Genomic DNA, 115343 nt, shown 5'->3' with positions numbered 1-115343 from the left:
TGCAGCAGCTCCAGCCTGATATTTCCCAGGAGATGGCTGAAGGCGCCGTGAGGCGTTTCCTTTTTTGTTAATACTACCCGCCGGAAACGCCGCGATGCGGCGCCGTCGGGCAGGTCATCAAAGTGGCCTGTCTCGTCGTATTCCACTTCAAGGTTGCCAAGCAAAGTGCGGTAAAATTTCAAGGAGGCCTCCATGTCGGACACCCCGATCACCGCGCCCAACACCCCGCCTACCGGGCGTGCATCCTCCTTGAACCAGCTGTTGTCTTCCACCACCTGGAAATTGTTCCCGAATGGATCCACTCCCCAAAAACCCTTCCCGCCCGGCAGCTGCACAAGCTTCGAAACTGCGCTACCGGCCTTTTTTTGCAACCAGCTATGCGAGCGGTCCACATAAGCGGATTTAAACTTGATGGCATAAATTCCCAGGTCGCCAGGTACGGGTTGGAACGGCATCGGCGCCGATTCACGGCTTTTAAATTGCCAGATTTCCAGCCCTCCGCCGCCCGACATGTTCAGCGCCAGTAAAGCCCTCCGGCTATGGACTTTTCCGCCGGTATAGCGAATCATATATTTGGCCTCTGCGCTGTCGTCAAAAAGCGCCACATCAAACCCTAATAGCTGTCTGTACCATTTCCAGGTTGCATCTACGTCCCTGCACCCGATCCCCACCTGCTGCACGCCTGATATCAAAGGAGAATCTGTCATAAATTTTTATTTTGATTTCTTCAGGAAGTTCTGAGCCGTGAAGATACGACCATTGCCACAATCATTCCCAACAATTGTACTTCAGTCACTCCGTTCATCATTTTTTTCATATCTTATCCTGCAAATTATCTACATTTACTTTTTTTCGCGTGTGCCATTCATCAAACAACCATCTACTGATTATATGAACGTGAGATTCTCATTCTCTAAGAAAGCCACATTAACCTCCTTCCTGGCCATCATCGCGCTGGCCGGCTCATTTGCCCAAAACCTGCCCAAAGGCATAACGAAGGTCACATCTGTTGAAGGAATCACCGAATACAAGCTGGAAAACGGCCTTCGGGTCCTGCTTTTCCCCGATCCGTCCAAGCCCACCATTACGGTAAATATCACTTACCTCGTCGGCTCGAGGCATGAGGGGTATGGTGAAGCCGGTATGGCCCACCTGCTGGAGCACATGGTGTTTAAGGGCACACCCAAACACCCGAACATTATGCAGGAGCTCACCGAGCATGGCGCGCGGCCGAACGGCACCACCTGGTATGACCGGACCAACTATTACGAGACCTTTTCAGCCACGGAAAACAACCTAAAATGGGCCCTCGACCTGGAAGCCGACCGTATGATTAACTCCTATATTGCCAAAAAAGACCTGGAAAGTGAATTCAGCGTAGTACGCAACGAGTTTGAAGCCGGCGAAAACAGCCCCTTCCGTGTGCTCATGCAGCGCGTGGCGGACATGGCCTATTCCTGGCACAACTATGGCAAATCGACTATAGGCAATCGTTCCGATATCGAGCGGGTGCCCATAGAAAACCTGCAGGCTTTCTATAAAAAGTATTATCAACCCGACAACGCCGTACTGATGGTTGCCGGGCAAATCGATGAAGCCAAAACCCTCGGGTTGGTCAGCCAGTATTTTGGCGTAATCCCCAAGCCTGAGCGTGTGCTGCCGCAAACCTATACTACCGAACCTATCCAGGACGGCGAGCGGTTTGTAGAAGTGAAGCGCGTTGGAGATGTACAGATGGTGATGGCCGCCTACCACATTGCGCCGGGCGCCCACAGCGACTACGCCCCGACCGAGGTGCTGGCAGAATTGCTTACGGCTGAGCCTTATGGTAAGCTGTACAAAAACCTGGTAGGAACCCAGAAAGCTTCCTCACAGTTCGGCCTCTCGTTCCAGCTGTACGATCCCGGCTATGCTTTGTTCGGAGTCGAATTATTGAAGGAAAAATCGCTTGACGAAGCTAAAAATGCCTTTCTCGCAACCCTCGATTCAGTCGCTAACGCTACACCTTCGGCAGAAGATATTGAGCGGGCCAAAACGACTATTCTCAAAAACTGGGATCTGCAATTCCGGAATGCCGAACGCGTTGGGACAGGTATCAGCGAATTTATCGCTTTCGGGGACTGGCGACTCGCTTTTCTCTACCGGGACCAGATTCGTAAGGTAACTGCGGACGATGTGATGCGGGTAGCCAAAACGTATTTCAAGCCGTCTAACCGCACAGTCGGCGTATTCATACCCGAAGCCAGCCCATCCAGGACCGAGGTACCGGCGCGCCCTGACATCGCGGCGCTCCTGAAAGACTACAAAGGAGAAGCGCAGGTTTCCCAGGGAGAAGCGTTTGACCCGTCCCCGGCCAATATAGAGAAACGGACGACCAAAGTAAGCAACCCGGGAGGGCTTGAGCTGGCTTTATTGCCGAAAAAAACCATGGGCAACGTAGTGTCGGCTCAAATGACCTTCCGGTTCGGAGACGAGCAAAGCCTGCAAAACAAAGGGGCAATCCCGTCGTTTACTGCGGATTTGCTGAACAAAGGTACAACCAGCAGAACCCGGCAGCAGATAAAAGACGAGCTTGACAAACTAAAAGCAGCAGTATCGGTAGGAGGCGGCGCCAACCAGGTAGTCGTTTCGATAGAGACGGTTAAAGAAAGCCTGCCCGGAGTAATCAAAGTGGTTGCCGACATCCTGAAAAACCCCAGTTTTGAAGAATCAGAGCTGGAAAAATTGCGCCAGGAACAAATAGCCGGTATCGAATCACAGCGCGGAGAACCGCAGGCCATTGCGGTGACCGAGTTCCGTCGTAAAACCTCCCCTTATAAAAAAGGCGATCCCAGGTATGTCGGTTCCTTCGACGAAGACCTTGAAGATGTGAAAAAAGTAACTGTGGCAGAAGTAAAGCAGTTTTACAAGGATTTCTATGGCGCCTCTAACGCGACTATCGCAATCGTCGGAGATTTCGACAAAGAGCCGGTTGAAAAATTGCTGACCGACGCCTTCGGCAACTGGAAAAGCCCCAAAACGTTTAAAAGACTGGTATCCAGGTTTGAAGCCCCGAAAGCGTCAAACGAATCTATAGAAACGCCGGACAAAGCAAATGCGATGTTCATGGCCGGCCTTCCAATTGCTATCCAGGACAATGACCCCGATTACCCGGCCATGGTTCTGGGTAATTTTATTCTGGGCGGGGGCGTTCTGAATTCGAGGCTGGCATCGAGGATTCGTGTAAAAGACGGTCTCAGTTATGGCGTAGGCTCCCAGTTTTCTGCCTCGCCCCTGGATAAAAGCGGTAATTTCCTGGCTTACGCAATTTATGCCCCGCAAAACGTAACGAAGCTGGAACAGGCCTTTAAAGAAGAAATCGAGCGGGCCCTCAAAGGCGGCTTTACCGAAGAAGAGGTTTCAAGTGCAAAAACGGGCTACCTCCAATCCCGCCAGGTTTCAAGAGCCCAGGACAACGCCTTGAGCAACACGCTGAGCAACAATCTGTACCTGAAGAGGACCCTGGCCTGGGATGAAGATTTCGAGAAGAAAGTTCAGGCGCTCACACCTGCTCAAATCAAAGCAGCGGTGAATAAATTCATTGACTTGAATAAAATGGTTATTGTCAAAGCCGGAGAGTTTTCCAAAAGCCCGAGCGCCGCGCCTGCAGGAAGTCCCGCAGCTGTTGGTAGCCAGGAGAAAAATTAATTTGCCTCCGGTCGATAAAGTAGCTGCGGTATTGCCGCAGCTACTTTTTTTATGAACCCGTAAGTAAATGCACAATATTGACCGTACGCTCCAGGTTGGAGATTTTATGTTTCTTAACTAAGTTTGGGAAACACTTATCGGCTTCCCTAACTTCCTGCACCATTTGGAAAACTCTACCACTCTCTCAATTAGCGGCTCTCGAAAGCAGGCTGCATTTTCCGGCATGGCCTTTCACAGGGTCCTCACGTTGTGGTTCCTCTTTTTACTCCTTTTTTGTGATTCAGCGGCAGCCCAGAAATTCGGAGACGCCTATTTTACAAGGCTGCCCCAGGATTACCAGCTTTACCCGAGGAACGACAAAAACGAGGCGGCAGTACCGATTGCAGGCTATTTTGATACAGCCGGCTACAATTACGTTTCGGTATGGGTGGAGCGGGAAGGAACGCGGACCAAATACCTGAGAGCACAGGTCCAATACAATGGGCAAAAAGGCACATTTGCTACGGAAGCCTCTGTTAAGGCCGAATTGGCCAATTACAATTTCAAGGTATACGCCAGAAAAGGCAACGATTCTACCCTGTTGGTTACCCGGCAAAAGGTAGTCAGCGGAGACGCCCTGGTGATTATGGGACAATCCAATTCAACCGGCTTTTTTACCGACACCGAAACCAGCGAGTTCTGCCGGACCTTCGGCGTGATCACCGGCACGCTGAACACGGAGCACTATGATGCAGCCGACACGCTATGGTCGCTGTCAAATGTGTCATACAAGACCAACGTCGGCACCATGGGGCTGGAAATTCAAAAGCAGCTTTCAGAAAAAAACGGAATACCCAATGTGCTCATTAACGGGGGAATTCACTGGTCTTCCGCTTACACCCATGCCCTTCGGAATGCCGACAACCCGACCGACCTTGGCACTGCCTACGGAAGGATGCTTTACCGGCTGCGAAAATCAGGTACCGCCGGCGTGTGCAAGGCATTTATCTATCGACAGGGTGAAACCGAGGCTTACCACGAAGGCGGAGACTGGGCGGAATCTTTCGACCGGTTTTACCATAACCTTCAAACGGACATCCCGGCAATACGCAAAACATACGTTTTCCAGATCGACATTATCTATTACCCATCCCCGACAGGGGCTATATTAAGGGACTACCAACGGAGGCTACCCGATATTTACCCCGATATAAGAACGCTAGCTACCGTCGGCACGAAAGAATTCGACGGTCTCCACTATGGCCGCAACGGGAATATTCAGAGTGGCTTCGAAGTATCCAGGCTCATCAGCCGTGACCTGTACAATTCGGCTGACACGCTCAACATAGATTCGCCGAACCTCAGGAAAGTGATCTCCCGAGGCGCCGAAAAAAATGAGCTGGTACTTGTTTTCGATAAAAACCAGGATCTTGTTTACCCGGATCCGTATCGACCTAACGGTAATGTAACGCTTGAAATGAAGAATTTCTTCTACCTCGACGGCTGGCAGGGCGTCGTAACGGAAGGCCGCGCCGAGGGCAACCGCGTCGTTCTGAAGCTGATAGGCCCGCTGAAAGCAAAACAACTCTACTACCTGCCGCCGTACCTTGAAGAAGGGGGGAGCTACTACCCTTTTACCGGGCCTTACCTCACCAACAAAAAGGGGATGCGGGCTTTTAGCTTCTACCAGGTTCCTATTTATGATGCACTTGGCACACCACAACTGACCGTTGCCACCGACGGTTCGGAGGTCACCCTCAACTGGAGTGCCGTTCCCGGTGCAGCTTCCTACGTACTGGAACGCAAAGGAGAATTGGAAGAAAGGTGGGCCGCCCTTACTGCTGCAAAGGCCCCCACTACGTCATTCCGCGATAAGCCAATGCTCGCCGGAACCAGGAAAGTAGCCTACCGGGTGAAAGCCGTCAGTGAGAATTCCGAATCGGCTGATTATGGCACCGCCGAGGCAAATGTTGATATTATTGCCGGTGTTGAAGACGAAAAAAATAAAGCGGTCGAAATTTACCCCAATCCCTCCGGCGGCGACCAGGCGCTCACGGTAAAAGCGCGCTTTTCCGGCCCGGGAAGCATTTCTTTTACCGATCTCAACGGTCGCAGGATCCACGAGATACCGGTGGCGCCACAACAGGATGTATTTACCGTAAAGCCGGGCACATTCACGCCAGGCGTTTACTTGCTGAAAACCGAAAATGGAACTGACCGGTCTGTAAAGAAGGTGGTCATACTCCCGTGAATCGCCGGTGCGCCGGCCGTCGTACTTTCCGGCTATTTTTATTTTTTTTATCCTGCGGGTAATTTTAACCGGCCAAACGCTGTTATTGTAGAAAGCTAACCATATTCCGCAACCAAAACATGATCCGATTAGCAGGCGCAGCGTTCCTTGCCGTTTTATTCACTGTCGGTTTGTCGTCATTCGAAATGCCCGCCGGCTTTCCGCCCGACAAGAAAGCGAAAGTAAATTGGCTCACACCCGAACAAGCCTACGCACTGAATGCCAAAGAGCCCCGCAAGATGCTCGTCGACCTTTATACGGATTGGTGCGGATGGTGCAAGGTAATGGACCGTGAAACCTATGCAAAGGCCGAAATAGCTGAATTTATCAACAAGACCTATTACCCGGTAAAATTCAATGCCGAGCAGCGTCAGAGCATCAAGCTTGGCGACCGGAGCTATCATTTTATGGCGCAAGGCAAAGGCGGCATCCATTCGTGGGCAATGCTGCTCAGCCAAAATAAGCCCAGTTTTCCCACCACTGTCTTTCTCGACGAGAAAATGAAACTGATCCAGCCTATTCCCGGGTACATCAAGCCCGACGAGTTCTACAGGATTGTAACGTATTTCGGTGGTGACCACTATAAAAAAGAAGCATTTGAAGGCTTCGTAAAAGGTACTTTCCGGCAACTTTACTGAGCCTGCTCACCGCTCAGAAGCGCCGCGCAGGCCGGTTATGCCCTGAAAGCAGTTTTTTGCCAAAATACATTGGGTGCAGGACAATTTGGTTCAATAACCTACCATTGACAACACTGTTGGGCGCGCCAACCGGACGGTCATCCCGACTGGAGCGCAGCGGAATGGAGGGATCTCCCGCTCCCTGCACCAAATCCGTTTCAACGGGCTTTTTAGTAGCAACAGGAGATCCTTCGACTCCGCTGCGCTTTTCTCAGGATGACCGTCCGGGCGTTAGCCGCCGGCTGCCCACCTGCCATTATCTCACACGGGTATAGAAACCGGTTACACATGCTTAACAGGCGGGTATTGTGCTGATTTTATAAGTCACAATATCATCTCCGCTCCAGGGTGTTAAGGATGACGGGAAAGCGATCTCCATCCGTATTCCCAAAAATTCCATCTCAAATCTCTTCATTCTTTTGCTGATTTCAGGAAATCCTGTACTTTTTCAACATTTAACTTTTTTAATATTTCTACCTTTTTAAAATATTTGCAAAACGATACTACATCCCCTATTTTTGTAGAAAATATCACACCAGGCCATGAATTTCAGCTTAGAGCGGGTATTAAAATTACCCAAAAACTTTATAACAAAAGAAAGATTTCATCTTCACCGGGACAATTCCCCGATCTACAAAAAGAGCCATCAGCGGATTGCGGTTGCCGTTTACTTTTTCTGCCTTGGCCTCTCTTTCGCCAGCTGGGCAAGTCGGATTCCGGATATAAAAGCATCACTGCGGCTCAGTGAAGCGCTTTTGGGGACCCTGTTGCTCGCCCTGCCCGCCGGGCAAATGCTCACACTTCCCTTCTCAGGGCGAATTGTTGCCCGCTATGGCAGCAAAATCACGCTTGGCATTGCGTTTGTCTTTTATGCGTTCAGCCTGACCAATCTGGGCCTGGCGAAGGAAGCATGGCAGCTCGCACTCGCATTGTTCGCCATGGGTGTTTCCGGAAACCTTTGTAATATTTCGGTCAATACCCAGGCGGTAAGCGTAGAGAAATTGTATGGCAGGTCCATTCTCGCCTCTTTTCATGGGGTATGGTCCACGGCAGGTTTTAGCGGCGCGCTTATCGGCCTTTTGATGATCAGCCTGAAACTGACCCCCTATCAGCATTTCTGGATCATTGCACTTTTCGGTATCAGCGCCACACTGATCGCCAATCGTTTCATGACAGAAAGTGCTACGACAGCTCCGGCTGCACAGGCCGAAGCAAAACCTTCATTCCTGTCAAAACCACCAAAAATAATCCTGCAACTGGGCCTGATCGGTTTTTGCTGTATGGCATCCGAAGGGACCATGTTTGACTGGAGCGGCGTATACTTTCAAAAAATTGTGAAAGCCGAAGGCGAACTCATCCCGCTCGGATACGCGTCATTTATGATTATGATGGCCATCGGCCGCTTTACCGGAGACAAGCTGCAACAACGATTCGGCAGGCAGAGAATGCTACAGCTCAATGGCCTGTTGATTTCTACCGGGCTTGCGATCGCCATTTTCTTCCCGAATATTATTACTGCCACCATCGGTTTCATTATCGTAGGGTTCGGAGTTTCATCGGTTGTTCCCATTGTGTACAGCACTGCGGGAAAACTCGGCAATATGGCCCCCAGCATCGCGTTGGCCGGTGTATCGGGAATCAGCTACCTCGGCTTCCTCCTCGGCCCGCCGTTGATCGGTTTTGTAGCCGAGCTGACTGATCTCAGGTTTTCTTTTGGAATGATCTCCGTTCTCGGACTTCTGATCGCGATATTCGTCCCCAGGATCCAGGCATTTAAATAGGCTGAATATCCTCTTTTCCGAGGTGTAAGGAGCAGCGGATAGAGCTCCTATCCGCCCTTTTATTCTGAAAATTTCAACAGATAGCCGGTTACCTACCCGAAAGTAGTGACCGGCTTTTTGCCGGAATTGTACCTGCCAATTATAAGAAATGCTTATTTTTAAGTTTGTCGTTCACAACCGCCCGCTTGCCTTCCCGGGCCGGGATTCGTGACGTTCCATTTACCATACGCCTTATGTCAGCGCCGCATAACCATAAATTCATCATTTATCAGCTCCTGGTCCGTCATTTCGGAAACACCAATACAAAAAACAAGTTTTTCGGCTCCCTGTCAGAAAATGGCTCCGGCAAATTCAACCAGATTAGTGACAAGGCGCTTCAATCCATCAGGGAATTCGGCGCGACGCATATCTGGTATACGGGCATCCTGGAACACGCTACCATGACCGACTATTCCCTTTTTGGAATAGCACAAGACCACCCGATGATTGTTAAAGGGAAAGCCGGGTCACCTTATGCGGTTAAAGATTACTACGATGTAGACCCCGATCTGGCAGAAAATGTTACCATGCGCATGGAGGAATTCGAGGCGCTGCTGCACAGGACCCGTAGTCAGAAGCTAAAAAGTATCATTGACTTCATTCCCAACCATGTTGCCCGGCAGTACCGGTCGGACAAACGACCGGAGGGTGTCTCTGATTTCGGGGAACAGGATCGGACAGACCTGGCCTTCTCGCCGGACAACAATTTTTACTACATTCCGAACGAGCCGTTCCAGGTCCCGGAAGGACTGTCCACACCGCTGAAAGTAAAACACGAGTACGTAGAATTTCCAGCCAAAGCGACCGGAAATGATGTTTTCCGGGCAGACCCTACGGTATACGACTGGTACGAAACCGTAAAGCTGAACTACGGCGTCGACTACCTGGACAACCGGAAAACTCATTTTGACCCGATTCCCGACACCTGGCTAAAGATGCGTGACATCCTGCTTTTCTGGACCCGTAAAGGTGTGGACGGCTTCCGCTGCGACATGGCTGAAATGGTGCCGGTAGAATTTTGGGGCTGGGTAATTCCGCTGGTCAAAAACGAAAACCCGGAGCTCATTTTTATCGCGGAAATTTACAATCCCAACGAGTACCGCCGCTATCTTTCAGACGGCAAATTCGATTATTTGTATGACAAAGTGGGTCTTTATGACACCATGCGCAGACTTGTAGAAGGCGGTGGAAATGCGGATGACATCACCCGGTTATGGCAGCAGGAAACCGGCGAAATAGCTCCCAATATGCTACGGTTTCTTGAAAACCACGACGAACAAAGGATTGCCTCGCGTTATTTTGCCGGCAACCCGTTCAGCGCGCTTCCCGCCATGGCCATGAGCGCCACCCTCCACACAGGCCCTGTCATGATTTATTCCGGTCAGGAACTGGGCGTTGCAGCCAACGACGCAGAGGGCTACCAGGGCGACGACGGACGCACCAGCATTTTTGATTATTGGGGTATCCCGGAATTGCAGGCCTGGACCCGTGGCGGCAAGTTCAATGAAAACAACCTGAGTGATAAGCAGCGTATACTGAGAAAGTTTTACGCCGACCTCAATCATTTGATTGTAGCCAATGAAGCTTTCCATTCAGGTGCGTTTTACGACCTTCAATATGTTAATTTTCACGGCCAGAGCACCGGTTACGACAGCACACGGATATTCTCTTTTTTAAGATATACCAGCAGGCAGAAAGTGCTGGCGGTCTTTAACTTCGACCATCAAAGCGAATTCATAACCCACGTCAGGATCCCCGAACCGGTATGGGTAGAAACCTTAGGGCTTGATACAGACAGAAATTATGAGCTGGCCGGCATTTTCGGTAACCCCGCCGGGGATATTAACTTCCGGTTTGACGAAAGCCCGGGTGGCATTCCGGTAAGTTTACCTCCCGGCGCCTTCCGCATCTGGCAAATCATGGATTAACTTACTCCCGTACATAATCGTGGAAGCGTTGGCTTTCCCCTAGAAAAGTTTGTTAAGAATCTTCACAATGTCGACGGTCAGCGTGTTGATCAGCTCGAAAAGACCGTCAATGGTGCGTAAATCGGACAGGTTCCGGCTGAGTTCCGGGTTCTCCACCCCCTCCCTGCCGGTCTCACGAACTTCCTTCCGGATCGCTGCCAGCATCTGGATCAATTGCTCATTCTGGGGCAACGCCTGTTTAATTACATCAATACGATCCACCTGCGTACGCTTCACAATGGTCACGGCAGTGTCGAGGTTCCGGTTAATTTCTCTTATTTTGGGTACAAATCCTGCCGCGTCAAACTTACCGCCAACATTTTGTGCGTAAGACGACAGCGAAGCCATATAGGAAGTCAGCATGTGGGAGGTGGCAAGAAACTGGTGAAAATCTTCCAGCTTCACACGTTGCTTCTTGGGTTCCGACATCATTTTCTGAAACGCTTCGGAGACGTTCGCCAGCGCAATTACCGCCTCCTTACGGTGGTGCTTTAACGATTCAAGATCGAATGCCCCCCCGCCAAATACGCTGGAGACTGCGTTAAAATACCCCTGGTTAGACTCCAGGGCTTCCAGAACGGTAACATCCAGGTTGTCGGACTCCCAGGAGGGCAGCACGAACATAGAAAAAACGTAAGCAATAGCGGAGCCGATCAGCGTGTCGATGACCCGATCGACCAGTACTGCCCCGATAATATCCGAATTCGTAAAAAAGAAACCGATAATGACGTAAAGCGTGATCCCGGCCGAAGCAACAAAATAATTGGTTTTCAGAAAAGTATACGCGACCACCATCGCCAGCATCATAATCACGAACAATACGGTGGTGTTCCCAATCCAGTAAATCGATAAAAAACCAGTCAAAACCCCTAAAAAAGTACCGGCAATCCGATAGATATTTCTTTGCTTGGTAATCCCGAAGGCAGGCTTGAGAATCGTCGCGATGGTCAGCAATATCCAATAACCGTGGCCAAATTCCCAGACGAGCGATACCGAATACCCTACCAGAAGCGCCAGCGTAAGCCGGAGCGAATGCCTGAAATAAGTAGACTTCAACGAAAGGTTGTCCAGTAAAACCCTCGGATTAAGGTCTTCGCGTGGCACGATCCCGTCGGGGCCGGCCAGGCTGTGAAGTTCTTCGGTATGGTTGGCCTCGTAACGGGTAGCCAGGTGAAGTTTCTTTACCCTTTCAGTAATGTCCCGCATGCTCAGGAGCACCTGTTTCAGCATGATAAAATCTTCGACATTCTCCTGGGTCATACGGTCAGCCCGGTAGCGGTAAAATGCCAGCTCACATTTGTGGAATCCTTCAGCGAGGTCCCGGCCCGACCTGGAAGCGGCGCCTGCCTGCACGGCCACCCCTATATGTTGCACCTCTTCGGCAAGCCATGTAATGTAGATCCCGAAAACCCTCAGGATCTTACTGTCACCGAACGCCTGGTTCAAATGACGGTAATCCTGCTGAGAATTCAGTATCTGCTCGAAAAGATCGAGGCTGTCGAGATACATCAGTACAAGCGTACGGCTCTTGTTGCCGGAGTCCTTTACAAACTGACGCGTACGAAAAAGTACTTCACGGAGCACTTCGTGGTTTTCCTTCAGGGAAACCTGGAGAGGCACCATTTTATCATAAAGCCGTTCATATTTCGGCTTGGGCATGTAAAACCTGGCTTTCACCGAAAGTAACTCTCCGAGCAGCACAAAATTTTCCCCCATGAGGCGCTGGGCCGGCAAATAAGGCCGCAGCCGGTCCAGGGACAGGAAAATCAGGAAATACCAAAAGCCTCCCGCCATGAAGAGAAGCACATGCTGGTAGGCGCTTTCCCCGGTGATATTCTCGTCAATGGTAAAGATAAAGACCAGCAAACCAATGGAGCCGACGCTATTGGCACGGTTGCCGTAAACCCCGATCATCGAGTAAAAAATACCGAAGACCGCCATTGCGATATAGATCAGCCAGGTATAGGACTGTATCCAGATCGTAACGAAACTGGAAAGAAACGAGAAAAAAATAGTGGCTAAAAGCGTGTTGCGGCGCCGGTTGTGCGGCCCGGGGTTATCGGTAACACCGATCAATAGCGTACCCAGGGCAAAAGGCATCATGGTGTCAAGCACACCGTAATGCTGAAAGATCAGGCAGGGTATTAAAGTTGCCAGCGTGAGCCGGACTCCCGAAGCCAGATTCTGGCTGTAGACAAACTTACTAAACCCGTCAATGTAGTACATACGCCGACCCTGTGTTGGACGCACAATACTACCTCATTTAATTGAAAAAGTCAGTTTTTGCCGCAGAGATTTAATAAATCCCACTGGCCAGAACCGGTTCAACAATTTTAACCAGCAGGTAGGCGGCCAGAAAAAGCAACGCCCCGAATTTCAAAAGAGCGGCAAGCTGAAAGGTTTTCCTTTTTTCAGTTTTGCGGTAGTAGTTCAGATCGGCGTACATGATAAATAGTGGTATGAGGTGGTAGGATTCGTTCTACATGCCATCATTTAATAAAATTCTGTGCCAACAAAACCTTCTACTTTCCCCATCTCAGGTTTTCGATAAGATCCGAAGCAATCACCGCTGCTTCCGACCTGATTGCTGCAGCCCTGTCGCCCGCTTCACCGTGCTTAAAAACCCCCAGCCGGGCCGCTATATCGGGCGCATAGCCCTGAGCCAGCAAAGCCACGATGATGCCTGTGAGCACGTCACCCGTGCCGCCGGTCGCCATGCCCGGGTTACCGGTCGGGTTGAAATAGACCCGCCTGTCGGGCAATACTACGGCCGTATGTGCACCTTTCAGGCAAAAAATAATTTTGTATTTTTCCGCCAGGTCACGGGCTACCCCGATTGCTTCGAGGCTATTGGCCGTTTTTCCTGCGAGCCGCTGAAACTCCCTCGGGTGCGGCGTCAGGATTGTATTTTCGGGCAACATCTTCATCAGTTCCGGATATTGCGCCAGGAGATTGAGCGCATCGGCATCCAGGACCATCGGCGCGGAGAAATTGGATAATAACATCTGAAACGCATAATAGGTCCTTTCGTCGGTCCCTATCCCCGGCCCCACCCCGATTGCTGAATATTGCCTGGCATCGGGGATTGAAGTTAAAACCTCGTCGTCAGGGTCAGTCAATACCATTGTCTCCGGTGCTCCCGTTTGCAAAACCTGATAGCCGCAACGGGGCACATAGGCGGTCAGCAGTCCGACGCCGCTTCGGAGGCAGGCCCTGGCTGACAACATAGCGGCACCCATCCGCCCATAACTACCTGCTACCAGGAGCGCATGCCCGAAGGTACCCTTGTGGGAATATTTACCTCGCTTTTTTATGAGGTGTGGCAGATTTTCCCTAGTGGTCAAAAAGAAGTCACTATACTGACGCTCAATACCTTCCTCCAGAATACCAATATCAATTACCTGCCATTCTCCTACATACGGTGCGCATTCGGGGAGCATAAAGCAAAGCTTGGGGAGCTGGAAGGAAACGGTGCAGTCGGGGCGTACAATCACATCGCCCGCAGGATTAATCCGGTCGGCTGAAAGACCACTCGCGATGTCAACGGACACTACCGGAAGCCGGGTAGCGTTGATCCGGAGAATTACAGCGGCCAGCAGCCCTTCCACCGGCTTGCTTAAACCTGTTCCCAGCAGCGCATCGATGATCACTCCATGCTCCGGCCAGGTCAGGTCTTCTTCCGAAAAAACAAATTTAGGTTTCAAATGCCGGCCGACCTTTACCAGGTTTTCCAAGAAATCGGGGGTACCTCCTTCCCGGTATTCCACCACGTAAACCGATACCGGATGCCCTCGCTCCGCCAGTATCCTTGCGATCGCCAAACCATCGCCACCGTTGTTTCCCTTTCCACAAAAAATATGAAAATGAGGCACCTCTTCAAATTTGGACAAAAGACATTGCACGAAAGCGCGCGAAGCCCTTTCCATCAGCTGCCAGGAAGAAACGGGCTCATTTGAAATGGTATAGGCATCCAACGCCCTGACTTGCTTGCTTGAGAGTATTTTCATTTTTGCAGGTTTGAGTTGCAACAAAGGACGCGGTTTCCGATATCCGATTTCCGACCCCCGTTTTCCGATTTCCGATTTCCGATCCCCGACTACAAATTAGCTGAAATTTTGTACTTATGTAGTCAACAGACGCTTTAAAGAATTTTAACTGACATGAATGCTACAACCCGGAGAAAAAATTCCTGGCTTCTACCGGCTTCGCTAACCCTGAACATGCTCCTGCTTGCGTTATTGGTTACTGCTGCTTTCCTCTTCCGGGAGAGGCTCCTCCAGCAATACCTTTCCTGGCGGGGAAAAGCCCGGATTGTTTTTTTCGGCGATTCCATCATGGCACAGGGAAAATGGAATTCGCTGCTGAACCGCTGCGATATCAGGAACAGCGGCATACCCGGCCTGGGCGTTGTACACCTGAAGGAAGAGGTAAAAAGCAAAGTAATTGCCTATGAGCCTTCTGCGTGCGTTGTAATGGCAGGTATCAATGACCTTACCATCCTCGAGCGGACGGCAGCCCAGGCCTGCGCCGACTACGAATCCATTTTGATGCAGCTGAAGGATGCCTCGGTCAAAACAGTCGTTCAGCTGACGCTTTATGAGCGGCAATCCCCGGCAACCCGGGTAAAAGTAGACAGCCTCAACCGTTGGCTGGTTTCTTTCTGTATAAAACACGAAATTACGTATTCAGACCCCAACCAATGGTTGTCTGACCATGAAGGCCTGCAGCGGGGTTATGCCGGCGACAGGACCCACCTGACCCCGGAGGCTTACCAGACCTGGGCTGAAGCGCTTCAACCGGTAGTAGACCGGCTTGCCAATTAAAAGCCCACCTGCAACTGCAGCCTGACAAGCGTTCCTTTCTGATCGTTGTCGGGAAGCCTGAGATCTTCAAAAGTCCGGTTAGACATCGTGTAAGCGCCAATAAGCTCTACATACCTGGAGATCTGCCAGTCTATCCCGACTTCCGCCTCTTTCACAATATAGTGCCGGGCGTCGCGCTCGTGCTTTTTGGCGCCGTCGAAATGCTGTACCCTGAAATAGGGATACAATGCCTGTTTTCCCAGGGGCACCCGGTAATTGAGCATCACGTACCCGCCCCAGCCCGGCTTCGTGGTGACACTTCCCTTGTCATGCGTAAATTCGGGTCCTATTCCCCAATTGTATTCAGCCTGAATACCAAACGGCTTGGGAAACAGGATGGTGGAAACCGCTACCCGCCGGTCAGGATAAGTAGCCGTCGCGTTGGTTTTCAGCCCCGGTGTCATCTTAGCCTTATCAATTGTGTACCTGCCCATGTAGCCCTGCACTGAGACTTCCATGAACTGTTTTCCGATATCAAACGGGTAGGAAAAGCGGAGCACCATGTGCTTGTTCCGGTTAAGATCTTTGAGCGTGCTCTGGCCCTGGAATACCCCGAACGAAACAATTCCATAGTCACCGGTCCCTTTGAGGCCGTTTTCGGCCCTGGCCTCAAACCGTTCCTGGAACTTTTCCGGTGTCCAGTAGAGAAATACGCCCCAGTCACGCTCGTTGATAAAAGCACTGTTGAGTGCGTCGTTACGGTCAAGCGGCACACGGTTACGGGTCGATTGGATGTTTTCAAAGCCGTAGGGGACCCTTGTCTGGCCCACCCGCACCCGGAACTCCTTCCTGGCGTCAAAGGCGTATTGGAAATATAAATCCCGGAGTTGAACTGCGGAACCGCCCTCAACCAGGCCGGAAATATCAGGTTGAATGGTGAAAGAAAGGCCAGGCAGCAAATCCATATCCACCGAAAATCGCATCCGCCTGAAATAGAGCCCTACGCCGGTCCCCCAGGATTTATCGCATTGTTCACATTCCAGTTTCGGATTGGTTTCAAACAGCTCGTTGTACCGCAGCTGCGTGTAGCCTTTTACCTTGATCCAATCCCATTTTCGTTTATTACCGGAAGAATCCGCTGAAATTGTGTTCTGCGCAAAGAGGGCCGTTGAGAAGCTCAACATCAACCCCAAGCATAGGAAAGCCGCTTTCATCATTCATTCGAATCGCCCCAACAAAGCTTTCCGCCCTACCCTTCGGGCAAGACTGGATTGGTTTTGAGCGTCAAGTAAAGTTCAGTCGTGTTATTGCCGTTTCCGGCGGGACGAAAATAACACAAATCGACCATATTACGCGTTTATGAGGCAAGAAAGATTCCCGGTCCGTTGTAATTGCGCCATAAAAGCGGCAGGCCAGCGACGGGAATTCCACCCCGTAAAACATTGTTCTTCTCCCGGCAGTTTATTTATTTGTAATTTTGCAATACTTTATGCCCGTGCACCGGGCCGGCCATTACTACCCGATTATGCGACTTTTACTGGTTGAAGATGAGGTCAATGTTGCGTCTTTCATCAAAAGAGGACTGAACGAAGAAGGTTATGATGTGGACGTTGCGTTCGACGGCATGATGGGGCTGCGCTTTTACGACAGCAAAAAGTACGATGTGGTCATCCTGGACCTCAATCTGCCCAAAATAAACGGTTTTGATCTTTGCCGGGAAATCAAGGAGAACGACAGCACACAGCCCGTCCTGCTCCTGACTGCCCTGGACAGTATAAATGACAAGGAAAAGGGATTCGGTTCGGGCGCCGACGATTATCTTGTCAAACCCTTCGAATTCAGAGAGCTTGTGCTCCGGCTGAAAGCGCTGGGCCGCAGGGTTACCTCTTTTGACGAATCAGGCCGCAACCTGTCTGTCGCCGACCTGGTGCTTCAGACCGGTGCGCGGGTGGTCACACGGGCAGGAAAGCGCATTAACCTGACGAGCAGGGAATACGCGCTACTCGAATACCTCATGCTTAATGCCGGTAAAATTGTAAGCCGGGTAGACATTGCTGAAAAAGTCTGGGACATCCGTTTTGATACCAACACCAATGTCATCGATGTGTATATCAATTACCTGCGCAAGAAGATAGATGCCGGTCAGCCGCACAAGCTGCTGCACACCGTTATCGGGATGGGTTACATGCTAAAAGAGTAAGATCATGCTCATTCGTCATCGGCTGATCCTATGGTTCGTTTTCTTTGTGACCCTGGTTCTGCTTTCGTTTTCTCTGTTCATCTACTTTACCTACGCCCGGCACAGGAACACTTTTTTCCAGCAACGTCTTGAGCGCCGCGTATTGGGAACACAGCAATTATTTGACCCTGCGGGAGAATTAAAAGGGAGCATCAATACCGTCCTGAATGAACAATCGGACATGGTTTTTTCCGGGAAAGACAGCCTCTATTATTCCCACATGCAGACTTTTGACTTCGTACCGTCCCCGGCGTTCCTCGACAGTGTAAGACATGAAGGCAAGCTCTTTTTCTCCTATCCTGTAAAGGGCCGGGAATATCCGAAAGACGGCGTTGCCATGGCTTACCGGGTTTCTTTTCAACCCGACGACGAAGCCCCCTATGTTGCGATTATCACGGCCTATGACTCCGAGGGCCTGCAAAGGCAGAAATCACTCGGTGAGCTGCTTGTTTTTGCTAATATTGTCTGTATCGGGCTGGTCGGCTTTTTTGCCCATATTTTCTCAATACGTGCACTTCGTCCCTTAAATGCGCTTATTGACCAGATAAAAGGCCGCTTCAATCATACCCTTTCATTCAGGCTACGGAATCTCACCCCAAATGATGAAGTAGGGTCGCTCACGACTTCGTTTAATGAACTGCTGGATCAGCAGGAACGGCTGATTGCCAATCAGCGCGCCTTTATTTCACAGGCATCGCATGAACTGAGAACTCCCATGGCGACGCTCAAAGGACTGCTGGAAACGGCCCTCTACTATGACAAAGACGAAGCGAGCCTCAGGGAGAGCCAGAAAAAAGCGGTGCAGGAATTAGATCGCCTGATCAGTCTTTCGAACGGGTTACTGATGCTTGCCAGCGTGGAAAACCAGGAAAATTACGTGCACCGTCAGAAGGTAGATCTCATGGAGCTATTGATGGACAGTATGGAGCAGGTTCAAGCCAAATGGGCCGACCAAAAGATCAGCCTGAATTTCAGCGACGGTGTAACCATGCAGGACCGTCCGCTGGAGATACCCGGCGAACATTCACTGCTGAAAGCCGCCATCACCAATCTCATAGACAATGCCTGCAAGTATTCCGGGCACCATGACGTTCAGATTTCCCTGGAAATGAACACCGAAACCCGGCTCAGGCTGGTCATCAGCGACCAGGGAATCGGCATCCCGGAGGAAGAACTGCAGCAGGTATTCGAACCACTGTTCCGGGGCTCTAATGCCACCTCCAGACAAGGTTTCGGAATCGGCCTCACCCTCGCCAGAAGAATTATACTCCTCCATCGCGGTGAGATCAAAATTGCGTCGGAAGTAAACCGCGGGACCGAAATTACCATCGATTTCCTTTTCCCCTACGACCTCCCGGCAGTCGGCTCGCGAGATTAAAAACATTCTAATCCAGGTAAAGAAAAATCTAATCCCGGACTAATCCTATCCTAATAAGGCGAAAGTAACTTGCAGGCATTCCATTACAAGGTACTTAACGCGGATTATGTTACGAGGATTAGAAGCAGCACTTTTTTTCACCCTTTCGTTTATCGTCCTCACCCCTCTTCAAAGCTACGCCCAGCAATCAGAGGACATTCTGTCAATCGATCTCCCGGAAGCCCTGGAAAAAGCCCGGAACAACTACCCGACGCTAAAAAAACGTGTTGCCGAGAAACAGGCAGCCGGCGAAGAGCTGCGCGCAATGATGGCCGGCTATCTGCCCAAAGCGGGTATCCAGGCGCAGGCGCTCTTTGGAACATCCAACCAGGTAAGAGGTGTCAATCTCGGGTACGAGGGGTTATTACCCGGCCTTAGTGGCTCTATCAAAACAAATGAGTTCAACTGGCAGCCGGCATGGACCTCTTCCGCTGTCTCAATGGTAGACTGGCAGGCTTTCACTTTCGGGCGCAAGGCAAGCGACCGGTCGATTGGCGTATCGCGGCAGGACGTTGCCAACCAGCTTTACGAGCAGGAACTTTTTGAACACCAGGTCAGAGTGGCCGACGTGTACCTGCTGGCGCTGAATGCACAGAAATACGCGCGCATACAGGAACGTAATCTCAGGCGCAACGAGGATATCCTGTCGGTAACCCGCGCCAATGCCAATTCCGGCCTGAAAGCGGGTATCGACAGCTCGATTGCAATCGCAGAGTCGACCAAAGCACTGCTGCAATGGATGGAAAGCCAGGCCCGGGTGAAAAAATACCAGGAACTGCTCTGCGAACTTATCGGTGAACCAGGCAGGGAACTGGATATCGACACCATGAATTTCTATTCGAAGCTGCCTCCGGATTTCAACTTTGCGAGCAGCGAACCCGAAAAACATCCGCATGTGCTTACCCTGCTGGCCCGCCAAAAGGCTGTTGAAAGTGAAATGAAGCGGGCGCGTCTCGGCGTAATGCCGGAACTTCACCTGATGGGGGCGTTCTGGGGCCGCGGTTCCGGTATTAAGGAAAGGCCGGGACCGGAAGGCGATTTTTACATTTCATCGTCACTTTCAGGACTTGGGCTTCGCGCCTTTAATTATGCCATGGGCGCCACCCTGGTTTGGTTTCCGACGCGGGCATTTCAAACCCGGAGGCAGATCTCGGCGCAGCATTACCGGTTTATTGCCGCACAGGAAGCCTACAACGCCACCCTGCTGAAAACCAAGGCCGACCTCAGAAATTCGGATATCCAGTTTAACCTGGCCTATCAATCCGTTCAGAAAACCCCGACACTCCTCAACGCAGCCAAACAGGCCTACGCGCAGTCCAAAGCACGTTATGAGAGCGGGCTTGAAAACATTCTCCTGCTTACCCAGGTGGCGGATCTCTATATCAAGGCGGAAGCGGAATACTACATTTCAGTCAACAATGTCTGGCGGTCTCTGCTGGTCAAATCTGCAGCAAAAGGCGACTTTACGGTTTTCCTTGACCAAATTTCAAATTAGCCATTAAATATGTTAAAGACAGCCTTAAACAAGCCTATTGCCATTATAGTGGCACTGTTCGCTGTTGCAATTTTTGCATCGCTGGCGCTTACCAGAATCCCGGTCGACATATTCCCCAACCTGAACCTCCCCACCATATACATCTCGCAGCCTTACGGCGGGATGTCGGCAAGCCAGATGGAGGGATTCGTGGCCACCCGTTACCAAAACCAAATGCTGTATGTGTCAGGCATCAAGGACGTAGAGGTTAAAAACATCCAGGGAACCTGTCTGGTAAAATGTACTTTTTACGAAAACGTTAACATGGCCCAGGTCGCCGGGGAGGTGGCCAACCAGGTCAACCGGGTTATGAACTACCTTCCGCCCGGCACGGTACCGCCTACGGTAGTACGCTTTGATGCCTCGTCTCTCCCGGTAGGCCAATTAATTTTCAGCAGTAAAAGCGCGCCGCTGGCAGAATTACAGGACCTGGCCTCTTCTCGGATCAGGCCGCTGTTCTCACAAATCCCCGGCGGGGTGGCTACTTCCCCGTTCGGTTCCAATGAGCGTACCGTAGTCATTCGCGTTGACCCTGACAAAATGAGAAGCTACGAGCTCACCCCCGACGAAATCGTGGCGGCCGTAGTAGCAAACAATAAAATTTCACCTGCCGGTAACGTCCGCATCGGCGACTTTATGGTGATGACGCCCAGCAACACGGTACTGGACAATGTAGAAGATTTTTTCAACATTCCGCTCCGCCAGGGTGTAGGCCCTACCGTTGTTATGCGCGACGTGGCTACTGTTGAAGACGCTACCGACGTTCCGGTAGGATATGCGCTTATCAACGGCAAGCGTTCTGTCTATATTCCGGTTTCAAAATCGGGCGATGCCTCCACCATGTCGGTAGTAAATGCGCTCAAAGCCAAGCTCCCCGAAATGAAAAACCTTTTGCCCGAATATGTGGACCTTACCTATGAGTTTGACCAATCGGTATACGTCATGCAGTCGGTGCACGCTTTGGCTGTGGAAGGAGGCCTGGGCGCCATTCTTACCGGTTTGATGGTATTTTTGTTCCTGAGGGACCTGCGAAGCTCCATCATAGTGATTCTCACCATTCCGGCCTCGCTTCTCTCATCCATATTAATGCTGCAGCTTACGGGCCAGACCATCAATATCATGACATTGTCGGGTCTTGCCCTTGCAATCGGGATCCTCGTAGACCAATCTACTGTGGTGATCGAAAATATTCACCAGCACCTGGAAATGGGGAAACCCAAGGCGCGTGCTATCAAAGATGCGTCGGCTGAAATGAGCTTCCCGTTGCTTCTGATTACGATTGCCATCCTGGCGGTTTTTGCTCCCGCTTTTATGATGAACGGGATTCCCAAGGGCATGTTTCTCCCGCTGTCACTTGCGGTAGGTTTTTCTATCATCGTATCATTTATCCTGTCGCAAACGCTTGTACCCATTCTTTGTAACTGGTGGCTCAAAGACCACGTGCATTCCGCAACACACAACGGCCATACCGAAGCTACGAAAAAAGAAAGCTTGATGGACAAAGTCCAGAAGGGTTACACCCGGACGGTGGGGAGACTGATGAAACACCGGAAAATGGTGGTAGCGGCCTACCTCGTGACCATGTTCTCGCTTGTAGGCGTCCTGTTCTGGGCCATCGGAACCGACCTTATGCCGCGCCAGGACCGTGCCAAGCAATTCCAGGTACGTTTGATCGGGCCGGAAGGGCTCCGGCTAGAGCGGATGGAGGAACGGGTGAAAGACATCCTGGGCCAGCTGGACGAGTTGGTCGGCCATGAGAACATCTCGATTACGTCGGCTTATGTGGGGATGACGCCGTCGAGTTACGGCACCAGCGCGCTGTACGTATTTAACTCCGGACCGCACGAAGCCATTTTACAGGTGAGCCTTTCGCCTGACTATGAGCTGGCCTCACTTGATCTGCTGAAAGACCAGCTCCGCCAGCGCATCCAGAAAGAACAACCTGACATGAAGGTTACCTTCGAACCCATAGAGCTCACTGAAAAGATCATGAGCCAGGGCGCCTCCACACCTATCGAAGTGGTTATTGGCGGGAAAGATATCCGGGAAAACCAGGTTTTCGCCCAGAAAATCATCAAAGAGCTCGACAAAATTCCGTACCTGCGCGACGTCAGGGTAAAACAGCCCATGCGGTACCCCACTGTACAGATCAAGATTGACCGGCAAAGAGCCGCGCAGCTCGGGCTTTCAGTAGATGTAATCGCCAAGTCACTGGTAGCCGCCACATCCTCGAGCCGGTTTACCGCCAAGAATCTCTGGCTGGATCAGAACAAAGGCTTTGCCTACCAGGTGCAGGTAGAAATGTCCCCCCAGCACATGCGCTCCGTTGCCGACATCCAGGGGATTCCCCTTGTGAAAGGGCAGCTTCGGCCCACCCTGGGGGACGTAGCCTCGATTTCTACCAGCAATTTACCGGCGCAATATGACCGCCGCGGCCCCCGGCGGATGCTGACCATTACCGCCAATATCCACCAGGTTGACCTGGGATCGGCGAGCGCCGCGGTTAATCAGGCAGTATTGGCTGCCGGAGAACCGCCGCGGGGAAGTGTCGTAACCGTGGAGGGAATTGCACAGCTTCTGAAAGAAACACTGGAAAGCCTCCAGTTCGGGCTTGGGCTGGCCGTAGTCGTGATTTTCCTGCTGCTGTCTGCTACCTACCAATCCTTCCGGCTGGCCAGCACCATTATGATTACCATTCCTTCGGTACTGACCGGCGCGCTGATCCTGCTTTATTTCACAGGACAGACGCTAAACCTGCAGTCCTATATGGGTATCATCATGTCAGTAGGGGTATCGGTGGCCAACGCGTTGCTGCTTGTCACCAACGCAGAAACGCTGCGCCTGCAATACCGCGACGCCACACTGGCGGCCAGAACAGCCGGCGGACTTCGCCTCCGGCCCATTTTAATGACGACACTCGCGATGTCCATCGGGATGGTGCCCATGGCAAGCGGATTTGGCGATACCGGCGAACAGACAGCTCCGCTCGGGCGTGCCGTAATCGGTGGGTTGCTGGCCTCTACCGGCGCCACTCTTTTTATACTGCCTATTGCGTTCTCGCTCATTATGAAGAAAGTATCCTTCGATTCGGTGTCCCTCGACCCGGACAATCCTGACAGCCGCGAATTCGAAACAGAAAACCTGGAACCGTCAACGGCCGCCATCTCCAACCACATTAATTAATTGCAACCATGAGCTGCCCCATGCATCGAATCATAACAGTAGCAATCGCCGGCCTCCTAGTGGCTTCCTGCGGCCCGAAAAAGCATGCAGAAAACCTGGCGAAAGAACAGGCCGGCAAAAACGACGAATTCCGCTATTCCGCTGTCACCATCAAAGGCGCACAGCCAGTACGGGAAATCAACCTCCCCGGCGAATTGGAAAGTTTTTACGAAACCGACCTTTTCCCGCGCGTAAGCAGTTACATCAGCAAAATACACGTCGATATAGGCGACCGGGTGAACAAAGGCCAGCTACTGGCGGAGCTGGAAGCTCCCGAGCTGATCGCCAACCTGACCGCAGCGTTCTCCAAAGTAAAAGCTGCCGAAGCTATGTACCAGTCGAGTCGCGCCACCTACCAGCGCGCTCTGAAGACCCGGAAAACCCCCGGCGCTATATCCGAAATGGATGTGGAGACTTTCTGGTCGAAGGCTATGTCCGACAGCCTTATGGTGGTGGCCGAGCAGGCGCACTACGAATCGGTGAAGCAATTGGTTGATTATCTAAAAATTACGGCTCCGTTTGCCGGCGTAGTCACCGACCGCCGCCTCTCACCCGGTGCTTTCGTAGGACCAGGCGGACAAAACTCCGTCCCGCTGCTTAAAATCAAGCAACTGGACCGGCTGAGGCTCCGTCTGGCCGTTCCGGAAGCCTACCTGGGCGATATACGTTCGGGTGCGCACGTTCAGTTCTCGGTGCGTACCTTTCAAAACCAGGTATTCAGCGGGAACATCAGCAGGATTTCGCATAGCGTGCGCCCGGATACCCGTTCCGAAATGATAGAAATCGACATTTCGAACCCGGACCGTAAGCTCAAGCCCGGTATGTTTGTTTCGGCCAGGCTACCGGTGCAGTCGGGTGAAGGAAGTATTTTCGTCCCTAAAACATCTGTTCTGAGTAACATGGAGCAGACGTTTGTTATCCGCGTAGTAAACGGCGTTGCCGAGCGGGTCAGCGTTGAACGCGGCGACGTCACGGATTCGCAGGTACAGATTTTCGGCGAACTGAAACCGGGCGATGTGATCCTGAAGGTCGCCAGCGATGAAATTCCTAACAAAAGCGCGATTGCCATTGAAACAGTGAACTGACCGGCGATACGGGGCCACGAATTCGAGAGAAGCACGTTTGGTGCATTGATTTAAATAAACAACACTTAGCTTTTGACCTGGTTGAGGATCAGACATCCGGCAGATTGGGTTAAAGGGGTTCGACGGGCTCACCCGCCTGCCGGCAGGCAGCCTCCGGTAGGTAGCCTTCGACGAGCTCAGGCGCCTGCCGGCAGGCGCCATCCGGACGGCGGGTGCCGGACGGCGGGTGCCGGACGGCGCCTGAGCCTGTCGAAGGCTGATCTTTGGACACCCATTCAATAGAAGCCATGCGTTCCATTATCAGGCATCTGTAAGTTTGTTGTACAGAATGCACGAATAAAAATTAGCTATTCGTGAGTTCTGTATTAAAAATCAATTATTTACGATATACGGATTTGTTGTTTTCTTAAATCAGATCGCCGGAAGTGCGAACCGCTGGAATTCGTGGCTTTCGCCCCTGTCATTCCGGCTACTGCTACGGTCGGCATGAACGGTCGGCCCCGTCATTCCGACCGCAGTGGAGGGATCTCCCTCTCCCAAACCCAATCCTCTATAAACGGGCTTTTTCCTTCTGAATAGGAGATTCCTCGGCTTCACTGCGTTCCGCTCGGAATGACGGTGCTCGGAAGACGGCGCTACCATTGACAACAACAGGTTTGGCGCCGCTCCAACCGGAGGGTCATCCCGACCGCAGTGGAGGGATCTCCCGCTCCCTGCACCAAATCCATTTCAACGGGCTTTTAGTACCAACAGGAGATCCTTCGACTCCGCTGCGCTCCGCTTCAGGATGACCTCCGGCAGATGCGCTACCATTGACAACAACAGGTTTCGCGCCGCTCCAACCGGAGGGTCATCCCGACCGCAGTGGAGGGATCTCCCGCTCCCTGCACCAAATCCATTTCAACGGGCTTTTAGTACCAACAGGAGATCCTTCGACTCCGCTGCGCTCCGATCAGGATGACCGTCCGGCAGATGCGCTACCATTGACAACAACAGGTTTCGCGCCGCTCCAACCGGAGGGTCATCCCGACCGCAGTGGAGGGATCTCCCGCTCCCGGTACCAAATCCATTTCGACGGGCTTTTTAGTACCAACAGGAGATCCTTCGACTCCACTGCGTTCCGCTTCAGGATGACCGTCCGGGTGGTAGCGACTTCCATTGACAACATCTATTTGTCTTCTCCGCTACAAGGTGTTTTCGAAAAAAAACTTCTTTCTCGGAATGACGCCCCCAGGCCGCAAACTATCTCTGATGAACAATCACCTTTCGCGTTTCCTTTTTCCCGTTCCCGGACAATACCACAAGATACACACCTGCCTGCCATCCGGCTAGCGGCACCTTGACTACTGATCCGGCAGGCAAATACCCGGCAAACCTGCGATTACCAAGAAAATCAAAAATCGCGACTTCTCCGCCCGAAACGGCAGACATGGAAAGTGAGCTTTGAGCGGGATTGGGATAAACCCGTAAATCCGATTCCGGCTCTACGCCCAATACACTGCCCGGATGCAGGTTCCGGAACAGCGAAATCCCGCCGGCCAGCGTTCCCACAGCAATATCTGTCTTACCATCCCCGTTAAGATCGCCCACCGAGAGATGCAGCCGGTTGCCGAGCGACGGCGCTGACGGAAGCCCGGATACCGGTTCCCCTACTACCGCAGTATCTTTTTTTGCCCAGCTTCCCCAATTGCCGTCGTAATACACGTTTATTTTCCCGCTCTGATCTACAGTCACGAGATCCGGTCTCCCGTCGAGGTTGAGGTCGCTCACGGCCACGGACTGATAACGCCGTGAAAAACCCGGCCCGATCCCGCCCAAAGCAGATTCCCGAAGTACAAACCGGGCCGACGCGCCGCTTCCCGTATTTTCATAAAGACTTACATTGCCCAGCACTCCGCCTATTACAAGATCAGGGTCACCGTCGCGGTCGTAGTCATAGAAATGCACGCGGTCCGATACGGACAGTTCGTGCGGCAGCGCCACCTCTGTTCCTGCCCCCAATTGTACGGTTCCCCCGGCCGCACCGAGGTTCAGGAAATAACGCAGGTGCAGCTTCCTCTCCTTTATACTGATCAAGGTAAGATCTGGCTTACCGTCCTTATTGACATCGATCCATTGCGGTTGTAGATCCGTATGTCCGGGTTGCGCCGACAACGCCAGGTAATCATCGGTTTGTAATTCGAATACCGGCTGTTCCTTTGTACCCTTGTTTTTGTATAAATAGAGCCTTCCACGGAAATCTTCCTCTTCGTAGCGCCCGCGGTTGCCGATCAGCATATCAACCAGTCCGTCTCCGTCCAGGTCAAAAAAAGACGCCGCCGCGTTCTCCCCTACATCAACCATGTCTGCCTGCAGGAAATCCTTGCGGACCAATTGAAAATCCGGCCGCTCGTCTGTGCCGGCGTTGCGGTAATACCAACCCGAAGCAACAAAATCCATCATCAGGTTGTCATTGCCATACACATTAGGCGAAACGAGCAGATCTTTTTTCCCGTCAAAGTCTACGTCTTCCAGGTATGCTGCAGGAAAAACCGGCATAACGGCCGGCTCGCTCACCGGATAAAGCGACTTGTACCCGGTAAAACGGGCAGCTATGCCGGTTGCTTCATTGAAAAGGATACTGAGATTCTCGCAGTCGACATTCCCAAGCAACATATCTTTTCTACCATCCCCATCCAGGTCGTGCAGCAAAATTGCATTACCGGCATGTTTGACCCGGCCGTTGTCCGGTTTGCCGGATTCGACCCCGCAGGAAACACCGAACACAAAGTCGTCGCAAGTGTGCTTCCGGAAATCTCCCCAGCACAACCCGTTGCGCACAAACTCCAGGTGGTCTGCGTTGCCGTACCGCTCCATGCTCATATTCTGATTGAGCTCGACAAAATCGCCGCCCCCTTCAAAGCAAATAATGTCCAGGTCTCCGTCATTGTCAAAATCCACTATAGCCGGAATATCCGAAGCCGCCACCTGGAGGTTAACCTGGTTCCCGGACAGCCCCCTGGTCGTAAGGTACTCAACCACTCTCTCCCAGCTCCATTCCTTCTCCCCGCCGGACTGCTGACGGTAGACAGTTACCCCCTGGGCGGTATGCGTGAACAATTCTTTTTTGCCGTCCCCATCGTAGTCGGCCAGCGTCATCCAGTTGAACACGGCAGGAAAACGCAGCTCGTATTCAGGACGGTGAACGAAAATCCTGCGGGCCTTGTCTGCCAGAAAGGTGCTGATTTTGCTTGTGGTCCGGTCAAATACCACCAGGTCCTCCTCATCATCGCCGTTCAGATCCATTTTCCCGTATTGTACGGCGTTGAGGCCTCCGGCCCACGGATTATTCAGCAACCGCCCGTCTTTTGAGACAGCAGAAAGCGTATCCCTTGCAAACCAGGAAGTTTGGGCATTGACCCCTTCTGCAGGTATTGATAGAATCAGTATTATTAGGGCTATATGTAACTTCATAGAAGATATTTCGCATATTTTTGAGGATCCGTTACCTCTGTAACGAAAAACTTCCAATGATACGGATATGATGAATATAAATTCCGGACAATCGGCCAACTAATGGACATTTCAAAAATTTATGATCTTTTCCTCGGGGCAGGTCACGGTTCCGGCCGCATTTCGACCGACACCCGCCATCTTCCCCAAGGCTGTTTGTTTTTCGCCCTGAAAGGCGACCATTTTGACGGGAATCAATTTGCAGCGCAGGCCCTTGAAAAAGGCGCAGCCTATGCCGTCGTAGATGATCCTGCCGTGGCTACTTCCGACCGGGTCATCCTGGTCGACAATGTATTGGAAGCCCTCCAGGAACTGGCCCGCGTCCACCGAAAAACTTTCAGTTTCCCGGTGATAGCCCTTACCGGCTCCAACGGGAAAACCACCACCAAGGAACTGATCACCTGCGTACTCTCCGCCCGCTACCGGACCGTTTCCACCAAAGGCAATTTGAACAACCACATCGGCGTGCCACTGACCATTCTTTCGGTAGATACCGACACGACCGATATGCTGGTAGTAGAAATGGGGGCCAATCATGAAAAGGAAATTGCGCTGCTCTGCACAATTGCCCAGCCCACCCACGGACTGATCACCAATATCGGCAAAGCCCACCTCGAAGGTTTCGGAAGCCTCGATGGCGTGAAGCGGGCTAAAGGAGAACTATACGATTACCTCTCAAAGAAGAAAGGCACCATTTTTGTCAATGCGGCGAATGAGACCCTGATGGAACTGGTCAGCAAGCGTCGCGCCTTCGGGGATATTGTCTTTTATAATTCGGAAAGTACTGCGCCTAATCCCATCATGATCGGACAGACACCGTTTGTGACGTATTCTATAGGTGATCTTGTTGTTTCCACGCACCTGGTGGGTGAATATAACTTCAATAATATCTGCGCTGCGCTTCGTATCGGGGCCTATTTCGAGGTTCCGGAAGACCAGGCGCACCGTGCTATTTCGGATTATACGCCGGACAACAACCGGTCCCAGATCGTCCAACGAAATACCAATACCATCCTCCTGGATGCCTACAACGCAAATCCCTCGTCTATGGCAGCCGCCCTGGAGAATTTCTCAAAAATGGATGCGGAAAGAAAAATGGTTATCCTCGGGGACATGCTCGAACTTGGCAACGAAAGCAAATCAGAACACGAATTGCTGGGCGACCTCATTGCGAGAGGAGCTTTTGATGTGGTGCTGCTGTTTGGTAAAGAAATCGCACACGCTTTGAGGAGCCTGCCAAAAGCTTACTATTTCCCTGACAAATTCTCGCTGCACAACTGGATTATGGATAACCCGCAGCAACATACCCATGTATTGGTAAAAGGTTCGCGGGGTATGGGTCTCGAGAGCGTCGTTAACTTCCTTTGACTTAAGCGGATAACCACTCCCTTCATCTTTAAAAAATTATTTTTAATCATCTCCTCCCAACGGAGAAGTATAGACCATATCTATGCGCTAATAAAAACAATAAATCTATACTATTCGCTTTTTACCAGCATTTCCCCTCAAAGTACCAGCCGGCGGATTGCCCCTGAAGATTTATGGAGTTAACTTTGTCATCAGAAAATAATACAATTCTGATCACAAATAAAATTTATCTCTCATGGCAAATTCCATCTTATCTGTAGGAGCCGAGTTTCCTTCGTTTAAAAAGACATCGGTAGTATCCCTGGAAAAAGGGAACGAGTTTTACGAAATCAGCTCGAACGACCATCGTGCTGCCGGCAAATGGATGGTCATGTTTTGGTGGCCGAAAGATTTCACCTTTGTATGCCCTACTGAAATCGCCGAATTCAACAAGCATGTTGAAGATTTCAGCGACAGGGATACGCTTCTGATCGGCGCCTCTACCGACAGTGAATTTGTACACCTGGCATGGAGAAAGGATCATGATGATCTTCGCGGGCTGCAATTCCCGATGCTGGCCGATACCTCCAAGTCGCTTGCCGAAGAACTTGGTATACTGGAGACTAACGAAAAAATCGCCTATCGTGCCACTTATATCGTGGATCCGCAGGGGATTATCCGCTGGGTGAGCGTTAACGACCTTTCGGTAGGCCGTAACGTAGGTGAAGTAATACGTGTATTGGATGCCCTGCAAACCGACGAACTCTGTCCTTGCAACTGGCAAAAAGGCGAGGCTACCCTTGCCGTATAAATACCAACTGATTTAACAAACTAAATAATCGACAGGGGCGGCACCTCACGCGGGTTTCGTCCCTGCTTTTTATCTGTACAACAACATGTATCCATTTGCATCTGCATCCAATCCGAAAGAATCACTTTACAAGGAAGTAAATCTTCCCGAGCAATTCGAAAGCGCGTTGCTGGACAAACTGGTTCAGGCCGATCACCGCTATCTTAAAGACCTGAAGGTAAACGTGAGCAACGTGCTGAAATACCAGAATCTCTCCAGGAAAGAGATTCTCCTGGTCGCCTACGCAACGGCCGTCAATGAAAAGCACTCCGCCCTTGCAAGCGGCCTGGAAGGCCTTGCTGTCGGGGAGGGAGCGACCGAAGCCGAAATTGCGGAGGTCATTGCCTGCGTCTCGCTTATGAATGCAAACAACGTATTTTACAGGTTTCGGCATTTCGTAAAAAAAGAATATTACGAAACGACACCCGCCGGCATAAAAATGAGCATTATGATCAACCCGGTTCTCGGGAAAGAATTCTTCGAATTGTTAAGCCTTGCCATTTCCGCTTTGAACGGATGTGAAATGTGTGTCACTTCTCACGAACAATCGGTGCTTAACCACGGCGGCAGCCAGGCAAGAATTTATGATGCAGTCCGGATCGGGGCCATCATCAGGAGTTTTGCGGTGCTGGTATAACCCGGCATTAATGAATAAGAATTGAATGGATCAGGACCCACACACCCTGATCCATTAGCATATTTTACACGCCCTGCCCCTCCCCCCCCGACCTTACCGGGTTTTGCTACCGCTAAACCACAGGATGCTCTTCCAAATAGTACGCATAACGGGCTGTCGCGTATTCATTTCGTGTGCCCGCCCGGGAAAACCGCCGGTTTTTGAAAACGGCAAAAAAAAACCTCAAACTATCCCCCTAGAGCTTTTTTATAAAAAAATCTAAAAAAAAGACGATCACGACCAAGGGTATAAGGCAGGAAAAACACTCACAAAGGCAGAAGCCCGGAACAGTATTCACCTCACCTTATTGAACAGGCCAGTGGACCCTAACGAATCGAAAATAGCTGGAAATGAAGAAAAATGCATTACCGGTATCGGCATAAGAAGCGGTGCCGGAGGAGTCATCGACTATGAAACGATCATCCGCCGGAGCTTCGAAAGCGATCATTTGAAAGGGTGTGAATTGCTATTCAAACGCTACTACCAGTCGCTGTGCAGCCATGCGGTACGCTTCGTTTATTCGAGGGCCGCAGCTGAAGACATAGTAATGGAAGTCTTTAGCCGTTTTTGGCAGCATAAAATTTACAATTCGGTCGAAACTTCCTACAGGGCCTATCTTTTTACTACAGTCAGGCATGCAGCATTTGCCTATTTAAAAAGTGAATTCGGAAAAGAACAGACGATAGCAACTCCCGTAGATTTGCCCAACGGGCCCGAGAATTCCTGTACGCCCCAGCAGTTGCTGCAATACCATGAACTGCACAGCAAGATCGAGGATATACTGAAGGCCTTACCGCCACAAAGTCAGAAGGTTTTTATTATGAGCCGGTTTGAAGGCAAAAAAAACCAGGTCATCGCCGACGAGCTGAATCTCTCCACTAAAACGATAGAGGGGCATATCACGAAAGTCCTTTCCATTTTAAAACGTTCTCTGCACGAAAACGGCTTTATCACCATGATCGCTGCCGTATTCTCACTGGGTGACAGGTTCCTAGTTTCCTTTTTTCTAATACATTTTTTTACGCAGGTATGAACCAGGAGTTGTTCCGCGTTTCGGTACAGGCTCTGTTTGAAGGGCGTGCCACACCTTTGCAAAAGACCCTGATCGCCGGTGCCATGTCCGATCAGACTTACCGGGAGCTGTATTTCATTCTGCTCGAAGAATGGGAAGCACGGAACCCCCAGCTTATTCTGGATGCCGAAGGCGCTTTTGACCGCTGGCAACGGCGGCAGGTTACTTCAAAAAAGGGCGTGCCGGGAAATGCTGCCGTGAGTAAATCCCTTTATAACAGGCTTTATCTGGTCGTTGCCGCATCGGTTCTTATTCTTTCCGGATTGTCGGGATACCTGTTCCATGACCGTATCCTGAACCGCACCTTCAGTACGAAATACGGCGAATTGAAAACTGTCTACCTTTCAGACGGTAGCAGGATAACCCTGAATGCCAATTCTTCAGTAACGTTTCCCCGTTTCGGTTTTGGAAAGTCCGGACGGAAAATTTTTCTCGACGGGGAAGCAGAGTTTTCTGTGACCCACCTGCCTGGCCACCGGCCCTTTATAGTCCGAACGGCCAACGACCTGGAGGTAAAAGTACTGGGAACCGAATTTGTCGTATACAGCCGACCGAAAGGAAGTAAAGTGGCCCTTAGCAAAGGCAAGGTGCAGCTTATTTCCGGCAAAAGCCGCAATATCGGGCCTATGATCATGAAGCCCGGAGATATTGTCACGGTATCGGACAAGGGAGCACTTGACTGGAAGCATGAGCAGGCAGCAGCCATGCATGCCGACTGGAAACACCATCGGTTTACTTTCAACAATACTTCCCTGTCGGCAATAGCAGGGCAGCTCAATGATGTTTTCGGGGTAAATATTATCATCCCCGATTCCTCGCTGGCAAAACGTACCATCGGAGGCACCTATGAAGCCGATTCCGCGGAGAAAGTGCTTCATATACTAGCTGATGTCCTGGAGATCAGAGTGTTTCCGAACGCCGCATCCGACCGCTTTCCTCCTACTTATACCCTTACCTACTGACCTTTCAACTAATTCCAGATGTTTATGAAGAAAAGTAGACGTACTCTGTCTGTTCTTGTACTGGCAGCGGCGACATTTACCGTCCCGGACCTGCGGGCGCAGCTGCTGTCGGCTCATTTTCAGTCTATACCGCCTTCAGGAACAGAGCCTGTCCAGGCCGGCCAGATGACGCTCCGGGATGCGATACGAAAATTCCGGAATCATTTCGGTGTGGATGTCCTTTTCGAAGAGAAGGTACTGGAAGGAATTACCGTTTCATCAGGTAAGCTCCATTTTGACGGCGACGCCGAACGGGGACTTAGCCAAATCCTGCAGCCTTCCGGGCTACGAATGAAAAAGGTAGATAAAAAGACTTTCGTTATTCTTTCCGGAAAAGCGAAAGGCGCGGGTATCCCCGCATATCCCCCGACGTTCCCGGTAGAAAACGGGGCGCCCAGCATGCCGGCAATTAATGTCGTTGCCCGCGGAGAAGCGGATATAGCTACAGCCGACCGTGTTATTACCGGGAGGGTCGTTTCGGAAACCGGTGAAGAGCTGCCCGGTGTAAGTGTTATGATAAAAGGCACCCAGGCCGGGACAGCCACCGACGACCACGGAAACTTCCGGATACCGGTACCTGACAACAATAGCGTACTGATTTTCAGCTTTATCGGCTATATCCGGGTAGAGATGGCGGTGGGAGCAAAAAGCCACCTCGATGTAGTTCTGAAAGCAGATAACCTGATGCTGGACGAACAGGTCATCGTCGGATACGGAGAAGTCAAAAAATCAGACCTCACGGGCGCGGTAGCGTCTATACAATCCAAAGATATCACCAGGGCCAATCCGGTCATGGCTGCCCGGGCGATCCAGGGACAGGTTGCCGGCGCTACCGTCACCAAGTCGAGCAACCGGCCCGGCGCCGGCTACGGCATTACGATACGCGGTGAAAATACAATCAACTTCTCTACGGAACCACTGATTGTTATCGACGGTCTGATGGGCGGCAACCTGAACAACCTGAACCCGAATGACATTCAGTCGATGGATATTCTCAAAGATGCTTCCTCGACCGCTATATATGGCTCCAGAGGCGCCAATGGCGTCGTAATTATCACCACCAAAAAAGGTGCTTCCGGACAGCCCAGAATCAGCTACGACGGATATGTGGGTGTAAAAGCGCCGGCCCGGCTGCCCAAACTCATGACCAGCGAACAGTTCTACAAGGTTACCCATACCGACCGGGTATTGGAAGGAGTTGCACCCGCTACCTTCACTGCAGCCGAGATGGCCAATATAGAGAGCGGCCGAACAACCGACTGGGTCGACCTCATCACTGATCCCGCTTTGCAAATGAGCCAGAACATCAGCGTTTCAGGCGGAAATGACAATACCACCTACCGTTTTTCCGGCGGGTACCTGAACGAAAACGGGAATGTACTGCACACCGGTTACAAAAGATACAATCTCAATGCCGGCCTGGACAGCAAACTCGGCAGACTTTTTAAGGCCGGATTCACTTCTTACGTGACCTACAGCGACCAGGCTCTCGGATCAATGGAATCGCTGCGCGGCGCCTACCGGGCCCGTCCCACCGGAACGGTGTCCTACCAGGATTTGGCCAACCCCTCCGAAAACCAGGACGTTGATATCAATGGCGTTGCAGTATGGATGGGGATCAATGACAAGCAGGTACCCAACCCCCTGCTGGATATCGCCCCGGTAAATTCCAAGCTGCAAACCACAGTTTCCACCATAATGGGAAATGCCTACGTGGAGTTCCTGCCCGCCCGGGGTCTCAGCATCAGGTCGTCCTTGTCTGCTTCCTACAGTTCGGAAAGAGTGGGCGACTACCGTGGCACCTGGTCAAAATCACAGATCGGGAACAAGCCCCGAGCCCAGTACGACAGCCGGATCATGGCCAGCTATACGTTCGATAATATCATCAATTACAGCCTGAACATCGACAGGCACCGGATCAATTTCACCGGATTGCAGAGTACCTTCTACCAGCGGAATGAAGCCTACCAGATCGCAGTGAGAGATCTGCCCTTTGCTTCGGACTGGTATGCCATTAACAACGGAACCGTGACAGGATACAACAGCTCGCTTGTAGAACGATCGCTGCTGTCGTTTATGGGACGGGTCAACTATTCCTTCGCCGACCGCTACCTGCTGACACTGACCGGACGTTCGGACGGAGCGTCTCAGCTTTCGGAGAACAACAAATGGGCGTTTTTTCCCTCGGTAGCCCTGGCTTGGAGACTAATTGACGAACCTTTTATGACGGACGATTTCCGTGCACTTTCCGACCTCAAGCTGAGGGTCAGCTACGGTCAGGTAGGCAATTCTACCGTGAGTCCGTACAGCACCCAGGCCTCGCTCCTGAATACCGGGTACGACTTTGACGGGTCACCGGCGTACGGCTTCGCACCCGCAAACCTTGGCAACAAAGGCCTTCGGTGGGAAAGGAGCAAGGAAATCAACTTAGGGATCGATTTCGGGTTTATCAGAAACCGGGTATCAGGTACGCTCGAGCTGTATAACAGAAAAACAGTAGACCTGATCCTGAACCAAAAAATCCCCACAGTGTCCGGCTTCTCCCAGGTAATCGCCAACGTGGGTGAAATCGGGAACCGGGGAATTGAATTGACCCTGAATACGGTCAATATCTCCAAAAACAATTTTTCATGGAATACCACACTGACGTTTACAAGAAACCGTAACAAGCTGCTTTCACTGTATGGTGACGGGCAAACCGAAGACAAGGGTAATAACCTGTTTGTCGGGCGCCCCATAAGAGCCAACTTCGATTACAAGTTCGACGGGATCTGGCAACTTCCTGAAAAAGACCAGGCGGCTGTCTACAAGCAACAGCCTGGCTCGGTCCGGGTAGTGGATCAGAACAACGACGGCGTGATCTCTTCAACAGAGGGTATCGACGACCGTGTCGTGCTGGGCACGCAGTTGCCCAACTGGCTGATGGGGTTCACCAACCGGTTCAGGTACCGGAATTTCGACCTGTCGATGTTTATCTACTACCGCAACGGCGTACAGTACCGGAATAACACACTGGCCGGAACGTTCGGAGAAGTGAATAATACCCGTTACAACAAGCTGGCTTCGCTGGACTACTGGCGCAGTGACAATCCGTCCAATACCTACTTCGGGGTTGCAGTGCCTAACCCCTACCGGAATGCCATTACGTACCAGGATGCAAGCTTTCTGCGTATTTCCGACATCACCGCCGGTTATACGCTACCGGCAGCCCTGATCAGCAGATGGAAGATGTCGAACGCCCGTGTCTACGTTCAGACCATCAGTCCGTTTGTTTTCACGAAGTTCACAGGATTTGACCCGGAGTTCAATTCATCCATTTACCAGGATGACATCCCGACCGCAATTTATACCCTTGGGCTTAACATCAGCTTCTGAGCATGAGACAGGAATCAAAACAGGTCCCCCCAATGAGCAAATCAAAGCGTCTTTCCACCTACAGCTGGTCTTTTCGCATGAAATCAAAACATCGTTTGCGGTCTGTGGCGTTCGGGCTGTTCGGGCTTTGCCTTTTTTCGACCGGGTGCGGCGACGACTTCCTGGTTGAAAAGCCGGTCTCTACGCTTACTACCGATGTCTACTACAAGACGGAAACCGGGTTTGAAGACCTGGTCAAATCCTGCTATCCGCTTCTCCGCAATATCTACCAGACCCGTGCGCTCGTACTGAACGGAACGGATATCTTTTCGTCGGGCACCGGGTGGTCTGCTTCCCAGAAAGTAGATCCGGACGCGCTCGATGTATACGATACCCGCCTGAACGGCGCAAACGGGGAACTTCTGGCTTTGTGGCGCCTGCTGTATGCCGAAATCGGCAGAGCCAATACGGTAATATCCCGGGCGCCCGACGTAGCTATGGACGAATCCCGGAAGAATATAAGGACAGCCGAAGCCAGGTTCCTGAGAGCGCTCTGCTATTTCTACCTGGTTCAGCAGTGGGGCGATGTACCGATGCCGCTGGTTGAAACCACGACGGCAAGCAAGGAAGCCAACCGGGCGCCGTCTAAAGACGTCTACAAACAAATAATAGACGATCTCACCCAAAGCGAAACCAGGCTCCCCGTCACAGCATCCGACTACGGGAGAGTGACGAAGGGGGCCGCCCGGTTCCTGTTGTCGCGCGTCTATCTCACCAGGGGATGGAATTTTAACAACGCATTGGGCGGAAGTGATGCCGACTTCCAGAAAGCACTGGAATATGCCGACATGATCATTGAATCGTATCCGCTGGCCGCCCGTTACAAAGATCTTTTCCCGACCAGGTCAGAAAATCCCCTGACTCAATATACGGGCGCACAGAACGACAAAAACCCGGAAATTATCTTTTCAGTCCAGTACAACTCCGACGTGCTTACCAATAAGACCGACCCCGCCTTCCCGGTAGATATCGCGGGAGGAAATAATCTTCACTCCATATTCGGCGGAGGCGGAGAGGGATTTGCCGGATCCGTCGGCAGGACCAGCGACTATAACCGGTACCAGTCTCATCACATAGTTACCCCGGCGGTATACCGCATGTTTGACCCGGATCTGGATACGCGTTACGACCACAACTTCGTGGAAGTGGGCTATGCGCTGTCGAACGTAAGCAATTTCCTGCCCGTCCGTCTCAACCCGAACAACAAGATCAACATCATAAAAGGCGACACAGTCTGCTATTTCAGACCGTGGAACAATCCCGCCACTACCCTCGATGAAAGAGGATTGGACATCGGCGGGAAGATGCGCTATGCGGTGATCAACGTGGACGAATATGGCGGAGCTTATTCAAGGCTATCGGGCTACGGTGCTGGAGACCATCCGATGATGTGGAAATTCTGGCAGCCGGGGATCGCCTATGGCGATTCCTACGGTACGTTCAATGAAGCCATATTCCGATCGGCAGAGGCCTATCTCATAGCCGCCGAAGCCATTCTGAAGGGAGCCGGGAACGGGAAACTGGGCACAGCAGAAGCTTATTACAACAAAGTGGTTGACAGAGCTTTAAAAGAGGTTGGCGGCAACCCGAAATGTGCGGCCCAGCCGGATAATCTTACCTCCCTTGAGGTGACCTCCTACCGCGCTACCGCCGCCAATATTTCCATAGACATGATTCTCGATGAGAGAGCCAGGGAGCTGATGGGTGAATATAGCCGCTGGTTTGATCTGAAACGAACCGGTAAGTTGATAGAACGGGTCAACAAATACAATCCCTGGGCGCAAAAGTCATCTGAAATTGGCGACAGGCACTACCTGCGACCAATCCCCCAAAGCGAGATCGACCTGTCTTTCCCGACAATGAGCCAAAACGAAGGTTATTAGTAAGCCCCCCTCTACTGCAATGTTGTTTCCCCGAAAGCCCGCAAAACCGGGCTTCGGAAACAACGCTGCAGCTCATGGGCTTCTTTCTGACGCAGTGAGGTACCGACAAGGGTACCAGTAAAAATCTCTTTGTCCAATCAAAAATGAATCGTCGGGATTTCCTTTCTAAAGCCGCTACGACAGCTGGTCTGTCGCTACTTTCACCGGGACTTTTTGCCGGTAGAACGACAGCATCCCCATGGATGAACTATGATTTCAAGCCATTCAGAGAGGGCCGGTTTCCCGTACCGGTTGTGCAGGTCACTCCCGATGACGGCTTTTATATCCATACCTTTTATGACGTCTGCCCCTGGAGCCCCTCCGGGAAAATGCTCGCGCTTACCCGCCTCCCCTACCAGGGCCGGAAGCCCGTATGGGGAGATACCGCCGGCGTTTGCGTGGTTGATCTTCCGAACCGGCGGATCAGGGAAATATACAGAACCGCGGCCTGGTCTTTTCAACTGGGTGCTAACGTGCAGTGGGACAGCGTTTCGGACCGGTACCTCTATACCAATGACCTTATTAACGGAGAAGCGGTATGCGTAAGGATCGACCTGGAAAGCGAAGAAACACGGGTATTCGCCGGATCGAAGTACGACCTCGCCCCGGATGGCCGTTCAGCCATAAGCCCAAATCTTCTCAATATGAACATCCACCAGTACGGTTATGCCGTCCCTGACGGTCCGGGAGGGCATCCTGTTCCGTTTGTCCCGGCAGACATGGAAAGTGAAGGTTTATGGCATACGAACCTGGAAACCAATACCAAAAAGATGCTTGTCCCGATGAAGCGTTTTTTTGAAACTGCAGCCGATAAAGACCGGTATACCGGAAGTATTGGCTACCTGTTCCACTCTAAGTTCAACCGGCAGAACACCAGGATCCTCCAGGTATTCAGGGCCCAACGGGAAAACAAAGGAAGAAATGCCTCCCTTTTCACCATGAACACCGATGGATCCGGACTCCTGCAGTGCCTCAGTGCCGGGCACTGGAACCAGCTCGCCAGATCCGGCGGGTCCGGGAACCATCCGAACTGGCACCCGGACGGTGAACATATTATTATGAACTGCGTACCCACCTGGATGGGTTTCGATGAGATGATGTTCTGTCGTTTTCGCTATGACGGTTCAGGGTTCACAATCCTTTCCGAAAAGCATCGCGGGAGCGGACATCCTGTTATGGAACATTCGGGCCGGTACCTGGTGGCAGATGCCTACCCCAAACAATCCTATATCAGTTCGGCGAATGGCGAGGTGGCCATCAGGATGCTGGACACAAAAGACGACACAGAGCTGAGGCTTTGTAATATCCCTAATGACGTGGGAGGCGGCATCCGGCAGTCAAGGGCCGGTGAAGCTGACTCTGGCGGCAGCCATTACAAGCTCGACCCTCACCCTGCCTGGAGCCGCCATGGCCGTCAGCTTTGCTTCAACGGAGCCCCGCTGGGGCAGCGCAAGGTGTTTATAGCAGACTTGAAGAAATTACTATTATAATGAAACTGAGCTATTTAAAATATATCCTCTTTTTGCTGGCAGCCACCCGCGCTTATGGGCAATCCGCAACGCCGCTTACCGTCTTTCTGCAAACGCCCAAACCTGCCGGCAATTCTGTTATAAGGATAAACCCCGTCGTATTAATGTGGCCCTACCGGAAAGGCAGCGGCATAACCTACGACGTGCGCCTTTCTATGGACAGCCTTTTTTCCCGGGAGCCGGTATGGAAAGCCAGGGAATTGCCGGGAGCCATGTATAACCCGCACCGGTTGCTTGAGAAAGGAATCTGGTACTGGCAATACCGGGTAAGCGGGAAACAATGGTCGGAACGCCTCAAATTCCTTGTTCCCGAAAATGCCGTTTCCGTAGTGTCCCCTGCGCCGGAAAAGTTTCTTGGCGGCATTCCCGAAGGTCATCCGCGTATCCTGGCTGACCCCGGCCAGGACTTCCGCAGCTTTGCAAAGCGGGCGGAAGCACTGGCAATACTCAAGGAAGCGGAGCAGGCACTAAGTGTCGAAATGAAAACAGGAAGCGAAAACCTGAACCCCAAAGCCGGCCGGGATAGTCTGACGGCGCTGCAGGAGGAAAGGCGCCAAAAAGATGCAGTTGTGAGGATCGGGCACCGCATTCGTAACACAGTGATCCCGCTTTGCCAGGGCTACCTGCTTACAGGCGACCCAAGATACCGGGACAAAGCGATCGGGATTGCGATGCAGATCAGTTCCTGGGGTCCCGGTGGCATCTCTTCTCAAAGTGATTTTACCGACGGGATATCCATGTACGGCATGGCGCTCGTTTTCGACACCTTCCATAATCATCTGGACAGTGAAAAAAAAGCGCAACTGATCAGGTCCGTTAAGGTGAGAGCAGACAGGTTTTACAACCACTGGGTTAACAATATAGAATCGAAAATCCTGAGCGGTCATGTATGGCAATTGCTGTTAAATGAGTTTTTTAAAACCGCCCTGGCGCTTTATGGGCACGAGGACAAAGCCACTGAATGGCTGAGCTATGCTTACGAACTTTTTCTGGGCAGAACACCGGTACTGGGAGGTATCGGCGGAGGTTGGGCAGAAGGAGCTTCTTATTTTCGCATGAACATAGACATGCTGGTTGACATACCCGAAAAAATAAAGCGCTATACAGGATTCGATTTCATAGCCAGTCATCCCTGGTACCGCAACCAGGCCGACTGGCTGATCTACCAGGTACCGCCTGGCGGATCTGCCGACGGCTTTGGTGATAATACCGAGGAACTATCAACGCCGCCGCCTTTTTTTGCGGCCTATGCGGATGTAATGGGTAACCTCCTCGACGATTCCAGGTTCCGCTGGTATTTGCAGAAAATGCACGAGCTGCAGGATTTCGACCTCGCCACGGAACCTGTGCTGAGGTGGCACCGCCTGGTTCATCCCACTGTTTCGTCCGAAAAAAAGCCCGGAGATCCGCCCCGGCTCCGGATGGGCCGTGTATTTCCGGAAGCCGGCGTTGCCTCCCTCCATACCGATCCGCTACACCCCGGGCATGACATCATGGTGGCGTTCAGGGCGAGCCCCTACGGAGCGTACGGGCATGCCCATGCCGATCAGAATACTTTCAACGTGATGGTTGACGGCAAACGGCTGTTCTTCAGAACCGGCTATAAGGTGGCGATGAATGATCCCCACCGCCTGGGGTGGAGCATGCATACGAAAGCGCACAACGGCATTCTCGTCAACGGTAAGGGCCAGCCTTACAGTATTGAAGCGGGCGGCAGAATACGCTATTTTCTGCAGGGCAAAACACTGGCCTACGTGGCCGGGGATGCGTCGGGTGCATATAAAAGTAAAGAAAAGTCCGTTGACTCGGGGTTGAGAAAATTTTTGCGGCATATTGTTTTGCTGAAACCCGGGATACTGGTCGTTTATGACGAGCTGGAAGCAGAAAACCCGGCCATATGGTCATGGCTGATTCACAGTCTTGGGCACATGACTATTGATTCGGCCGGCAACGGGTATACGGGTAGGACCGGGAGCATAACCGGAACCGGTAAGCTCTGGAGCTCCGCGCCTTTGTCATGGTCGTTAAAAAACAAATTCGACGTGCCCGCGGTGAGCTACAGGAGCAGCCCCGGCAAACCGGGGAAAGAATATAGCAACGATCAGTGGCACCTGGCCGCCACCAGCTCCGCTCCCACCCGGGTCATGCGTTTTCTTTCGATAATAAGAATCCAGCGCGATAACAACCAAATAATAGAAGTCAGGGAACTGCCCGGGTCTGCAGACGATGCGGTAGTGATAGAAACCGCAGGCTGGAAAATCAGTGCTAACCTTTCAGAGAACCTGCCCCTGTCCCTTCGCATCGGATCGGCTTCGGAAGATGTAATTTTCTCCCTATATGACACTGAAATAAAAGCAGGGAACCGAATTTTCACGGGTCAGAGAAAGCACGGTCCTAAGTTGTGGGAAAGTACCCGTGAAGGCGATAAACTCTTTGAAGCAGAAGATTTTATTAGCGACTTTTAAGCATTTTACTGCAGGTATACAGGAGAGTTTAAATGTTTGAAATGAAAAAGATAATAGTACCATTCCTTTTAGCCGGGCTCACGGCGGCATCCGTTCGAAACATCCCGGATCAGGTTTCTCCGTTACCTGCTCCGGTGCGGCCCAATATCCTCTTTGCGATAGCCGACGACCAGTCTTTCCCGCATGCATCGGCCTACGGCAGCAAAACATTCCTAACCCCGGCTTTTGACAACGTAGCGGCCAGGGGAGTGTTGTTTAACAATGCATTTGTAGCAGCCCCCCAATGCAGCCCTTCGCGGGCGGCATTGCTGACCGGCAGGAACATCTGGCACTTGGAAGAGGCCGGCACGCACTCCAGTTATTTTCCGAAAAAATTCCCCGTCTTCACCGATGCGCTGGAAAAGTCGGGCTATTTTATCGGCTATACCGGCAAACCCTGGGGTCCGGGTAATTTCGAGGAAGCCGGCTGGCACCGGAATCCGGTAGGCCCGGCTTATAACACACATCAGGTAAAGGCCCGCCCGGCGGAGGGCATCAGCAGAAATGACTATGCATCCAATTTCAGCGAATTTCTCTCCAAAAGGCCTGCAGGGCAACCCTTTTTTTTCTGGTACGGCGGCCAGGAACCACACCGGGGTTACGAGGCGGGTTCAGGCGCTAAATCCGGCCTGACGATCGCCCGGTCCGAAATTCCCGGCTTCCTGCCCCCTGCCGACACGATCACGTCCGACCTGCTGGACTATGCGTTGGAGATAGGCTGGTTTGACAGTCACCTGGGGAAAATGCTGGCTATGCTGAAAGAGAGAGGCGAGCTGGACAATACGATCGTCGTGGTAACTGCCGACAACGGAATGGCATTCCCTTATGCGAAGGCAAATCTGCAGGAATCCGGCATTCACGTACCACTCGCCGTCTGTGGTCCGGGGGTAAGCGGGAAAGCACGCCGGGTGGACGACCTGGTAAGCCTGCCTGATCTTTGCCCGACATTTCTTGAAGCAGCCGGCCTCCCGGCTTTTGTAGGAACGACGGCACATTCGCTTTGGCCGGTCCTGAAAAACCGGAAGTCGGGCCATATCGATCCCGAGAGAAATTATATACTGGCAGGCAGAGAAAGACACACCCATGCCCGGCCCGACAACCTTGGGTACCCGGCGAGGGCCATCCGGACGGCCGATTACCTTTACATTGTTAATTTTTTCCCGGAACGATGGCCCCTAGGCGACCCGCCGCCGCGGAACAACAGCACAGCAGCTGCCTCCGACTCCAAACCCATCGCGGGCGGATATGAAGACATAGACAGCTCGCCTTCCAAAACCTTTCTGATAACACACCGCGCGACGTACCCTGACCTCTTCAGGATAGCTTTTGAAAAACGCGGCAGCGAGGAGCTCTACGACATCAGGACCGATCCGTATTGCCTGCAAAACCTTGTCTTAACCGGGAGCACTGAGAAAATCCGGCGGGAACTAAAAAAAGAGCTTCTGGAAAAACTGGCCCGGCAAGGCGATCCCCGTGTGACGGGAGGCGGAGAAGTGTTCGACAGTTATCCGCGGTTCGGCCCGATGCGCCCCTTTGACGGATTTAAAGAAAGAGGAGCCTATAACCCGGCATTTATACCCAAAAAACACTAGCCCGATTGGCCCGAGATACCTCTCACAACTCACCGCTCACCCCTTCACAATTCCTACAGAGATGCAAAAACTCCGTCAGGCAAAAGTCCCGAAAACAAAATTACTTGTAGCTACTATGTTCCTGGCGCTATGTTCCGCTGCGGCCCAGCCTCCCGGCCGCGCGAACATAGTACTGATCCTGACCGACGATCTGGGTTGGAGCAGCCTTTCATCTTCGATGGACCGCCACCTTGCCGGGGCGTCAAGTGACTACCATGAAACACCCGCCATAGATAGGATGGTGAGAGAAGGAATGCGTTTTTCACGAGGTTACGCGCCTGACCCGATCTGTACCCCAAGCAGGAGAAGCATCCAGTTCGGCCAGACTTCCCTGCGCCAGGGCGACGAAGAATTTGCCGGGAACTACCGCGACGCTGCTCATAGACCACCGTCTATTCCGGAGACGTTGAAAAGCGCAGACCCGTCATATGTCGCCGCTCATTTCGGGAAATGGGACCTGCGGGCCGGCATAACACCCGAACAACTGGGGTATGATGAAAGTGATGGAAATACAGGCAACAGGGACGGCGACTTTTCACAGGAAAGAGGAGAAAAGTGGCTGAAAGAGTATATTCTTGAAAACCCCAAGCAGACTGACAGCCTCACAGCCAGAGCTATCCGCTTTATGGCGAAGCAGTCGGGTGCGGACAAGCCGTTTTACCTCCAGGTTTCGCACTACGCCACTCATGTAAATTTCGAGACCAGGCCACAGACCTACCGCAAATTTGCGGATAAGAAAAAGGGAAACAGGCACGATAACGCAGCCTGGGCCGGTATGATCTACGATCTGGACGCAAGTATAGGGCGCCTATTTGAAGCACTGGATTCGCTCGGGTTGTCTGCCAATACCTACATATTTCTTATGGCCGATAATGGCGGCGTAGAATTTATCCCGCCGGTTGGTAACCGCCTTGCCCCGCCGTCTGCGTTCTCAAAACCGATGCGAAACGCTCCCCTGCGCGGCGGAAAATGGACGCTTTACGAAGGCGGCATCCGGGTACCATTTATTGTAAAAGGGCCTGGTATCAAAGCAGGAACTCAGTCTGACGTACCCGTAGCCGGCTGGGACCTCCTTCCTACTTTCTGTGAGCTGGCCGGAAAAACTCCCCTCAATGACAGCCGGCTGGATGGCGGAAGCCTGTTCTCCCTATTAAAAAACGGAGGAAAAGGAAAAGTCGCCCGCACCTCCGATGATTTTTATTTTCACCGTTTTAATAATTCCTACCCGCACTCCGCCATCATTTCCGGCCCTTATAAGCTGGTTCATTTCTGGAAGACCGGTATTACCGAACTCTACAACCTGGCCAAAGATCCGGGAGAGATCCATAATATCCGTGCGAGCGAAAAAACGAGAGCGGAATTGATGGAGAAACGCCTTTTCAGCTATATCAGGAAAACGAATCCTGCTATCGCAGCCAAGTACCCGGACGGAAAGAAATCAGCACCATAGCAGCCGTCCGGCACCTCACACCTCAAGGCTCAAACCTTTATACAAATGAAACACCTGTTAATCCTGGCCGGAATTTTTGGAATGATGGATGTGTATTCACAAAGCGGGAAACCCGGGCACGTGATTATCATCATGGCGGACCAGTTAAGAGCGGATGTATTGGGCGCGCAGACGCCCAATATCGAAACGCTCCGGAAAGATGCCGTAACGTTTACCCGCGCTTATTGTGCCTCACCGCTCTGCGCTCCCTCCCGCGCGTCCTTTTTTACGGGATTGTACCCTAACCGTACCGGTTCAATGATCAATCCCTGGTCAAAAGAGGACGAAATATACGGTACTGTCAAGGCGGGAATACCCAGCTTATACACGATAATGGAAAACTCGTGGGACAGTCGCCATGTCGGTAAACAGCACTTTTTTACGGCCGAAAAAATCGATCGGAGCGCCGCAGCGGGCACGAAGTGGGTGACACAGGAGGATTATTCCAGCTGGATGAGCACCCAAAAAAAGGACAAGCCGGGCGGAAAAAGGTTCAAGGCTGAAGCACCGGAACTGGTGTCGGGCAAGTTTACCCGCCTGCGGTCCTATTCCACCCCGAGAACGGAATTGTACAAAGAAGGAATTGATTACTTCCTTGATCGCTATATCACCGACGAAAGTATCAGGAGTATCAGGGAATGGGATAAAAGCCGGCCCTTGCTGCTGAATACCATGTACCTGGCTCCGCACCCGCCGTTTCACATTCCCGAGCCTTATTTTTCGATGTACCAACCAGGCGGCTTCCACCTGCCTGAAAACGTCGGGCGCTGGTACCCCGGGCAATCACCACTCCAGATGTACAGCCTTACCGGCTTTATCGGCTCCCGTTATACCCGGGAACAGTGGGACAATACCTGGGCCAAATACCTGGGATTGGTAAAGCTGCTCGACGATGAAGTCGGACGGCTGATCAAAGCACTCCGGGAAGAAGGACTATACGACAGTGCCCTGATCATTTTCACCTCCGACCACGGTGAGATGCTGGGTAGCCATTCGCTCTGGCAAAAAATGTGCATGTACGAAGAGTCGGTGCGGGTACCGCTCATGGTAAAGCTCCCGAAGGAATACCCGGTAAAAAATCGGAACATAACGACGCCCGTAAGCCTGGTAGATGTGCTTCCGACCATCCTGGATCTGAACGGAACAGCAGCTTCTCCGGGACAAACAGACGGAAAATCACTGGTTCCGCTGCTGGCGGGAAGTGATAAAGAGCGGGATGCTGTCTTTATACAATACGACGGGAACGGATCGCTGGGCAGCGCTCAGCGCTGCCTGGTCGACGGAGATTTCAAGCTGATCGTAGACACGTTCAGAGAGGAGACTTTTCTCGAAATGTATGACATGAAACGGGATCCGCAGGAAACGCAGAACCTTGCTTTGAATAGGGAAAATGAGCGCCTGCTCAACCAGCTCATGACGAAATTGCAAAACCGGATGGACGGGTCGGGTGACCGGATCAGGTTCGGAGACGACATTGTGAAGCGCTTCCACGAGAATTATGCCGGAAGAGAACCGGAATTAACGGTCCCCTCCGGCGCCAACCGGGAGGGAGGGTCTGACAAAGCGCGCAAACAGACGACAAAAACGAACTAAAATGAAACACGACGTTGCCTTTTTTTATGCCTCTTGTCTGCTTACGGCAGTACTATTTCCACAAATTCCAGCAGCAGGCGGTCCTTTGGTAAGCAGCGATTCCAGACCCAACATTATCTACATTATGGCCGACGACATGGGGTATTCCGACCTGGGTTGCTATGGCGGAGAGATCCGCACGCCCAACCTCGACCGTCTTGCTTCGAACGGTATAAAGTTCCGCAGCTTTTATAACAACGCAAGATGTTGTCCGACGCGGGCCAGCCTGCTGACCGGCCGCTATCCGCATGAAGCCGGAATGGGACATATGGTTACACCGGACGGCGCCGAAGTAAAGCCGGGACCTTACCAGGGCTTTATCGACAACCGCTATCCTACCATTGCCGAATACCTGAAGCAAGGCGGATACCGAACTTACATGGCCGGGAAATGGCATGTAGGGGAAAGACCGGAGCATTGGCCGCTGAGACGAGGGTTCGACCATTTTTTCGGGCTGATCAACGGAGCAACCGGATATTACGGGGTGATCCCCCAGGAAAAGGGCAAAAGACACATTGTACTGGAAGACAAAGAGTTCGGTACTTCCGCTGAAGGATTTTATATTACGGACGCTTTTACCGACCACGCGATCAGGTACCTGAACAAACACAACAAGGAAAACCCGAAGGCACCTTTCTTCCTCTACCTGGCTTATACCGCCCCTCATTTCCCCCTTCATGCTCCCGAAGAAGATGTAGCTCCGTATGAGAAAGTATACAGTGACGGATGGGATGTTATCCGCGAAAGGAGGTATAAAAAAATGACATCGCTTGGCCTGGCGGACAAGCGTTTCAGCTTTCTTTCCAGGCCTGCGAACATACCTTCATGGGAGTCAGCCGACAATAAGGATGAATGGGTGAGAAAAATGGCGGTGTACGCAGCAATGATCGACCGCATGGACCGGAATATCGGAAAGCTGCTGGCACAATTGAAAGCAAACGGCCAACTTGACAACACGCTTATCATCTTCCTGTCGGATAACGGCGCTTGTGCCGAAAACGTAGCCCGCCGCAACTTCAACGACCCGACGGTAAAAATCGGGCAGCCCGGGTCATATGTCACCTACGACACGCCCTGGGCCAATGTATCGAATACGCCTTTCCGGAAATACAAACGTTTTCTCCATGAAGGCGGAATCATCACACCTTGCATTGTTTCCTGGCCCGGCCATATCAAACCAACGGCGGGATATTACCCTGAACCTGCATATGTAACCGACCTGTTGCCCACTGCCATAGAGCTGGCCGGAATCCGTAACCGGGATTTACCGGGGAACAGCCTTTCTTTTTTATGGACTGGTAAACAGGCCCCCGTAAGGACCTACTATTGGGAACACGAAGGTAATCAGGCAATCCGGCGGGGCGAGTGGAAACTGGTCAAAGACAGGGAGGACCCGGACTGGTCGCTTTATAACCTGGCAAACGACCCGACCGAGAGCAAAGACCTCGTCCGGGCGAATCGTACCAGAGCGGATGAGCTGAAGAAGCTTTATAAGAAATGGGCGGCCGATGTGGGCGTTAAACATGTAGACTGATGAAACAAACCCCATCCAAAGTACCGGTTGCCAATCGGCGGAGTCTTTTCCTTGCAGCGGGTATTTTAATGCTCGCAGGACTTTGCTTTTCCTGTAAAAAAGAGGACCAGGAAAAGCCCAATATCGTTTACATTCTGGCGGACGATCTCGGGTACGGGGACGTTTCTGTCTACAATCCTGACAGTAAAATATCAACGCCTCATATAGATGGACTGGCGGAAGAGGGTATGAGATTTACGGATGCGCATTCACCCTCCGCTGTGTGTACCCCCACCCGGTATTCCATTCTTACCGGTCGCTATGCATGGAGAAGCAGGAAACCGGTAGGGGTCTTAAGAGGCTACAGCCGCACCCTGATAGAACCCGGAAGAGCCACTGTAGCCACTTTGTTGAAAGCGTGCGGGTATGAAACCGCGGTCATCGGCAAATGGCACCTGGGCCTGGACTGGCAGGTAAAGGAAGACAGGCGGGACCTGCTTCAAAAAGAGGGCTACGGTATAGAAGAAGAGATGGCCCCTGAGGATATTGACTTTACAGGAAGCATTTCTGGCGGACCACAGGAAGCCGGCTTTACCTACTCCTACATATTACCGGCTTCTCTCGATATGCCGCCCTATTGCTACCTTGAAAACCAGGTCCTGGCAGAGATTCCGGCAGCCTATACCGAAGGAAGTGCGCTTGACTCGGGTTATACGGGCCCCTTCTGGCGGCCTGGAAAAATGGCATCATCTTTCGATTTTATGCAGGTATTGCCCACCTTCATAACCAAAGCAAAGGAATTCCTGAACCGGCAGGAAAAGAAACGTCCCTTTTTCCTGTTCCTGCCGCTTACCGGCCCGCACACGCCGTGGCTGCCCGATGTTGAACACCGCGGTAAGTCCGCCGCAGGGGAATATGGGGACTTCGTTCGACAGGTGGACGACGCGGTAGGCGCGGTGCTGGAAGAGCTTGACAAGCTGGGTTATTCAGAAAATACAATGGTCATTTTCACCAGCGATAACGGGCCTTTCTGGCGGGAAGAACATATTGCAAAATTTGCTCACAGGGCTGCGGGCCCATACCGGGGTATGAAAGCCGACATTTATGAAGGCGGGCACAGGATACCATTCATTGTAAAATGGCCGGGCAGGACCAGAGCGGGGCAGGTAAGCGAGGCTACCACAACACTCACGAACCTGGTGGCGACCGTAGCGGAAATTACCGGCGGGAAAAAAGTGCCGGGCCTTCCTGAAGACAGCTACAGCATACTTTCCGTGTTAACGGGAAAATCCGGCTATGTCGAAGGGCAGCCGGCAGTCGTGCACAGTGCTTCCAACGGGTACTATGCCATTCGTGAAGGTGACTGGAAGTTGATACAGGGACTTGGCTCCGGCGGTTTTACAGAACCGAAGACACTCATACCCGCTCCCGGCCAGCCGAAAGGGCAGCTTTACAACCTGGCAGAAGACGCCGGTGAAACGACCGATCTTTATCAAAAACACCCGGAGAAGGTGAAAGAACTTACCGAAAAACTGGAAGCCATCACAAACAGCAGGGAACGAATATGGTCTTCCGCCCGGTAGCCGGGCTGAGGCTATCTCAACTTCAGCGTTACCAGGCAGAAAATGGCCAGGATAATACCAATAATCCAGAATCTCGTCACGATTTTTGCCTCGTGGTGCCCCTTTTTCTGGAAATGGTGGTGAAGCGGCGACATCAGGAAGATCCTCCTGCCCTCGCCGAATCGTCGCTTCGTGTACTTGAAATAGCTGACCTGGGTCATTACCGACAATAGCTCTATCAGGAAAATTCCACAAAGAACCGGGATAAGCAACTCTTTCCGTATCGCGAGCGCAATTACGGCAATCACTCCACCCAGCATCAGGCTTCCCGTATCGCCCATAAAAACCTGGGCCGGGTAAGCATTGTACCATAGAAAACCAATACAAGCGCCCACAAACGCGGCACAGAAAATCACCAGCTCCCCGGAATTGGGGATATACATAATGTTAAGGTACTGAGCAAACCGAACGTTACCCGACAAATAGGCCAAAACTCCTAAAGTCACCGCAATAATTCCGGACGAGCCGGCCGCCAGACCATCAATCCCGTCCGTGATGTTCGCACCGTTGGAAACAGCCGTAATAATGAAAATGGCAATTAATGTATAAATGATCCAGGTGTAGCTTTCAGGTATCAGCCCGAAAGTCAGCATACTGTAATCGAAGGAATTGTTTTTCAGAAACGGGACAGTAGTGATCATCGGGTTCACCAGGTCGTGAAAGCGGTTGATCTCACCCAGCTCCGGGCTTACAAACGGCTGCTCATAAACGCGGATTTTAACGTCCCTGTGGAAGCAGAGAGTAAGCCCTACAATTAATCCGAGCGATACCTGGCCGAATATTTTGAAGCGGCCGTGTAACCCTTCCTTATTGTTCCTGAACTTTTTGATGTAGTCGTCGATAAATCCGATCATACCGGTCCATACCGCCGCGATAATCAGCAAAACCACATACACGTTGGAAAGCTTGGCAAAAAGGAGAACCGGTATCAGCAGCGACGCCAGGATAATAAACCCGCCCATAGTAGGCGTTCCGGTCTTTTCTTTCTGCCCCGGGAGCCCCAGGTCCCGCACGGTTTCCCCCACCTGTTTGTAGTGAAGATAGTTGATGATTTTTTTCCCGTATGCGGCCGCAATAAACAGGGACAGGACTGCGGCGCCCAAGGCACGGAAAGAGATATATTGAAAGACTCCCGCACCAGGGAAGTCATACTGTTTGTCGAGAAAGTCGAATAAATAATAAAGCATCTAACCAAAAATCGCTGATATAGTCATGCAAATTTGTTTAAATTATCAGTTACAAATCAAGAATTGGCCGGCAAATTTGCATGGTTTGCCCGCAACTTTACTTGAATAGCGTCACCTACCTGCTTACAGCGAAGGCTTCCCGGACTTCTTCGCGGTCATCAAAATGAAAGCGCTGCCCCCGGACTTCCTGGTAGGTCTCGTGGCCTTTGCCGGCAATCAGTATTATGTCCCCTTTGCCTGCCTCGGAAACCGCCTGCCTGATCGCCTCTTTCCGGTCTACGAAGGCGCTGGTTTTCCTGTAGTCTGCCGCTGAGACGCCCGCCCGCATTTGTCTGATAATTTCTTCCGGTTCTTCATTCCTTGAATTGTCCGAGGTAAAGATCACCCGGTCGCTCATTTTAGCGGCTATCGCGGCCATCCGCGGACGCTTGGTGGCATCGCGGTTTCCGCCGCAACCTACCACCGTAATCACCCGTTCGTTGTAATTACGGATTTGCGAAATCGTCGACAATACGTTTTCGAGCGCATCCGGCGTATGCGCATAATCGACAATCGCCGTAATGTCGGCGACTTCATCCCGAACCACTTCGAACCGCCCCGGAGGCGGTGTCAGCGCAGAAAGCTCGGTGAGCACATTCTCTTCTTCTTCGCCCAGCAAGACTGCGATACCGTAAACAGCTAAAAGATTCGACACGTTAAATGCACCGATCAGCCTTACCCACAGCTCGCGGTCGTTAACCAGAAGCTGCAGTCCCTGAAAAGTCGACGCCAGGATTTTCGCCCGGAAATCAGCCATTGACCGTATGGAATAGGTATGCACCTCTGCCTTTGTGTTTTGCACCATTACACTGCCGCGACGGTCGTCAGCGTTTACCAACGCGTAAGCGCCTGCCGGCAAAGCATCAAAAAAGCCTTTTTTAGCGGCTATATAGTGATCAAACGTGCCATGGAAGTCGAGATGATCATGTGTAATATTGGTAAATATACCCGCCGCAAACCTTAACCCTTCAATCCGATGCTGCACAACGGCATGCGAGCTCACTTCCATAAATACATAGCTACAGCCGGCAGCCACCATTCTGGCCAGCAGCCCCTGCAATACCACGGCTTCCGGGGTGGTGTGCGTCGAAGGAATCACCTCTTCTTCAATCTGATTCTGCACCGTGGAAATCATTCCGCAACGATAGCCCAGGTTCCTGAAAAGCTGGAAAAGAAAAGTCACTACCGAAGTCTTCCCGTTTGTGCCGGTAACACCCACCAATTTCAGTTTTTCGGATGGATGGTCAAAAAAAGCGGCGGCGATGTGCCCGAGCGCAACGGCCGAGTCGGGTACGACCACATACACGAGACCGGGAGAAAGCGCATCGGGAAGATTTTCCACAACCACCCCGATCGCACCGCCGGTCTCTGCCTGTGTCAAAAATGCGTGGCCGTCTACCTGTGTGCCTTTTACGGCAACAAACAAACACCCCGGGCTTACCTTCCTGGAATCCGTTACCACGCTGTTTACGGCCACGTCTCCATCGCCCGTCAACGTCCTGACCTCCACATTCTTTAACAAATCAGTGAGTAAAACCTTCCTTTCCACTTTATACAACCGGGGATTTTGAGTACATGAATCTGCCCCAAAGGTACGTGGAAATTGATACGATTGCGCAGCTTGAGCCGACGAAGTTCTCAGTAGCCCGCCGGTAAGCGGCAATTTCCGGCTTACCCAGACGTTACAATCCCAAACGATCATCCGACTGGCACAATTCTTTAACATTTCTACACCAAAGTATCCAAGCCAGGAGCTGTGGCGGCCCGGTGTGAGGTATGCGATCGTCGCTGTAACCGGCACTCGTAAGCAATCCACCCGTTGGTACCCGGCTCTCCGCTTAAACGTTTGTTGCAAATGAAATTTTCTCTGTACCTTCTTTTTTTCGCCCTGGCGGGGACCTATGTGGTCGCGCAAAAGTCCGGTGGACAGAATCCGCATCTGATGGAGCCCTATGGACAGGTGACTTTGTTCGCAGGCGGCGGTGTGGCCTATTATATGGGCGACATTTCGGCGAGCTCCGGCAATCTGGGCCTCGGCCCGGCGTTTGCTCTTGGCGGCAGCTACCGGCTCACAGAAAGAATCAGTGCCAGAGGTGAATTCCGGCTATACAAAGTGTCGGGAGACAGCAAAAACACAAATAATCCCGAAAAAAATCTTTCTTTCAAAACGGTAAACCCGGACCTGATGGTCTCGCTTCAGGCCGATCTTTTTCCCTATTCGCGACGTGCTTTGGTCAGCCCCTACGGTCTTCTCGGCCTTGGGGTTACTTACCTGAACCCCAAAGCGGAATGGGAAGGAACCGTTTACAGTCTTCCCAAGTACAGAACCGAGGGGGTAAAATACTCAAGGCTTCCGCTCTTTATCACCGGCGGATTGGGTGCCAGTGTGCGCATCTCAAGAAGCTGGAGCGCCGGGCTGGAACTGACGGGCAACTTCCTTCTTTCGGACTACCTGGATGATGTAAGCACAGTGTATCCCGAATTCGACCAGCTGATTGATCCCGACATTTCATACGCGCTATCCTACCGGGGTTCGAGTCAGCAGCCGGGTTATATCCGGGGAAATCCCAAATCAAAAGACAGCTACATGATGCTCACGGCAAAGGTCATTTATTCATTGCCGAACCCGCGCTACGCCAAGGAGCGTAAAATAATGAAGTGCGCTAAATAAAATCCTGAAGATGTCTCAGAAAAAGAATGCGGGCGCGTCGAAAGTGATCATGACCGAAATGGTCCTGCCCAACGATACCAATACACTAAACAACCTGATGGGCGGCAGGCTGCTGCACTGGATGGATATCTGCGGTGCCATTGCCGCACAGAAACACGCCAATGCGAAGGTTGTGACGGCTTCGGTTGACAATGTATCGTTTGCCCAACCCATCAGGCTCGGCCATGTCGTGACCATGCAGGCGGGCGTGACCCGTGCTTTTAACTCCTCAATGGAGGTCTTTATCCAGGTATGGGGAGAAGATGTCCCCGCGGGTATTAAGGTGGCTACTCACAAAGCATTTTATACGTTTGTGGCGGTTGACGACGCCAATAAACCGATCAGGGTCCCGGAACTGATCCCCGAAACCGAAGCAGAGTTCGAGCTTTACAAAAGCGCGCTCCGCCGGCGGCAGCTCCGCCTGGTACTTTCGGGAAGGCTCCTGCCGGATGAAGCAGTAGAACTGAAAGAACTCTTTACCGGCAAATAAGCTTCAGATTTCCCGGCCGCTCTCCCGGAGGGCCGCTCATTTCTTATCTTCCGGAAGCGGCAGAAACACATTTACCTCCGGATGCATGGTATAAAACCGGAACCCGGCGTCTGTATCAACCACCATACCGCTGGAAAGATTGTTGCCCATGATCGGGTTTTTATCATATTTCTTCCAATGGACAAGATCGGTTGAAACGGCTATATTCATGGTCCACTCCCGCCAGTCTTTATAAGCTGAAGCGTGATAGTAACCATAATAAAGCCCTTTGTATTTGATGACCTGGTTCATTGCAACCGCAAACTGGTCATAGGCCTCCGGCCCCATAGCGATTACCGGTTCATCCTGAACGTTGACCCACTTCTGCATATCCGGCGAAGTGGCCAGCCAGATTCCCCCGTCGTTGCGCTCGTAAAAAAGGTACCATGTCCCGTTCTCTTTCCAGAGTGTGGGCGTACCAAAGGGGCCTTCCGACAACGGATCGCCGTTTTTCATCCGGACATCGAGCGCCCCCCGGCTTTTCCAGTTCACACGGTCTTCCGAAACGAGCAGGTGGGCAACGTCGTCTTTTCCTTCAGCCGCCATATAATAAGTCCCGCCGTCCTTCCAGACATACATATCCTCCACCCACAACGAATCATAGATTGGTTTTTCGGAAAAACGCTGCCAATCGAGTCCATTGTCCGAAGTGGCCAGGCCCAGGTACTTGATTTCGTCGCCCGAGGTTTTGGAATAGCCGTTGTACCACAGGTACCACTTGTCACCCTCCTTCATGACAAAGCCACGCTCCCTGATCTTCGAATCCCAGGTATTTTCACCGGTGCCGGTAAAAACCGGGTTTTTCTCGTATGCCTTAAAACTGACCAGTTCCCGGGGAAATTGTTCGGGAGTTTCCTGTTGCCGGCGGTTGCCGGAAGGGTTGCAAGATGAGGCGAACATCACCGTAGCTAACAAAACGGCGCTTTTAAATTGAATCATGGGTAAGCAATACAATCTGTTAAGGGATCGGGCGCACTTGCTGTTCTGCGCGCCGGCTTTTGGTAATACGCCGGATAACCCGCACCGGGCCATCTCCGGGAAAGCAAATTTGACCGCTTGCAACTGATGACAGAGTCGGCGCCGGGAGAATGCCGCTGACCGGGACAACCGGCCGCAGCCGGCTGGCTTTACGCATATTAAAACAAATAACCTTAATTCTTTTGACTTATTCCCCTTAAATTTGCAAAACTTTTGCAATCAAAAATTATTAAAGAGCAGTACAATCTAAATGAGTAATCCATCCGAAGTCCAAATTACGTTACCCGACGGCAGCCAAAGGTCATATCCAGGCGGCATCACCGGACTGGGAATAGCGGCGAGTATCAGTGAAGGGTTGGCGCGCAACGTATTGGCGGCCAAAGTAAACGGCGAAATCTGGGACGCTACGCGCCCGATCCATACCGATGCGACCGTCACGTTACTGACCTGGACGAACGATGAGGGAAAATCTGCCTTCTGGCATTCTTCCGCCCACTTAATGGCCGAAGCGCTGGAAGCCCTTTACCCGGGAATCAAATTCGGAACCGGCCCCGCCATTGAAAAAGGATTTTATTACGATGTTGACCTGGGCACTGCCTCCATCAGTCAGGAAGATTTCCCCAGGATAGAGGCCAAGATGCTGGAGTTGGCGCGTGAGAAGAACGCCTACGTTCGCGAAGAAATCAGCAAAGCGGATGCGAATGCCCTGTTCACGGAAAAGGGAGACCCCTATAAGCTGGAATTGATCGACGGCCTGCAGGACGGGCAGATCACCCTTTACAAACAGGGTAATTTTACCGACCTTTGTCGTGGACCTCATATTCCTGACACCGGCTTTATCAAAGCTATCAAGCTTACCAATATTGCCGGGGCTTACTGGCGCAACAACGAGGCCAATAAAATGCTTACCCGCATTTACGGCATCACGTTCCCGAAACAAAAAGAGCTGGAAGAGTACCTGACCCTGCTGGAGGAAGCGAAGCGCCGCGATCACCGTAAACTGGGCAGGGAACTGAAACTGTTTGCCTTTTCGGAAAAAGTCGGCCAGGGGCTTCCCCTGTGGTTGCCTAAAGGCGCCATGTTGCGCGAGAGGCTGGAAAACTTCCTGAGAAAAGCCCAGTTGAGGGCCGGCTATGTTCCGGTAGTTACCCCTCACATCGGCAGCAAGGAACTCTATATCACTTCCGGTCACTGGGAAAAATACGGCAAGGATTCTTTCCAGCCGATTAAAACGCCCAATGAAGGAGAAGAGTACCTGCTGAAGCCTATGAATTGCCCGCATCACTGCGAGATCTATAAAACAGAGCCCCGCTCCTACCGGGACCTGCCGCTGAGGCTGGCCGAATTCGGAACGGTCTACCGTTACGAACAAAGCGGTGAGCTGCACGGGTTGACCCGGGTGAGAGGGTTTACGCAGGACGATGCGCATATATTCTGCCGTGGCGACCAGGTGAAGGAGGAATTCATCCGGGTAATTGACCTGGTCCTGTATGTTTTCCGCACACTTGGCTTTACTGAGTATTCTGCCCAGATCTCTTTGAGAGACCCGGAAAACAAAGCCAAGTACATCGGGAAAGACGAGGACTGGGAAAAAGCGGAATCGGCTATTATCGAAGCCGCCGCCGAGAAAGGCCTCGAAACGGTAACCGAGCTGGGTGAAGCAGCTTTTTACGGCCCGAAACTCGACTTCATGGTGAAAGATGCGCTCGGAAGGAAATGGCAGCTTGGAACCATCCAGGTAGACTATCAATTGCCGCAGCGTTTTGAGCTGGAATACGTAGGCGCAGATAACCAGAAGCATCGCCCGGTTATGATTCACCGCGCACCGTTCGGTTCGATGGAGCGTTTCATCGCCATCCTGATTGAAAACAGCGCGGGTCAGTTCCCGATCTGGCTTTCGCCGGACCAGATTGCGATCCTGCCCATTTCGGAAAAATATGCCGATTACGCGGAAGAGCTCTTTTTCCAGTTGCAGGACCAGGATATCAGGGGCTTTGTTGATCACCGGGATGAGAAAATAGGGAGAAAGATCAGGGATGCGGAAGTAACCAAGATCCCTTACATGCTCATAGTGGGTGAAAAAGAAGCAGCAGAAGGAAAGGTGTCTGTTCGGAAGAAAGGGGATGGCGATATGGGCAGTATGACCATTCGTGAATTTTCCGATTATTTTTCGGCGGAGATTAAAAAGAACCTGTCCGGCTTTTAGTTTTACTTTAATTTGGCGTACTTGGACTGATTTTTTAGCAGACCGGAACCAATCCAAACCATTTTTAATTCAGAACACCAAACAAAAAAGTCCTAAATACAGCATATGGCATTAAGACCCCCACGCGGCCCCAGACGGCGTGTGATTGTAGAGGAACCTTACAAAATCAATGAACGTATAACTGCCCAAGAGGTTCGCCTGGTTGGGGATAACGTCGAGCAAGGCGTTTTTCCTCTGAAACAGGCACTCGCTATGGCAGTTGCACAAAGCCTTGATCTGGTGGAAATTGCGCCGAACGCAGTTCCCCCGGTATGTAAAGTGACCGACTACTCAAAATTCAAATACGAGCAGAAGAAAAAGCAAAAAGAGATCAAGTCGAAGGCTCAGAAAGTAGTGATCAAGGAGATCCGTTTCGGTCCCAATACAGATGATCACGACTTTGAGTTTAAACTCAAGCATGCCATCAACTTTTTGAAAGAAGGCTCTAAAGTAAAGGCATACGTTCATTTCGTGGGACGTACAATTGTCTTTAAAGAGCGCGGCACCCACCTGCTTCAACGTTTCACCGACGCTTTGTCCGACTACGGAAAAGTTGAAATGGAGCCCAAGCTCGAAGGGAAACGGATGACCGTGATCCTGACGCCGAGTGCCCAGAAAAAATAAATGAGCATAGCATCAATTAGATCCTGGAGAAGGCAGTTACTAAGGCCTTCTCTAGGATTTAATTGTTCAACTTGTTAACTTTGCGCGCTGATTTTATCCATTTATTTACAAGACGTAATTCACAATGCCTAAGTTAAAAACCAATTCCGGGGCTAAAAAGCGTTTTTCGCTCACAGGGACCGGTAAAATCAAACGTAAGCGTGCGTTTCACAGCCACATCCTGACCAAAAAATCGACCAAGCGGAAACGCAACCTGGTTCAATCTACTTTGGTTGACAGCACGGATGAGAGACGCATCAAAACGTTGCTCGGCGTATAACTGCACCAGCAACCATCCGCGGGCGGGCTTTGGCTCCCTGCAGGTTCATTTGTTCAACCCGATGCCCGGTTTAAAGTCTTGACAGCAAGCACCGGTCTTCAAAAACAACTTACAATATGCCACGTTCGGTAAATCACGTAGCGTCGCGTGCGAGACGCAAAAAAATCTTAAAGATGGCCAAAGGTTACTACGGCCGTCGTAAAAATGTTTGGACAGTAGCTAAAAACGCTGTCGAAAAAGCACTTGGGTATGCTTACGTTGGGCGCAAGCACAAGAAGCGGAACTTCCGTTCCTTGTGGATTCAGCGTATCAATGCAGGTACCCGTCAGCATGGTATTTCCTATTCAGTTTTTATGGGAAAAGTTAACGCCTCAGGAATCGAGCTTAACCGTAAGGTACTCGCCGACCTGGCAATGAACCATCCTGACGCATTCAAGGCTATTGTTGAAAAAGTCAGCAAATAACGAAGGATAAAACGACAAAAAGCCCTGCTGTCAAAAGCGGGGCTTTTTTGTTTGAAACGGGCGGAGAAATCTCCGGATAAAACAGCCAATAAAGTCTAACTTTGTTTCTTTGAGGCATTGTACTACTCCGAACCTTCGCCCTTTCCATGCTTTACTTCATTCTCGCTGTAGCTTTTACCGTCGGTCTGTACCTGCTGATGCGCTCATTTCCTAAATGGGGTGTAAACGTGCTTCATGCGGTCATTTTCAACTACGTCGCCTGCGTTATCCTCGGGATTCTCCTCACGCCCGACTTTACTCAGGCAATAACCGCAGTGGATTGGGGTTCCACCGGCACGCATTTCACCCTTGCTCTGGGGGCCCTGTTCATTTTAGTTTTCCTTCTGATCGGGAAGAGCACCCAAAAATCAGGCGTAACGGCCGCCTCACTTGCCGGGAACCTCTCGCTGGTGATACCGGTACTTTTCGGCCTGTTTGTATTTCACAACGCCCACAAAGAATTTACGCCGCTTAATTTTACCGGCCTGGCACTGACTATACCCGCCCTGACGCTCGCGTCGCTGAACCCGGGCAGCAGTACCTCCTTCCGCCTTCAAGGCATTATCTGGCCGGTTCTCTACTTTATTGCATCCGGCACCAACAATACCCTCATCAACTATCTCACCTCCCACTACTACGAACCCGGGTCCAACTCCCTGTTTATGGTGCTGGCTTGTTGCGGTGCTGTTTTTATCGGTATGATCGTGTTGCTTGCCGGCTCTCTGAAGAGCGGCGAATGGCCTTCCTTCAAGAGCATAGCCGCCGGGCTTTTCCTCGGCATCCCTAATTTTCTATCCCTTTATTTCCTGCTGAAGGCCCTGGCCGACTACGGCAATAGTGCCGCTTTCGTTTTCCCCGTCTACAATATTCTTACCATCCTGGCATCGTCCGCCACGGCGTTCTGGATATTCCATGAAAAACTGAGTAAAACCAATGCAATCGGGTTGATCCTGGCAGTAATAGCCATTGTTCTGATCAGTTACCAGGAGCTGGCGTTTTAGAAAAGCGCTAAGGCTTTACGAAAGAAAGCCGTATGCGGGTAAGGGCAGGCGGGTTATAGGCATTCGTTTCCGTCTCCATTTCGAAAGCTTCACCGGACATTGTACGGTAGGGAATATGCCATTTACCGGCATTGGGGATGGTATCGCTCACCACTACTTCCGACGCCAGCGCTTCCCAGCGAAAAGACATGAGGCGCTGATCTCCTTTGAACCGCCCCTGAAAGCTGCCATCCGGCAGAAAGCTGACCTCCTCCATATACCGGTCAAAACCGGTTTCCCCGAATTGCTCAACCGGTTGTCCATTGTTGAAAACAGGCTTGCCATTTACCGTGACACGGTTAAGCTTCCATTGCGCCGAACCGGTCAGCCACGCTTTCGCGTCTTCACTGGTCGCTGTCCGGGAGCAGCCGGTGATCGTCATCAGCGCCAGCGCAAGCCAGGTGCCTGCTTTAAATGCCGGGATTAACGGTCTCAATCTCATGACCGGGAATCAGGCTTTATTGAGTTCAATCCTTTTTTTACTGACTTTCTTCTCATTTTCTCCCTGTACTTCACGATCGCGTTTCTTAATGAAATCACGGTAACGGCGCACAGTCGAGATACCGAAGCCTATCATCAGTATGAAAGTTCCCACCCAAAGCAGGTTGATCAGCGGCTTTTCGATAGCCTTCATCACCACGTAGTCACGCTGCGTCCGGTTCACGCCGAAGGTAAACATACCGGTTTTGGGGTCAATTTCATTCAGCTGGATACGCAGCCCCAGTGCCTTATTGGTCTCAGCTTTTCGGCCGATGGTGTTGTCGCGGATAATAAACGTAGGGCTTACCGTATATTCCTGGCCACGGTCGAGCACGCGTATAATCGCTTTAACGGCAGCATCCCCATCTTTGAGGGGAACCCCCTCCACCTCGTCGGTACGCACCACGTTATCAAGTACAGCTACATAGTCGTTCAGGAAAAATGTATCCCGCATCGCGACGGTATGGAGTTCGGTAGGGCTCCACTGCGGTTCCGCGGTGGGGTCCATCGACATTTGGATATAGGTGTACAAATCCCGGTCGAGGTCGCGTCTCAGGCCCGGCGAAGCAATGATCCCGCCCATACCAGGGTTGATCTGAACTCTCGGGAAAAGGGTGAATATTTTCCCGGCCGGATCGCGGTATTCGATTTCATAGTAAAAATTGTCGGGATAGATCTCTACCGTATCTCCCTTCGAAAAATAGGTCTTCCCGCTCAGGGTGATATCCTGAAGCGCAACGGCCCGGAAATCCTTCTCAATGGTCTCCAGCCAGCCGGACGGCACATACTCGTTGATTCCCCGTACTTCAACCCGCACGTCCTTCCATGTAAGCTGGTAGTCTCCCATCCGCTCCGGCTTATTGTACCAGAGCATCACATTCTCGCGGTTCTCTTTGTTGTCATTCGCGGTAAAGCTCTCGCTCCTGCTGATCATCAAACCCGAATTATTCATGGAGACCACCTTGGAATATCCCGATGAGAACAGGATACCGATCAGCATAAGCGCAGCGCCGATATGGGTAATAGCCCCGCCGGAAAGCTTATAGTTCCCGCGAATAATATTGACCAGTATGGCCCCGTTGGACACCACGGCAAAGATGGCGGCTGTCAAAAGAAGAATATAAGGAAGCTCTTTTACCTGGCCCACATAAATCCAGATGGAACTGATCACAAAAGTGAGGATCAACGGAACATAGAGCGCCTCCAGTTTTCCCTTTCCGACTTTCTTCCACCAGAAGTATTGTCCCACCCCGGTTAGGAGCGCGACCACTATATAGAACCATAGCTGGAACTTGTTGTAATGCGCAATCTGATCCGTGGGCAATGCCAGGTTCCAGGCCATCCCGAACAATTCACCGATTTTATTATACACCGGGATCGAAGTCGTGGCGAGGATCTGGAAGCTGGATAAGCAAAGAACCGTTGCACCTATAAAAATCCAGAATTCCCTTGAATAGGTCGACACCTCTTCCTCATCTGACGGAAGCGTTTTCCACCGGTATACCATTAAAGCGATGGCCACCACCATAAAAAACAGCATGTAGACCAGCAACTGGCCGGAAAGGCCCAGATCGGTAAACGAATGCACGGAGGCATTTCCGAGAATACCGCTCCTCGTCATGAAAGTGGAGTACAGGATAAGCAGGAAGGCCGCAATAGAAAGTATATAGGAAGTTTTTAAAGCGGTCGCATTCTTTCCGGAAATAATCATGGTGTGGATCGTTGCGACCAGCACCACCCAGGGCACAAACGAGGTATTTTCCACAGGGTCCCAGTTCCAGTAGCCTCCGAAATTCAGGGTTTCATACGCCCAGTAGCCTCCCATTAAGATACCCAGGCCCAATACAAGCGCGGCAAACAGCGTCCAAGGCAGCGCAGGCCTGATCCACTCGCTGGTACGCCTCAGCCAAAGCCCAGCAATAGCGAAAGAAAACGGTATCAGCGAAGCCGAGAAGCCCAGGAATAAGGTGGGTGGGTGTATCACCATCCAGTAGTTCTGGAGCAGCGGGTTCAGGCCGTTCCCATCCTTCGGGACAAAATCGGGGTCCATTTTCCACACTGCTAGATCCGGCAGCGCCTCCTTTAACAGAAGAAAGGGGGTTGAACCTATTTTGAGATCAATTCCCGGGATGATGACGCCCAGAATCATAGACATCAGGAAAGCCTGGACCATTGCAAAAATGGCCATTACCGGCCCTTCCCAAAGCTTGGTAGTAGCGATAAGCGCCAGGCCAAGCAACATGTTCCAGAAAATCCAGAGCAGGAAGCTCCCCTCCTGGTTTTGCCAGAAACTGGAGATCACATAGGCCCTGGGCATGGATCGGGATGAATTGCTCCAGGCGTAATTATATTCGAAGTAATGGTTGAGAATGATCCAGTACAAGCAGACGATTACCCCTAAAACCGCTGCCGAGTGCGCGAAGAAAAAATTTCTTCCCGTATTTTTCCAGTAACTTTTTTCATCGGAGAGTGTATTGGACAGTGCGGATCTTACATACCCGAATGCTGCCACCAAAGCACTTACAAATGCGATGATGACAAACAAATGACCCAACTTACCGACTGCCAGATGATACATGATGAAATTAATTGATATGGCTAATATAAAACTTATTAAGGCAGCCTGACGGAGGGGCTGCGTACCTGATCAGACGGCAGGCTTCGCGCTGTATTCCTTTATTTCCAGCTTGTCGTTCTCATATTTTGACGGGCATTTCAGGAGAATCTTCTCTGCATGAAAATAGCCGTCTTCCATATTGCCGATCACCACCACCTGTTCCGACTTGTCGAAATCCTGGGGTTTGGCATCCGGGTAAACCACCTTTTTCTCCACTCCAGCGTTGTCAACCAGGGAAAATTCGAAGTGATTCGGGTCGATTTCCGGGCGGTAGATCATGTTGGTGATCTCTCCCTTTTCGTTTTTTGTCAATTGCCCTACTACGTGAATGCTTGAGTTATTTCCTTTGGAAGCCATTGTCTGGGCCTCGCTAAAGGTCACGTAAGTGCTGGCGTCACCGGCGGTTGAAATGATGATACCAACTGCAATGGCAATGACGATAAGACCTAATATATGTATCTTTTTCATAATTAAAATTGATGAGGTGATTTGATGATGAGGTGATTTGGTGATGGGCAGCGCGGGGCTCATTTCTCTCACCTCACGCCTCACCCCTGCTTTACCTGTTTTTCAAGCTTGCTGATCTTGGCATCGAGGCGGATCAGATAGAGGATGATCCCTGCGAAAATGATCAGGATAACGCCAACGACCACCCAGATTTTTCCATCTTCGCGCAGTTTATCAGCCATTTCGACTTCTCCCGGCTGTGCAGCTACCTGAAGACCGGTCATCCACAACAACACAAAAACACCCATGATTCGTTTCATCACTTGAGCAATGCCAGATTTAATTACGGTACGCATATATTGAGTCGATTCAGTTTTCGATTAATTTTCTTTCAATTACTCTCAGCCTGACCCTGAGCGTAGTAATCCATACGCCCAGTAACATCCAGCCGATAATGGCCGGGTAAAAAACCGGCTTCATAATGTTGTCGTTGTCATAGATATTAAAACCGGGATTTCCGCCCTGACCCGGGTGCAACGTGTCGGTCATTCGGGGAAGCACAAAAATCAGGACATTGAAAATAACAAACGAAAAAATGTTATAAACTGCAGAGATGCGGGCGCGCTTCTGTTCGTCGTCGAACGCTCCGCGAAGGATGATGTAGGCAAAATAAGCCAGCATGGCGATGGCTGCGCTCAGGATCTTGGGGTCCTTCGGCAAGGCGGAGCCCCAGGTATATTTCCCCCAAAGCGCACCGGTAACAAAACCGATCATCCCGAAAACCACCGCACTGTTCACATATTCAACCGCTTTGTCATCGCGTTCAATTTTCCCGGTTCTGAGGTAGGCAATTGAGTTAATCAGCGAAAGCAGTAAAAACAACACCATGGAAAACCACATGGTTACATGGAAATACAGGTTTCGTACGGTTTCATTGAGGATGGCCTGTCTTGGCACCTCGCCGGCGAGCCCCTGGGCAAGAACATACCCCAGAATTACAATTGTTGCGATTTTCCACCAGGCTAACTTCATAATTTACGGATGGGCGTTTACGATTTCCAGATATAAGGAAACAAAATTAAGGATAGCGCGATCACGAGCGCGTCGATTGCCAGCAAAACCGCTATTTCATCATAGCTTACCGACGCATCGAGGCCGTCCATCGCGTTTTTTGACATTTTTACCGCCATCAGCAACAGCGGGATGACCATGGGAAAGCTGAGCACCGCCATGAGCATGCCGTTGTTTCCGGCTTTCGAAGCGATTGCCGAAATCATCGTGAGTACAGAGGCAAACCCGATGCTGCCGAGCAGCAGGGCCAAAAGAAACATTCCCAGGTCGTCGACCGGGTTACCCATAGCAAGCTGATAGACCAGGAACCCGGAAAGAGTCAGCACGGTCATCAACAACGAGTTATATATAATTTTAGCCAGGATAATAGCGATCGGGCTCGTCAACGTATAGTAATACAGAATACGTCCGTCGCTGTCCTGGCTGAAACTCTTGCCAATCGCATTTACGGCGGTAAACATAAGGATGATCCAGAACAGGGTGTTCCAGACAATGGGATTGAGCAGGTTTTGATTGAGGTTAAAATGAAGGTAACAGATAAAGACAGTACTCACAATGTAGAGCACCATACCGTTGAGCGCGTATCGCTGACGCAATTCCAACTTAACTTCTTTCCAAAAAAGAACCCTTATCTCGTTCAAGGCTCAATAAAATAATCCGGGGCAAAATTAGGTCATAAAGCCGACAAAAAGGAATTATTTGAACTGATTTTACGCAGCTTCCCGGATAACCTTCATCAAAAGCATCCCCATTTCCCGGAAACGGCGACCTTCTTTGAAAAGAAATAAGAAATGCGCCGTCACACACCTCAAAACCGGGCGCGAAGCCCACGGTTACCAAGCCGGTCAATAAATGAAAACGGATATCTGGGCAGCAATAGTTTCACAACCCCAATTCCTTTTATATTTGCGCCCATATACCTATTAAGCATTCCTCAGGCAATGAGTGCCATGACCCAACTTTATTACCGTTTCTCCGGAAACGTGGAGGCCGCTCTAGACACACCCTATTGGCTCATCAAAGTAGTTCTTGTATCAGCCGGTCTGACCCTGTTTTTGTCGTGCCCGCCTTATACGCTGGTTGTTAACCACCTGAACGGTCATTTTCTCGACGCCTGGACGTTTATTGACATCCAGTCACACAGCCTGCTGCATCCGCATGGAATCGACCTGGACGTAAGAAGGGAAAACATGGTTTTCCGCTGGACACTGCCGGTTTTGTACTGGCTCACCGGGCGGCATCTCCTTGTTATGTTAGGCCTGCAGTTCCTGATCGGGCTTGGATTCCTGTACCTGGCCGGACGTATGGCCTATAAAATTACGGAAGACAAATTATCGGCCACTTTCTTTACCGTGGCGATTGCCCACATTTTCGTAGGGGTCTGGCAATTTGCCGACATTCACGGGTACGGAGACGGGGTCGCCTATTTCTTTCTCCTTCTGGCTATGCTCAGCCGGAATTACGCAGTAATTGCGATAAGCTTGCTGGTAGTGTGCTTCACCGACGAACGAGCGGTGATTTCAGTTGGTTTTGCCCTCTTCTGGTGGTTAATGGACAGCGCCTGCCGCAAGAACGAGTTCGGCCTCCCGGAAATGATCCGCCAGCTGGCGACTCCCCGTTACCTCATCGCTTTTCTCGTCCTGGGCGCTTACTTTATCTCGCGTTACTACGTCATCAACACCTATTTCTCGGATCATCACTATTCCACCATCGGGCACCTGATGTATTTTGAACCCAGCCATAAAAACGGGCTTGGCGGCAGTTTCTGGCGGTCATTCGAGGGGCTTTGGATCCTGGCGCTCGCTGCGATGGCAATTCTCTGGACTACCGACAGGAGAATTCTGTTTGGCATGGCTTTTATATGTTTCCTGGTAATGCTGGGATCCGAGCTGCTGGTACATGATATGGACAGAACGCTCTCCTATGGTTTCCCGATGTTTTTTGTCTCGTTACTCGTTGTTAAACAAGCAAGTAGTACCAAACACCTTAGAATATTCCTCTTTCTGATCATGATTATCTGCGTCTCACATCCTCAGCTTTTCTACATGGGCTACAACAAGATACTGTGGCTCGAACCGCTGCCGTTGAAGCTTTTCCACTTATTTTACGAAGGAGCCTGAAAAGTCTTTTGCTCTTTTTAATTTCCGGCGTAACTTATGCACAAGTTTACACGACTTGTCATGAACAATGAATACATGCTCCGGAAAGCCGTCCTGTGGCTACCGCAGATGATGTAAAAGCGTATGAAACATCCTATTACATGTGCAAACTTATACAATTGGACACCTTCAAATCCGGCGACGGGAATCTGACCGTATTTGAAAAACTTATTCCCGGCTCTATAAAACGGGTATTTTACATTTACGGCGCCGAAAATACAACCCGGGGCGGGCACAGGCATCACCTGACCTGGAATGCATTGATCTGTGTAAGCGGCAGCTGTCGGGTGTATTCCAATAACGGAGTTCGTGAAGAGGAGTTTTTCCTGGACGACCCCTCCACCTGCCTGATCCTTGAACCCGAAGACTGGCATGTTATGGACTCTTTCTCCAAAGATGCGATCTTACTGGTACTGTCGAACCAATATTACGAGAAGAACGATTATATCGACGAGCCCTACGAATTCAGCCATATCAACCGTCCATGATTCCTTTTCTCGATTTAAGGCAGATCAATCTGCCTCTTCAGTCTGAATTGGAAGAAGCCATCCTGAGGGTGGCAAAATCGGGCTGGTTTGTTCTCGGGAAGGAGGTTACTGAATTTGAGCATTCATTTGCAGCCTTTTGTGAAGCCGGTCATTGTATCGGCGTGGCGAACGGCCTGGACGCCATTAGTCTTATTCTCAAAAGTTACGACTTCCCGGAAGGAAGCGAAGTGATTGTACCTTCCAATACGTATATAGCTTCTGTCCTACCGGTAGACGCATTGGGGCTCGTGCCGGTGCTGGCAGAACCTGACCCGGAAACCATGCTTTTGACGGCCGGCAGTATAGCCGGGCACCTGTCTCCGAAAACCAAGGCCATCATTACGGTAGACCTCTACGGCAAAAGTTGTGATCTTGACCCGATACTTGAAATCGCACAGAGTCATCGTCTGCGGGTCATAACCGACGCCGCCCAGGCGCACGGCGCTTCCTACAAAGGCAAAAAAGTGGGCGGCCTGGCAGACGCCACGGCCTTCAGCTTCTACCCCACCAAAAACCTCGGTGCGTGGGGTGACGCCGGAGCAGTTACCACGAATGACCCCGAACTCGCCGGAAAAATCAGGATGCTCAGGAATTACGGCTCCGAAAAAAGGTATCAAAACGAGTACCAGGGTGTCAATTCACGGCTCGACGAAATCCAGGCAGCCGTACTCAATGTCAAACTACGGAACCTGGAAGCCGACAACATGGCAAGGCGGCGGATCGCGGCAAAATACCTGGAGGAGATCAAAGTAGCGGGCCTGCGGCTCCCGCCGCGCGAAACTGTAACGGAAGATGCCTGGCACCTTTTTGTATGCAGGCACGCCGAACGCGACCGGCTACGTGCCTGGCTGTCGGAACATGGCATTCAAACCGACGTTCACTACCCGCAGCCTATCCACCGGCAAAAGGCATATCAGCACCTGAACCATGCAAATCTTCCGGTAGCGACCGACATTTCCAGGCAGGCTATCAGCCTCCCGCTTCACCCGCTGCTATCAGACCAGGATTTGAGCCACATTATAGAAACTCTGAATCGATTTGTCTAAGGCTATGTTGCTGTCTATTGTCATACCGGTTTACAACAGTGAAAAGTCTCTCGAAACCCTGGTAGACCGGCTTCAGCGTGTACTTTCCACCATCGCCTATGAAGTGGTACTGATAAACGACGGCAGCCGGGACGGGTCTGAACGCGTAGGCAAAATGCTGGCCGAACGTCATTCCCATGTCAAATTTCTTTCTTTGCGACGAAATTTCGGCGAATTCAATGCGGTAATGTGTGGTTTGAACTGGATCCAGGGCAAGTACTGCGTGATCATCGACGATGATTTTCAAAACCCGCCGGAAGAAATCCTGAAGCTGTTGGATACAGCTGAAAAGGGCGACTACGATGTGGTCTACACCTATTATCAGAAAAAGGAACACGCCGCCTATCGAAACCTGGGCAGCAAGCTTGTCAACTGGATGACTACTTTCCTGCTCGAGAAGCCGAAAGATCTGTACCTGTCCAGTTTCAAACTCATCCGGAAAGAAGTAGTTTCCGAAATTGTCAAATACAAAGGGCCTTACCCCTACATCGACGGCCTCATTTTCAGGTATACCCGGAACATCGGGACGGTGCTTGTAGAACATAGGAAACGGGAAGACGGTGCATCCAACTATACCTGGAAAAAACTGATCTCACTGTTTCTGAATATTCTTTTTTGCTATTCGGCCCTTCCCATACGCTTTTTTGTGCCAGTCGGGCTTTCTTTCCTGGCCCTGGGCATCCTGCTGCTTCTCTACCTGGCCGGGCAATGGATTATCGGCCCGGACCCGAAAGGCTGGCAGGTGGTAACGGCCACCCTTATTTTTATGGGAGGCCTTCAACTGCTTCTCCTGAGCGTGCTCGGCGAGTATATCGGTAAGAGCTTTATGGCGGAGAGCGGGCAGCCTCAATACGTAATCAAGTTTAACAGCACACTTCCGGATGATTCACAATGAAGCCGAATACCTCCGGATGTATGAACTGGAGCGCAGGCTCTGGTGGTACAGCATTCTCCATAAGAAAGTACTGAATTCAATAAACAGGAACTTTGCCGGGCCGGTAACCGGGCTGAAAATCCTGGATGCCGCCTGCGGAACGGGCGGCCTTCTTATGTTCCTGAAGGAACAGGGATTTCAGAATCTTACCGGTTTCGACTACTCGGCACATGCGGTCAATTTTTCCCGCAAACGGGGGCTTGACGTAGGAACAGGCGACCTTCGCAAAGTTTCCGAATTCAAAAGCGGGGATAAATTCGACCTGATCTGCTGCAACGACGCCCTTTATTTTCTGACAGAAGCCGAAATAACCGGGTGCTTACGCGCATTTTCGGAGCGTCTTACACCCAATGGCCTGGTCTTGGTCAACCTCAATGCTTTCGGGGCTTTTTCAGGAAGCCACGATGTGGCAGTAGGGAGCAACAAGAGGTTCACCGTTGCAGAGTTTCGCAAAATTACTGCACCATCCGGCCTGAAAATGACCTACTATACTTACTGGCCGTTTCTTCTGTCACTACCTATCTGGCTGGTCCGCTCCTGGCAGCGTTTCCGTATGAATACGGGGGCAAACGGTACGGAAATCCCTGTTTCCGACGTCAGGTACCCGGGCGACCTGCCCAACAAAATCTGCTACCTGGTCACCAAATCCGAAGAGCTGCTCCCCGCCCCGCTTCCATTCGGCAGCTCGCTGTTTATGGCATTAAGAAAATAAAATCTTCTCAGGTAAAGGCGGCTAACCTCTATTTTTTGCTTTTTTTTGCAGCCATTAAGTATTAGTGAACTAAAAGCAGACATATGTCCAACATTCAACCAACGTTATTGATTTTGGCCGCCGGAATCGGAAGCCGCTACGGCGGGGTTAAACAGCTTGACCAGTTTGGCCCTAACGGAGAGACTATCATTGATTACTCATTGTTCGATGCGATAAGGGCCGGCTTCGGCAAGGTCGTATTTATCGTCAGAAAAGAAATACTGGATGATGTCCGCGAGGTCTTCGCGCCCAAACTGGAGGGGTTAATCGATTTCGATTTCGCTATCCAGGGATATGAAACCTACGTTCCGGCGAGTCTCGGCAACATTGAAAGAAGCAAACCCTGGGGCACCGGTCATGCCATGCTCTGTGCCTGGGAGCAAACTTCGGAGCCGTTTGCCATTATCAATGCCGATGATTTTTACGGGGCGGACGCTTTCAAAACCATGGCCCGGTTTCTCAGCGAGGACGAGGTTTCTTCGCGCCATGCAATGGTCGGGTATGAACTGAAACGTACCCTTTCCGAAAACGGAACGGTTTCCAGGGGAGTCTGCCAGACCGACGAGGCGGGCAATTTGCTTTCCGTCATTGAACGGACCAAGATATTTGAAAAAGACCAGGCCATCTACTTCGAAGAAAACGCAGTTCTGACCGAGCTGGCTCCCGATACACCGGTTTCCATGAATTTCTGGGGATTCAAACCGTCAGTATTCCCGAAAACACAAGCTCTTTTCGAAGCTTATGCACAGGCCAATATCAGCAATCCGAAAGCTGAATTTTATATACCGATCGTAGTGTCAAGCTTACTGAGTTCGGGGGAAAGCACGTGCAGGGTGTTCAAAAGCACTTCTGACTGGTTTGGCGTCACCTATCCTGAGGACAAACCGGTGGTCCAGCAGCAACTGAACGAACTCCACGCCAAGGGCGACTACCCGGCGAAATTGTGGAACAGATAGTAAACGGGGCGGGCTGTATGCCCGCCCTATTCTTTTGAAATTTCCCAAACAGAAATCATACGGTCATCGCTTGCCGAAAGCAAGAGGTTTTCAAAGGAACTCCAAAGCAATTTATTCACGGAAGTGCCATGGCCGGCATGCCTGGAGCGATCGATTACCTTTAGCAACCTGAAAGTCGCGGCATCCCACAGCTTGATGGACTTATCCATACTGCAGGTGGCAAACATACTGCCGTCGGGACTGAAAGCGATATGATTCAGCGCGTACATGTGCGCAGCTACGTCCTGCACCAACCGATAGTCCTGTTTCACATCCCATACTCTGAAATGAGCATCGCGCCCGGCAGTCAGCAGAAAACGCCCATCCGGGCTGTACCGGACTGTAAACACTGAATTCCCGTGCCCTTCCAGGTTAAAGAGCGGCTGCATGGTCTGCCGGTCGAAAATGCGGACGTGTGCATCGCTTGTTCCGGCCGCCAGGTGCGCCTGGTCATTACTGATAGCCAGCGCCCGGACACTTTTATCTGCCACTTTCACATGCTTTTTTACCAAAAGATCCGGCACATCCAGAACAGCGATAACGCCATCGCCAAATGCCAGGTAAGCTTCGTTTCCCGCCAATTGAATGTCAAAAATAGCGGATGTGGTAACCTTAAGCGAGCCGGCTGCCTGCTTCAGCTCAGGTTTGATCAGCTGCACTCCTTCAAAGTTCTGTCCGATCCAGAGGTTCTGCGCCGCATGGTCGAAAGCGAGCGCATATACCGATCCCCCTACCCTGGCGATCAGCTTTCCCATGTCAGGCTTCTCCAGGTCCCAGACTACTACCATTCCATCGGCCCCGGAAGAATAAAAGCGGCCGTTTTTTTCCTTCGAATCCAAAAGACAGTAAACTGAATCACGATGCCCCGCGAAGGTGTCGATTTTTGTAACTTTCATCTGTATAGGAGTTATGAGCGATGAGGTATGAGCCGCGCTGCCGGTCGCTTATTCACCGGTCGGTTGGTGTGCAGCTTGTAGCTAATACCTCAAAGCTCATGGCTATTTCATAAGCATACCGGCGACAGCAGCGCATGGATTTACGGGTTATTCCTGTTTACTTTACCGGCTGAACCCATAAAAGAGACGCACAAAAGGTTTTCATGCCGCTGATCGCAAACAAAATTAAAATTTCCGACGGTATCCTGCTAACCTGGAAGCTGGAAGAATCCGAAGCGCAGCTTGAAAGTATGCTCCCTCCCGGGATTGATCGCTCCGAGTATTCCGGCATTGGTCACCCCCTGAAAAGAAGGGAGTGGCTAGCCGGACGGTGTCTTTTTGCAGCGCTTTGCGAGCAGGCCGGGTTTCCCTTCCAGGGAATCTGGAAAAGCCCTGACGGAAAACCCTACCTGCTGGGGTCCACCGCTCATATCTCCTTATCGCACACCGAACACCTGATTGCTGCGGCCCTTGATCTTCATGCACCGATTGGGATAGACCTCGAAACTCCGAGGCCGCAACTGCTGAGAATTGCCCATAAATTCCTTTCCCCCGAAGAGCTGTCCGCGGCCGGGGCCGACCAGAATCTTCTTTGCAAATACTGGACCGCCAAGGAAGCCATTTATAAACTGGTAGGTGAAAAACAAATCAGCTTCCGGGAGCACATCAGGGTGTACCCATCGAAAGCTGATCTTTCCTGGACAGGCCGGGTTTCAGCCCCCGCTGCAAAAAGAGAGGCCACCACCGAGCTACACCGGGTCCTGGATTATTACCTGGCTATAGCCAGAGACGTTGAAAGGCCTACAGCCCCCCTTCCCTGGGAGAAATAGAAGCAAGCACCCGCTCCAGTTCCTGGCTTCGATCCGAATCTCCCGATTTCTCATAGGAAAGAATCAGGTTCCTCAAGACGCGCTGCACAATATCCTGGTTCGTACACGGCTCGTAAAAAGTATTGTTCTGCTTCAGTTTTAACTGGTTGATATAGTGCTCAATGTCAGTCCGCGAGAAAATTATCCCCCTGTTGAAAACATTGATATAAAACTGAAGCCCCTCCTGCTTGTAGGTCAATACGAAAAGGTTGGGCAAATTGACGCCGTACACCGGCATTCCCAGTTTCCTTGCGATCAGCATATAAATCACGCAAAGTGTAATGGGGTTCCCGCGCTTGCTTTCCAGCACCACGCTGAGCATAGAGTTGGATGGAGCGTGGAAATTCTTGGTGTTGGGTCCAAGCCCCATGGTATTGTAAAAGAGGCTGTTCATCAGCTTGACCTGCTCGGTCGGGCTCATGGAGTCATGGTAAGACAGCCAAACCTGGTAATACAACTGCTCGATTTCACCTGAAAGCTTTTCGTAGGACAAATCCGGATACAGGTAGGTGTTCAAAATCCACATTCCTTCGAGCAAATCAAGCGCACCACCTTCCACCCAGGCCTGCAGGCGCTCGATAATCCCGTCAAGCTGCAGGTCATGAACCAGGTCCTCAATCTTCTTTTGCAGAACGGGATCAAAACTCTCCTCCCACTGTCCTTCGAGGAAACGGATCACCTCGCTTCCCATCGATCTTATTTTCCCTTCCACATGGGCAATCACTTCTTCGTCATCGTCATCAAGAAGCGACACCAACGCCCTTATCTCTTTTTCTGTCATCTCCTTGCACCGGTTAAAATGAAACACCTCATGAAGGCAAAAACAATTTTTATATAGCCTTCAAATTAGTTACTTTTGCCCGCAATCTAAAAAATGTTTGGTACTATCAAAATCATTATTGAATGAAAATTCTCGTAACAGGAGGGGCTGGTTTTATCGGGTCTCATACCGTTGTTGAGCTGCATGAAGCCGGTTATCAGCCCGTCGTGCTGGACAATTTCTACAATTCTAGATTAGAAGTACTTGACGGTCTGGAGAAAATTACAGGCAAGCGGTTTCCCCTTTATCAGACCGATTGCAACGATCGCGCTGCGATGGAAGCAGTTTTTGAGAAAGAGCGATTCGACGGCATCATACACTTTGCCGCTTACAAGGCGGTGGGTGAGTCGGTGGCCGAGCCCCTGAAGTACTACCAGAATAACGTGGGTACTTTGCTGATCCTGCTGGAACTTTGCGAAAAGTTCAACGTCCGGAACTTCGTATTCTCCTCGTCCTGTACGGTGTATGGCGAACCTGACCGCCTGCCGGTCACCGAAAGTACTCCCCGGAAACCGGCGGCCTCGCCTTACGGGAACACAAAGAGCATCTGTGAAGACATTCTCCGCGACTTTATACATTCCAGCTCCAATGGCAAAGCAATTGCATTGCGGTATTTTAACCCCATAGGTGCGCATCCTTCCGCAGAGATCGGAGAACTTCCGCTCGGCGTGCCGAGTAACCTGGTCCCTTTCATCACGCAAGTGGCGGCCGGCCTCAGAGAAAAGCTCGCGGTTTTCGGAAAAGATTATGACACAGAAGACGGGACTTGTGTGCGGGACTATATCCACGTAATGGATCTTGCCAAAGCGCACGTCAAGGCGCTCCGCCTGCTGGAAAAAAAGGAAGAGGGGGCGTTTTACGACGTATTCAACGTGGGCACCGGCCAGGGCAATACCGTCCTCCAGGTGATCCGGACTTTTGAAGAAGTAAACAATCTTTCGCTGAACTACACCTTCGAACCCCGGCGACCGGGAGACGTCGAAAAAATATACGCCCAGTCCGATAAAGTAAACAGGGAAATGGACTGGACGGCGGAAAAGTCGCTTGGAGAAGCGCTTTCAGATGCTTGGCGCTGGCAGCAAAGGCTGATGTCAGATTCGCTCATATCGCAAAACTAATCTATGTCGAAAAGAATTCTCATTACCGGCGGAGCTGGTTTCATCGGCTCCCATGTTGTCAGGCTTTTTGTAACCCAATATCCTGATTACCAGATACACAACCTCGATGCTTTGACCTATGCCGGCAACCTGGCCAACCTGTCTGACATCGAAAACGCTCCTAATTACCAGTTTGTAAAAGGCGATATCACCGATGCTGCATTCATCGATGCTCTTTTCGCGAAAAATGAATATACGGGTGTTATCCACCTGGCGGCGGAATCGCACGTAGACCGGTCCATTTCGGACCCTATGGCTTTCGTTAAAACCAACGTAATCGGAACTGTCAATCTCCTGAATGCGGCATTGAAAAGCTGGAAAGGCGATTTTTCAGGACACCGTTTTTACCACGTGTCGACGGACGAGGTATATGGGGAGCTCCATGATCCGCAGGAATTTTTCCGTGAGGACACCTCTTATGACCCGAGATCGCCTTATTCCGCTTCCAAAGCAGCTTCTGATCATTTTGTCAGGGCTTATCACAATACTTACGGGTTGCCGATAGTGGTATCCAACTGCTCGAACAATTACGGACCCAACCATTTCCCGGAGAAACTTATTCCCCTGATGATCAACAACATCCTGAAGAATAAGCCTCTTCCCGTATACGGAAAAGGAGAAAATGTCCGGGATTGGTTGTACGTGCTGGATCATGCCCGTGCCATCGACGTGATTTATCACTCAGGTAAAAACGGGGAAACCTACAACATTGGCGGCGAAAACGAGTGGAAAAACATTGATCTTATCAAGCTTTTGTGCAAAGTGATGGACCAGAAGCTGGGACGTGATCCGGGCACGTCGGAGCAGTTGCTTACCTATGTAACCGACCGGGCCGGCCATGACCTGCGCTATGCTATTGACCCGTCGAAGCTTCGCACGCAACTGGGCTGGTCGCCTTCCGTGCAGTTTGAAGAAGGCCTGACCCGGACGGTAGAATGGTATCTTTCCAACCAGGACTGGCTTGAAAACGTAACCAGCGGGAACTATAAGTTGTACTACGATCAAATGTACGAAAACCGGTAAGGAAAACTCAAAGCAATACGAATGAAAGGAATTATTCTGGCTGGAGGTTCCGGCACGAGGTTACATCCGCTCACGCTGGCTGTCAGCAAACAACTGATGCCCGTGTACGACAAGCCGATGATCTACTACCCGCTGTCGATCCTGATGCTGGCCAATATCAAAGACATCCTGATCATTTCAACGCCGCATGATTTACCTCACTTTCAGAAACTCCTGGGTGACGGAAAAAGACTGGGATGTAATTTTTCTTATGCGGAGCAACCCTCACCGGACGGCCTCGCGCAGGCCTTCGTCATCGGCGAAGAGTTTATCGGCAATGACAAAGTCGCCCTGATCCTCGGAGATAATATTTTTTACGGTTCCGGGTTGTCCAAGCTGCTGCTTGCCAACAACGACCCGGAAGGCGGGGTCATTTATGCCTACCAGGTAAACGATCCGGAACGTTACGGAGTTGTAGAGTTTGACGATGCCAACAACGTTATTTCAATAGAAGAAAAACCGGAGAAGCCCCGTTCCAATTATGCGGTTCCGGGCCTGTATTTCTACGATAACCAGGTAGTGGAAATCGCGCGGAACATCCAGCCATCGCCCAGGGGCGAGCTGGAAATTACCGACGTCAATAAATATTACCTGAAAAACGGAAAGCTGAAAGTCGGAGTCCTCGACCGGGGTACCGCCTGGCTTGACACCGGTACTTTTCAGTCCCTGATGCAGGCCGGGCAATTTGTACAGGTTATTGAAGAGCGCCAGGGCTTAAAAATCGGGTGTATCGAAGAAGTAGCATTCAGAAGAGGCTTCATAGATGCTGCCCAGCTCGAGAAAATCGCTCAACCTTTGTTGAAAAGCGGTTACGGACAGTACCTTCTGAAGCTGATCGACTAGTAAGGCAATAACGGCTTCGCAAACAACGAATTTCCGTTAAAAATAAAGACGTGATGAGTATTATCCCGACAGAGCTTGAAAACTATGCGGAAGCGCACACGGACCCGGAGAGCGACCTGCTCAAACAAATCAACCGGGAAACCTACGCGCAGGTACTTCATCCGCTCATGCTTTCCGGCCATTTGCAAGGCAGGCTGCTGAGCCTGCTCTCAAAATTGATCCGACCGAGACGTATCCTTGAAATAGGCACTTTCACGGGATATTCGGCGATTTGTCTCGCAGAAGGGCTTGCGGAAGACGGGCTCCTTTTTACCATTGAAGCCAATGAAGAAATGGCGCCGCGGATCAACCAGTATTTTTCACGAACCGACAAATCCTCACAGTTACGGCCGATTACCGGCAATGCGATCCAGGTAATTCCGACGCTCCGGGAAACCTGGGACCTTGTCTTTATTGACGCCGACAAAGCGAACTACAGCACCTATTTTGACCTCGTTGTTCCCGCCGTACGAAAAGGTGGCCTGATTATTGCAGACAACGTTTTGTGGAAGGGAAAAGTTGTAGAACAAAACGACGGGAAATCCTCCAATAAAAATACAGACGCCATTTTAGCGTTCAATGAAAAAGTTCACCGTGACGAAAGGGTATCCAACTTGTTGCTGCCTGTACGGGACGGTCTTTTGATTATTCAAAAAAATTAATTTTTGTTCATCCGAATAATGCTGAACTACAATTTCTATTACATGAAAGATACGCTACGCAAAGCCGTGTTCTTACTGCTTTTCATGGGAGCATGCCTTCCTTTGGCTTTCGGACAACATTATCCTGACATTCCCGCCCAGGTGCCTTTCGGCGGAATCAACGTTAAATTTGACCAGAGTGCCCGGAACATCATCGCGTCTGACGTAAAGGTGTTGATGATTAATCAAAAATACTGGGAAGAAAAACTCGAAAGGGCGTTGCTTTATTTCCCCATAATTGAGTCGATTTTCATCGATCAGGAAATCCCGATGGATTTCAAATATCTTGCGGCACAGGAAAGTTCGCTTATTCCTGACGCAGTTTCATCTTCTAACGCCGTAGGTTTCTGGCAGTTCAAGGAAGATACCGCCCTGGAACTGGGACTGCGCGTGGACCGGCATGTAGACGAACGAAAAAACATCTCGGCGTCAACTCGGGCAGCGGCGCAGTATCTGAAACGAAGCAACGGCCATTTCAACAATTGGGTTTCCTCACTCTATTCCTACTACCAGGGTGTCAACGGCGCCAGGGAGAAGATCGGTGACAACTGGAACAACGCTTACGAAATTACGATCACCGGGAAAACAGACCGCTATGTCCTGCGTTTCTTTGCCTACAAAATCGCTTTCGAGGCCGGGTTGGATAGCTACCAGAGCAAAAACCCCATTACACTGGTAGAGGCAAATGCAGGTAAGGGAAGAAGCCTCGAAGAAATTGCCGCCGAGCTTAAAGTAAGCTCCTCAGACCTGAAGAACTACAACATATGGCTGAGAGGGAATAAAGTCCCCAGCGACAAATCGTATTTTGTGACCGTGCCGGTTGCGAGTTCCAAAGTGGGCAACGTGAAAGAAAGCCTGGCGATCGTCCAGAGCGACAATACACTGGCGAGCAAGTATGAGTATGACGATATCGGCTTTCCGAAGTTAAAAAAATCGGGCAACCAACCCTCAGGTTATAACTCTCACGTCAGCTACGAAATAAACGGCTTGCGGGGGATTCTTGCCAAAGCCGGTGATTACCCGAACTCGCTCGCGAAGGCCGGCGGCATATCGGCTTCCAAGTTCAGAAAGTACAACGACATGGATGTCAGCATGTCGGTGGTGCCCGGGGAGGTCTATTACCTGGAGCGTAAGAACAAGAAGGCGACCGTCGAATACCACACTGTCCGGCCTGGCGAAACGCTTCAATCCATCTCCCATATGTACGGGATCAGAATGAAAGAGCTTTTGAAGTACAACCGTATTCTTTCAAAAGGCTACTACCTTGAAACCGGCCGTGAGCTTTGGCTGACGAAGCGACGCCCGTCGCACGTTCGTGTGAAGATCAACGAGGTACCCAAAGTACAGGAAGAGAAAATGCCTGTGCAGGTTGCGAAAGAAGTGGTAGCAGAGAACAAGCCGGCGGAAAATCAGCAACCGGAGGCGGCGACGTCGGCAGCTGCCGAAGCAGCCACCAGGAAGACGGAGAATACCATTCCGAAAGACGCGTCCGAGCGCCGGCGCTATACCCCGAAATTAGCCGATAAAAAAGAGGAACCTAAGACCACAGCAGCTCAGCCCGAGCCAAAAACTGCGCCGGAACCTAAAGAAGCGGAAGTAGCCGCCCAAACAGAAACCGCCGAAGAGAAAGTAGTGTCGAGGCCCAACAACCGGATTGTAATCGTAACAGAGGACGAACGCCCGAAACCCTATGTTTCGCGCCGTGCAGGCAGCAAACCGGCTGCTTCAGATGACGTAAAGCCGGTTTACAGCCCCGCTCCTTCCGCCGGCGCGAGGAAACCGCCGGTTCAGGACACCCAAACGGCAGCTCCAAAAACAGAAATTGCCGCCACTACGCCGGAAAATACGGCATCGGGAGAACCGGAATACTACACCGTGCTCAAAGGAGACACCTATTACAGCATTTCTCGCAAATATGGAACTACCGTAACCGATCTTCTGGAACTGAATGGCCTGAAGATATCGAACAACCTGCAAGTCGGCAAAAAACTGCTCGTGAGAGAAGCAGCGGCGGCGCCCCGGGAGGAAAAAGCTACCGTTATCACCACCGCTACCGAAAGAGAAAAGCCTGCTGCGAAGCCTGCACCGCAAAATGTAACGCATACGGTCAGGAAAGGAGAAACGCTATTCAGTATTTCAAAACGGTATGGCGTGTCGGTCCAGGAGCTGACAAAACATAATTCCCTGCGGGGAAGCGGGCTGCAGGCTGGTCAGAAATTAAGGATCCCACAAAAGTAACATGATACTGATCGATAACACCTGTGTGAGTGATGACGTTGCAGACCAGTTTTTTGTCTGCAACCTTGAAAAATGCAAAGGGGCTTGCTGCGTGGAGGGGGACTCGGGTGCACCGCTGGAAGAAGATGAGCTTGCAGTACTGGCGGACCTGTACGAGCACGTGGAGCCCTACCTGACTGAAGAAGGCAAGGCTGCCATCGCAAAACAGGGTGTCTATACGACTGATTTTGAAGGTGATTACGTAACCCCCATTATTGAAGGGCGGGAATGTGCCTATGCCTTTTATGATCAGGAAAAAACGCTGAAATGCGGGATAGAACAGGCTTACCTGGATGGTAAAATTTCGTACAAGAAACCTTTGTCCTGTCATCTCTACCCTATCCGGGTAACGAAATACGATCATTACCACGCCCTTAATTACGATCGATGGAGCATTTGTAAAGATGCCTGCAGCCTTGGCGAGCACTTGGGCGTGCCCATTTACAAGTTTTTAAAAGAGCCGCTTATCAGAGCGTATGGGGAAGCATGGTATGCACAACTGGTACAGGAAGCGGAAGAGCTGATTGAACGCAATGCCCGAAAGCAATAGCTTTTTCAACGATGTTTACGAAGTGGTCCGGCTGATACCGCCGGGCCGGGTAACCTCATACGGCGCAATCGCCCGCTACCTGGGCAGTAAAAATGCACGCGTTGTGGGTTGGGCCATGAATGGCGCCAACGCCGCCGACGTTCCCGCACACCGTGTAGTCAATTCTGTGGGTATCCTGACCGGCGCGCAGGCTTTCGATCCGGATAACAACATGGAAGACAGGCTCAGAAAGGAAGGAATTGAGGTCCGCGCAAACCGTATAGTCAACTTTAAAAGTGTTTTTTGGGATCCGTCTCTTGAACTTTAACCCGGAAAATACCGGGTTCGTCCCAGGCAGGCTCCACAATAGACCAAGCGGCCGGGAAATTTATGCCGGCACGCTTTGTTGTTCCTCCAGGTAAGTCAGCAGCTTTTTCAGGTTGGTTATTTTGGCATAGTCTTCGTCGGGTATTGCGATGCCGAATGTCTGTTCAAGCTGCATCATCAGGTCGACCAGATCCAGACTGTCAAGTCCGAGATCCTTTACAAAGTGAGCTTCGTCAGTGACCGCGGAAGACTCTATGCCGAAATTTTTAAAAATCTCCAGAATTTTATTTTTCATGACAAAAAAGTGTTGATAGTGAATGTCTGTTTCGTCAGTATTTATGATTTCTTAACGCAAATATGAAGAATTTAGTGTCACAAAAAAATACAAATTATCAACAAACTTAAGCAACGAATACAACTAACTATTAATCAATTAATTACATCTCTCCGAAACACTCAAAAACATAAAAAATGCCAAACATTTTCATCTATTTATCCCAATACCAATAAAGACCACCCGAATCCGGACAGGCCTATGGCGGCTTGGGTCTACTCTCTGTTTACAAGGAGTTCTCTGAGTAACAAATGGTTGCATCGTGATGGATGCAGACAGAAATTGTATATTGCTGCCTGCAAAGGCGAAATCCGTATTAACTTCGCTTATTGAAGTGATCATCTGTGCCCGTCATCATTATCGGATAGAAATGTTGAAAAACTACCTCAGCCGGCTTTTTCTTTATCGTATAAGCAGGCCGGCAAGTAAAATCTCCCTGACCCTGATTGCCTTTTTATTCACATGCTCCCTGGTATTTGGGCAAAAGAAAAATTACCAGCTACTGCCGTTCGACAAGCGGGCCTCTTTTGGAAAGATGCCGGCCAACTGGGCGTTTGCCGACAGTGTTTATATTCACCCGGAAAAAACGAATCCAAGCAAAATAACGCCGGGAAGCCGCGTTCTGGTAGGTAAAACGGGCGAAGCCCTGGAGATTTCGGCTGCAGGTGCAAAAAATTTCAAATTTCTTCTCAGCTACACGCTTACCCGGCACGCCCGCATGACCGTCGTTCTGCCGGGCGGTGCGGCCGTACAGCTTTCAGAAGGCCGGGAAGAAGAAGGCAGCCAGACCAATGGCTTCACCGGTCAGCTTCCCGTCCAGAATATCGGTAAAATTGCCGGCCTACGCCAGACACTGGAGATCGACTATGAAAGCGAGATTCCCCGGTTCCCCGGACGTGCGCGTATCAACGAAGTAAAAATCAACGGTGTAGTCGTCCAGCAGGGCCAGTATATCGCGAAGTCGGGCTCACCCTCTTTAACCATACAGGTTGCGGAAGGCACAGTCGTACTGCATTCTGCCGGCTTTCAAATATTTGAAAACATACGCCCGGTTACCCTTACCAATCTTGCCTACAAAATTTACAACGACGCCTGGGACAGCCGCAAGACAGACATGCTGGGGCAATCCGGGACGTCCCCTGTCCTCACTTTTGAAGTTGCAGAAGAAAAAAAGAGTTATAACCTGGTGTACGAAGCCGATTTAGTCGTCGAAAGGGACGGTGATTACAATTTTACGACTATTTATACCGGAGCTTACTGCCAGCTGAGCATCGACGGCAATGTAGTGCTTGATACAGATCACAGCAACTCCCAGGAAACGCACCATACCAACGTGCGCCTGGAAAAAGGCAGCTATCGCCTGAAGTTATGGTATTCCCGCCTGCCGTGGTCGAGCCCGGCTCTCGGATTGCGTGTAGGCGAAAGACGGGTCCGGGATTATGACCTGCACGCCCTTTCATCGCTGCCTCAACCACGCCCGAAACCATTTATAGTAGCACGGCCGACGGGAGAAAGAGCCGAAATGGTACGTTCCTTCATCCAGCTCCCGACGGAAAATCATAAAAGGACACATTGCTTGTCTGTCGGCGCCCCAAATGGCCGGAATTTCTCGATCGATCTCAACCGGGCAGCACTCCTCCAGGTTTGGAGCGGCGAATTTGCCAATACTACCGAAATGTGGTATGAACGCGGCGAGCGCCAGACGCTGACGCCGATGGGATTGACCGAACCGGTTTCGTATCGCAGCAGCTTTTGCAGGCTGCCGACACCTGAATCACCCTGGGTGGATTCCGCTGCGGTAAACTTCCTGGACTACCGCGTGGACGCCCGCGGTCTCCCGTCTATACGTTATGCGTTGGGCCCGTCCGTAATCGAAGATGCGCTTACCACGATCGACAATGGTATTCAACGCACGATTACCCCGGAACGAAATGCAAGCAACAATAATTATGTGCTGCTTGCCGAAGGTAGGGAAATCAGGTCCGTTGAAAAGGGACTATACCTTGTTGACGGGCGGTTTTATATTAAAATACCCGCTGTAAAGGCACCCGTTCTGCGAAAATCTAATGGAAAAAATGAGCTATTGCTTCCGCTTGCTGCTCCGGTCAGTTTTTCAATTTTATGGTGAGAGGGGTGTGAGGGGTCAGGGATGAGGGATGAGGGGAAATTGGAAATCGGCAATCGGCAATCGGTCGGGCCGTATAAGTCGGAGGGAGTGATGGGGATGGGTAATCTTTATATGCCAATGAAAAAAAGTTTTTTACTATCGGTATTCTGCGCAATTCTTGCAGGGAGCGCGACGGCTCAAAACCGGCCGAAGACTGAGGACGACTACTATCGTATTGTGACCGTCCCTATTCCCGAGCAGGTGGAACTGGAGATCGGGGGCCTCGCCGTTCTGCCCGATGGCCGTGTGGCTGCGGCAACAAGACGCGGGGAAGTCTGGATGATTTCCAACCCATACGGCACCGGAAACGGCAAGCCGGAATTTCGCCGTTTCGCGCACGGGCTGCATGAACCGCTCGGGCTCCTTTACAGAGGAAATGATTTTCTCACTACTCAGCGTGGTGAAGTAACCCGCCTGGAAGACACCGACAAGGACGGAACGGCTGACCTTTACCAATCGTTTGCCAGGTGGCCCCTGTCGGGCAACTATCACCAGTATTCCTACGGCCCCGTGCGGCTTCCTAACGGTGAAATGGTTGTAACGCTCAACGTAGACTGGATAGGTCACGGCGGAAGTCTCACCAAATGGCGCGGATGGATGCTCAAACTTGATGAAAGAGGAGTTCTCACCCCCTGGGCAACCGGGCTGCGCTCACCGGCAGGCTTCGGCAGTTACCAAGGCGATATTTTCTATACCGAAAACCAGGGTGACTGGGTCGCTTCCGGACGCCTGACCCACCTGGAGAAAGGTGATTTTGCCGGAAATCCGGCAGGCCTTCGCTGGAGCAGTGACCCGGCCTCGCCGGTAAAAATTCGCCCCGAAGACATCACCAGTACCGGGGAACCGATGTACAACGTGGCCAAGAATCTTCCGGGCCTTAAACTCCCGGCAGTCTGGTTTCCGCATACCATAATGGGTATTTCGCTGTCAGACCTAAAAGAAGATATCAGCAAAGGGACTTTCGGCCCTTTTTCGGGGCAACTTTTCGTGGGAGACCAGGGGCACAGCAACATCATGCGGGCCGACCTGGAAAAAGTGAACGGCAAATGGCAGGGGGCCTGTTTCCCTTTCAGAAAAGGCTTCGCATCCGGGGTCCTGCGCCTCGAGTGGGGAATCGACGGCTCGCTTTTCGTGGGACAGACCAGCAGGGGGTGGTCGGCCACAGGTACGGCGCCTTTCGCATTGGAACGGCTCGTATGGACCGGTGAAACCCCGTTTGAAATGAAGCATCTGCATGCCCGCCCCGACGGTTTTGAAGTTACCTTCACCCTGCCCGTTGACCCCGAAAGTGCGAAAAAGGCAGATGCCTGGCAGGCAAGCAGTTTTACTTACAAATACCACAAGACCTACGGAAGCCCCGTAATTAACAACGAAGCCCTCCCGATAAAGGGAGTGATCGTTTCGGAAGACAGCATGCGGGTAAGGTTAATACTGGATGAAACCAGGATGAAAGCCGGGTATATTCATGAAATTAAAGCCGATGGTGTGTTATCGGCGACAGGACTAAACGTACTTCACCCGGTGGGTTATTACACCCTGAACGAAATCCCCGATGGTGAAAGGGCCGACGGAACCGGTGTTACCGTGTTTTCCGAATCCGAACCGCAGCATGTCCACCTGGTTGCTGACGCAGCGAATACCGACATAATGCCTAAAAGAATTACGGTCCAGCCGTCGGGCTGGGGTAAAGGACCGGACCGGAGGATTACCATAGGAACACGTCCGGGACTTCAGTTTGACATGTCCGAGATCCGTGTAAAGGCAGGCAGTAAGATCCAGCTTACCTTCAACAACAATGACGATATGCTGCATAACTTCGTGATTACGGAACCCGGAGGGGCCAACTCGGTTGGTGAAGCTGCCCTGGCGCTCGGACTAAAAGGCAGCGAACAGAGCTACATCCCCGCAGTGAAAGAGGTTTTGTTTCATACCAATATCCTGCAACCCGAAACTTCGGAAACCATTTATTTTGTAGCACCAGTAAAACCGGGTACCTACCAGTATGTCTGTACCTTCCCCGGGCATCATGCGCTCATGCAGGGAAAGTTGGTAGTTATTAAATAAAATCCGGAAAATTGAGCTTGCGGCGCAACAACCGGATTCATTATTTCGTACTTTGCCTTATAATCCCGTCAAAAAAAACTTCTTATGAAACAACGTCTCTATATACTCGCTTTTTTTGCTCTATCCGTCGCACTGACCTCTTGTAAAAAAGATGAGGATGAACCCGCTCCGGTGCCCGAAGTAGTCGGAAAATGGAGCCTTGATTACGGATTATTAAGCGGCTTTCAGAATGCAAACCTCAATGGTGCAAAAATCGATCCTTACTCGGAGATAGACTTCGGGGGCTTTTTCTACACCTCTCAAATCCATATTCTCAATAACGACAATAAAACGTTCGTCGAAGTGTACAGACACCAGGGAGGCGTCGAGGATCTGACCGGCAAATGGACGTTTGATGCCGGTAAGCTGACCCTTGACTACGACCTTTCCGACATTGATAATGAAGTATTTACCCTCGAAACGAAGGACGGCCTGCAGCAATTGGTATCGCCAACCAAAGATATGCCGCTCGACAGTGTTACCGTAGGGAAGATCCAATACATCTACAGAAAATAATAGCGGTACTGCCGCCCTTTAACAAACATCCCCTCTCCCCGGGGATGTTTGTTATTTTGCAGTCAATTCTATAACCCGCGGGGCCGGTTTAAAGGGCGCTCAGCTTAAAATACCCGTTTTTTACGATGTCTTCATTGCGCCCACTCCGATCAGGGGTTATGGTCAGCCTGAACTTCTCTTTTGTGGAATCCGGTAAAAGGTCCTCTATTTCGTAGATATCATCGACATCAAGCCCATACTTGTCATCAATATGGGCCGAATCATGGTGCTGCCAAAATACCGTAGCTTTCGCCTGGACGATCGCTTCGGCAAGTGATTTCGCGACGACGACACGCTTAAAATGGTATTCTTCAAACTCATTTTCCTTGTAGCCGCCGAGATTGACAAAATAAAGCTTCAGCTCTGAATCTTGCTGCATCTCCTCACGCGGGACAACCGCTATGTGATACCCGTCAACCCAAGTAACCGTCCTGTAGGCATCAATATGCACCTTTTGATCCGCCTCGGGCCAGAACTCCAGGATAGCCGGGACAAAATCCCGCAATTCCGTCCCTACCCCGAAAAAAATATCATGCTGCTCCGTTCGCCTGCCGCGCGGTTTGCAACCTAAAAGCATCATATATAGATCCATAGGCTTGAGGTTTAAGACTTAAGTGGCTGCTTTTGGATGGAATGCCTGAAACTGAGGTAAATCGCTGGTGCAATTTCTCACGCAAAGGAAGTACCTTGTGAGGAAAAATACTATACTTCTCAAAATAATGCGTAGGATCAGCCACGCCTTCCCGGCAAAAACCAAAATGGAGATGACATTATCAAACCGCTTGATAATCCAGGAACTTTGTCCTAAATTTGAAGACAAAGTTCCAAACCAAAAAATGATGGACGTGTTAGAGAAGGAAAGCCTTTTGGACAAAGAAATCGGCAAACTGCTGCGAAAAACAGGTCGTTCCGGCGCCAATTCCGGGCGCGGTTATGTAAAATTCAGCGAAGTATTAACCGACAAAATGTCGATGGTTTTCTTAATCCGGAATGGTATCCCCTACCATGTATTTGAATTAATACGCGAATCCGGCCCGCTTACCGAAAATGAATGGGCAGCCATTTTAGATGTTTCTTCCAAAACGCTAACCCGGTACAAAACCGAAAACAGGGATTTTAAAACCCTCCTAGCCGAAAAAATTATGGAAATGGCAGAAGTAACGCAACTGGGGCTGGAGGTATTCGGCAACCTCAGCCGCTTCAGCCAGTGGCTGCACACTCCCAGTTTCGCTTTGGGAAACCTGATGCCGTTGGAGCTGCTGAAAGATTCCTACGGGAAAGAACTCGTTACCGCTGAACTCAGTCACATCCACTACGGCATTTTTGTGTAGCGACATGATGGTGTTCAGACTTGCAAGGGAGCGTTTTTCGTACACGCTTTCCGGAATGGGTGCCGCCCGTTATGGCGCCCGCTGGAACTCAGCGGGAGTAGAGTTGGTATACACGACCGGTAACCGTTCACTGGCTATGGCCGAAGTAGCGATACACTTGTCGGTTGCTACACTTCCCGATGATTATATGATGCTGTCCGTACATATTCCGGACAGCCTCTCCGTTGACGAATTAAGAACGGATCAGTTACCGGACAACTGGAATGCATTTCCCTATCCGCTTACGACAAAAAAGATAGGCGATACCTTTGTTTCTGACAATCGCGCCGCCATTCTCAGGATCCCGTCGGTAGTTACGCAAGGGGATTTTAATTATCTACTCAATCCTAAACACCCGGATTTCACCAAAATCAGCATCCTTTCCAGAGAACGGTTTCCGTTTGACAGAAGGATATTTTCCAGTTAAGTGCCGAACAAAAGCAGGGCTACCGGCGGGGCTCCCTAACGGTGGGGTCCCGCTCAGGTGCTGTAACCACGCTAATTCGGCCTTCACATTACGATCAATCAGTAAAACCTGCGTAAATTGCAGGTCTTACAACAGCGTAACATTATGGCCACCGAAGAAATAAAAGAGACAAAGCCGCTAAACTTCATCGAGGAAATTGTAGAAAATGATCTGGCACAAGGAAAATACAGCAGGATCATTACGCGATTTCCGCCTGAACCCAACGGTTACCTACACATTGGCCACGCAAGCAGCATCGTCCTCAACTTCGGGTTGACAGAAAGTTACAACGGGTATACCAACCTCCGGTTCGACGATACGAACCCGGTTACCGAAGATACGGCATACGTGGAGGCCATCAGACAGGATGTTCGCTGGCTTGGATTCAAATGGGAAAACGAGCTGTATGCCTCCGATTATTTCGGCCAACTTTATGAATATGCGCTGACGCTGATCAGGAAGGGCTTCGCTTATGTTGACGACAGCAGTTCCGAGGAAATGGCAGCTCAAAAAGGAACGCCTACCTCTGCGGGCACCGAAAGTCCGTTCCGGACCAGGAGCATAGAAGAGAACCTTTCTCTTTTTGAGGCTATGAAAGCCGGTGACTATCCGGACGGCAGTAAGACCCTTCGGGCCAAAATAGATATGGCGCACCCCAATATGATTATGCGTGATCCGATTCTTTACCGGATCAAACATGCTGCGCATCACCGCACGGGGGATACCTGGAAAATCTACCCCATGTATGACTTTGCACACGGGCAAAGTGATTCACTGGAACGGGTAACGCATTCGCTTTGTACGCTCGAGTTTGTTCCGCATCGCGAGCTTTACGACTGGCTGATTGAAAAACTGGAAATCTACCCTTCTCACCAGTATGAATTTGCACGCCGGAATGTAAACCATACGGTCACCAGCAAGCGTAAACTCATGCAATTGGTGAACGAAAATTTCGTTTCCGGGTGGGACGACCCGCGCATGCCTACCATTGCCGGGATGCGCAGACGCGGCTATACACCCGAATCGATCAGGGATTTTGTAGAAAGAATCGGCGTTTCGAAGCGGGAAAACAGTGTCGACCTCAGCTTGCTCGAGTTTTGCGTCCGCGAACATCTCAACAAAATAGCCCTTCGCCGCATGGTAGTGCTGGATCCGCTGAAAATTACAATCACCAATTTTCCTGCCGGCCAAAAAGAAATCTGCCTGAGCGAAAACAACCCCGAGTCTCCCTCTGCCGGAAGCCGGGAAGTTCCTTTCACACGTGAAATTTTTATTGAAAGGGATGATTTCATGGAAAATCCGCCCAAAAAATATCACCGGCTCTCTCCCGGACAATACGCCCGGTTAAAAAGTGCCTTCATTATCCGGTGCGACGAAGTGGTGAAAGATGCCGCGGGGGAAGTAACCGAGATCAAATGCAGTTATATTGAGAATAGCAAAAGCGGCCAGGACACTTCCGGGATTAATGCAAAAGCCACCTTACACTGGGTATCGGCCACAGACGCTGTACCGGTTGAAGTGAGGTTGTACGACCGCCTTTTCACGGTAGAAGACCCGGGCGACGCAGATGGAGATTTTAAGGATTACATCAACCCCGAGTCCCTGAAGACGATAACCGGGTATGCAGAACCGGCGCTCGCGACAGACGATCAGACCGCGCATTTTCAATTTCTCAGATTGGGCTATTTCTTCGCCGACAAAGATTCCCGTCCGGAAAAGCCGGTTTTCAACCGAACCACTACCTTGCGTGACAACTACGCGAAGGGCGCCGGCAAATAAAAGGGAAAGGCCGTCGGATCCATAATCCGACGGCCTTTTCCTTTTATTGCCCGGACTTTATCAGAGCTTCCGAATCGCATCGGCAATTTCGTTAAACGGCTGCTCGCCTTCAAAACTCTTCACCAGCCTTCTCGAGCTGTCGTACAAAGCAACAAACGGGAACTTCCGGATATCAAGCGCGCGGACAAGGGCATACCCCTTCCCCTCTGTCCCGACACGCATATTGGGAAACTTGCGCAAACCCATAGTCTCTTCGAAAGACTTCAGGGTATTAAGTTCGACAAATGTTGCCAAAATAACCTGCCTGTCTTTGATCAGCTTCTCACGCTGTAATAAATCCGTGATAAACTGCTTGCAATGCCCGCAATCAGGAGAAAAATAGACCAGGATGACCGGACCTTGTTTCAATTGCGGCTGGGTGAAGCTTTCCCCGTTTGTCAAGGTCAGATTAATCGTCGGTAAAAGCGGTTGCGTAAGCGCTCCCTGAGCAAAACCAGGCAGAACAGAAGTGCCGAATAGTAACAGGAAAAAGTACTTTAACATCTTGCTTCAGGTGAAATATGAATCCCTAAAAATAAGAATTATGTTTTGACCAAAAGCGAACCCGCCAAAATTTTAAGCGCCGGTTTAACACCCTTAACAGATTGTTAACCGGGACAATTACTTCGAATAGTGCCAAAAAACGGTAAATTGAACGCAGAATCATCATCCATTTTAAACCAGTATATGGACTCTAGAAGAGAATTCATCAAGAAGGCAGCTATGCTGTCGGGTGCGGCGGGGCTCATGAATATGCTTCCCCCCTCCATTCAAAAAGCCCTTGCCATAGATCCTGAAAAGGGAAGCACCTTTTTGGATGCTGAGCATGTTGTTATCTTGATGCAGGAAAACCGGTCTTTTGACCACAGTTACGGTTCACTTCAGGGGGTACGGGGGTTCAATGACCCGCGGGCCATAGTTCAACCGAATAAAAATAAAGTCTGGCTCCAGTCCAACGCAAAAAAAGAAACTTTTACACCTTTCCGGCTCAATATCCACGACACAAAATCAACGTGGATGTCAGCCCTGCCCCATTCCTGGGAAAACCAGGTGGATGCATTGAACGAAGGCCGCATGGACGGCTGGCTCGAAAACAAAAAGTCAGGCAACAAAGATTACAAGGAAATGCCGCTGACCATGGGCTTTTACAACAGGGAGGACATTCCTTTCTACTATGCCCTGGCCGACGCCTTCACAGTGTGTGACCAGAACTTCTGCTCGTCCCTCACCGGCACCACACCGAACCGCCTGTATCTTTGGTCGGGTACTATCCGGGAAAAGCAGAATTTTGAATCAAAGGCCAACGTACATAACGGTGACGTGACCTACAGTAAAGAGGCCTCCTGGACTACCCTCCCCGATCGCCTGGAGGATGCCGGTATCTCATGGAAAATTTACCAGAATGAATTAAGCGTACCGGTAGGGTTCGAAGGCCCCGAAGAAGAGTGGCTGGCAAACTTCACCAATAACCCGCTCGAATGGATGACGCAATTTCACGTCTGGTACTCAAAAGGACTTCAAAACTATCTCCCAAAGGCCCTGGCGACTTTACCCGGGAAAATAACGGAACTCGAAGCAGCGCTAGGTGAGGCCAAAGCAAAAAACGCGGATACAACCGAGCTGCAGAAGCAGTTGAACCGCGCGAGGGTTACCCTCAAAAATTTGCGGGAAGTTCCGGGGAAATATCCCGCAGAGGACTTCCAAAAACTTGGTAAAAGAGAGCAAAACCTACATAAAAAGGCATTTTGCGACAATTCCGGCGATCCGGACTACCACAAGGTGACCGAAGTCAGGTACGATGATAACGGGACCGAGCGCATAATGTACCTCCCCAAAGGCGACGTTCTTCACCAGTTTCGTGAAGATGTAAAAAATGGGAAACTTCCCACGGTTTCTTACCTGGTTGCCCCGGAAAACTTTTCGGATCACCCGGGAGCGCCGTGGTACGGAGCCTGGTATCTTTCAGAATCACTTGATATACTGACACAAAACCCGGAAGTATGGAAAAAGACCATTTTCATACTATGTTACGACGAAAATGATGGTTATTTTGACCACGTAACGCCGTTTTTCCCGCCGCGGCCGGGAGATGCCAATTTTGGTAAAGCCAGCGCCGGAATAGATACCTCAGTTGAAATGGTCAACCTGAAGCATGAGCTTCAGCGGGTGCGTACCGATGCGGAAAAAGTTTCGCGCGATGGCCCCATCGGGTTGGGTTTCAGGGTACCGCTCGTCATCGCCTCTCCCTGGAGCCGTGGCGGATTTGTTAATTCGGAGGTATTTGACCACACCTCCATCGTTCAGTTCCTGGAAGTGTTTCTTTCGCATAAAACCGGTAAGGTGTTTAAAGAGGAGAATGTTTCCGAGTGGCGCAGAACCGTTTGCGGAGACCTGACTTCCACCTTCCGGCCTTACAACGGAGAAAAAATGGAATTTCCCCAACCGATTGAACGCAAACCTTTTGTTGAAGGCATACACAAGTCGCAGTTCAAGGAATTGCCCAGCGGCTTCCATCCGCTTTCGCAGGCACAAATAGACGAAATCAACGGCAAAGCCACCGGTGCAACCCTGAAACCGATCCAGGAAAAGGGCACCCGCCTTGCCAACCCGCTTCCTTACGAGCTTTATGCCGACGGCAAGTCAAACGCTGCCGGTAATTTTGAACTGACACTAAAGGCCGGCAACAGTTTTTTTGGTAAAAAATCGGCCGGTTCACCGTTCCTTGTTTATTTATACGGCAAAGAATACCGCGTGCGCGCTTACGCCGTTAAGCCGGGAGATCAGCTCAACGATATTTTCCCGGCCGGCCTGTTCAATAATGGTGAATTTCACCTGGCCGTTTACGGACCCAATGGCTTCTTCCGGGAGTTCAAAGCTGCACGTGATTTACCCGCCGTAAAAGTTACCTATACAAACGACCAAAAGTCGCGAAAGCCCGCACGGGAAGTAGTAATAACCATCACCAACAACAGCCCGGATCGCCAGGCGCTGCTACTTCACGACCATAGCTATGGCGCCAAAGAAATCCGGCTCCAGCTTGCCCCTTCGAAAACGGAAAAAATTGTGCTGAAAGTAGACGGTAACTTCGGCTGGTACGACTTCAGTATCGGATTTTCAGAAAAAAAAAATGGATCTGCACGTTTTGCCGGTCGGGTGGAAAACGGCCAAAACAGCCGTACAGACCCGTTTATGGGCGCCTGACTTTCACAAATAATAAAAAAATTAAAAAATATCTTTAAAATGATGTGACGAGGTTGTTACTTAGCCGTCATAATAATGAAGTTTTTCATAACGTTGAGTAAATTAAATATCCGTTTTTGACTTTTCAGAAGCGGATATTTTGTTTTATTTCCCTGCTCTTTTCTCCATTATCAGCCTCGTCTTCAAGTCGAACAGATGTTTTTCCAGCCCGACATGATAGGTATGGGGGTTGGTGAACCGAAGCGTGCCTTCGTAAATACTTTTAAGCTGGCGGGCGGCCCTCTCTTTAATGTCGGTTATGCCGGGAAGTTCGGCAACCAGGCCGCCGTTCCGGAATATCGGCACCAATAAATCTTCAAAGCTATACCCCGGCCCGAATGATTGCTGTTTGGTGAAATCATAAGGGTGAATCATTCTCGTTTCGCCCTCCCATTCATCTTCCTGGTTGAAGATCATGTCAGCAACAAACACGCCGTTCTTACTGAAGCGCCGTACCTGCAGCACACCCGGGGTGGAAACTTTTACCATTTGTTCTGACAATTTGAGTTTGTAATCCCAGGTACCGTCGGACTTCTTCAATGCCGACAGTTTGTATACGCCGCCCAGAGCAGGTTGATCATAAGCGGTCACCAGGCGTGTCCCTACCCCCCACGCGTCAATCCGGGCACCCTGCTCTTTCAGGCTCTTGATGATATATTCGTCCAGGTCATTGCTTGCAACAATACTGGTATCGGTAAACCCATTGTCATCCAGGAGTTTCCGGCTTTCGATACTCAGGTAGGCAAGATCGCCCGAATCCAGCCGTACGCCCAGGAGGCGATGATTGTTCTTCTTTAGTTCGCGGCCCACTTCGATGGCATTTTTCACCCCCTTCAGCGTATCATAGGTGTCTACGAGTAAAATGACATTGTTCGGCATGTGCGCGGCATATGCCTCGAACGCTTCTTTCTCGGACGGAAAAGACATCACCCAGCTGTGTGCATGGGTGCCTTTTACAGGTATATTGAACTTACGACCGGCAAACACGTTTGAGGTGCCGTCAAAACCGCCTATATAGGCTGCGCGGCTTGCCGTAATTCCCCCGTCGGGCCCCTGCGCTCGCCTCAGGCCGAACTCCAGCAGCGTATCCTCCGGGGCAACCAGCCGTATGCGGGCGGCTTTGGTAGCGATCAGCGATTCGAAATTCACGATATTGAGCAGCGCAGTTTCGAGAAGCTGGCACTGAATAACGGGACCTGTTACCCGAATCAGGGGTTCGTCGGGGAACACCAGCGTCCCTTCGGGTATGGCATCAAGGTCGCAGGAAAACTTCAGCTCCCGGAGATATTCCAAGAAACCGCTTTCAAAAAGAGGTTGCCCATCCGCCCCGGTCAGCGAGGCAAGATAAGCGATATCGGATTCGGAGAATGAATAATTTTCCAGGTAGTGAACGACGCTTTCAAGCCCGCAGGAAATGGTAAAACCACCCTGAAAGGGGTGCTTTCTGAAGTAAAGGTTAAAGACGGCCTGCTCTTCGCCTTTCCCGGATTTCCAATAGCCGTAAGCCATCGTGAGCTGGTACAAATCGGTCAAAAGCGCTGACCCGCTGTAATGATTATCCAATGTCATGTGGTTTTTAGTGCACTGATCGTGGAAGCAAATTAAGAATAAAATTATCCCGCCCTGCAACATTCGTCTGCGACACTACGTCATTGAAGCAGTTAAAATCAATCATTGCTGCGGTCCTGTACGAAACGGGGCGCTTGTAGGAGGATTTTACAACGGAAAAGAATAGCTGCCGCTTATCCATTTCAAGAACCATTGATGTAAAGAAAGGTTCTATGCATTGCAAAGTACCCTACTTTTACAACGAAAGATCTGGAAAAAAGATCACATCTATTAGCCATGAAATTATTAAAAACTCTACTAGCGGCAGCTATTCTTTTTCAATTAGTCCATCCGGCTCAGGCCCAGGACAAACCCCGTACCATCAGTGGAAAGGTGCTTCAACAATCCGACAAGGAAGGTATTCCGTTTGTGAATGTTTTTTTATTGAAACCGGCCGATTCTACTATGGTAAAGGGAATTGCGGCTTCCGAAAAAGGGACTTACCAATTTGAAGACGTAGTCGCCGGAAGCTACCTGGTCATGGCCAGCATGGTTGGTTTTACAAAAACCTACACCGGGCCGGTAAAAATGGAAGAAAAAGGCATAAAACTTCCCGACCTTGTTCTGGCCGCTGAAGTCCAGTCTCTGAACGAGGTCAAAGTAGTGGCGCAGAAGCCCTTTGTCGAGCAGGAGGTAGACCGCATGATCATTAACGTGGAAGGCAGCCCCGTATCGGCAGGGTCAACCGCACTGGAAGTATTGGAAAGATCACCGGGTGTTACCGTTGACCAGCAAAACGACAAGCTGAAGCTTAGGGGGAAGTCCGGGGTAATTGTGCAGATAGACGGAAAACAGAGTTACCTGTCGGAGTCGGAGCTGGTTGCGTTGCTCAGGAATACACCCAGCGACAATATTGAAAAAATTGAGCTGATCACCAATCCGTCTGCCAAGTATGATGCCGCCGGGAATTCGGGAATCATCAATATCAAATTCAAGAAAAACAAAAATTATGGCACCAACGGTAACTTCAGTATAGGAGCCGGGATGGCCGACAGGCGGAAGCCGCGGGCCAATGCCATGTTCGCTATCAACCAGCGCGAAGGAAAGCTCAGCTGGAATGCAACGCTCAACGGTTTTCAGGGAAAAGGTTTCAACGACCAGTTCATTCAGCGCGTGATTCCTTTCGAGGGGAATAACACAACATTTAATTCGGTATCCAAAAACAACTGGAAAGCTACTTTTTACAGCTACAAACTGGGGGTTGACTACTATCTGAACAGCAAGACTACGCTGGGCGCTATGTTTTCAGGGTTCAGCAACCGATGGGAAAGTCCGCTCAGAGAAAGTAAATCCGATATTTTCGACAACGATCTCGTTTTGAAAGAGCGGTTTAAAACTTCCATTGCCACCAATTCCGGCACCCGCAATTACACCGCCAATGTTAACCTGAAGCATCAGTTCAACGACAAAGGGAAAGAGCTTTCTTTCGACGTGGACTATGTACGCTACGACCGAAGCGACAAAAACCTGATGAACACCCTTTACACGGCACCCGACGGCAGCAAACCACGCCCGGACGAATTACTTCGGACGAATATGCCTTCTATTATCAACATCGGGGTTGCGAAACTGGACTATACCCAGCCAATCGGGAAAGGCAAGTTCGAAGCCGGGCTTAAATCGAGCTATGTGAAGGCCGACAACGACATGCTGATGGAAATATTTGCCGACAAATGGCAGGTGGATCTTAACCGGACCAACCGGTTTAAATACACGGAAAATATTAACGCCGCGTACGCCAATTTCAATGGCAAGTTTTCGGAAAAGACCAAATACCAGGTGGGCCTCAGGGCAGAACATACCCACAGCATCGGCAACTCGGTGACGCTGAACAAGGTAACCGACCGGAATTATGTAAATGTCTTTCCGAGCGCCTTTATTTCACAGACCCTTGACAGCAACAATGTGCTGAACCTGTCGTACAGCTACCGGCTCGACCGGCCCAATTATCAATCGCTGAACCCGTTTGAATTCTACCTGGATCCGTACACGTTCCAAAGAGGAAACCCTAATTTACGGCCACAGTACACCCATTCATTCCAGTTGGTCCACGTCTTTAAAAACTTTTTGAATACAACACTGGCCTACAGTCGTATTACTGATGTGATTGCCGAACAGGTTCCGCAGATCGAAGCCGAGAAAAACTTCACTTACGTAACCAATACCAACCTGGACAATCAGAACTATTTCAGCCTGATTATTTCGGCGCCCATCCCGGTAACCAAATGGTGGAACCTGCAGCTCAACGGGTCAACTACTTACAACAGTTTTAAAACTTTTTATAGAAATGCTTTCTATGATGTGAGTATCCTGAGCTACAATTTGTATGGTAATAATACGATAAAACTTCCGAAGGAATGGTCGGTGGAAGCGGGAGGCTGGGTGGATGGCCCCAACATCTATGGCCTCGTGCGGTCCAGTACCATGGGCGCATTCAGTCTCGGAGTTCAGAAGAATCTCTGGGACAAGAAAGGAAGTATTAAACTGAATGTACAGGATCCTCTCGCCAAAAACCGTTTCAAGGGAGAGACCCATTTCGAAGATATCAACCTGAACATCTATAGCAGATGGCCCAGTCGCCAGGTGCGATTGACCTTCTCCTACCGCTTCGGCAATCAAAACGTAAAAACACGTCAGCGAAGTACCGGATCGGACGATCTTCAGCAACGGGTAGGTGGCGGACAAAATTGATGCTGCCCCCGGTCAAAAGCACTAATCATGCGATTAGTTTAGGTTAATAAGTCAGAAAGCCCTTTCCGTATGAGAAAGGGCTTTCTTATTGCAAACAAAATCTGCGAACTGTGAGATAACTTAGCAAAAACAGTTTAACAATTGCTAGATATCTTTTCGATTCAGCGCATCAACAGCATGTTTTGCCGCACGGGCAGTAAATGCCATATAGGTGAGCGACGGGTTGACGCAGGATGACGAAGTCATAAAAGCACCGTCTGTCACATACACATTCTCACACCCCCAGACCTGGTTATTCTTATTGAGAACGGAAGTTTTGGGATCGTGTCCCATCCTTGCGGTTCCCATTTCATGTATACCGATCCCCGGGTTTTTGCTGAGATCATTATTTTTCTGGATATCCCTGATCCCGGCAGCCTCCAGCATTTCGGCGGCATCGTTCATCATGTCAATCCGCATTTTGAGCTCATTGTCGCCGTAAGCAGCGTCAAATACTACTTGCGGAAGCCCCCATTTGTCTTTTTTGTCGGCGGAGAGCGTCATACGGTTCTTTTCATTCGGCAACATTTCACCGAAGCCGCCGAGGTTCATCCGCCACGGGCCCGGCTGGCTCAGGCTGTCTTTAAAGGCGGCGCCAAATCCTTTTGTTCCCAGGCCTCTGGACCAGCCTGTGCGGGATCCGCCACCCTGGTACCCGAACCCCCGGATATAGTCCCTTTTGTCATTTCCCCAGTTGCGGTAGCGCGGAATATAAATACCGTTCGCCCGCCGGCCGAAATAGTACTGGTTTTCCATGCCGTCAAACGTACCTGAAGCGCCCGCCGCCAGATGGTGATCCATTATGTTGCGGCCCAGCTGGTCGCTGTCGTTCCCCAGACCGTTGGGGAAACGCCCGGATTTGGATTGCATCATAATGGACGTAGACGCAATGGCAGATGCATTCAGAAAAATTACCTTCGCGAAATATTCCCTGGTTTCTTTCGTGTTCTGGTCAATGATCCGGACACCGGTTGCCTTGCCCAGCTTTTCGTCAAATATCACTTCCGTAACGATAGCGTCGGTAACGAGTGTAAGGTTGCCTGTCTTCCGGGCCGCCGGCAGGGTAGCTGACTGCGTACTGAAATAAGCCCCATAAGGACAGCCCCGCATGCACATATTCCGGAATTGGCAAGATGCCCGTCCCAACGCGGTGTGGACGTCCTGCGCCTGGCTAAGGTTGGCGGTCCGGCCGATGATCATCTTCCTGCCGGGGAACTTCTTTTCAATCGACGCTTTAACCTCCTTCTCCAGGCAAGTCATGTCCATAGGCGGCAAAAACTGCCCGTCCGGCAGCACATCAAGATTTTCCTTTGAGCCGCTTATCCCGGCGAATCTTTCGACGTAATCGTACCAGGGAGCAATCTCGTTATAGCGGACCGGCCAGTCAATCGCAATCCCGTCCTTTGCGTTTGCTTCAAAATCGGCGGCAGAAAGACGGTAGCTCTGCCGTCCCCACAACAGCGACCGTCCGCCTACGTGGTAGGCCCTGATCCAGTCGAAGCCCCGGGTTTCGATATAAGGGTTCTCTTTGTCATTTTCAAACAGGTAGCGATGCTCCTCATTTGCCGTGTAGCCGGTTCTCACACCCGCCCAGTATTCTTCGCGCGCCTGGGTAGTCACACGACCGCGGTGTTCAAACTCCCACGGCGCTTTTGTAGCGGTTTCATAGCCGGTGACATGCTCTATATCCCTCCCCCGCTCGAGCATTACTACTTTAAGTCCTTTTTCTGTCAGCTCTTTTGCTGCCCAACCGCCGCTTATTCCTGATCCTACGACAATAGCATCGAAAGTGGCTTGTTTTTTGGCATTGATATTAAGATTCATAGGTATATAAGGTTTGAGCGATGAGTGGTGAGCCGTAGCGAAGCGCCAACGTTTACCGGAATGCCGGATATCCTAACCTACGCGGCTCGGCCTACGCGGCCCGGCCGATTTCCGATTTCCGACTTCCTATCGCTTATTATGAAATAACGATAACTACATCGCCCAGGCTTTCTGGCCCGGCTTAAGGTCGATGCAGCCTTCATAGCGACCGGGAACGCCTACATAATCAAGCGCCTTGGTTGCGCCGGCTTCGGAGGTAAAGTACCCGAGAAGCGTCAATTCCTTCATCAGCGAGAAGAAAGGGACACCCGGTTCATCAAAAGATTGTTGTGATTCTTTTGCCTGTTTTCGCTTTTGCGCAATCTCCTCATTGAATTTAAGGGCGGCGTCTTCGGCTTCTGTCAGTAGCTTTTCGCGCTCTGCGGCGGAAGCTTTCATAAAGCCCTTGCCGGAAAGTGACGCCAGTCCATCCAGGAAACTGTTCTGATCCTTCGGGTAATAGCAGTCTTTCAGCATTAATTGAATAAACTCCCCTACCTTAGCGTCTTTGGCTCCCGGCGTATCGGTTGCCGGCAGAATTGTCTCTGCAATTTCGGATACGAGGGTCAGCTGATCCGTGTCAAAGCCGGTAAACGGCTCGCTTACGGCTTTGCTTCCGGGCTTGCACCCTTCGAGGAATGCGATCATGGTCGGAGCTGAAACCACCCCTCCCATGAGGAGAGCAACCCGCTCCAGGGCGTCACGTCTGTTCATTTAGCACAAGGTATTGGTTAACAATAGTCACAAATTTACATGGGATTAGTACAAATGCAAATATTCAAAAATATAGGAGATTACACCCTCTTACGTCGGCATTATCATGACGTCCTACTATCTCGAAGGTACCGTTTTGCTCATCCTTGCGGCCGAGATCGGAGGTCTCGATAAACGCGCATGAATCCAGGTTGCCAAGATCGATCACATTCACCCCGCCGGTCTGCCCGTCGGTCCGGATCATCAGCGGATCGGTGATGTCCCTGATCAGAACGCGGAGTGACCGCGTTTCTTTAAACAGCCCTTCGCTAGGGGCATATGCCTGCGAAGTAAGTTCTGTCATACCGTACTCTGAGTGGATCGCAGCCAGCCCCAGCCGGCTTTTCAGCACAGAATGAACTTCAGACCGCAGCATCTCCCTCCTACGGCCTTTCATACCGCCGGTCTCCATCACCACAAGCGTATCCCGCCAGGATTCATCACCATCCGGCGCGTTCAGGCCATCTGCCCAGTCCAACAGCGCAAAGGTTACACCAATCAGTAAAACTTTCCGTCCGTCGCGACTTTCAGCAATCCCTGAAAGCCGTCGGTTGAGCAGACCAAAATCATTGAGAAAAAAACCGGAAAGAGAGGAACCGGAAAGTTCCATAAAATGCTTCACCATATAAACCAGGGAAGAGTTGTTTCTTTCGAGATAGGACGGCAGCAAAGCCAGAATATGATAGTTCTCCAGCTCCCCGTAATGATCTTCAAAAATCTGCCGGCTTAAGGTTTCATAAAGCACCGGGTCCCTTAGTAAATGACGGCTGGTTTCAGCCCCGGTAGTGCCGCTGCTTTCGAACACCTGTGCCGGCTGCTCCCATTGCCCGGTGACAATCTTATGTTTTTTAAAAAGCGATATCGGCAGAAACGGGATATCCGACAGCGATTTTATTTCCTGCGGGTTACAACCCAAATGGCCCAGGTATGATCTATAAACCAGATTATGTTCTGCCTGGAACCGGAACAACTTCAAGGCGAGCGTTTCAAAAGCACCCGGGGTAACGGCCGTTATTTCCCTACGGAGCTGCTCCCGGCATTGGTTAAAACATTCTGACTCCGGCATTCGTTTATAATATTTAGTCCCTGCTAATTCGCTGTAAGCCTTTATTCTCCCGCTTTTCGGGAAAACGGAAATTACACCGAATCCGCAACAATTCTTCTTCAAAAATCGTACTTTTGATAGATGTTCAAAAATAAACCTTTCCGTATGCGCACCTTTCGGACTCTTCTTTTTGCCACCGTTATCTTAATGGCTTGGGGTTGTGTGGATATGCCTAAGTATGATTTAACACCTGCGATCAAATTTGTGGGAATAGATAAGTATGATGCAAATGACTCGCTGGGCAATCAGATTACCAACGTAAGGATCACGCTTTCTTTTGAAGATGGAGACGGCGACTTGGGAGAATCTCTGAAAGACAACGCAGCGCGGGAAGATTACCTCAAAGAAAACGGAGGCTGGGGCAACTACCAGACGCAGGTGCTGAAGCTGGAGAAAGACAAGTGGGTGAATTATGATTTACCCCTTCTGAGCTTTCTTGTGTTCCCCGTCTTGAAAACCGATGGCACACGCGGACCGATACGCGGTAAACTCGACTACGACATCAGCTTCCCCAATAGCAGACAGGGAAAACTGGCCCCGCTAAAATTCCTCGTTAAAATACGCGACCGGGAGTTGCGGGAAAGCAATATTATCGAAACCGATTCCATTAGTGTTCCTATTTACGATGCGGAGCTATAGCTGCACCTATTTCGCCTGCACGTCGACCGCTTCATCCCGCATTCAGTATGAGAATTTTGGGTATCCCTGTACTTTTATATCTTGGCCTCTGCCTGTTTAATTGCTCCACTCACCCGGCTAAAACTTCTTCTGCCGGGACGGGGGAAAGCAAAACCAATCCGATTGCAACCGCTGCCGAGCAAACGGAGCTCTATATCGAGTACCTGAAAGATAAAAGGGTCGCCATTTTAGCAAATCCGACCAGCGTAATTGGGCAGACTCACCTGGTCGACAGCCTGGTTAAGCGCGGGATCAATATCGTGAAAGCCTTCGGCCCGGAGCATGGCTTCAGGGGAAATGCAAGTAACGGCGCCCATATCGCGGACGAACGGGATTCGGCCACCGGTATCGAAATTATTTCTCTTTACGGGAAGAAAAGAAAGCCTTCTGCCTCCGACCTGGAGAATGTCGATCTCGTCATTTTTGACATACAGGACGTGGGCTGCCGGTTCTACACTTATATCAACGTACTTCGCGATGTGATGGAAGCCTGCGCCGAACATGGTAAAGAGCTGATGATCCTCGACCGGCCCAACCCTAACGGTTACCTCGTAGACGGGCCCGTGCTTGACATGAAATTGAAATCCGGCATCGGACAGTTCCCGATCCCGATCGCGCATGGGATGACCATCGCCGAATTTGCGCAAATGATCAATGGAGAAGGCTGGCTCCCCGAAAAAAGAAAATGCGCGTTAAAAATTATCCGCGTTAAAAATTATAGTCACGACCTGGTCTACACCCTTCCGGTCAAACCTTCTCCCAACCTCAATACCCAGCAAAGTATTCTGCTGTACCCGTCAACCTGCTTGTTTGAAGGCACCCGTCTCAACCACGGTCGCGGAACACAGTTTCCGTTTACCATACTGGGTAGCCCCAAACTAAAAGGAGAATATGATTTTTCCTATACTCCTGTTTCTATCCCGGGAATGAGCGAATCACCGCTTTATATGAATAAACTGTGTTACGGCCTCGACCTGAGGAACTACCCGGTTGAAACCCTCCGGGAAAGCGGCAAAATCAACCTTGCCTGGATGATGGAGCTTTATAAAGCCTATCCGGATAAAGCGCTTTTTTTTGATCGCTCAGAAAGCGCACAAATAGGAAATATCGATTTCCTGGCCGGTGATGCCCGATTCAAAAATCAAATTGCCGCCGGCATGTCGGAAGAGGCCATCCGTGCTACGTGGGAACCCGGCCTGTCGGCCTACAAGGAAATGCGGAAACAGTATTTATTGTATCCGTAGGGAGGTCGGCAGTCAGAAATCGGAAATCGGCCGCGCTGAGGAAGCCCGTTTGTATCTGATTTCTGTTTTCCGATTTCTGTTTTCCGATTTCCGATTTCCGACTTCCGATTTCCGACTTCCGATTTCCGATTTCCCCCCTCACTTAATCAGTGTTGCGGGGAAATCTGAGAGTTTTTCACAACAGACCTGTTCCATTACCTGGTAGAGCTGTGCTTTGAACATGGAAATCGTATGGTCGCCGCCTTCGTCACCCAGTGCGCCTACGCCATACATAAACGGGCGGCCCATAAAAGTAAAATCGGCGCCGCAGGCCATTGATCTCCCGATATCCGGGCCGGACCGAAGCCCGCTGTCGATCATGATTTTCATTTTGCTGCCGAATTTTTCGGCCAACCCCTTCAGTGGTTTAATGGTAGATTCTCCCGCATCAATCTGCCGGCCGCCGTGGTTGGAAACGATAATTCCGTCCGCTCCTATTTCCACAACTTTTTCGGCATCTTCTTCGCTAACCACCCCTTTGATCACCAGCTTACCCTTCCAGAGATCGCGAATAGCCGCAATTTTATCGGCATCCACACGCCCGGTGAAAGTCGCGTTCATGAATTTTCCGAGCTGTTTAATATCAAGGTCACCGGTCATATACGGCTTCAGCGTCGCGAAGTTTGGAATTCCGTGCAAAAGTGTTTTGATCCCCCATTCCGGGCAAACCGCCGCCTGGATAAAATTATTGATCGTAATCTTGGGCGGCATAGACAACCCGGCTTTGATTTCCCGGTACCGTAGTCCGAAGGATGGAACGTCAACCAGAACAACCAGAACGTCATACTGGCTTTCCTTTAAGCGCCGCAGAATGTCGTCACGGAGCCGGTTTTCGGTCGGGTGGTACAGCTGGAACCAGGCATTCCCCTGGGCAAGCTCGGCTATCCGTTCGATACTGGCGGTAGACACGGTGCTAAGGATATACGGCACGTTGTGCTTAAGCGCTGCCCTGGCAAGTATCTCCGGTGCATTGGGCCAGATAAGCCCCTGCAACCCTATCGGTGAAATCCCGAACGGGGCATCATAGCGCTTTCCAAAAAGTTCAGCGGACATATCGACACCGTTGTGCTTCCGGAGGTAGTGCGGCATAAGGTGGACATCCTTGAAGTCAAATTCATTGCGCCAAAGGTTCAGTTCCTCGTTACAGCCGCCTTCAAGGTAGTCGAATGCAAACTTGGGTATGCGTTTTTTTGCCTTTCGTTTCAGATCGGCAACAGAAGGGTAGTTTGAATTGTATTTAAAAACCGGTTTACTCATCTGATCGTTAAGGATTTGTACGTAAAACGCTAAAATAATCTAATATTTGTGTCAGATCACAAAAACTCAATAGTTGCCAGGATCGGGTAATGACTGGAAGCCTCGGGAAACTCCCTTATCAGCTTATAGTTCCCCACTCTCACGCGTGTTTTTTCCTGGATAAAAATATAATCCATTCGCTCACCGGGAATTCCATCCACCCGGGTAGACAGCTGAGAACCGCGGGCAGCATCGAACCAGTTTTTCCGAAAAGAAAAATAGGGCTGTTCCGTAGGCTTCACCCCCATGTCCATGGCCAGCACTACCGGCTGTATACTTTCTCCGAGGAGCTGGTTAACGTAGGCGGACTGTAGCCCTCGGTCCAGTTGGGAAGCATAGTCAAGCTGCGCATTGCAAAACCTGAAAGTGAGCTTTTCGGATTCCCTGATGAGCCCGCAGAGCAACAACCTGGGATTGGACCCGGGGCGGCTCGGCAGCCCGATTTTTTGTGTTTTTTCAAAAGGCCAGACCGACATAAGCCCGATTCCCTGGCTGCCGCCCTCCGCCTGATCGGTTGCACCGTACACATAATACATATTGGTCTGAAGCGCAATCTGCCTCATATGATAGTGCAATTTACCCCCCAATGCCAGGCTATCTACCCCCTGTAACGCCACGACATGTGGTTTGTAGGTTTTTATGACCTGTATTACCGAACGGAGGTTCGATTCACCAAAATTATCCTCGCCGTGCCTGATATTGAAGCTGAGCACCCGGATGGTGATCACCTTATCTGCCGACGAGGCCGACATCCCGGCCAGACAGGTCAGGAGCAAAGCAAATTGTACTAACTTTTTCAAAATAGCGGATTCTTCACCGGCATACTATACCATACTTTCCTGCAAGTCGAAAATCTTGCTCATAAGCACCCATTTTTCATTCTCTTTTGCCACCGGGATAGCCTTCTGATACTTCCACATTAAAGCCTCCCACCGGTGTACAACGGGGTTGGCTGCATCCAGGGCATCTTTTCTTTCAAACGAAAACGTGTCATCTGTTTCCATTAGCATCACCAACCTGTTGCCTGCCCGCCAGATTTGCATTTGCGTAATGCCGGCGTCTGCGATGCTTTCCAGTATTTCCGGCCACACCTGCCGGTGTATTTCTTCGTATTCCGCTATAAGAGCAGGATCATCGTGAATATCAAGGGCAAAGAAATATCGGTTCATGACGGGTACAAATTTATAAGAATTGCATGATCCTACGGCCTGTCCTGCACCTTACATCCCCAAATGGCGTAGTAACCTACAAACAGGAAACAGGCGACAGGCACCAAAAGCGACACTTGCATATTGATTTTCGAAACATAGCCTGTCAGGGGAGCGATTATCGCGCCGCCAACAATGGCCATAATCACCAGGGAAGCCCCTAACTTCATCTGGCTTCCGAGCCCCCGGGTTGCCAGGGCAAAAATGGTGGGAAACATAATGGACATAAAGAAGTAAACGGCCATTATGGCAATCACAGCCGTAAGCCCCTCCGTAACCATTGCTACACCCAGCAGGGCAGCGGACATCCCTGCATAACAGGCAAGCAGGTCCTGGGAACGGTAGCGGCTCATCAGCCAGGTGCCGGCAAAACGGCCGATCATAAAAATAATGAGGGCGAAAGACGCATGGAAACTGGCAATCTGGACCGGCGACATTTCAGGGTTTCCACCCGTGATGCGCGCCATGGCTTCTCCAAAGCGGATGGCTATGCCCAGGTCCTGATCGGGGGAAAGCAACATTTTGTAATCTACAAAATAGCCCCAAAGCGCCGCCTGGGCGCCTACGTAGAAAAACTGTGCCAGCACCCCCAGCACGAGATGCGGTTTTCTGAGAAGAGCAGCTATCCCGCCGCCGGAACCGGAATCGCCGGCTGATACCGGCTCCGGCATTTTTGTAAAGGCAAACAGAACGGCCACCAGCACCACCACTCCGGCTATGGTCAGGTAAGGCGCCTGAACCGACAAAGCCTCGTGAACTCGTATCGCCTCAGCCTGCTCAAAAGGCATGGCCTGCAGGGCTTCGTTGGTATAGGCTTTTTCGGAAAAGATAAACAGGCCACCGATAAGCGGCCCCATAATAATACTTAACCCATTGAATGACTGGGCAAAGTTGATCCGGTTGGCGGCCTTTTCCGGCTCTCCGAGAATCGTTACATAGGGATTTGCGGCGGTTTCCAGGAACGCCAGCCCGCAAGCGATAGCGAAAAGAGCGAACAGGAAGAAACCATATGAGCGGAGCTCTGCGGCCGGGTAAAAGAGCAAAGCACCAATAGCATAGAGAATCAAACCCGCGAGAATCCCCTTTTTGAAACCCCTCTTTGCCATAAACATTCCGGCTGGCACCGCCATCAGAAAGTAACCGATGTAAAAGGCGGAATCCACAAATCCTGCCTGCCCGCGGTTCAGGTTAAGGGCGGTTTGAAAATGTTTGATCAGGGTACCGTTTAAAGAATTGGCCAGTCCCCACAAGAAGAAAAGGCTGGTTACGAGGGCCATCGCCAATCCGTAGTTCCCGGAAGACGATGAACGAGTTGGAGAAGAATGCGTTGGTGACGGTATCGAAGCCATGGTTAAGCGGGGTTTACAAACTGGAAAAAGCCGGATAAAGCGCTCATAATTTGACTAAAAGCAGCCAACGATACGTGTTCTCCTCTCCCGGCACGCAAAAAAACAGGGCGCACCGGCGCTCGGAAACCGGGGCTTACGTACCGGCGTTCTGCTGGTAAATGTTCTTCCAGGCGGTGGCCTTGTACTTCTCCCTGAGCTCGGGAATGCGCTCAAAAAGCTTTGGCATGACGCCTTCCTTATCGATCACAAACTCGGGCGGGTCTTTCTCAAAATTACGCTGAATGTGAATTACGCTTTCGAAACTGTCCAGGTTTTCAAAGTCATAGACAGACAGGCTCCAGTTGAGATAGGGTGTCGCCGCGAAATTGTTGAGGTATTCTCCCTCGTCTTCACCCAAAACCAGGATTTTCTTACCGTTGATGGTTTCCGGCAATAAAGCGGGTTTGGCGATCCGCCGGTCTATCCCATCGAACGGGATACCCGGAATAACATGGAATACGTCCTGGTACAAAACGGAAAGCGTGACCACGAAGTATGCCAGGAAAATAGCTTCGGCCCGGACCGCTTTCCTGATTCCCAGGAAAAACCAGCTCACAAAATACGCTATCGCAGGCAGAAAAACGATAAAATTCATGGGCACCAGGCTCTCCATAAATGGAATGGTAAGTGCCGAAACAATAAACCAGAAAGCCATGACCTGCTGAATCCTGGTCTGGTAATGGGTAAAACGGTTAAAGCCGAACAATTTCAAAAAACCGGCAACACCCAGTCCGACCGGAAAGGCGAAATAAACCAGGAAGGGTATAATTTCGGAGGCTTTAAGCCCGGGGATCTGGATAGCGGTTGCAATCAGGCTCCGGTTGAGGCTTTCCATGGCATTGTTCAGGAAAAAGACCAGCGCTACCATCAGTAGCGGGAACCCGGAACCGAACAAGCCGATCATATGGTGCCTGAACGTCGCTCCGGTATACAGGATCATCATCATGAACGCCCAGATATAGAACACGCACGACGGCAGGTAGAACAGCGTTGCCACACCAATATAAAGCCCGGCCTCAAAAATTTCATCGCTGACTTCCGGCCGGTCTATCATCTTCGCGATCACCCCTATCGCCAGCAGCAGGAAGCTGGTCGCCATGAGCATCGGCGACAAGGTGAACATGTCGTAAGAAAGGTTCAGTAAAACGGCATAAACAAGGCCGGGAATCGTCGATGCTTCCGGGAAGAAATCCCTGCTGGTGCATAAATAGTTGAAATAAAGCACCTGGAAAATACCGATCGCCAGCGCTATGACATGGTAAGCCACTACCGATCGCCCGAAAAGAACATCGATCCCCCAATACACCATCCCGGACAAAATACTGATATTCTCCCAGATGTCGCGGTAAAGCATAAACCCTTTGCTCAACTGCTCACCGGTAAGCATCCAGCCCAGCTCGGAAATCAACAGCGGACTGCCCGACCAATAGATAGGAAGCCGGATCGCCAGGAAAAAAAATACCAGCAGCAGTACCTGGAAAATTTTTGTATTTCTGAAAAGGAGCAGCAAGCGGCAGTAGTCTGTTAAGTGCTATGTTATCGCGAAAATACGCCCGGCTTCGCAACATTAACAAAATAAGTACGGATATTTGCGCGGACAATCGCCTCAAAGCCCGCTTCTGATTTTGAACGGGCGTGACCGGAGCGGTCCGGGACGGGGAATAACTTCAAACCCGGCGGGGACAAGGGTCACCGTGAGACGATAATTTGGCAGAAAAATGGAATCGAAAAGACAGCAAAAGGTAGGGCGGCAGATACAAAAAGATCTTGGCGACATGTTTCAGAAAGAAGCAGCGCATCTCCTGGATTCATCATTAGTCACGGTCACTGGGGTAAAGGTTTCCCCGGATTTGAGCATCGCCCGGGCCTATGTCAGCATTCTCCCCGACAACAAAAAACAGTCGGTACTGGAATCGCTGAAAGAAAACAGCAAGTTCTTGCGCCAGAAGCTCGGTGTGCGGGTACGCCACCAGCTGCGTATCGTGCCTGAGATACACCTGTACCTGGACGATACGCTGGAATACGTGGAAAAAATGGACAAACTTTTTTCGGGACTTGTCATCCCGCCGCCCGGTGATGACGGCACCGAGGGCGACTACAAACTATAGCTTTTGAATTTCCCCGGCAAATGAACCTCTCCGCCCGGATTGCCCTTCGATATTTTCTCTCTCACCGGAAGAGGAGCTTCATCAGTATTATTGCGCTGATTGCCATGGTAGGCATCGGGGTGGGCACAATGGCGATGGTCGTAGTCCTGTCGGTTTTCAACGGCATGGAAGCCTTGAACCGGGAGATCTTCAAGTCCTTTGACCCGGATATCCGGATTGTTCCGGCGGAGGGGCGCCGTTTTACCGTTACCGACTCCATGCTTGCGGCAATCAACCGGACTGAGGGCGTTCAATTCGTGACTCAGGTAATTGAAGACAACGCCCTGGCTTCTTACGATGATCAGCAAATACTCATTCGCCTGAAAGGGGTGGACAGCACCTTCCGGGACCGCCACCAAATGGACACCACCTTACTGGAAGGCTCGCTTAACCTGAACGGTCCGAACGGCACCAGGTTTGCTCTGATTTCTGAAGGCGTCCGGAATGCCCTGGCGGTTTCCCTTCGGGACACCTTCATTCCCTTTGCCCTTTGGTATCCGAAAACTGACCGGAAAACCATTAATTTCAACAATGCGGATGCCTTCAACCAGGTAACCGTAATGCCCGGCGGCACTTTCTTTGTGGAAAGCCGTTATGATGATATCGTGTTTGTACCCTTGTCCGTAACCCAATCGCTTATGGGACTGGACCGGGAACGTTCGGCACTTGAGATACAACTCACCGCCGACGCCAGTGAAAGCCGTGTACAAAAGCAATTGAGGTCCGTGTTGGGCAAAGATTTCGTTGTACTTAACCGGGACGAGCAAAATGCCGATTTGCTGCGGGCGGTTAAAGTTGAAAAGCTTTTCGCAACAGTCACTCTGTCGCTGATCATCCTGGTAGCGGCGATCAATATTTTCTTCTCACTCAGCATGTTAACGCTCGAAAAGAAAGGCGACACAGCTATTCTCTTTGCCATGGGTGCGAAGCCGGCGTTAATCAGGAGAATATTTGTGTCGGTTGGCAATATCGTCGCATTTGCAGGCGCAGGCATAGGGTTGATAACCGGCATCCTGATCTGCTGGGTGCAAAAGGAATACGGACTCGTGTCTATGGGCATGAAAACCGCACTGGTTGACGCTTACCCGGTGGAGCTGCAGTGGGGCGATGTATTAATTACCGCTGTTGTCATTATTATTATTACCATTGTCGTTTCGTTTTTGCCGGCCGCCAGGGCAGCCCGGCAAAAAACGTTTGGACAGGGGTGAGGTATGAGGCGTGAGTTGTGAGCTTTGAGCTCATCTCTCACCCCTCAAACCTCACCCCTCAAACCCCACTCCCTAAAAATGCAGGTTTCAAGACCGGCCCGGCTATTGTGTGCGGCCCTTCTTTTCTTTTTTTCAAACGGCAACCTTCTTGGTTTCCAGCTCGCCGGCGATACGCTCCGGCGGCGTAATCCGGGTTTCGTATCACCGGATGGCAGGTATCGCCCGGAGGCCACCAAAACTACCGATCTGATCCACACGAGCCTTCTGCTGGCCTTCGACTGGAAAAACCAGGCAGTAACCGGCCAGGCGGTTTTGTCCCTCAAGCCTCATTTTTACCCGCTTGATTCGATCTTACTGGATGCGCGCGGGTTTCAGATCGAAGCTGTCAAACTTGTTGAAAAGCACCCGGCAACGTCAAAAGATTTTGAAAAATTACCGGGAAAAGACCTCGTCTACCAATACAACGGCGTTCAACTGAAGATCGCATTACCCGCCACTTTTCATCGCCGGGACACGGCCTTTGTGTCCATCCGGTACATCGCCCGGCCGAAACAGGCAACAGAGCTGACCTTCGACAGTCTTCCGGTGGAACGCGGACTTTATTTTATCAACCCCGACGGTACGGATCCCTATAAACCCCGTCAGTTATGGACTCAGGGAGAGACTACAGGCGGATCGTCGTGGTTCCCGACCATTGAAGCGCCCAACGAAAAAATAACGCAGGATTTCTTTCTGAGAGTGGAATCCAACCAGGTGTCTGTCTCCAACGGGGCGCTGATCGGGCAGGAAACCCATCCGGACGGCACCAGAACCGACCATTGGCGGCAATCGCTTCCCCACGCTCCCTATCTGGCTGCAGTTGTTGTCGGGAATTTTTCCAAAACAACTGTCAAAACCAATTCCGGCATAGAGGTGGACTACTATGTAGACCCGGCTTATACCAATGAAGCAACCGCCATATTCGGCCGGACGCCGGAAATGATTGAATTTTTTTCAAAACTATTTGATACGCCATTCCCCTGGCAAAAATATGCCCAGGTGGTGGTCCGTGACTTTGTTGCAGGCGCCATGGAGAACACTACGGTCACGGTTATGCAGGAAGAAACTCAGATGAGCCGGCGAGAGCTGCTGGATGGCAATTCCGACGCGCTGATTGCGCATGAACTCGTTCACCACTGGTTTGGCAACCTGGTTACCTGCGAGGAGTGGGGCCAGCTGCCTCTGAACGAGTCTTTCGCCAATTATGCCGAGTACCTTTGGGAGGAACACAAAAACGGAACGGCAGCAGCAGAATGGTCAGGGCACCTGGAGTTACTCGACTACCTGGCCGAATCCAAAACCAAAAATGTAGATCTGATCCGCTATTTCTACAAAAATCCTGACCAGATGTTTGACAGCCACTCTTATGCGAAGGGCGGACGAGTGTTGCACATGCTTCGTAAACACGTAGGAGACGAGGCTTTTTTTCAATCTCTGGCGTTGTACCTGAAAAAATACCGCTTCGGGACAACCGAGCTGGCCAATTTGCGGATGACTTTCGAGGAAATCACGGGCGAAGATCTTAACTGGTTTTTCGACCAGTGGTTTTTGAGACCGGGGCATCCCGAACTGGTCGTGTCGCACAGCTATCTGCCTGCACCGGGAAAATTGGTTTTGCGGGTGCGGCAGGATCAGGCCAAAGCAGGCAGCCTGCCGTACCGGCTGCCACTCCTGGTCAGCTTTTGGGTCGATGGGAAAAAAACAACCCAAAGCATTCTGCTGGACCGGGCAGAACAGGAATTTACTTTCCCGCTGGAAAAAAAACCGGACCTTGTTTTGTTCGACAGCGACAGCCGGCTCCTTGGCATTGTCAGACACGACAAGTCAAAAGAAGAGTGGGAATACCAGCTTGCGCACTCGTCCGACTTCCTGCCCCGGTACGACGCGGTGAAACATTTGGGTGAAGCCGCTAAAGAAACGTCCACCGAAGCCAGCCTGGCAAAAGCCCTGGATGACCCGTTCTGGAAAATACGGCAGGAGGCGCTGTTTCAATTTTCGGGCAGGGAAAAACCCCGGAACTCTGCGGTTGAAACGCAGGTAAAAAATTTGGTGGCGCGTGACAGCCATCCTAAGGTAAGAGCTGAAGCCCTGCTTTTGCTGGAAACCTGGGGCGGGGAAAAGTACAAAAAGGAAATTGCAAAGGCACTTGACGACAGCTCTTATGCGGTGGTCGCCACCGCCATCGGATGCTTTGCAAAAGTGAACCCCAAGGGCATGGGCGCAGTACTTCAGCGGTTCCAACACCTGATCAATGAACCGGTGGCGGCCGCGATAGGCGATTATTGGGGGGACCATCCTTCTTCTGCGCATCTTGACTGGTTTATTGAAACCCTGCAACGACTCTCGCCCACCGGAAGCTATACGCTCCTCCAGGCATTCGGGAAATACCTGATCAGGACCGACGCGGCCAGCCAGAAAAAAGGCATCAGTTTCCTGGAGCAAATGGCCCGAAAGAGCGCAAGTATATCCGTCCGCTACGGTGCGTACCAGCTTATCAGTTGGTTCAGCGACCAGCCGGGCGTCGAAACGCTGCTCAAAAGCATCCGTGACCAGGAAAAAGACTACAAACTACTTGAGCTGTACGACGGGTTGGTCGGCAAATAACTTAGTTCGTTTTTCTCAACATTTATAAGCAAGCTGCGCAGAAATACGCTAACTTTGCACGATTTTGATCCAGTTGATTTTTAAAGTAAAATTAAATACACAATACCTATGTCATCCAGTGCCGTAGCCAGTCAACCACTGGCCGATCGTATTAACGCTCTCGAAGAATCTTCCACCCTCGCGATGACCAAAAAGGCTCGTGAACTTGCTGCTCAAGGGCACAAAGTGATCAGCCTGAGCGTTGGAGAACCGGATTTCAAGACCCCGGAACATATCTGCGAGGCCGCCAAGAAGGCTATTGACGAAGGCTTCCATGGCTATTCGCCCGTTGCCGGCTACCCCGATCTGCGTAAGGCCATTGCGGACAAATTGCTCCGCGACAACCAAATCGACTGGAAGCCCGAGAATATAGTTGTTTCTACCGGGGCCAAACATTCATTGGCCAATACGATCCAGGTACTGGTCAATCCGGGTGATGAAGTGGTCATCCTGGCGCCTTACTGGGTGAGCTACTCCGAAATGGTGAAGCTTGCAGAAGGCACTTCGGTCATTGTGGACGGCGCTTTCGAAAACAATTTCAAGGTTACGCCCGAACAATTGGAAGCCGCTATCACACCGCGAACCAAGGTGGTGATGTACGCTTCTCCGAATAACCCAACCGGTTCGGTATACTCGCGGGCAGAACTTGAAGCGTTGGCTGCCGTAATTGAAAAACACAATAGTATTTATGTGATCGCTGATGAAATCTACGAATATATCAATTTCACGGACGAGGGGCATTTCAGCATGGGCTCTATTCCTGCACTGAAGAACCGTGTGGTAACGGTAAACGGTGTTGCGAAGGGCTATGCCATGACCGGCTGGCGGATCGGCTTTATTGCGGCCGACAAATGGATCGCCGACGGCGTGGAAAAATTACAGGGCCAAGTTACCTCAGGCACCAACTCTATCGCCCAGAAAGCAGCAGTTGCCGCCTACAACGGGCCGCTCGACGCTTCTAAAAATATGACCGCCGCCTACAGGAGACGCAGGGATCTCGTAGTAGGATTGCTCAAGGAAATCCCGGGTTTTAAAGTCAATACGCCGGACGGTGCATTTTACGCATTTCCCGACGTGAGCGCCTACTACGGGAAATCAGACGGCAAGACCGCTATTAATAACTCCGACGACTTTTCGCTTTGGCTGCTTAACACCGCATATGTTTCGACAGTAGCCGGTTCAGGCTTCGGTGCCCCCAATTGCATCCGGATCTCCACCGCCGCCTCCGACGAGCAACTGACCGAAGCAGTCCGCAGGATTAAGGAAGCGGTAGCGACGCTGAGGTAGAAGAGGGGAAATCAGAAATCAGAGATCGGAGATCGGAGATCGGAAATTGGAAATCAGCCGCGCGTAGGACCGTTTGCTTAATATGGGCCGATTTCTGATCTCCGATTTCCGATCTCTTACTGCTTCAAATGCACCGGCCAGATTTCTACCCGGCGGTTCATGGATCGCGCCTGTTCGTTGGTGTTTGAGTTAGCGGGGCGTACGGGTCCGTACCCCTGGGTGATGATCCTGGAGGGGGAAATGTTACGGCTTTCCAGCTCTTTTTTAAGGACATTGACCCGGTTCCACGACAGTTCCACATTCTTGTCAAAGTCTCCGACATTGTCGGTGTGACCGTCCAGTTTGACGCCTAAGTCGGGGCGTTCCTTAAGAAAATCGATTACCCGCTCCAGGCCGGCATTTATGTCCGAGGTAAAATCCTCTTTTCCCTGCTCAAAGCCGAAAACCGCAAGCGGGCGGGTAAATATTTCTTCCTCCAGCCGGATATTTTCGCGCAACGTACCTGAAACCGAGACGGGTGGAATCTGGATTCCTTTCGGCTTATAACCTTTCGCATACACATCAAGGGTATAGGGCGTATCAGGCCGTACAAGGAGCTTATAGTCCCCCGCAGCAATTTTATTAACGGATACCAGCGAATCTCCCTCTTTTTTGAGACGCAATTCGGCACCGCTAACGGGCTGCAGGCTCCCCGAATCGTAAATTCTTCCGGTAATGGCCACATCGTCCGGGTAATCGGCAATGACAATCTCGCTCTCATCCGGCACCGGCTTGCTCACCGAAATATTTCTCCAAAGGTCACGATAGCGCCGGCGAACAAAAACCGGGTCTACCACTTCGTC

General features: G+C 51.0%; 92 protein-coding genes (2 of these 92 running past the window's edge). 60 read left to right on the top strand and 32 right to left on the bottom strand.

All coding sequences use genetic code 11. From position 1 onward, the window contains the following. Positions 1–707, bottom strand: partial view of a VOC family protein gene (locus ABD852_RS00920; RefSeq protein WP_345026106.1) — the 5' portion only. Its footprint begins 352 nt before the window's first position; 707 of the gene's 1059 nt are visible here — the first part of the coding sequence; the start codon lies at positions 705–707; its stop codon lies off the left edge, out of view. A gap of 184 nt (positions 708–891) precedes the next feature. Between ABD852_RS00920 and ABD852_RS00915 the strand changes: the two genes are divergently transcribed. The 5 genes from ABD852_RS00915 to ABD852_RS00895 all read left to right on the top strand — a co-directional run bounded on the left by ABD852_RS00915 (position 892) and on the right by ABD852_RS00895 (position 10381). Then, positions 892–3687 (top strand): M16 family metallopeptidase, encoded by a 2796-nt coding sequence (locus ABD852_RS00915; protein ID WP_345026105.1) that lies wholly within the window; start codon positions 892–894, stop codon positions 3685–3687. A 223-nt stretch (positions 3688–3910) separates the two neighbouring features. Further along, entirely contained in the window at positions 3911–5917 is a 2007-nt protein-coding gene (locus ABD852_RS00910) for a T9SS type A sorting domain-containing protein (RefSeq protein ID WP_345026104.1), read from the top strand. A gap of 119 nt (positions 5918–6036) precedes the next feature. Continuing rightward, positions 6037–6594, top strand: a complete 558-nt coding sequence (locus ABD852_RS00905; protein WP_345026103.1) for a thioredoxin family protein — start codon at positions 6037–6039, stop codon at positions 6592–6594. A 581-nt stretch (positions 6595–7175) separates the two neighbouring features. Next, the gene (locus ABD852_RS00900; RefSeq protein WP_345026102.1) at positions 7176–8414 is read left to right on the top strand and encodes an MFS transporter; all 1239 of its coding nucleotides are present in this window, start codon (positions 7176–7178) and stop codon (positions 8412–8414) included. Between the two features lie 233 nt (positions 8415–8647). After that, positions 8648–10381 (top strand): alpha-amylase family protein, encoded by a 1734-nt coding sequence (locus ABD852_RS00895; protein WP_345026101.1) that lies wholly within the window; start codon positions 8648–8650, stop codon positions 10379–10381. Positions 10382–10420: 39 nt separating this feature from the next. Here the strand turns inward: ABD852_RS00895 and ABD852_RS00890 are convergent, their stop codons facing one another. The 3 genes from ABD852_RS00890 to ABD852_RS00880 all read right to left on the bottom strand — a co-directional run bounded on the left by ABD852_RS00890 (position 10421) and on the right by ABD852_RS00880 (position 14427). Further along, positions 10421–12646 carry an FUSC family protein gene (locus tag ABD852_RS00890; RefSeq protein ID WP_345026100.1) on the bottom strand — a complete coding sequence of 742 codons (2226 nt, stop codon included), beginning with the start codon at positions 12644–12646 and terminating at the stop codon, positions 10421–10423. A 70-nt stretch (positions 12647–12716) separates the two neighbouring features. Further along, the gene (locus ABD852_RS00885; protein WP_345026099.1) at positions 12717–12866 is read right to left on the bottom strand and encodes a hypothetical protein; all 150 of its coding nucleotides are present in this window, start codon (positions 12864–12866) and stop codon (positions 12717–12719) included. Between the two features lie 76 nt (positions 12867–12942). Continuing rightward, entirely contained in the window at positions 12943–14427 is a 1485-nt protein-coding gene (locus ABD852_RS00880; RefSeq protein ID WP_345026098.1) for an NAD(P)H-hydrate dehydratase, read from the bottom strand. 153 nt (positions 14428–14580) lie between these two features. Between ABD852_RS00880 and ABD852_RS00875 the strand changes: the two genes are divergently transcribed. Continuing rightward, the gene (locus ABD852_RS00875) at positions 14581–15243 is read left to right on the top strand and encodes a GDSL-type esterase/lipase family protein (protein WP_345026097.1); all 663 of its coding nucleotides are present in this window, start codon (positions 14581–14583) and stop codon (positions 15241–15243) included. Here ABD852_RS00875 and ABD852_RS00870 read toward each other — a convergent pair. Continuing rightward, a complete protein-coding gene (locus ABD852_RS00870; RefSeq protein WP_345026096.1) occupies positions 15240–16406 on the bottom strand; it encodes a porin in 1167 nt (388 codons plus the stop codon). The genes ABD852_RS00875 and ABD852_RS00870 overlap by 4 nt on opposite strands. Before the next feature lie 341 nt (positions 16407–16747). On the opposite strand from ABD852_RS00870, the gene ABD852_RS00865 reads away from it, so the two are divergent. From ABD852_RS00865 to ABD852_RS00845, 5 genes are all read left to right on the top strand, one after another. Continuing rightward, positions 16748–17422 (top strand): response regulator transcription factor, encoded by a 675-nt coding sequence (locus tag ABD852_RS00865; protein ID WP_345026095.1) that lies wholly within the window; start codon positions 16748–16750, stop codon positions 17420–17422. 4 nt (positions 17423–17426) lie between these two features. After that, positions 17427–18839, top strand: a complete 1413-nt coding sequence (locus ABD852_RS00860) for an ATP-binding protein (protein ID WP_345026094.1) — start codon at positions 17427–17429, stop codon at positions 18837–18839. 106 nt (positions 18840–18945) lie between these two features. After that, on the top strand, positions 18946–20373 hold the full coding sequence (locus ABD852_RS00855; protein ID WP_345026093.1) for a TolC family protein: 1428 nt from the start codon (positions 18946–18948) through the stop codon (positions 20371–20373). A 9-nt stretch (positions 20374–20382) separates the two neighbouring features. Next, complete coding sequence (locus ABD852_RS00850) at positions 20383–23595, top strand: efflux RND transporter permease subunit (protein WP_345026092.1); 3213 nt, start codon at positions 20383–20385, stop codon at positions 23593–23595. A gap of 20 nt (positions 23596–23615) precedes the next feature. Beyond that, the gene (locus ABD852_RS00845) at positions 23616–24719 is read left to right on the top strand and encodes an efflux RND transporter periplasmic adaptor subunit (protein ID WP_345026091.1); all 1104 of its coding nucleotides are present in this window, start codon (positions 23616–23618) and stop codon (positions 24717–24719) included. A gap of 109 nt (positions 24720–24828) precedes the next feature. Here ABD852_RS00845 and ABD852_RS00840 read toward each other — a convergent pair whose 3' ends face one another. The 3 genes from ABD852_RS00840 to ABD852_RS00830 form a co-directional block, all read right to left on the bottom strand. Beyond that, positions 24829–25017: a hypothetical protein gene (locus tag ABD852_RS00840; RefSeq protein ID WP_345026090.1), complete on the bottom strand. Its 189-nt coding sequence runs from the start codon at positions 25015–25017 to the stop codon at positions 24829–24831. Between the two features lie 113 nt (positions 25018–25130). Continuing rightward, entirely contained in the window at positions 25131–25361 is a 231-nt protein-coding gene (locus ABD852_RS00835) for a hypothetical protein (RefSeq protein WP_345026089.1), read from the bottom strand. Between the two features lie 600 nt (positions 25362–25961). Continuing rightward, positions 25962–28172, bottom strand: coding sequence for a T9SS type A sorting domain-containing protein (locus tag ABD852_RS00830; protein WP_345026088.1), 2211 nt, complete (start codon positions 28170–28172; stop codon positions 25962–25964). Positions 28173–28274: 102 nt separating this feature from the next. Between ABD852_RS00830 and ABD852_RS00825 the strand changes: the two genes are divergently transcribed. The 14 genes from ABD852_RS00825 to ABD852_RS00760 all read left to right on the top strand — a co-directional run bounded on the left by ABD852_RS00825 (position 28275) and on the right by ABD852_RS00760 (position 50374). Then, positions 28275–29579, top strand: coding sequence for a UDP-N-acetylmuramoyl-tripeptide--D-alanyl-D-alanine ligase (locus ABD852_RS00825; RefSeq protein ID WP_345026087.1), 1305 nt, complete (start codon positions 28275–28277; stop codon positions 29577–29579). Between the two features lie 235 nt (positions 29580–29814). Beyond that, a complete protein-coding gene (locus ABD852_RS00820; protein ID WP_345026086.1) occupies positions 29815–30369 on the top strand; it encodes a peroxiredoxin in 555 nt (184 codons plus the stop codon). Positions 30370–30454: 85 nt separating this feature from the next. Further along, complete coding sequence (locus ABD852_RS00815) at positions 30455–31045, top strand: carboxymuconolactone decarboxylase family protein (RefSeq protein ID WP_345026085.1); 591 nt, start codon at positions 30455–30457, stop codon at positions 31043–31045. A gap of 358 nt (positions 31046–31403) precedes the next feature. Further along, positions 31404–32117 (top strand): RNA polymerase sigma-70 factor, encoded by a 714-nt coding sequence (locus ABD852_RS00810; RefSeq protein ID WP_345026084.1) that lies wholly within the window; start codon positions 31404–31406, stop codon positions 32115–32117. Beyond that, positions 32114–33118, top strand: coding sequence for a FecR family protein (locus ABD852_RS00805; protein WP_345026083.1), 1005 nt, complete (start codon positions 32114–32116; stop codon positions 33116–33118). Before ABD852_RS00810 ends, ABD852_RS00805 begins: the two co-directional genes overlap by 4 nt. Positions 33119–33142: 24 nt before the next feature. Beyond that, entirely contained in the window at positions 33143–36532 is a 3390-nt protein-coding gene (locus tag ABD852_RS00800) for a SusC/RagA family TonB-linked outer membrane protein (RefSeq protein ID WP_345026082.1), read from the top strand. Positions 36533–36564: 32 nt separating this feature from the next. Beyond that, positions 36565–38454: a RagB/SusD family nutrient uptake outer membrane protein gene (locus tag ABD852_RS00795; protein ID WP_345026081.1), complete on the top strand. Its 1890-nt coding sequence runs from the start codon at positions 36565–36567 to the stop codon at positions 38452–38454. A gap of 143 nt (positions 38455–38597) precedes the next feature. Further along, positions 38598–39983, top strand: a complete 1386-nt coding sequence (locus ABD852_RS00790) for a TolB-like translocation protein (protein ID WP_345026080.1) — start codon at positions 38598–38600, stop codon at positions 39981–39983. After that, positions 39983–42487: a DUF4962 domain-containing protein gene (locus ABD852_RS00785; RefSeq protein WP_345026079.1), complete on the top strand. Its 2505-nt coding sequence runs from the start codon at positions 39983–39985 to the stop codon at positions 42485–42487. The genes ABD852_RS00790 and ABD852_RS00785 overlap by 1 nt, the downstream gene beginning before the upstream one ends. Positions 42488–42528: 41 nt before the next feature. Then, entirely contained in the window at positions 42529–44118 is a 1590-nt protein-coding gene (locus ABD852_RS00780; protein ID WP_345026078.1) for a sulfatase family protein, read from the top strand. 61 nt (positions 44119–44179) lie between these two features. Continuing rightward, entirely contained in the window at positions 44180–45607 is a 1428-nt protein-coding gene (locus ABD852_RS00775) for a sulfatase (protein WP_345026077.1), read from the top strand. 45 nt (positions 45608–45652) lie between these two features. Beyond that, complete coding sequence (locus ABD852_RS00770; RefSeq protein ID WP_345026076.1) at positions 45653–47239, top strand: sulfatase-like hydrolase/transferase; 1587 nt, start codon at positions 45653–45655, stop codon at positions 47237–47239. 1 nt (position 47240) lies between these two features. Then, positions 47241–48812, top strand: coding sequence for an arylsulfatase (locus tag ABD852_RS00765; RefSeq protein WP_345026075.1), 1572 nt, complete (start codon positions 47241–47243; stop codon positions 48810–48812). Then, positions 48812–50374 carry a sulfatase family protein gene (locus ABD852_RS00760; protein ID WP_345026074.1) on the top strand — a complete coding sequence of 521 codons (1563 nt, stop codon included), beginning with the start codon at positions 48812–48814 and terminating at the stop codon, positions 50372–50374. Before ABD852_RS00765 ends, ABD852_RS00760 begins: the two co-directional genes overlap by 1 nt. Before the next feature lie 11 nt (positions 50375–50385). On the opposite strand, the gene mraY is transcribed toward ABD852_RS00760, so the two are convergent. Beyond that, entirely contained in the window at positions 50386–51600 is a 1215-nt protein-coding gene (mraY, locus tag ABD852_RS00755; protein ID WP_345026073.1) for a phospho-N-acetylmuramoyl-pentapeptide-transferase, read from the bottom strand. 115 nt (positions 51601–51715) lie between these two features. Beyond that, a complete protein-coding gene (locus ABD852_RS00750; protein ID WP_345026072.1) occupies positions 51716–53188 on the bottom strand; it encodes a UDP-N-acetylmuramoyl-L-alanyl-D-glutamate--2,6-diaminopimelate ligase in 1473 nt (490 codons plus the stop codon). 306 nt (positions 53189–53494) lie between these two features. On the opposite strand from ABD852_RS00750, the gene ABD852_RS00745 reads away from it, so the two are divergent. Both ABD852_RS00745 and ABD852_RS00740 read left to right on the top strand, forming a co-directional pair. Beyond that, entirely contained in the window at positions 53495–54310 is an 816-nt protein-coding gene (locus ABD852_RS00745; RefSeq protein WP_345026071.1) for an outer membrane beta-barrel protein, read from the top strand. 10 nt (positions 54311–54320) lie between these two features. Next, positions 54321–54839, top strand: coding sequence for an acyl-CoA thioesterase (locus ABD852_RS00740; RefSeq protein ID WP_345026070.1), 519 nt, complete (start codon positions 54321–54323; stop codon positions 54837–54839). Between the two features lie 36 nt (positions 54840–54875). On the opposite strand, the gene ABD852_RS00735 is transcribed toward ABD852_RS00740, so the two are convergent. Continuing rightward, entirely contained in the window at positions 54876–55817 is a 942-nt protein-coding gene (locus ABD852_RS00735) for a glycosylase (protein ID WP_345026069.1), read from the bottom strand. A gap of 289 nt (positions 55818–56106) precedes the next feature. Between ABD852_RS00735 and thrS the strand changes: the two genes are divergently transcribed. The 5 genes from thrS (at position 56107) to ABD852_RS00710 (ending at position 60548) form a co-directional block, all read left to right on the top strand. Beyond that, positions 56107–58062: a threonine--tRNA ligase gene (gene thrS, locus ABD852_RS00730; protein WP_345026068.1), complete on the top strand. Its 1956-nt coding sequence runs from the start codon at positions 56107–56109 to the stop codon at positions 58060–58062. A gap of 105 nt (positions 58063–58167) precedes the next feature. After that, a complete protein-coding gene (infC, locus tag ABD852_RS00725) occupies positions 58168–58725 on the top strand; it encodes a translation initiation factor IF-3 (RefSeq protein WP_345026067.1) in 558 nt (185 codons plus the stop codon). Between the two features lie 124 nt (positions 58726–58849). Continuing rightward, positions 58850–59044, top strand: coding sequence for a 50S ribosomal protein L35 (gene rpmI / locus ABD852_RS00720; protein ID WP_345026066.1), 195 nt, complete (start codon positions 58850–58852; stop codon positions 59042–59044). Between the two features lie 116 nt (positions 59045–59160). After that, complete coding sequence (rplT, locus tag ABD852_RS00715; RefSeq protein WP_345026065.1) at positions 59161–59508, top strand: 50S ribosomal protein L20; 348 nt, start codon at positions 59161–59163, stop codon at positions 59506–59508. Positions 59509–59654: 146 nt separating this feature from the next. Next, positions 59655–60548 (top strand): hypothetical protein, encoded by an 894-nt coding sequence (locus tag ABD852_RS00710; RefSeq protein ID WP_345026064.1) that lies wholly within the window; start codon positions 59655–59657, stop codon positions 60546–60548. A 7-nt stretch (positions 60549–60555) separates the two neighbouring features. On the opposite strand, the gene ABD852_RS00705 is transcribed toward ABD852_RS00710, so the two are convergent. From ABD852_RS00705 to ABD852_RS00680, 6 genes are all read right to left on the bottom strand, one after another. Beyond that, positions 60556–61029, bottom strand: a complete 474-nt coding sequence (locus tag ABD852_RS00705) for a hypothetical protein (RefSeq protein WP_345026063.1) — start codon at positions 61027–61029, stop codon at positions 60556–60558. 9 nt (positions 61030–61038) lie between these two features. Then, entirely contained in the window at positions 61039–63645 is a 2607-nt protein-coding gene (ccsA, locus tag ABD852_RS00700) for a cytochrome c biogenesis protein CcsA (protein ID WP_345026062.1), read from the bottom strand. Positions 63646–63714: 69 nt separating this feature from the next. After that, positions 63715–64152, bottom strand: coding sequence for a cytochrome c maturation protein CcmE domain-containing protein (locus ABD852_RS00695; protein ID WP_345026061.1), 438 nt, complete (start codon positions 64150–64152; stop codon positions 63715–63717). A gap of 80 nt (positions 64153–64232) precedes the next feature. Continuing rightward, on the bottom strand, positions 64233–64487 hold the full coding sequence (locus ABD852_RS00690; RefSeq protein ID WP_425568739.1) for a CcmD family protein: 255 nt from the start codon (positions 64485–64487) through the stop codon (positions 64233–64235). Between the two features lie 13 nt (positions 64488–64500). Further along, entirely contained in the window at positions 64501–65163 is a 663-nt protein-coding gene (gene ccsA, locus ABD852_RS00685) for a cytochrome c biogenesis protein CcsA (protein ID WP_345026060.1), read from the bottom strand. Between the two features lie 17 nt (positions 65164–65180). Then, positions 65181–65843 carry a heme exporter protein CcmB gene (locus ABD852_RS00680; RefSeq protein ID WP_345026059.1) on the bottom strand — a complete coding sequence of 221 codons (663 nt, stop codon included), beginning with the start codon at positions 65841–65843 and terminating at the stop codon, positions 65181–65183. Positions 65844–66152: 309 nt separating this feature from the next. Here ABD852_RS00680 and ABD852_RS00675 point away from each other — a divergent pair, with 309 nt between their 5' ends. From ABD852_RS00675 to ABD852_RS00650, 6 genes are all read left to right on the top strand, one after another. Then, positions 66153–67322: a hypothetical protein gene (locus ABD852_RS00675; RefSeq protein WP_345026058.1), complete on the top strand. Its 1170-nt coding sequence runs from the start codon at positions 66153–66155 to the stop codon at positions 67320–67322. Between the two features lie 140 nt (positions 67323–67462). Continuing rightward, entirely contained in the window at positions 67463–67849 is a 387-nt protein-coding gene (locus ABD852_RS00670; protein ID WP_345026057.1) for a sugar 3,4-ketoisomerase, read from the top strand. Beyond that, positions 67846–68934, top strand: a complete 1089-nt coding sequence (locus ABD852_RS00665) for a DegT/DnrJ/EryC1/StrS family aminotransferase (protein WP_345026056.1) — start codon at positions 67846–67848, stop codon at positions 68932–68934. The genes ABD852_RS00670 and ABD852_RS00665 overlap by 4 nt, the downstream gene beginning before the upstream one ends. A gap of 4 nt (positions 68935–68938) precedes the next feature. Next, positions 68939–69868, top strand: a complete 930-nt coding sequence (locus ABD852_RS00660) for a glycosyltransferase family 2 protein (RefSeq protein WP_345026055.1) — start codon at positions 68939–68941, stop codon at positions 69866–69868. Then, positions 69855–70619, top strand: coding sequence for a class I SAM-dependent methyltransferase (locus tag ABD852_RS00655; protein ID WP_345026054.1), 765 nt, complete (start codon positions 69855–69857; stop codon positions 70617–70619). Before ABD852_RS00660 ends, ABD852_RS00655 begins: the two co-directional genes overlap by 14 nt. A gap of 92 nt (positions 70620–70711) precedes the next feature. Then, entirely contained in the window at positions 70712–71614 is a 903-nt protein-coding gene (locus ABD852_RS00650; RefSeq protein WP_345026253.1) for a nucleotidyltransferase family protein, read from the top strand. Positions 71615–71640: 26 nt separating this feature from the next. Here the strand turns inward: ABD852_RS00650 and ABD852_RS00645 are convergent, their stop codons facing one another. Then, positions 71641–72549 (bottom strand): WD40 repeat domain-containing protein, encoded by a 909-nt coding sequence (locus ABD852_RS00645; RefSeq protein ID WP_345026053.1) that lies wholly within the window; start codon positions 72547–72549, stop codon positions 71641–71643. 203 nt (positions 72550–72752) lie between these two features. On the opposite strand from ABD852_RS00645, the gene ABD852_RS00640 reads away from it, so the two are divergent. Then, positions 72753–73418 (top strand): 4'-phosphopantetheinyl transferase superfamily protein, encoded by a 666-nt coding sequence (locus tag ABD852_RS00640; protein ID WP_345026052.1) that lies wholly within the window; start codon positions 72753–72755, stop codon positions 73416–73418. Here ABD852_RS00640 and ABD852_RS00635 read toward each other — a convergent pair. After that, positions 73390–74238, bottom strand: a complete 849-nt coding sequence (locus tag ABD852_RS00635) for a transglutaminase-like domain-containing protein (RefSeq protein ID WP_345026051.1) — start codon at positions 74236–74238, stop codon at positions 73390–73392. The genes ABD852_RS00640 and ABD852_RS00635 overlap by 29 nt on opposite strands. A 122-nt stretch (positions 74239–74360) precedes the next feature. Here ABD852_RS00635 and galE point away from each other — a divergent pair, with 122 nt between their 5' ends. Genes galE through ABD852_RS00600 form a run of 7 tightly spaced genes read left to right on the top strand, consistent with a single transcriptional unit; the run spans position 74361 to position 81213 of the window. Further along, positions 74361–75395 carry a UDP-glucose 4-epimerase GalE gene (gene galE / locus ABD852_RS00630; protein WP_345026050.1) on the top strand — a complete coding sequence of 345 codons (1035 nt, stop codon included), beginning with the start codon at positions 74361–74363 and terminating at the stop codon, positions 75393–75395. 3 nt (positions 75396–75398) lie between these two features. Next, positions 75399–76457 (top strand): dTDP-glucose 4,6-dehydratase, encoded by a 1059-nt coding sequence (gene rfbB, locus ABD852_RS00625; protein WP_345026049.1) that lies wholly within the window; start codon positions 75399–75401, stop codon positions 76455–76457. Between the two features lie 21 nt (positions 76458–76478). Then, complete coding sequence (gene rfbA / locus ABD852_RS00620) at positions 76479–77339, top strand: glucose-1-phosphate thymidylyltransferase RfbA (protein WP_345026048.1); 861 nt, start codon at positions 76479–76481, stop codon at positions 77337–77339. 53 nt (positions 77340–77392) lie between these two features. Beyond that, positions 77393–78040, top strand: a complete 648-nt coding sequence (locus tag ABD852_RS00615; protein ID WP_345026047.1) for an O-methyltransferase — start codon at positions 77393–77395, stop codon at positions 78038–78040. A 3-nt stretch (positions 78041–78043) separates the two neighbouring features. Further along, on the top strand, positions 78044–80317 hold the full coding sequence (locus tag ABD852_RS00610) for a LysM peptidoglycan-binding domain-containing protein (protein WP_345026046.1): 2274 nt from the start codon (positions 78044–78046) through the stop codon (positions 80315–80317). A gap of 1 nt (position 80318) precedes the next feature. After that, on the top strand, positions 80319–80906 hold the full coding sequence (locus ABD852_RS00605) for a DUF3109 family protein (RefSeq protein WP_345026045.1): 588 nt from the start codon (positions 80319–80321) through the stop codon (positions 80904–80906). After that, complete coding sequence (locus ABD852_RS00600) at positions 80890–81213, top strand: MGMT family protein (RefSeq protein WP_345026044.1); 324 nt, start codon at positions 80890–80892, stop codon at positions 81211–81213. Before ABD852_RS00605 ends, ABD852_RS00600 begins: the two co-directional genes overlap by 17 nt. 60 nt (positions 81214–81273) lie before the next feature. Here ABD852_RS00600 and ABD852_RS00595 read toward each other — a convergent pair whose 3' ends face one another. Continuing rightward, complete coding sequence (locus ABD852_RS00595) at positions 81274–81507, bottom strand: acyl carrier protein (RefSeq protein WP_345026043.1); 234 nt, start codon at positions 81505–81507, stop codon at positions 81274–81276. Between the two features lie 304 nt (positions 81508–81811). Here ABD852_RS00595 and ABD852_RS00590 point away from each other — a divergent pair, with 304 nt between their 5' ends. The 3 genes from ABD852_RS00590 (at position 81812) to ABD852_RS00580 (ending at position 86332) form a co-directional block, all read left to right on the top strand. Next, positions 81812–83674 (top strand): hypothetical protein, encoded by a 1863-nt coding sequence (locus ABD852_RS00590; protein WP_345026042.1) that lies wholly within the window; start codon positions 81812–81814, stop codon positions 83672–83674. Between the two features lie 117 nt (positions 83675–83791). Continuing rightward, positions 83792–85777 (top strand): plastocyanin/azurin family copper-binding protein, encoded by a 1986-nt coding sequence (locus ABD852_RS00585; protein WP_345026041.1) that lies wholly within the window; start codon positions 83792–83794, stop codon positions 85775–85777. Positions 85778–85861: 84 nt separating this feature from the next. Further along, positions 85862–86332, top strand: a complete 471-nt coding sequence (locus ABD852_RS00580) for a hypothetical protein (protein WP_345026040.1) — start codon at positions 85862–85864, stop codon at positions 86330–86332. Between the two features lie 88 nt (positions 86333–86420). On the opposite strand, the gene ABD852_RS00575 is transcribed toward ABD852_RS00580, so the two are convergent. Next, entirely contained in the window at positions 86421–86963 is a 543-nt protein-coding gene (locus tag ABD852_RS00575) for a DUF1543 domain-containing protein (protein ID WP_345026039.1), read from the bottom strand. Positions 86964–87207: 244 nt separating this feature from the next. Here ABD852_RS00575 and parS point away from each other — a divergent pair, with 244 nt between their 5' ends. The 3 genes from parS to ABD852_RS00560 all read left to right on the top strand — a co-directional run bounded on the left by parS (position 87208) and on the right by ABD852_RS00560 (position 89986). Next, entirely contained in the window at positions 87208–87702 is a 495-nt protein-coding gene (parS, locus tag ABD852_RS00570; RefSeq protein WP_345026038.1) for a type II RES/Xre toxin-antitoxin system antitoxin, read from the top strand. A gap of 4 nt (positions 87703–87706) precedes the next feature. Beyond that, positions 87707–88168 (top strand): RES family NAD+ phosphorylase, encoded by a 462-nt coding sequence (locus ABD852_RS00565; protein WP_345026037.1) that lies wholly within the window; start codon positions 87707–87709, stop codon positions 88166–88168. A gap of 144 nt (positions 88169–88312) precedes the next feature. Next, a complete protein-coding gene (locus ABD852_RS00560) occupies positions 88313–89986 on the top strand; it encodes a glutamine--tRNA ligase/YqeY domain fusion protein (RefSeq protein ID WP_345026252.1) in 1674 nt (557 codons plus the stop codon). A 60-nt stretch (positions 89987–90046) separates the two neighbouring features. Here ABD852_RS00560 and ABD852_RS00555 read toward each other — a convergent pair whose 3' ends face one another. Continuing rightward, positions 90047–90529 carry a TlpA family protein disulfide reductase gene (locus ABD852_RS00555; RefSeq protein WP_345026036.1) on the bottom strand — a complete coding sequence of 161 codons (483 nt, stop codon included), beginning with the start codon at positions 90527–90529 and terminating at the stop codon, positions 90047–90049. 183 nt (positions 90530–90712) lie between these two features. Here ABD852_RS00555 and ABD852_RS00550 point away from each other — a divergent pair, with 183 nt between their 5' ends. Beyond that, positions 90713–93226: a phosphocholine-specific phospholipase C gene (locus tag ABD852_RS00550; protein ID WP_345026035.1), complete on the top strand. Its 2514-nt coding sequence runs from the start codon at positions 90713–90715 to the stop codon at positions 93224–93226. A 144-nt stretch (positions 93227–93370) separates the two neighbouring features. On the opposite strand, the gene ABD852_RS00545 is transcribed toward ABD852_RS00550, so the two are convergent. After that, the gene (locus ABD852_RS00545) at positions 93371–94834 is read right to left on the bottom strand and encodes a nicotinate phosphoribosyltransferase (RefSeq protein WP_345026034.1); all 1464 of its coding nucleotides are present in this window, start codon (positions 94832–94834) and stop codon (positions 93371–93373) included. Between the two features lie 276 nt (positions 94835–95110). On the opposite strand from ABD852_RS00545, the gene ABD852_RS00540 reads away from it, so the two are divergent. After that, entirely contained in the window at positions 95111–97564 is a 2454-nt protein-coding gene (locus tag ABD852_RS00540; protein ID WP_345026033.1) for a TonB-dependent receptor, read from the top strand. A gap of 144 nt (positions 97565–97708) precedes the next feature. Here the strand turns inward: ABD852_RS00540 and ABD852_RS00535 are convergent, their stop codons facing one another. The 3 genes from ABD852_RS00535 to ABD852_RS00525 all read right to left on the bottom strand — a co-directional run bounded on the left by ABD852_RS00535 (position 97709) and on the right by ABD852_RS00525 (position 101285). Continuing rightward, positions 97709–99427 (bottom strand): FAD-dependent oxidoreductase, encoded by a 1719-nt coding sequence (locus ABD852_RS00535; protein ID WP_345026032.1) that lies wholly within the window; start codon positions 99425–99427, stop codon positions 97709–97711. 153 nt (positions 99428–99580) lie between these two features. Further along, positions 99581–100180: a gluconate 2-dehydrogenase subunit 3 family protein gene (locus tag ABD852_RS00530; RefSeq protein WP_345026031.1), complete on the bottom strand. Its 600-nt coding sequence runs from the start codon at positions 100178–100180 to the stop codon at positions 99581–99583. 64 nt (positions 100181–100244) lie between these two features. Next, the gene (locus ABD852_RS00525; protein WP_345026030.1) at positions 100245–101285 is read right to left on the bottom strand and encodes a LuxE/PaaK family acyltransferase; all 1041 of its coding nucleotides are present in this window, start codon (positions 101283–101285) and stop codon (positions 100245–100247) included. 243 nt (positions 101286–101528) lie between these two features. Between ABD852_RS00525 and ABD852_RS00520 the strand changes: the two genes are divergently transcribed. Together ABD852_RS00520 and ABD852_RS00515 are read left to right on the top strand one after the other, a co-directional pair. Next, positions 101529–101963 (top strand): hypothetical protein, encoded by a 435-nt coding sequence (locus ABD852_RS00520; protein ID WP_345026029.1) that lies wholly within the window; start codon positions 101529–101531, stop codon positions 101961–101963. A gap of 47 nt (positions 101964–102010) precedes the next feature. Beyond that, positions 102011–103246 carry an exo-beta-N-acetylmuramidase NamZ family protein gene (locus tag ABD852_RS00515; protein WP_345026028.1) on the top strand — a complete coding sequence of 412 codons (1236 nt, stop codon included), beginning with the start codon at positions 102011–102013 and terminating at the stop codon, positions 103244–103246. A gap of 138 nt (positions 103247–103384) precedes the next feature. Here the strand turns inward: ABD852_RS00515 and ABD852_RS00510 are convergent, their stop codons facing one another. From ABD852_RS00510 to ABD852_RS00490, 5 genes are all read right to left on the bottom strand, one after another. Further along, complete coding sequence (locus tag ABD852_RS00510) at positions 103385–104542, bottom strand: alpha-hydroxy acid oxidase (protein WP_345026027.1); 1158 nt, start codon at positions 104540–104542, stop codon at positions 103385–103387. 56 nt (positions 104543–104598) lie between these two features. Next, a complete protein-coding gene (locus ABD852_RS00505; RefSeq protein WP_345026026.1) occupies positions 104599–105381 on the bottom strand; it encodes an endonuclease/exonuclease/phosphatase family protein in 783 nt (260 codons plus the stop codon). 24 nt (positions 105382–105405) lie between these two features. Next, positions 105406–105750, bottom strand: coding sequence for an L-rhamnose mutarotase (locus ABD852_RS00500; protein ID WP_345026025.1), 345 nt, complete (start codon positions 105748–105750; stop codon positions 105406–105408). A gap of 32 nt (positions 105751–105782) precedes the next feature. Further along, on the bottom strand, positions 105783–107138 hold the full coding sequence (fucP, locus tag ABD852_RS00495) for an L-fucose:H+ symporter permease (protein ID WP_345026024.1): 1356 nt from the start codon (positions 107136–107138) through the stop codon (positions 105783–105785). A 133-nt stretch (positions 107139–107271) separates the two neighbouring features. Next, positions 107272–108687, bottom strand: coding sequence for a hypothetical protein (locus ABD852_RS00490; protein ID WP_345026023.1), 1416 nt, complete (start codon positions 108685–108687; stop codon positions 107272–107274). Between the two features lie 208 nt (positions 108688–108895). On the opposite strand from ABD852_RS00490, the gene rbfA reads away from it, so the two are divergent. From rbfA to ABD852_RS00470, 4 genes are all read left to right on the top strand, one after another. Further along, positions 108896–109285, top strand: coding sequence for a 30S ribosome-binding factor RbfA (rbfA, locus tag ABD852_RS00485; RefSeq protein WP_345026022.1), 390 nt, complete (start codon positions 108896–108898; stop codon positions 109283–109285). Between the two features lie 20 nt (positions 109286–109305). After that, positions 109306–110532, top strand: a complete 1227-nt coding sequence (locus ABD852_RS00480; RefSeq protein ID WP_345026021.1) for an ABC transporter permease — start codon at positions 109306–109308, stop codon at positions 110530–110532. A 78-nt stretch (positions 110533–110610) separates the two neighbouring features. Continuing rightward, positions 110611–113175: a M1 family aminopeptidase gene (locus ABD852_RS00475; protein ID WP_345026020.1), complete on the top strand. Its 2565-nt coding sequence runs from the start codon at positions 110611–110613 to the stop codon at positions 113173–113175. Between the two features lie 108 nt (positions 113176–113283). After that, positions 113284–114501, top strand: coding sequence for a pyridoxal phosphate-dependent aminotransferase (locus tag ABD852_RS00470; protein WP_345026019.1), 1218 nt, complete (start codon positions 113284–113286; stop codon positions 114499–114501). Between the two features lie 116 nt (positions 114502–114617). Here ABD852_RS00470 and ABD852_RS00465 read toward each other — a convergent pair whose 3' ends face one another. After that, positions 114618–115343, bottom strand: the 3' portion of a protein-coding gene (locus ABD852_RS00465) for an OmpA family protein (protein WP_345026018.1). 630 nt of this gene lie beyond the right edge of the window; 726 of the gene's 1356 nt are visible here — the last part of the coding sequence; its start codon lies beyond the right edge, outside the window — the gene reads right to left on this strand; it ends in the stop codon at positions 114618–114620.

Source organism: Ravibacter arvi (assembly GCF_039540405.1).
Lineage (GTDB): Bacteria > Bacteroidota > Bacteroidia > Cytophagales > Spirosomataceae > Ravibacter > Ravibacter arvi.
The sequence above is the reverse complement of the archived record's forward strand: the minus strand, read 5'-3'. Positions and strand labels throughout refer to the sequence as shown.

What these genes read in the sequence shown, in the direction of transcription:
- ABD852_RS00470 (WP_345026019.1), top strand. Translation starts at nt 113,284, where the DNA reads ATGTCATCCAGTGCCGTAGCCAGTCAACCACTGGCCGATCGTATTAAC.
- ABD852_RS00695 (WP_345026061.1), bottom strand. Translation starts at nt 64,152, where the DNA reads ATGAAAAAGATACATATATTAGGTCTTATCGTCATTGCCATTGCAGTT.
- infC (WP_345026067.1), top strand. Translation starts at nt 58,168, where the DNA reads ATGGCATTAAGACCCCCACGCGGCCCCAGACGGCGTGTGATTGTAGAG.
- ABD852_RS00830 (WP_345026088.1), bottom strand. Translation starts at nt 28,172, where the DNA reads ATGAAGTTACATATAGCCCTAATAATACTGATTCTATCAATACCTGCA.
- ABD852_RS00675 (WP_345026058.1), top strand. Translation starts at nt 66,153, where the DNA reads ATGACCCAACTTTATTACCGTTTCTCCGGAAACGTGGAGGCCGCTCTA.
- ABD852_RS00745 (WP_345026071.1), top strand. Translation starts at nt 53,495, where the DNA reads ATGAAATTTTCTCTGTACCTTCTTTTTTTCGCCCTGGCGGGGACCTAT.
- ABD852_RS00865 (WP_345026095.1), top strand. Translation starts at nt 16,748, where the DNA reads ATGCGACTTTTACTGGTTGAAGATGAGGTCAATGTTGCGTCTTTCATC.
- ABD852_RS00800 (WP_345026082.1), top strand. Translation starts at nt 33,143, where the DNA reads ATGAAGAAAAGTAGACGTACTCTGTCTGTTCTTGTACTGGCAGCGGCG.
- rplT (WP_345026065.1), top strand. Translation starts at nt 59,161, where the DNA reads ATGCCACGTTCGGTAAATCACGTAGCGTCGCGTGCGAGACGCAAAAAA.
- ABD852_RS00915 (WP_345026105.1), top strand. Translation starts at nt 892, where the DNA reads ATGAACGTGAGATTCTCATTCTCTAAGAAAGCCACATTAACCTCCTTC.
- ABD852_RS00525 (WP_345026030.1), bottom strand. Translation starts at nt 101,285, where the DNA reads ATGCCGGAGTCAGAATGTTTTAACCAATGCCGGGAGCAGCTCCGTAGG.
- ABD852_RS00785 (WP_345026079.1), top strand. Translation starts at nt 39,983, where the DNA reads ATGAAACTGAGCTATTTAAAATATATCCTCTTTTTGCTGGCAGCCACC.
- ABD852_RS00895 (WP_345026101.1), top strand. Translation starts at nt 8,648, where the DNA reads ATGTCAGCGCCGCATAACCATAAATTCATCATTTATCAGCTCCTGGTC.
- ABD852_RS00910 (WP_345026104.1), top strand. Translation starts at nt 3,911, where the DNA reads ATGGCCTTTCACAGGGTCCTCACGTTGTGGTTCCTCTTTTTACTCCTT.
- rfbB (WP_345026049.1), top strand. Translation starts at nt 75,399, where the DNA reads ATGTCGAAAAGAATTCTCATTACCGGCGGAGCTGGTTTCATCGGCTCC.
- ABD852_RS00535 (WP_345026032.1), bottom strand. Translation starts at nt 99,427, where the DNA reads ATGAATCTTAATATCAATGCCAAAAAACAAGCCACTTTCGATGCTATT.
- ABD852_RS00775 (WP_345026077.1), top strand. Translation starts at nt 44,180, where the DNA reads ATGCAAAAACTCCGTCAGGCAAAAGTCCCGAAAACAAAATTACTTGTA.
- ABD852_RS00640 (WP_345026052.1), top strand. Translation starts at nt 72,753, where the DNA reads ATGCCGCTGATCGCAAACAAAATTAAAATTTCCGACGGTATCCTGCTA.
- ABD852_RS00880 (WP_345026098.1), bottom strand. Translation starts at nt 14,427, where the DNA reads ATGAAAATACTCTCAAGCAAGCAAGTCAGGGCGTTGGATGCCTATACC.
- ABD852_RS00875 (WP_345026097.1), top strand. Translation starts at nt 14,581, where the DNA reads ATGAATGCTACAACCCGGAGAAAAAATTCCTGGCTTCTACCGGCTTCG.
- ABD852_RS00845 (WP_345026091.1), top strand. Translation starts at nt 23,616, where the DNA reads ATGCATCGAATCATAACAGTAGCAATCGCCGGCCTCCTAGTGGCTTCC.
- mraY (WP_345026073.1), bottom strand. Translation starts at nt 51,600, where the DNA reads ATGCTTTATTATTTATTCGACTTTCTCGACAAACAGTATGACTTCCCT.
- ABD852_RS00820 (WP_345026086.1), top strand. Translation starts at nt 29,815, where the DNA reads ATGGCAAATTCCATCTTATCTGTAGGAGCCGAGTTTCCTTCGTTTAAA.
- ABD852_RS00585 (WP_345026041.1), top strand. Translation starts at nt 83,792, where the DNA reads ATGAAAAAAAGTTTTTTACTATCGGTATTCTGCGCAATTCTTGCAGGG.
- ABD852_RS00580 (WP_345026040.1), top strand. Translation starts at nt 85,862, where the DNA reads ATGAAACAACGTCTCTATATACTCGCTTTTTTTGCTCTATCCGTCGCA.
- ccsA (WP_345026060.1), bottom strand. Translation starts at nt 65,163, where the DNA reads ATGAAGTTAGCCTGGTGGAAAATCGCAACAATTGTAATTCTGGGGTAT.
- ABD852_RS00870 (WP_345026096.1), bottom strand. Translation starts at nt 16,406, where the DNA reads ATGTTGAGCTTCTCAACGGCCCTCTTTGCGCAGAACACAATTTCAGCG.
- ABD852_RS00670 (WP_345026057.1), top strand. Translation starts at nt 67,463, where the DNA reads ATGTGCAAACTTATACAATTGGACACCTTCAAATCCGGCGACGGGAAT.
- ABD852_RS00595 (WP_345026043.1), bottom strand. Translation starts at nt 81,507, where the DNA reads ATGAAAAATAAAATTCTGGAGATTTTTAAAAATTTCGGCATAGAGTCT.
- ABD852_RS00565 (WP_345026037.1), top strand. Translation starts at nt 87,707, where the DNA reads ATGATGGTGTTCAGACTTGCAAGGGAGCGTTTTTCGTACACGCTTTCC.
- ABD852_RS00905 (WP_345026103.1), top strand. Translation starts at nt 6,037, where the DNA reads ATGATCCGATTAGCAGGCGCAGCGTTCCTTGCCGTTTTATTCACTGTC.
- ABD852_RS00790 (WP_345026080.1), top strand. Translation starts at nt 38,598, where the DNA reads ATGAATCGTCGGGATTTCCTTTCTAAAGCCGCTACGACAGCTGGTCTG.
- ABD852_RS00780 (WP_345026078.1), top strand. Translation starts at nt 42,529, where the DNA reads ATGAAAAAGATAATAGTACCATTCCTTTTAGCCGGGCTCACGGCGGCA.
- ABD852_RS00530 (WP_345026031.1), bottom strand. Translation starts at nt 100,180, where the DNA reads ATGAACAGACGTGACGCCCTGGAGCGGGTTGCTCTCCTCATGGGAGGG.
- rfbA (WP_345026048.1), top strand. Translation starts at nt 76,479, where the DNA reads ATGAAAGGAATTATTCTGGCTGGAGGTTCCGGCACGAGGTTACATCCG.
- ABD852_RS00890 (WP_345026100.1), bottom strand. Translation starts at nt 12,646, where the DNA reads ATGTACTACATTGACGGGTTTAGTAAGTTTGTCTACAGCCAGAATCTG.
- ABD852_RS00665 (WP_345026056.1), top strand. Translation starts at nt 67,846, where the DNA reads ATGATTCCTTTTCTCGATTTAAGGCAGATCAATCTGCCTCTTCAGTCT.
- ABD852_RS00770 (WP_345026076.1), top strand. Translation starts at nt 45,653, where the DNA reads ATGAAACACCTGTTAATCCTGGCCGGAATTTTTGGAATGATGGATGTG.
- ABD852_RS00590 (WP_345026042.1), top strand. Translation starts at nt 81,812, where the DNA reads ATGGATGCAGACAGAAATTGTATATTGCTGCCTGCAAAGGCGAAATCC.
- ABD852_RS00705 (WP_345026063.1), bottom strand. Translation starts at nt 61,029, where the DNA reads ATGAGATTGAGACCGTTAATCCCGGCATTTAAAGCAGGCACCTGGCTT.
- ABD852_RS00545 (WP_345026034.1), bottom strand. Translation starts at nt 94,834, where the DNA reads ATGACATTGGATAATCATTACAGCGGGTCAGCGCTTTTGACCGATTTG.
- ABD852_RS00510 (WP_345026027.1), bottom strand. Translation starts at nt 104,542, where the DNA reads ATGAGTAAACCGGTTTTTAAATACAATTCAAACTACCCTTCTGTTGCC.
- ABD852_RS00660 (WP_345026055.1), top strand. Translation starts at nt 68,939, where the DNA reads ATGTTGCTGTCTATTGTCATACCGGTTTACAACAGTGAAAAGTCTCTC.
- ABD852_RS00850 (WP_345026092.1), top strand. Translation starts at nt 20,383, where the DNA reads ATGTTAAAGACAGCCTTAAACAAGCCTATTGCCATTATAGTGGCACTG.
- parS (WP_345026038.1), top strand. Translation starts at nt 87,208, where the DNA reads ATGATGGACGTGTTAGAGAAGGAAAGCCTTTTGGACAAAGAAATCGGC.
- galE (WP_345026050.1), top strand. Translation starts at nt 74,361, where the DNA reads ATGAAAATTCTCGTAACAGGAGGGGCTGGTTTTATCGGGTCTCATACC.
- ABD852_RS00795 (WP_345026081.1), top strand. Translation starts at nt 36,565, where the DNA reads ATGAGCAAATCAAAGCGTCTTTCCACCTACAGCTGGTCTTTTCGCATG.
- ABD852_RS00840 (WP_345026090.1), bottom strand. Translation starts at nt 25,017, where the DNA reads ATGGAACGCATGGCTTCTATTGAATGGGTGTCCAAAGATCAGCCTTCG.
- ABD852_RS00550 (WP_345026035.1), top strand. Translation starts at nt 90,713, where the DNA reads ATGGACTCTAGAAGAGAATTCATCAAGAAGGCAGCTATGCTGTCGGGT.
- ABD852_RS00690 (WP_425568739.1), bottom strand. Translation starts at nt 64,487, where the DNA reads ATGCGTACCGTAATTAAATCTGGCATTGCTCAAGTGATGAAACGAATC.
- ABD852_RS00480 (WP_345026021.1), top strand. Translation starts at nt 109,306, where the DNA reads ATGAACCTCTCCGCCCGGATTGCCCTTCGATATTTTCTCTCTCACCGG.
- ABD852_RS00760 (WP_345026074.1), top strand. Translation starts at nt 48,812, where the DNA reads ATGAAACAAACCCCATCCAAAGTACCGGTTGCCAATCGGCGGAGTCTT.
- ABD852_RS00635 (WP_345026051.1), bottom strand. Translation starts at nt 74,238, where the DNA reads ATGACAGAAAAAGAGATAAGGGCGTTGGTGTCGCTTCTTGATGACGAT.
- ABD852_RS00645 (WP_345026053.1), bottom strand. Translation starts at nt 72,549, where the DNA reads ATGAAAGTTACAAAAATCGACACCTTCGCGGGGCATCGTGATTCAGTT.
- ABD852_RS00825 (WP_345026087.1), top strand. Translation starts at nt 28,275, where the DNA reads ATGGACATTTCAAAAATTTATGATCTTTTCCTCGGGGCAGGTCACGGT.
- fucP (WP_345026024.1), bottom strand. Translation starts at nt 107,138, where the DNA reads ATGGCTTCGATACCGTCACCAACGCATTCTTCTCCAACTCGTTCATCG.
- ABD852_RS00805 (WP_345026083.1), top strand. Translation starts at nt 32,114, where the DNA reads ATGAACCAGGAGTTGTTCCGCGTTTCGGTACAGGCTCTGTTTGAAGGG.
- ABD852_RS00860 (WP_345026094.1), top strand. Translation starts at nt 17,427, where the DNA reads ATGCTCATTCGTCATCGGCTGATCCTATGGTTCGTTTTCTTTGTGACC.
- ABD852_RS00835 (WP_345026089.1), bottom strand. Translation starts at nt 25,361, where the DNA reads ATGGTAGCGCCGTCTTCCGAGCACCGTCATTCCGAGCGGAACGCAGTG.
- ABD852_RS00500 (WP_345026025.1), bottom strand. Translation starts at nt 105,750, where the DNA reads ATGAACCGATATTTCTTTGCCCTTGATATTCACGATGATCCTGCTCTT.
- ABD852_RS00540 (WP_345026033.1), top strand. Translation starts at nt 95,111, where the DNA reads ATGAAATTATTAAAAACTCTACTAGCGGCAGCTATTCTTTTTCAATTA.
- ABD852_RS00740 (WP_345026070.1), top strand. Translation starts at nt 54,321, where the DNA reads ATGTCTCAGAAAAAGAATGCGGGCGCGTCGAAAGTGATCATGACCGAA.
- ABD852_RS00615 (WP_345026047.1), top strand. Translation starts at nt 77,393, where the DNA reads ATGAGTATTATCCCGACAGAGCTTGAAAACTATGCGGAAGCGCACACG.
- thrS (WP_345026068.1), top strand. Translation starts at nt 56,107, where the DNA reads ATGAGTAATCCATCCGAAGTCCAAATTACGTTACCCGACGGCAGCCAA.
- ccsA (WP_345026062.1), bottom strand. Translation starts at nt 63,645, where the DNA reads ATGTATCATCTGGCAGTCGGTAAGTTGGGTCATTTGTTTGTCATCATC.
- ABD852_RS00655 (WP_345026054.1), top strand. Translation starts at nt 69,855, where the DNA reads ATGATTCACAATGAAGCCGAATACCTCCGGATGTATGAACTGGAGCGC.
- ABD852_RS00855 (WP_345026093.1), top strand. Translation starts at nt 18,946, where the DNA reads ATGTTACGAGGATTAGAAGCAGCACTTTTTTTCACCCTTTCGTTTATC.
- ABD852_RS00515 (WP_345026028.1), top strand. Translation starts at nt 102,011, where the DNA reads ATGAGAATTTTGGGTATCCCTGTACTTTTATATCTTGGCCTCTGCCTG.
- ABD852_RS00605 (WP_345026045.1), top strand. Translation starts at nt 80,319, where the DNA reads ATGATACTGATCGATAACACCTGTGTGAGTGATGACGTTGCAGACCAG.
- rbfA (WP_345026022.1), top strand. Translation starts at nt 108,896, where the DNA reads ATGGAATCGAAAAGACAGCAAAAGGTAGGGCGGCAGATACAAAAAGAT.
- ABD852_RS00600 (WP_345026044.1), top strand. Translation starts at nt 80,890, where the DNA reads ATGCCCGAAAGCAATAGCTTTTTCAACGATGTTTACGAAGTGGTCCGG.
- ABD852_RS00575 (WP_345026039.1), bottom strand. Translation starts at nt 86,963, where the DNA reads ATGGATCTATATATGATGCTTTTAGGTTGCAAACCGCGCGGCAGGCGA.
- ABD852_RS00900 (WP_345026102.1), top strand. Translation starts at nt 7,176, where the DNA reads ATGAATTTCAGCTTAGAGCGGGTATTAAAATTACCCAAAAACTTTATA.
- ABD852_RS00475 (WP_345026020.1), top strand. Translation starts at nt 110,611, where the DNA reads ATGCAGGTTTCAAGACCGGCCCGGCTATTGTGTGCGGCCCTTCTTTTC.
- ABD852_RS00815 (WP_345026085.1), top strand. Translation starts at nt 30,455, where the DNA reads ATGTATCCATTTGCATCTGCATCCAATCCGAAAGAATCACTTTACAAG.
- rpmI (WP_345026066.1), top strand. Translation starts at nt 58,850, where the DNA reads ATGCCTAAGTTAAAAACCAATTCCGGGGCTAAAAAGCGTTTTTCGCTC.
- ABD852_RS00735 (WP_345026069.1), bottom strand. Translation starts at nt 55,817, where the DNA reads ATGATTCAATTTAAAAGCGCCGTTTTGTTAGCTACGGTGATGTTCGCC.
- ABD852_RS00885 (WP_345026099.1), bottom strand. Translation starts at nt 12,866, where the DNA reads ATGTACGCCGATCTGAACTACTACCGCAAAACTGAAAAAAGGAAAACC.
- ABD852_RS00560 (WP_345026252.1), top strand. Translation starts at nt 88,313, where the DNA reads ATGGCCACCGAAGAAATAAAAGAGACAAAGCCGCTAAACTTCATCGAG.
- ABD852_RS00765 (WP_345026075.1), top strand. Translation starts at nt 47,241, where the DNA reads ATGAAACACGACGTTGCCTTTTTTTATGCCTCTTGTCTGCTTACGGCA.
- ABD852_RS00710 (WP_345026064.1), top strand. Translation starts at nt 59,655, where the DNA reads ATGCTTTACTTCATTCTCGCTGTAGCTTTTACCGTCGGTCTGTACCTG.
- ABD852_RS00555 (WP_345026036.1), bottom strand. Translation starts at nt 90,529, where the DNA reads ATGTTAAAGTACTTTTTCCTGTTACTATTCGGCACTTCTGTTCTGCCT.